Source organism: Parafrankia irregularis (assembly GCF_001536285.1).
In the GTDB taxonomy this organism is placed as follows: Bacteria; Actinomycetota; Actinomycetes; order Frankiales; family Frankiaceae; genus Parafrankia; species Parafrankia irregularis.
Genome location: NZ_FAOZ01000003.1, coordinates 115083 through 230425, shown reverse-complemented (window position 1 = coordinate 230425; position 115343 = coordinate 115083). Strand labels below are relative to the sequence as shown.

The 115343-nt window shown below is 71.6% G+C and carries 79 protein-coding genes (1 of these 79 only partly in view); 54 read left to right on the top strand and 25 right to left on the bottom strand.

Annotation, left to right across the window (positions count from 1 at the left end; all coding sequences use genetic code 11):
* The 13 genes from AWX74_RS05930 to AWX74_RS05870 form a co-directional block, all read left to right on the top strand.
* Positions 1 to 859, top strand: partial view of a cytochrome P450 gene (locus AWX74_RS05930; protein ID WP_397311293.1) — the 3' portion only. Its footprint begins 425 nt before the window's first position; only the last 859 of its 1284 coding nucleotides appear in the window; its start codon lies off the left edge, out of view; its stop codon occupies positions 857 to 859.
* A gap of 94 nt (positions 860 to 953) precedes the next feature.
* Positions 954 to 2555 carry an SMP-30/gluconolactonase/LRE family protein gene (locus AWX74_RS05925; protein WP_091272438.1) on the top strand — a complete coding sequence of 534 codons (1602 nt, stop codon included), beginning with the start codon at positions 954 to 956 and terminating at the stop codon, positions 2553 to 2555.
* 7 nt (positions 2556 to 2562) lie between these two features.
* The gene (locus AWX74_RS05920) at positions 2563 to 3414 is read left to right on the top strand and encodes an SDR family NAD(P)-dependent oxidoreductase (RefSeq protein ID WP_091272436.1); all 852 of its coding nucleotides are present in this window, start codon (positions 2563 to 2565) and stop codon (positions 3412 to 3414) included.
* A gap of 58 nt (positions 3415 to 3472) precedes the next feature.
* Positions 3473 to 4855, top strand: a complete 1383-nt coding sequence (locus tag AWX74_RS05915) for an aromatic ring-hydroxylating oxygenase subunit alpha (protein ID WP_091272434.1) — start codon at positions 3473 to 3475, stop codon at positions 4853 to 4855.
* 70 nt (positions 4856 to 4925) lie between these two features.
* The gene (locus AWX74_RS05910) at positions 4926 to 6752 is read left to right on the top strand and encodes a flavin-containing monooxygenase (RefSeq protein WP_091272432.1); all 1827 of its coding nucleotides are present in this window, start codon (positions 4926 to 4928) and stop codon (positions 6750 to 6752) included.
* Positions 6753 to 6792: 40 nt separating this feature from the next.
* Complete coding sequence (locus tag AWX74_RS05905) at positions 6793 to 7716, top strand: SDR family NAD(P)-dependent oxidoreductase (RefSeq protein WP_091272429.1); 924 nt, start codon at positions 6793 to 6795, stop codon at positions 7714 to 7716.
* Positions 7717 to 7794: 78 nt separating this feature from the next.
* The gene (locus AWX74_RS05900) at positions 7795 to 9501 is read left to right on the top strand and encodes a thiamine pyrophosphate-binding protein (protein ID WP_091272426.1); all 1707 of its coding nucleotides are present in this window, start codon (positions 7795 to 7797) and stop codon (positions 9499 to 9501) included.
* A 70-nt stretch (positions 9502 to 9571) separates the two neighbouring features.
* Positions 9572 to 10990, top strand: a complete 1419-nt coding sequence (locus AWX74_RS05895; protein WP_091272423.1) for an aldehyde dehydrogenase family protein — start codon at positions 9572 to 9574, stop codon at positions 10988 to 10990.
* Between the two features lie 258 nt (positions 10991 to 11248).
* Positions 11249 to 12232 (top strand): acrylyl-CoA reductase (NADPH), encoded by a 984-nt coding sequence (gene acuI, locus AWX74_RS05890; RefSeq protein WP_091272420.1) that lies wholly within the window; start codon positions 11249 to 11251, stop codon positions 12230 to 12232.
* A gap of 18 nt (positions 12233 to 12250) precedes the next feature.
* The gene (locus AWX74_RS05885) at positions 12251 to 13474 is read left to right on the top strand and encodes a MaoC family dehydratase (protein ID WP_091272417.1); all 1224 of its coding nucleotides are present in this window, start codon (positions 12251 to 12253) and stop codon (positions 13472 to 13474) included.
* 5 nt (positions 13475 to 13479) lie between these two features.
* Positions 13480 to 15237: a class I adenylate-forming enzyme family protein gene (locus AWX74_RS05880; protein WP_091272414.1), complete on the top strand. Its 1758-nt coding sequence runs from the start codon at positions 13480 to 13482 to the stop codon at positions 15235 to 15237.
* Between the two features lie 50 nt (positions 15238 to 15287).
* Positions 15288 to 16127 (top strand): TauD/TfdA dioxygenase family protein, encoded by an 840-nt coding sequence (locus tag AWX74_RS05875; RefSeq protein WP_091272411.1) that lies wholly within the window; start codon positions 15288 to 15290, stop codon positions 16125 to 16127.
* Complete coding sequence (locus AWX74_RS05870) at positions 16124 to 16882, top strand: SDR family NAD(P)-dependent oxidoreductase (protein WP_242666092.1); 759 nt, start codon at positions 16124 to 16126, stop codon at positions 16880 to 16882. The genes AWX74_RS05875 and AWX74_RS05870 overlap by 4 nt, the downstream gene beginning before the upstream one ends.
* 40 nt (positions 16883 to 16922) lie before the next feature.
* Here AWX74_RS05870 and AWX74_RS05865 read toward each other — a convergent pair whose 3' ends face one another.
* The 4 genes from AWX74_RS05865 to AWX74_RS05850 all read right to left on the bottom strand — a co-directional run bounded on the left by AWX74_RS05865 (position 16923) and on the right by AWX74_RS05850 (position 22701).
* Positions 16923 to 18467, bottom strand: coding sequence for an MFS transporter (locus AWX74_RS05865; RefSeq protein ID WP_091272409.1), 1545 nt, complete (start codon positions 18465 to 18467; stop codon positions 16923 to 16925).
* Between the two features lie 159 nt (positions 18468 to 18626).
* The gene (locus AWX74_RS05860) at positions 18627 to 20051 is read right to left on the bottom strand and encodes an acyl-CoA reductase (protein WP_091272407.1); all 1425 of its coding nucleotides are present in this window, start codon (positions 20049 to 20051) and stop codon (positions 18627 to 18629) included.
* The gene (locus AWX74_RS05855) at positions 20048 to 21397 is read right to left on the bottom strand and encodes an acyl-CoA synthetase family protein (RefSeq protein ID WP_091272404.1); all 1350 of its coding nucleotides are present in this window, start codon (positions 21395 to 21397) and stop codon (positions 20048 to 20050) included. The genes AWX74_RS05860 and AWX74_RS05855 overlap by 4 nt, the downstream gene beginning before the upstream one ends.
* Positions 21398 to 21492: 95 nt before the next feature.
* Positions 21493 to 22701: an HNH endonuclease signature motif containing protein gene (locus AWX74_RS05850; protein ID WP_242666091.1), complete on the bottom strand. Its 1209-nt coding sequence runs from the start codon at positions 22699 to 22701 to the stop codon at positions 21493 to 21495.
* Positions 22702 to 23851: 1150 nt separating this feature from the next.
* Between AWX74_RS05850 and AWX74_RS05840 the strand changes: the two genes are divergently transcribed.
* Positions 23852 to 24598 (top strand): SAM-dependent methyltransferase, encoded by a 747-nt coding sequence (locus AWX74_RS05840; protein WP_091272399.1) that lies wholly within the window; start codon positions 23852 to 23854, stop codon positions 24596 to 24598.
* Between the two features lie 193 nt (positions 24599 to 24791).
* On the opposite strand, the gene AWX74_RS05835 is transcribed toward AWX74_RS05840, so the two are convergent.
* From AWX74_RS05835 to AWX74_RS05825, 3 genes are read right to left on the bottom strand one after another with little or no spacing between them, the layout of a single operon-like run.
* On the bottom strand, positions 24792 to 25637 hold the full coding sequence (locus tag AWX74_RS05835; protein WP_207550259.1) for an SDR family NAD(P)-dependent oxidoreductase: 846 nt from the start codon (positions 25635 to 25637) through the stop codon (positions 24792 to 24794).
* On the bottom strand, positions 25634 to 26155 hold the full coding sequence (locus AWX74_RS05830) for a pyridoxamine 5'-phosphate oxidase family protein (protein WP_091272396.1): 522 nt from the start codon (positions 26153 to 26155) through the stop codon (positions 25634 to 25636). Before AWX74_RS05830 ends, AWX74_RS05835 begins: the two co-directional genes overlap by 4 nt.
* 49 nt (positions 26156 to 26204) lie before the next feature.
* Positions 26205 to 27764, bottom strand: coding sequence for a class I adenylate-forming enzyme family protein (locus AWX74_RS05825; RefSeq protein WP_091272393.1), 1560 nt, complete (start codon positions 27762 to 27764; stop codon positions 26205 to 26207).
* Positions 27765 to 28112: 348 nt separating this feature from the next.
* On the opposite strand from AWX74_RS05825, the gene AWX74_RS05820 reads away from it, so the two are divergent.
* Both AWX74_RS05820 and AWX74_RS05815 read left to right on the top strand, forming a co-directional pair.
* On the top strand, positions 28113 to 29456 hold the full coding sequence (locus tag AWX74_RS05820; protein ID WP_091272390.1) for a CaiB/BaiF CoA transferase family protein: 1344 nt from the start codon (positions 28113 to 28115) through the stop codon (positions 29454 to 29456).
* Between the two features lie 2 nt (positions 29457 to 29458).
* Positions 29459 to 31009, top strand: coding sequence for a class I adenylate-forming enzyme family protein (locus AWX74_RS05815; RefSeq protein WP_091272387.1), 1551 nt, complete (start codon positions 29459 to 29461; stop codon positions 31007 to 31009).
* A gap of 95 nt (positions 31010 to 31104) precedes the next feature.
* Here the strand turns inward: AWX74_RS05815 and AWX74_RS05810 are convergent, their stop codons facing one another.
* Positions 31105 to 31458, bottom strand: a complete 354-nt coding sequence (locus AWX74_RS05810) for a group I truncated hemoglobin (RefSeq protein WP_006538504.1) — start codon at positions 31456 to 31458, stop codon at positions 31105 to 31107.
* A gap of 381 nt (positions 31459 to 31839) precedes the next feature.
* On the opposite strand from AWX74_RS05810, the gene AWX74_RS05805 reads away from it, so the two are divergent.
* The 3 genes from AWX74_RS05805 (at position 31840) to AWX74_RS05795 (ending at position 37382) form a co-directional block, all read left to right on the top strand.
* Complete coding sequence (locus tag AWX74_RS05805; protein ID WP_091272384.1) at positions 31840 to 32781, top strand: SDR family NAD(P)-dependent oxidoreductase; 942 nt, start codon at positions 31840 to 31842, stop codon at positions 32779 to 32781.
* Positions 32782 to 33079: 298 nt separating this feature from the next.
* Positions 33080 to 35776: a GGDEF domain-containing protein gene (locus tag AWX74_RS05800; protein ID WP_193209662.1), complete on the top strand. Its 2697-nt coding sequence runs from the start codon at positions 33080 to 33082 to the stop codon at positions 35774 to 35776.
* Positions 35777 to 36005: 229 nt separating this feature from the next.
* The gene (locus tag AWX74_RS05795) at positions 36006 to 37382 is read left to right on the top strand and encodes an NADP-dependent succinic semialdehyde dehydrogenase (RefSeq protein ID WP_091272379.1); all 1377 of its coding nucleotides are present in this window, start codon (positions 36006 to 36008) and stop codon (positions 37380 to 37382) included.
* Positions 37383 to 37544: 162 nt separating this feature from the next.
* Here AWX74_RS05795 and AWX74_RS05790 read toward each other — a convergent pair whose 3' ends face one another.
* The 3 genes from AWX74_RS05790 to AWX74_RS05780 all read right to left on the bottom strand — a co-directional run bounded on the left by AWX74_RS05790 (position 37545) and on the right by AWX74_RS05780 (position 40394).
* On the bottom strand, positions 37545 to 39116 hold the full coding sequence (locus AWX74_RS05790; protein WP_091272376.1) for a toll/interleukin-1 receptor domain-containing protein: 1572 nt from the start codon (positions 39114 to 39116) through the stop codon (positions 37545 to 37547).
* 244 nt (positions 39117 to 39360) lie between these two features.
* A complete protein-coding gene (locus AWX74_RS05785; RefSeq protein WP_091272373.1) occupies positions 39361 to 39852 on the bottom strand; it encodes a VOC family protein in 492 nt (163 codons plus the stop codon).
* Between the two features lie 14 nt (positions 39853 to 39866).
* Complete coding sequence (locus AWX74_RS05780) at positions 39867 to 40394, bottom strand: nuclear transport factor 2 family protein (protein ID WP_165615481.1); 528 nt, start codon at positions 40392 to 40394, stop codon at positions 39867 to 39869.
* A gap of 270 nt (positions 40395 to 40664) precedes the next feature.
* Between AWX74_RS05780 and AWX74_RS39840 the strand changes: the two genes are divergently transcribed.
* The 10 genes from AWX74_RS39840 to AWX74_RS05735 all read left to right on the top strand — a co-directional run bounded on the left by AWX74_RS39840 (position 40665) and on the right by AWX74_RS05735 (position 51233).
* The gene (locus AWX74_RS39840; protein WP_165615480.1) at positions 40665 to 41774 is read left to right on the top strand and encodes a hypothetical protein; all 1110 of its coding nucleotides are present in this window, start codon (positions 40665 to 40667) and stop codon (positions 41772 to 41774) included.
* Positions 41771 to 42769, top strand: a complete 999-nt coding sequence (locus AWX74_RS39835; RefSeq protein WP_165615479.1) for an alpha/beta fold hydrolase — start codon at positions 41771 to 41773, stop codon at positions 42767 to 42769. Before AWX74_RS39840 ends, AWX74_RS39835 begins: the two co-directional genes overlap by 4 nt.
* On the top strand, positions 42766 to 44124 hold the full coding sequence (locus tag AWX74_RS05770) for an aromatic ring-hydroxylating oxygenase subunit alpha (RefSeq protein ID WP_114476364.1): 1359 nt from the start codon (positions 42766 to 42768) through the stop codon (positions 44122 to 44124). The genes AWX74_RS39835 and AWX74_RS05770 overlap by 4 nt, the downstream gene beginning before the upstream one ends.
* Positions 44121 to 45134: a VOC family protein gene (locus tag AWX74_RS05765; RefSeq protein ID WP_165615478.1), complete on the top strand. Its 1014-nt coding sequence runs from the start codon at positions 44121 to 44123 to the stop codon at positions 45132 to 45134. The genes AWX74_RS05770 and AWX74_RS05765 overlap by 4 nt, the downstream gene beginning before the upstream one ends.
* Before the next feature lie 56 nt (positions 45135 to 45190).
* Positions 45191 to 46366 carry a DMT family transporter gene (locus tag AWX74_RS05760; RefSeq protein WP_165615477.1) on the top strand — a complete coding sequence of 392 codons (1176 nt, stop codon included), beginning with the start codon at positions 45191 to 45193 and terminating at the stop codon, positions 46364 to 46366.
* Between the two features lie 2 nt (positions 46367 to 46368).
* Complete coding sequence (locus AWX74_RS05755; protein ID WP_091272360.1) at positions 46369 to 47571, top strand: aromatic ring-hydroxylating oxygenase subunit alpha; 1203 nt, start codon at positions 46369 to 46371, stop codon at positions 47569 to 47571.
* Positions 47572 to 47707: 136 nt separating this feature from the next.
* Positions 47708 to 48796: an ABC transporter substrate-binding protein gene (locus tag AWX74_RS05750; protein ID WP_131799409.1), complete on the top strand. Its 1089-nt coding sequence runs from the start codon at positions 47708 to 47710 to the stop codon at positions 48794 to 48796.
* Between the two features lie 172 nt (positions 48797 to 48968).
* A complete protein-coding gene (locus AWX74_RS05745; RefSeq protein ID WP_091272356.1) occupies positions 48969 to 50351 on the top strand; it encodes an MFS transporter in 1383 nt (460 codons plus the stop codon).
* Positions 50352 to 50391: 40 nt separating this feature from the next.
* Positions 50392 to 50835: a YidH family protein gene (locus AWX74_RS05740; protein ID WP_091272354.1), complete on the top strand. Its 444-nt coding sequence runs from the start codon at positions 50392 to 50394 to the stop codon at positions 50833 to 50835.
* Positions 50832 to 51233, top strand: coding sequence for a DUF202 domain-containing protein (locus tag AWX74_RS05735; protein ID WP_091272352.1), 402 nt, complete (start codon positions 50832 to 50834; stop codon positions 51231 to 51233). The genes AWX74_RS05740 and AWX74_RS05735 overlap by 4 nt, the downstream gene beginning before the upstream one ends.
* Before the next feature lie 190 nt (positions 51234 to 51423).
* Here the strand turns inward: AWX74_RS05735 and AWX74_RS05730 are convergent, their stop codons facing one another.
* Positions 51424 to 52107: an alpha-ketoglutarate-dependent dioxygenase AlkB gene (locus AWX74_RS05730; RefSeq protein WP_091272902.1), complete on the bottom strand. Its 684-nt coding sequence runs from the start codon at positions 52105 to 52107 to the stop codon at positions 51424 to 51426.
* 119 nt (positions 52108 to 52226) lie between these two features.
* Between AWX74_RS05730 and AWX74_RS05725 the strand changes: the two genes are divergently transcribed.
* Positions 52227 to 52664, top strand: a complete 438-nt coding sequence (locus AWX74_RS05725; RefSeq protein ID WP_091272350.1) for an NUDIX hydrolase — start codon at positions 52227 to 52229, stop codon at positions 52662 to 52664.
* A gap of 34 nt (positions 52665 to 52698) precedes the next feature.
* On the opposite strand, the gene AWX74_RS05720 is transcribed toward AWX74_RS05725, so the two are convergent.
* From AWX74_RS05720 to AWX74_RS05695, 6 genes are all read right to left on the bottom strand, one after another.
* Complete coding sequence (locus tag AWX74_RS05720) at positions 52699 to 53640, bottom strand: ABC transporter permease (protein WP_226930873.1); 942 nt, start codon at positions 53638 to 53640, stop codon at positions 52699 to 52701.
* A complete protein-coding gene (locus tag AWX74_RS05715) occupies positions 53637 to 54515 on the bottom strand; it encodes an ABC transporter ATP-binding protein (RefSeq protein WP_091272347.1) in 879 nt (292 codons plus the stop codon). Before AWX74_RS05715 ends, AWX74_RS05720 begins: the two co-directional genes overlap by 4 nt.
* The gene (locus AWX74_RS05710) at positions 54515 to 55579 is read right to left on the bottom strand and encodes an ABC transporter permease (RefSeq protein WP_131799408.1); all 1065 of its coding nucleotides are present in this window, start codon (positions 55577 to 55579) and stop codon (positions 54515 to 54517) included. The genes AWX74_RS05715 and AWX74_RS05710 overlap by 1 nt, the downstream gene beginning before the upstream one ends.
* A 125-nt stretch (positions 55580 to 55704) precedes the next feature.
* On the bottom strand, positions 55705 to 56112 hold the full coding sequence (locus AWX74_RS05705; RefSeq protein ID WP_091272343.1) for a cupin domain-containing protein: 408 nt from the start codon (positions 56110 to 56112) through the stop codon (positions 55705 to 55707).
* Positions 56105 to 56626 carry a RidA family protein gene (locus AWX74_RS05700; protein WP_091272341.1) on the bottom strand — a complete coding sequence of 174 codons (522 nt, stop codon included), beginning with the start codon at positions 56624 to 56626 and terminating at the stop codon, positions 56105 to 56107. Before AWX74_RS05700 ends, AWX74_RS05705 begins: the two co-directional genes overlap by 8 nt.
* Entirely contained in the window at positions 56626 to 57546 is a 921-nt protein-coding gene (locus tag AWX74_RS05695) for a fumarylacetoacetate hydrolase family protein (protein WP_114476363.1), read from the bottom strand. The genes AWX74_RS05700 and AWX74_RS05695 overlap by 1 nt, the downstream gene beginning before the upstream one ends.
* Positions 57547 to 57964: 418 nt before the next feature.
* Here AWX74_RS05695 and AWX74_RS05690 point away from each other — a divergent pair, with 418 nt between their 5' ends.
* Positions 57965 to 58717, top strand: coding sequence for a GntR family transcriptional regulator (locus AWX74_RS05690; protein WP_131799407.1), 753 nt, complete (start codon positions 57965 to 57967; stop codon positions 58715 to 58717).
* Between the two features lie 86 nt (positions 58718 to 58803).
* Here AWX74_RS05690 and AWX74_RS05685 read toward each other — a convergent pair whose 3' ends face one another.
* On the bottom strand, positions 58804 to 59913 hold the full coding sequence (locus AWX74_RS05685; RefSeq protein WP_397311294.1) for an intradiol ring-cleavage dioxygenase: 1110 nt from the start codon (positions 59911 to 59913) through the stop codon (positions 58804 to 58806).
* A 440-nt stretch (positions 59914 to 60353) separates the two neighbouring features.
* Here AWX74_RS05685 and AWX74_RS05680 point away from each other — a divergent pair, with 440 nt between their 5' ends.
* A complete protein-coding gene (locus AWX74_RS05680) occupies positions 60354 to 60941 on the top strand; it encodes a DUF4333 domain-containing protein (protein ID WP_091272333.1) in 588 nt (195 codons plus the stop codon).
* A 105-nt stretch (positions 60942 to 61046) separates the two neighbouring features.
* On the opposite strand, the gene AWX74_RS05675 is transcribed toward AWX74_RS05680, so the two are convergent.
* Positions 61047 to 62018 carry a phospholipid scramblase-related protein gene (locus tag AWX74_RS05675; protein WP_207550258.1) on the bottom strand — a complete coding sequence of 324 codons (972 nt, stop codon included), beginning with the start codon at positions 62016 to 62018 and terminating at the stop codon, positions 61047 to 61049.
* A 178-nt stretch (positions 62019 to 62196) separates the two neighbouring features.
* On the opposite strand from AWX74_RS05675, the gene AWX74_RS05670 reads away from it, so the two are divergent.
* The 17 genes from AWX74_RS05670 to AWX74_RS05590 all read left to right on the top strand — a co-directional run bounded on the left by AWX74_RS05670 (position 62197) and on the right by AWX74_RS05590 (position 101815).
* The gene (locus AWX74_RS05670; protein ID WP_091272329.1) at positions 62197 to 63075 is read left to right on the top strand and encodes a carbon-nitrogen family hydrolase; all 879 of its coding nucleotides are present in this window, start codon (positions 62197 to 62199) and stop codon (positions 63073 to 63075) included.
* Between the two features lie 828 nt (positions 63076 to 63903).
* On the top strand, positions 63904 to 65298 hold the full coding sequence (locus AWX74_RS05665; protein ID WP_091272326.1) for an ABC transporter substrate-binding protein: 1395 nt from the start codon (positions 63904 to 63906) through the stop codon (positions 65296 to 65298).
* 3 nt (positions 65299 to 65301) lie between these two features.
* Entirely contained in the window at positions 65302 to 67425 is a 2124-nt protein-coding gene (locus tag AWX74_RS05660) for a branched-chain amino acid ABC transporter permease (RefSeq protein WP_091272324.1), read from the top strand.
* Positions 67406 to 68119 carry an ABC transporter ATP-binding protein gene (locus tag AWX74_RS05655; RefSeq protein WP_091272322.1) on the top strand — a complete coding sequence of 238 codons (714 nt, stop codon included), beginning with the start codon at positions 67406 to 67408 and terminating at the stop codon, positions 68117 to 68119. Before AWX74_RS05660 ends, AWX74_RS05655 begins: the two co-directional genes overlap by 20 nt.
* Entirely contained in the window at positions 68116 to 68871 is a 756-nt protein-coding gene (locus tag AWX74_RS05650) for an ABC transporter ATP-binding protein (RefSeq protein ID WP_193209663.1), read from the top strand. Before AWX74_RS05655 ends, AWX74_RS05650 begins: the two co-directional genes overlap by 4 nt.
* Positions 68868 to 69338 carry a hypothetical protein gene (locus AWX74_RS05645; RefSeq protein WP_091272320.1) on the top strand — a complete coding sequence of 157 codons (471 nt, stop codon included), beginning with the start codon at positions 68868 to 68870 and terminating at the stop codon, positions 69336 to 69338. Before AWX74_RS05650 ends, AWX74_RS05645 begins: the two co-directional genes overlap by 4 nt.
* Before the next feature lie 385 nt (positions 69339 to 69723).
* On the top strand, positions 69724 to 70623 hold the full coding sequence (locus AWX74_RS05640; RefSeq protein ID WP_131799406.1) for a M48 family metalloprotease: 900 nt from the start codon (positions 69724 to 69726) through the stop codon (positions 70621 to 70623).
* A 465-nt stretch (positions 70624 to 71088) separates the two neighbouring features.
* Positions 71089 to 71325 (top strand): MbtH family protein, encoded by a 237-nt coding sequence (locus AWX74_RS05635; protein WP_091272316.1) that lies wholly within the window; start codon positions 71089 to 71091, stop codon positions 71323 to 71325.
* A 109-nt stretch (positions 71326 to 71434) separates the two neighbouring features.
* The gene (locus AWX74_RS05630; protein ID WP_242666090.1) at positions 71435 to 76609 is read left to right on the top strand and encodes a non-ribosomal peptide synthetase; all 5175 of its coding nucleotides are present in this window, start codon (positions 71435 to 71437) and stop codon (positions 76607 to 76609) included.
* A complete protein-coding gene (locus AWX74_RS05625; RefSeq protein WP_165615475.1) occupies positions 76606 to 89742 on the top strand; it encodes a non-ribosomal peptide synthetase in 13137 nt (4378 codons plus the stop codon). The genes AWX74_RS05630 and AWX74_RS05625 overlap by 4 nt, the downstream gene beginning before the upstream one ends.
* The gene (locus AWX74_RS05620) at positions 89739 to 93842 is read left to right on the top strand and encodes a non-ribosomal peptide synthetase (RefSeq protein WP_165615474.1); all 4104 of its coding nucleotides are present in this window, start codon (positions 89739 to 89741) and stop codon (positions 93840 to 93842) included. The genes AWX74_RS05625 and AWX74_RS05620 overlap by 4 nt, the downstream gene beginning before the upstream one ends.
* 56 nt (positions 93843 to 93898) lie before the next feature.
* A complete protein-coding gene (locus tag AWX74_RS05615) occupies positions 93899 to 94942 on the top strand; it encodes an ABC transporter substrate-binding protein (protein ID WP_165615473.1) in 1044 nt (347 codons plus the stop codon).
* A 17-nt stretch (positions 94943 to 94959) separates the two neighbouring features.
* Positions 94960 to 95943: a TauD/TfdA family dioxygenase gene (locus AWX74_RS05610; protein ID WP_091272893.1), complete on the top strand. Its 984-nt coding sequence runs from the start codon at positions 94960 to 94962 to the stop codon at positions 95941 to 95943.
* Positions 95940 to 97676, top strand: coding sequence for an ABC transporter ATP-binding protein (locus tag AWX74_RS05605; RefSeq protein WP_242666089.1), 1737 nt, complete (start codon positions 95940 to 95942; stop codon positions 97674 to 97676). The genes AWX74_RS05610 and AWX74_RS05605 overlap by 4 nt, the downstream gene beginning before the upstream one ends.
* Entirely contained in the window at positions 97673 to 99694 is a 2022-nt protein-coding gene (locus AWX74_RS05600) for an ABC transporter ATP-binding protein (protein WP_242666088.1), read from the top strand. Before AWX74_RS05605 ends, AWX74_RS05600 begins: the two co-directional genes overlap by 4 nt.
* A complete protein-coding gene (locus tag AWX74_RS05595) occupies positions 99684 to 100730 on the top strand; it encodes a FecCD family ABC transporter permease (RefSeq protein ID WP_091272886.1) in 1047 nt (348 codons plus the stop codon). Before AWX74_RS05600 ends, AWX74_RS05595 begins: the two co-directional genes overlap by 11 nt.
* Positions 100727 to 101815 carry a FecCD family ABC transporter permease gene (locus tag AWX74_RS05590; protein ID WP_242666087.1) on the top strand — a complete coding sequence of 363 codons (1089 nt, stop codon included), beginning with the start codon at positions 100727 to 100729 and terminating at the stop codon, positions 101813 to 101815. Before AWX74_RS05595 ends, AWX74_RS05590 begins: the two co-directional genes overlap by 4 nt.
* 21 nt (positions 101816 to 101836) lie before the next feature.
* On the opposite strand, the gene AWX74_RS05585 is transcribed toward AWX74_RS05590, so the two are convergent.
* Positions 101837 to 102235 (bottom strand): BlaI/MecI/CopY family transcriptional regulator, encoded by a 399-nt coding sequence (locus AWX74_RS05585; protein WP_207550257.1) that lies wholly within the window; start codon positions 102233 to 102235, stop codon positions 101837 to 101839.
* 361 nt (positions 102236 to 102596) lie between these two features.
* On the opposite strand from AWX74_RS05585, the gene AWX74_RS05580 reads away from it, so the two are divergent.
* Positions 102597 to 104621, top strand: a complete 2025-nt coding sequence (locus tag AWX74_RS05580; protein WP_091272305.1) for an anthranilate synthase family protein — start codon at positions 102597 to 102599, stop codon at positions 104619 to 104621.
* Positions 104622 to 104639: 18 nt separating this feature from the next.
* On the opposite strand, the gene AWX74_RS05575 is transcribed toward AWX74_RS05580, so the two are convergent.
* Positions 104640 to 106583, bottom strand: coding sequence for a hypothetical protein (locus tag AWX74_RS05575; protein ID WP_114476362.1), 1944 nt, complete (start codon positions 106581 to 106583; stop codon positions 104640 to 104642).
* Between the two features lie 229 nt (positions 106584 to 106812).
* Positions 106813 to 107667: an ABC transporter permease gene (locus AWX74_RS05570; RefSeq protein WP_091272299.1), complete on the bottom strand. Its 855-nt coding sequence runs from the start codon at positions 107665 to 107667 to the stop codon at positions 106813 to 106815.
* A 265-nt stretch (positions 107668 to 107932) separates the two neighbouring features.
* Here AWX74_RS05570 and AWX74_RS05565 point away from each other — a divergent pair, with 265 nt between their 5' ends.
* From AWX74_RS05565 to AWX74_RS05550, 4 genes are all read left to right on the top strand, one after another.
* A complete protein-coding gene (locus AWX74_RS05565) occupies positions 107933 to 109096 on the top strand; it encodes a substrate-binding domain-containing protein (RefSeq protein WP_091272297.1) in 1164 nt (387 codons plus the stop codon).
* Between the two features lie 145 nt (positions 109097 to 109241).
* Positions 109242 to 110066, top strand: a complete 825-nt coding sequence (locus tag AWX74_RS05560) for an SAM-dependent methyltransferase (protein ID WP_091272295.1) — start codon at positions 109242 to 109244, stop codon at positions 110064 to 110066.
* Between the two features lie 107 nt (positions 110067 to 110173).
* The gene (locus AWX74_RS05555) at positions 110174 to 110845 is read left to right on the top strand and encodes a TetR/AcrR family transcriptional regulator (RefSeq protein ID WP_091272292.1); all 672 of its coding nucleotides are present in this window, start codon (positions 110174 to 110176) and stop codon (positions 110843 to 110845) included.
* A 221-nt stretch (positions 110846 to 111066) separates the two neighbouring features.
* Complete coding sequence (locus AWX74_RS05550) at positions 111067 to 112425, top strand: LmeA family phospholipid-binding protein (protein ID WP_242666086.1); 1359 nt, start codon at positions 111067 to 111069, stop codon at positions 112423 to 112425.
* Positions 112426 to 112459: 34 nt separating this feature from the next.
* On the opposite strand, the gene AWX74_RS05545 is transcribed toward AWX74_RS05550, so the two are convergent.
* Both AWX74_RS05545 and AWX74_RS05540 read right to left on the bottom strand, forming a co-directional pair.
* Complete coding sequence (locus tag AWX74_RS05545; RefSeq protein WP_091272286.1) at positions 112460 to 113002, bottom strand: mycothiol transferase; 543 nt, start codon at positions 113000 to 113002, stop codon at positions 112460 to 112462.
* A 150-nt stretch (positions 113003 to 113152) separates the two neighbouring features.
* Entirely contained in the window at positions 113153 to 114787 is a 1635-nt protein-coding gene (locus AWX74_RS05540; protein ID WP_091272284.1) for a GMC oxidoreductase, read from the bottom strand.
* Positions 114788 to 115343: the final 556 nt, after the last annotated feature.

Sequence of the window (115343 nt, the reverse complement as noted above, 5' to 3'; positions counted from 1 at the left end):
CTACCTCCCGCCCGGTGAGGGCGAGTTCATCAGCGGGTTCGCCGGCCCGTTCGCGCTGCTGGTCATCGCGGACCTGCTCGGCGTTCCCGAGGAGGACCAGGAGGAGTTCATGGACCGGCTGCAGCGCCGGCCGCAGACCGGTGGCGTCGGCACCACCGGCGACGACCACCTGACGCACTCGCCGCTGCAGTTCCTCTATGACCGTTTCAGCACCTACATCGAGGACCGCCGCCGCGACCCGCGCGACGACGTCCTGACGGGGCTGGCGACCGCGACGTTCCCGGACGGCACGGTCCCCGAGGTGATCGACGTCGTGCGGGTCGCCGCCAACCTGTTCTCCGCCGGGCAGGAGACAACCGTCCGGCTGGTCAGCACCGCGCTCAAGGTGATGGCCGAGCGGCCCGAACTGCAGGCGCTGCTGCGCCGCGAGCGTGACCGCATCCCGAACTTCATCGAGGAGACGCTGCGGCTGGAGAGCCCGGTCAAGGGCGACTTCCGGCTGTCCCGCGTCCCGGTCACCGTCGGCGGCGTCGACCTCCCGGCGGGAACCACGGTCATGGTGGTCAACGGCGCCGCGAACCGCGATCCGCAGCGGTTCGCCGACCCCGACACCTTCGACGTGTCCCGGTCGAACGCCCGTCAGCACATCGCCTTCGGGCGTGGCATCCACTCCTGCCCCGGCGCTCCGCTGGCCCGGGCCGAGGCACGGGCCGGCATCGAGCGGCTGCTCGACCGCACCAGCGACATCAGGATCTCCGAGCGCGTGCACGGCCCGGCCGACGCGCGCAACTACCGCTACCTACCGACGTTCATCCTGCGCGGCCTGACCCATCTGCAGCTGGAGTTCACCCCGGCCTGACCCGCCGGAGACGCGACGAGACCAGCACGCGACGAGACCAGCAACCGAAGCAAGTGCTCACCCAGACAACGAGGTTTCCGGGAGTACGTCACCAATGTCGTTATCAGGCGCGCGCTACACCAGTTCCACGTCCATCAGCCTCGCCGACGGGTGGAGCTTCGAACGGCTCACTCCGCCGAGCCGTCTGTTCGGCGCCAACGGACTGCGCACCGGCCCCGACGGCCGGGTCTACGTGGCGCAGGTAACCGGTAGTCAGATCAGCGCCCTCGACGTCGAGACCGGCGCGCTGGAGACCATCAGTGCCAAGGGCGGCGACATCATCGCCCCGGACGACCTCGCCTTCGGCCCGGACGGCAACCTCTACGCCACCGAGGTCATGGACGGGCGGGTCAGCGTCCGTGGCGCCGATGGCCAGAGCCGGGTGCTGCGCGACGACCTGCCCAGCGCCAACGGCATCACGGTCCACCAGGGCCGGCTGTTCATCAACGAGTGCCGCATCGGCGGACGTCTCATGGAGCTCGACCTGGCCGGCGGCGCGCCCCGGATCCTGGCCGAGGACCTGGCGATGCCCAACGCGATGGAGGTCGGCCCGGACGGCCTCCTGTACTACCCGGTGATGGGCACCAACGACATCTGGCGGATCCACCCCGACGGTGGCGAGCCGGAGCGGGTCGCCGGCGACCTCGGCGTCCCCGACTCGGTCAAGTTCGACGCCGAGGGCTTCATCGTCTCCACCCAGGTCCACAGCGGCCAGGTGCTGCGGATCAACCCGCGCAACGGCGACCGCACCGTGCTGGCCCAGCTGGAGCCGGGCCTGGACAACTGCACCTTCGTCGGGGACCGGCTGTTCGTCTCGAGATTCACCGGTGAGATCACGGAGATCCTCGGCGGTGGCGAGACCCGCACGACGCTGCCCGGCGGGCTGACCTGGCCGCTGGACCTGACCGTCGACGCCGAGGGCAACCTCTACGTCGCCGACGGCACCTTCTTCTACCTGCTGCCCCGCGGCGGCGGGCTGCAGACGCTCGGCATGCTGTTCACGCCGAACTACCCGGGCTTCGCGCGCAGCGTCCAGGCGGTCGGCGGGGGCGAGTTCATCGTCGGCACCGCCAGCGGCACGGTGGTGCGCTGGCGCCCGGCCAGCCAGGAGTCGGAGATCCTCGCCGAGGGCCTCGACCAGGTCTACGGTGTCGCGGTCGCCGCGACCGGGGCCATCGCCACCGCCGACTTCGGCACCGGCGAGGTGCTGCTCGTCCGCTCCGGCGGCCAGAAGGAGGTCGCCGCCTCCGGCCTGTCCAAGCCGCTCGGCGTCGCCTTCGCCCCCGACGGCACGCTGCTCGTCTCGGAGTCGGGCGCCGGCCGGGTCGTCGCGATCAGCGGTTCCAAGGTCGAACCGGTGGTGGACAACCTGTCCGACCCGCAGGGCATCCTGGTGCGCGGCGGCCGGCTCTACATCGTCGACTCGGGCAGCAAGGAGCTCATCAGCACGGACCTCAGTGGCAACGACCGGCAGACCATCGCCGGCAACCTGCCGCTCGGCGCCCCGGCCGGTGTGATCCCCAAGCCGCTGCGCGGTATGCAGCCGTTCTCTGGCCCGCAGGGCCCGTTCGCGGGCATCGACGCCGGGCCCGACGGCACGCTGTACGTCTCCGCCGACGCCGAGGGCAGCGTGCTGGCCCTCACCCACGCGGGCTGACGGCGCCATGACGAACAAGGACTTCTTCGGCCTGGACGGCCGCGTCGTCATCGTCTCCGGCGCGGGCGGCGGCGGCATCGGCACCTCGGTGGCCCGGCTCATCGCCACCGCCGGGGCGACCGTCATCGCGGTCAGCCGCTCCCAGGACAACCTCGACACCCATGTCGCCCCGCTCGCGGACGAGGGGCTCGCGGTCATCCCCGTCGCCGCCGACGCCGCCACCGACGAGGGCATCGCCACCGCCCTCGCGGCGGCCGAGCAGGCCAGCGGTGACCTGTACGGTCTGGTCAACATCGCTGGCGGCGCGGGGCCCGCGACCTGGATGCCCGCGACCCGGGTGACCCGCGCGGACTGGCGGGAGCTGTTCGCCTGGAACCTGGAGACGATGTTCTTCATGAGCCAGGCGGTCGCCGCCCGGCTGCGCTCGGCGGGCCGCCCCGGCTCGATCGTGTCGCTCTCCTCGATCAGCGGGATGAACTCCGCGCCGCTGCACATCGCCTACGGCACCGCGAAGGCGGCGCTGGTCGCCGCGACCCGCACCCTGGCCGTGGAACTGGCCGGGGAGAACATCCGGGTCAACGCGATCGCCCCCGGCGTGACCGCGACCCCGGCCTCGGGCACCTACGTCGACGAGGATCCGGAGCGTGACCGCCGGGCCATCGCGATGGGCCGGCGCGGGCGGCCCGAGGAGCAGGCCTCGGCAATCCTGTTCCTGCTCTCCGAGCTTTCGAGCTACATCACCGGCCAGACGATTCTGGTGGACGGCGGCCTCAACCTGAAGTGGACCCATCTCGGGGCCGACAACACGTCCCTCTTCCTCAAGGACGAGAACTTCCGCGCCGCCATCACGCGCCCCTAGCCACAGCGCGTCCACGTTCTACCTCCCGACTATCTCCCACCCGGGTTGGAGAAATGTCATGACAGAGACTGTCGAAAACCACCAGGACACGGCGCCGCCGTCGGCCGAGAAGTTCTCGGAGCCGCTCACCATCGGCGTCGAGGCGTATCTCTCGCCCGAATACGCCCGGGCCGAGCGTGACAAGCTGTGGCGCAAGGTGTGGCAGCAGGCCGGCCGGGTCGAGGAGATCCCCAAGGTCGGCGACTTCCTCACCTACGAGATCCTCGACGACTCGATCATCATCGTGCGTACGGCGCCGGACCGGATCCGCGCCTACCACAACGTCTGCTCGCACCGAGGCCGGCCGCTGGTGGACGTCGCGCCGGGTGCCCACGACGCCCGCGGCCGCAAGCGGCAGTGGGTCTGCGGGTTCCACGGGTGGCGGTACAACCTGGATGGCGAGAACACGTTCATCGCCGAGCGCGACGACTGGAAGTGCGGCCTGACCGAGGCGAACACCCGGCTGCCCGAGGTGAAGGTCGACACCTGGGGCGGCTGGTTGTGGATTAACCTGGATCCCGAGGCCGGCCCGCTGCGGGAGTACCTGGAGCCCGCGGCCACCCTGCTCGACCCGTTCCAGCTGCAGAACATGCGGTTCCGGTGGCGCAGGTGGCTCGTCTTCGACTGCAACTGGAAGGTCGCCCTCGAGGCCTTCATGGAGACCTACCACGTGCCGTACACGCACCCGGAGTTCATGAGCTTCGGTGCCTTCCTCGGCTGGTCCCGGGCCCAGGGCATCCACAGCAACATCGGGTACGACGCGCCCAAGGACATGGACGAGAACCAGGCGAAGCTGCGGGTGGGCAGCGGTGCCGACGCGCGGCTGTCCACCGCCGAGCTGCAGAACTTCACCTGGGAGAACGCCAACACCAACACGACGAAGACCCTCGTCGACGTCGCGAACCGGCTGGCCGACGACCTGCCGGAGGGCACCCCGCCGGCCGAGGTGCTCCAGCACTGGCTGGCCACCGCCCGGGCCGAGGACGCCGCCCGCGGCGTGGTGTGGCCGACCGTCGAACCGGCTGCGGTGGGGGCCAGCGGGACGGCCTGGCAGATCTTCCCGAACTTCCAGATCGGCCACGCGCTGAACAACATGCTCTGCTACAGCGCCCGGCCCTACGGCTACGACCCGGACAAGTGCATCTTCGAGGCGGCCGTCTACGAGCTGTTCCCCGAGGGTGAGGAACCGGCGACCGAGTGGGAGTTCACCCCGCCGGACGACCCGGGCTGGCGCACCGTCCTTCCGCAGGACTTCTCCAACATGGCCGCGATCCAGCGGGGCATGAAGACCGCCGGTTTCACCGGGCCGAAGCCGAACCCGTACCGCGAGCGCACCGTGGTGAACCTGCACCACAACCTTGCCCGCTACATGGGCACCGGCGAACCGCGCCCGCTCACCTAGAACCTCGTCCAGAACCGCGCCTTCAAAGCCACCTCACCGCGTCACCGATATCACGAACCGAGGACCTCGCATGTCCCAGTGCGCTCCCACCGAGACGCCCGAGATCGACCAGGAAGCCCTGCGAACGAAATACCTTCACGAGCGGGACAGGCGGCTGCGGACCGATGGCCAGCACCAGTACCTGGTCGCCGAGGGCGGTTTAGAGGAGTTCCACACCGCAGACCCGTACATGCCGGTCGTGCCGCGGCTGCCGATCACCGAGGAGATCGAGGTCGCCGTCCTCGGCGGTGGCTTCGCCGGACTCATCGCCGCGGCCCGGATCAGGCAGGCCGGTGTCGAGGACGTCCGGATCATCGAGCACGCCGGCGACTTCGGCGGGGCCTGGTACTGGAACCGCTACCCGGGCATCCAGTGCGACACGGACAGCTACTGCTACCTGCCGCTGCTCGAAGAGACCGGCTACATGCCGAAGCAGAAGTACGCCTTCGGTGACGAGGCCTACGAGCACTGCCAGCGCATCGGAAAGCATTTCGGCCTCTACGACAAGGCCATCTTCCACACCCTGGTCCGTTCCCTGGAATGGGACTCGGAGATCCGGCGCTGGCGGATCGGCACCAACCGCGACGACGAGATCCTGGCGCGTTTCGTCGTCATGTGCCAGGGGCCGTTCAACAAGCCGAAGCTGCCGGGCATCCCCGGGCTGGAGACGTTCACCGGGCACACCATCCACACCGCCCGCTGGGACTACGAGTACTCCGGTGGCACCCTCAGCGGCGGGCTGGAAGGGCTCGCCGGCAAGAAGGTCGCGGTCGTCGGCACCGGCGCCAGCGGTGTGCAGGTCATCCCGCACATCGCGAAGGCGGCGGAGCACCTGTACGTCCTGCAGCGCACGGCGTCGTCCATCGACGAGCGTGGTGACGTGCCGACCGATCCGGAGTGGGCCGCGTCGCTGAAGCCCGGCTGGCAGGCCGAGCGCCAGCGCAACTTCCACACCGCCGCGTTCGAGGCCTTCGGGCCGGGCCAGCCGGACCTCGTCTGCGACGGCTGGACCGAGATCAGCCGCAACCTGGCCGCCCACCTGGACGCCACCAGCGGCTGGGCGGCGCTCGCCGATCCCGCGAAGTTCGTGGAGCTGCGGGAGACCGTCGACTACCAGGTCATGGAGCGCCTGCGCGCGCGTATCGACGAGATCGTCGAGGACCCGGCGACGGCCGAGATCCTCAAGCCGTACTACCGCTTCCTGTGCAAGCGGCCCTGCTTCAACGACCAGTACCTGCCGACGTTCAACCGCCCGAACGTCACCCTGATCGACGTCGCCGACACGAAGGGCGTCGAGCGGATCACGGAGAAGGGCTTCGTCGCGCACGGCGTCGAGTACGAGGTCGACCTCATCGTCTTCGCCAGCGGTTTCGAGATCACCACCGACCTCGACCGCCGGTTCGGCATCGCGCCGTACGCCGGCCGGGACGGCCTCTCGCTCTACGACAACTGGGGCGAGGGTTACCGCACGCTGCACGGCATCATGACCCACGGATTCCCGAACCAGTTCTTCACCGGGTTCGTCCAGGGCGGCGTCACCGCCAGCACGACGCAGATGTTCGTGCAGCAGGCCGACCACATCGCGTACGTCATCTCCACCGCGCTCGAGCGCGGCGCCACCTCGGTGGAGCCGACCCTCGAGGCGCAGGACGCCTGGGTCTCGACCATCCGGGCCGGCGCTATCGACAACAGCAACTTCGAGCGGGAATGCACGCCCGGTTACTACAACAGCGAGGGCGAGAAGAAGCGCCGCTCGCATCTGGGCGACCCCTACTGGCCCGGCTTCTACGTGCTGGAGGACCTGTTCAGGGCCTGGCGCGACACCGGTGAGCTCGAAGGCCTCGTCCTCGACAAGTGACCGGCCCAGCACTCGCCATGTGCGTCAGGAAGGAGCACTGATGTCGGAACTGCGCTTTGACGGTCGGGTCGCGGTGGTCACCGGCGCCGGCCGGGGTCTGGGCCGGGCCTATGCGCTGCTGCTCGGGTCCAGGGGTGCCAAGGTCGTCGTCAACGACCTGGGCGGAACCATGCGCGGCGACGGGGCCGACAACGGGCCCGCCGACGAGGTCGTCAAGGAGATCATCGCCGCCGGGGGTGAGGCGGTCGCCTCGCTGGACTCGGTCGCGACCGCCGAGGGCGGCCAGGCGATCATCCAGACGGCGCTCGAGAACTACGGCCGGATCGACATCCTGATCCACAACGCCGGCAACGTGCGCTACGCACCGCTGACGGAGATGACGTACGAGGACTTCGACGCGGTGCTCGACGTCCATCTGCGTGGTGCCTTCCACGTGGTCCGGGCCGCCTTCCCGGTGATGGCCGAGGCCGGCTACGGCCGCATCGTGCTGACCTCGTCCATCGGGGGGCTGTACGGCAACAAGGCGGTCGCCAACTACGGGACCGCCAAGGCCGGCATCATCGGGCTGACGAACGTCGCCGCGCTCGAGGGCGCCGAGCACGGCATCACCTGCAACGCCATCGTCCCCGGCGCGCTGACGCGGATGGCCGAGGGCATCGACACCTCGGCCTACCCGCCCATGGGACCGGAGCTCGTCGCGCCGGTGGTGGGGTGGCTCGCGCACGAGTCCTGCTCGATCACCGCCGAGCTGCTGGTGGCGATCGCGGGACGGATCGCCCGCGCGTTCGTCGCGGAGACCCCCGGCGTGTACCAGCCCTCCTGGACGATCGACCAGGTCGCCGAGCGGATCGAGGAGATCCGGGACAGCAGCGACCCCTGGGTTCTCCCGGTCGTCCCGTCCGCCCACGTCGACCACATCGTGCGGAGCTTCGCGATGGCGACCGCAACCGCACCGACGGACTGACTGCAAGACGGACTTACTGAAAGGGGGAAGGGGATCCCGGGCCGGTCGTCGACGACCGGCCCGGCCCCCTGACTACCAATGGGTGTGAAAGTCTACGAGCGCATTCTCGACCTTTTCGAGGCCGAGGGCATCAACACCATCTTCGGCATTCCCGACCCGAACTTCGTGCACATGTTCCACCTCGCCGAGGAGCGTGGCTGGAACGTGGTCGCGCCGCATCACGAGGAGTCCGCCGGTTTCATGGCGGAGGCGGTCTCGCGGATGACCGGCAAGGCCTCGGTGTGTATCGGGACCCTCGGCCCGGGTGTGGCGAACCTCGCCGGCGCGATGATGTGCGCCAAGGTCGAGAACTCGCCGGTCATCTTCCTCGGTGGGCAGCGGGCCCGGATCACCGAGCAGCGGGTCCGCCGTGGCCGCATCCAGTTCGTGAAGCAGGCCGAGCTGTTCGATCCGTCGGTGAAGTACAACGCCAGCATCGAGTACGCCGACCAGACCGACGAGGTGATCCGGGAGGGCCTGCGCAAGGCCCTGTCGGGCACTCCGGGCCCGGTCTACATCGAATACCCCTCCCACGTCATCCTGGAGGAGCTCGATGTTCCCGCGCCGCTGCCTCCATCGGCCTACCGCCTGGTCAACCAGACCGCCGGCCAGGACCGGATCGACGCCGCCGCCGCGGCCATCCGCGCCGCCAGCCAGCCGATCCTGCTGGTTGGCCACGGTGTGCACACGGCGCGGGCCGGAGAGTCGGTGAAGGCGCTGGCGGATCTGATGGCCGCCCCCGCCATCCAGACCTCCGGCGGCACCTCGTACATCAGGGGGCTGGAGGACCGCACCTTCCCCTACGGCTTCTCGCCGTCGGCGGTCGACGCGGTGGTGAAGTCCGACCTGGTGGTGGCGATCGGCACCGAGCTCGGCGAGCCAGTCCACTACGGGCGGGGCCGGCACTGGCTCGCGAACGAGGCGAACCGCACCTGGATCCTCATCGAGCAGGACCCCGAGGCCATCGGCGTCAACCGTCCGATCGACGTCCCACTGGTCGGTGACCTGCGCGCGATCGTCCCGCAGCTGGTCGAGGCGCTGAAGGAGACCCCGCGCACCGCCACGCCGGAACTCGCGGAGTGGATCAAGCAGGACGCCGACCGGCTCGCGGAGCTGGCCCAGACCGCGCCGTCGGGCCTGTCCCCGGTGCACCCGGCCCGCCTGATCGTCGAGGCGACCAAGGCGTTCCCGTCGGACGGCATCATGGTCCGTGACGGCGGCGCGACCACGATCTTCGGCTGGACCTACTCGCAGGCCAAGCCGAACGACGTGATGTGGAACCAGAACTTCGGCCACCTGGGCACCGGCCTGCCCTACGCCGTGGGCGCCGGCGTCGCGGCCGGCGGCGAGCGGCCGATGATGCTGATCACCGGCGACTCCTCCTTCCAGTTCCACATCGCCGAGCTGGAGACCGCCGCCCGGCTGAACCTGCCGCTGGTCTGCGTCGTCGCCGTCGACTACGCGTGGGGCCTGGAGGTCGGCGTCTACAAGCGGACCTTCGGCCAGGGCTCGCTGGAGACGGGCACCCACTGGAGCACGAACACCCGCCTGGACAAGGTCGCCGAGGGCTTCGGCTGCTACGGCGAGTACGTCGAGCGCGACGAGGACATCGCGCCCGCCATCAAGCGCGCGTACGCCAGCGGAAAGACGGCCGTCATCCACGTCGCCGTCGATCCGAAGGCGAACTCGGAGGAAATGCCGAGCTACGACGAGTTCCGCACCTGGTATGCGGAAGGCACCCAGTGACGAGCGTCACACATCATCCCTATGATGGCCGTTCGCATACTTCAGGCTCAGGAGAGGGGTTCGTCCAGTTATGCGTGAAGCACTGAAGTTCTACATCGGCGGGGAATGGGTTGACCCGGCCCAGTCCGGAACCTTCGACGTGGTGAATCCCGCCACCGAAGAGGTCGCCGGAAAGGTGGCCGCGGGTTCCGCCGCGGACGTCGACCGTGCCGTCGCCGCCGCGAAGGCCGCGTTCCCGGGCTGGTCGGCGACCACCCGCGAAGAGCGGATCGCCCTGCTGGAAAGCATTCTCGACATCTACCAGAAGCGCATCCCGGATCTCGCCGCGGCGCTGACGGAGGAGATCGGAGCACCGGCCGCGCTCGCCGGCGGCTTCCAGATGGGTCTCGGTGCTGGCCACCTCACCACCGCGATCGAGGCCCTGAAGACGTTCGAGTTCGAGGAGGTTCGCGGCGCCTCGCTGATCGCGCGGGAGCCGATCGGGGTCTGCGGCCTGATCACGCCGTGGAACTGGCCGGTGAACCAGATCCTGGTGAAGCTCATCCCGGCGCTGGCCACGGGTTGCACCACCGTGCTCAAGCCGTCGGAGAACTCGCCGTTCACCGCGCAGATCCTCGCCGAGATCCTCGACGCCGCGGGTGTTCCGGCCGGGGTGTTCAACCTCGTGCAGGGCGACGGCCTCGGCGTGGGAGTTCCGCTGTCGGTCCACCCGGACGTCGCCATGATCTCCTTCACCGGCTCCACCCGCGCCGGGATCGAGATCGCCCGCAACGCCGCCCCCACGGTCAAGCGGGTCACCCAGGAGCTCGGTGGCAAGGGCCCCAACATCGTCCTGGACGACGACGCCTTCGCCGAGAACGTCGGCAAGGGCGTGGCTGGTGTGATGCTCAACTCCGGCCAGACCTGCAGCGCGGCGACGCGGATGCTGGTGCCGGCGTCCCGGATGGACGAGGCCATCGAGGTCGCGCGCGCGGCCGCCGAGGCGACCACGGTCGGTGACCCCACCACCGACGTCGCCATCGGCCCGGTGGTCTCGGGCGCCCAGTTCGACAAGATCCAGGCGCTGATCCAGAAGGGCATCGACGAGGGCGCGACGCTCGTCGCCGGCGGCACCGGGCGCCCGGACGGCCTGGAGAAGGGCTTCTACGTCAGGCCCACCGTCTTCGCCAACGTCGACAACGACATGACCATCGCCCGCGAGGAGATCTTCGGGCCGGTGCTGACGATCCTCGGCTACACGGACGTCGACAACGCGGTCGAGATCGCCAACGACTCCGAGTACGGCCTCGGCGGCGCCGTCGCCGGGGCGGACCTCGACCAGGCCCGTGCCGTGGCCCGCAGGCTTCAGGTCGGCTGGGTCGTGATCAACGACGGATTCGACTTCGGTGCCCCCTTCGGCGGCGTGAAGAAGAGCGGGAACGGCCGTGAATGGGGCCCGCTCGCCTTCGACGAATACCTCGAGACCAAGGCAATCGTCGGCTATCAGTAGGCGCCCTGCCGCTCCTTTCGCTTCGTCTCTTGTGAGCGTGAGGGACGGGCAGGGCCGGACAACGCGCGCCGTGCCGTGGGAAGGCCTGCGGCACGGCGCCGATGGTGTGGTGCGGCACTGAAACGTGCCCCCGTCGCGGGGGTCACGCAAACGCTCAGCCTTTTCCGTCGTCGACACGAAACCGCGGCATCGCTGACCGTGGTCCGTGGGCGGTGCGACGGAGAAGGCTAACCTGTGAGAAAGGGCTTGGGTTCTCCGATGTTCTCTGCGATCCTCATCGAAAAAGGTGAGTCCGGTCAGTCCGTCAGCGTCACGAGTCTGGACGAGGCGGCGCTTCCGGAAGGTGACGTCACCGTAGAAGTCGAGTACTCGACGCTGAACTACAAGGACGGCCTGGCCATCACCGGCAAGCTGCCCGTGGTGCGGAAGTTCCCGATGGTGCCCGGCATCGACCTGGTCGGCGTCGTCACCGACAGCTCGCATCCGGCCTGGAAGCCCGGCGACCGGGTCGTGCACAACGGCTGGGGCGTCGGCGAGACGCACTGGGGCGGCCTCGCCCAGCGCGCCCGCCTCAAGGGCGACTGGCTGGTGCCGCTGCCGTCCGCGTTCACCCCCCGCCAGTCGATGGCGATCGGTACCGCCGGCTACACCGCGAGTCTCTGCGTGGACGCCCTGCTGAAGTTCGGCGTCCGTCCCGAGCAGGGCGAGGTGCTGGTGACCGGCGCGACCGGCGGCGTCGGCAGCGTCGCGGTGGCCCTGCTCACCAAGGCGGGGTTCAAGGTCGCGGCGGCGACGGGGAAGGCCTCGGAGGCCGACTACCTCGCCGAGCTCGGTGCGGTGACGGTGCTGGATCGCGCGGAGCTGTCCGAGAAGGGCAAGCCGATGCAGAAGGAGCGCTGGGCCGGCGTCGTCGACACCGTCGGCAGCCAGACCCTGGCCAACGCCACCGCGCAGACCCGTTACGGCGGTGCCATCGCCGCCTGCGGCAACGCCCAGGGCATGGATTTCCCCGCCTCGGTCGCCCCGTTCATCCTGCGCGGGGTTTCTCTGCTCGGGATCGACAGCGTGATGGCGCCGTCCACCCCGCGCCTGGCCGCCTGGTCGCGGCTCGCGGCGGACCTGGACCCGAAGGCACTGGAGCTGATCGCCGAGGAGATCGCGCTGGGCGACGTCATCGCCGCCGCCGGCCAACTGCTCGACGGCAAGGTCCGCGGCCGCATCGTCGTCGACGTCAACCGGTAGCAGGGGAGCACGCAGAGCATGAGTGAGGCATTGGAGAACCCCGAGGCCCTCGAACTGGACCTCACCGACGTCGAGCACCGGGTGGGCAAGCCCATCGGCGGCGGGCAGCTGTGGGAGCCGTGCCAGGCGAGCGACATCCGCCGCTGGGTGATGGCGATGGACTACCCCAACCCGTTGCACTGGGATGAGCAGTTCGCGAAGAAGACCAAGTTCGGTGGCATCATCGCGCCGCAGTCGATCGCTGTCGGGCTCGACTACGGCCACGGTGCGGCCCCGGCCTGCGTGGGCTACATTCCCGGCAGCCACCTGATCTTCGGCGGCGAGGAGTGGTGGTTCTACGGCACCCGGGTGCGGGTCGGCGACAAGCTCTACCAGAAGCGCCGGTTCCACGACTACAAGGTCGCCGAGACCAAGTTCGCCGGGCCGACGATGTTCTCCCGCGGCGACACCGTGCACCACAACCAGGTCGGTGACCTGGTCGCCCGCGAGCGCTCGACCGCCATCCGCTACCTCGCCGCCGAGGCGGAGAAGCGCGGCATGTACGAGAGCCAGCTCGGCGAGATCAAGCGCTGGACGCAGACCGAGCTCGCTGAGATCGACAAGCTGCGTCACTCCTGGCTGCTGTCGAACCGGGACGGTGTGTCCCCGGCGTTCGAGGAGGTGAAGGTCGGCGACGTGCTGCCGCGCCGTGTCATCGGCCCGCACAGCATCGCCAGCTTCACCACCGAGTACCGGGCGTTCCTGTTCAACATCTGGGGCACCTTCGGCTGGGTCGCGCCGCCCGGCATCGAGGACCCCTGGGTCTACCAGGACCCGGGCTGGACCGAGGGCTTCGGCTTCGACGAGGAAGGCGCCAAGATCGACCCGCGGCTGCGCGACGGCCTCTACGTCGGCCCGTCGCGCGGCCACATCGACGCCGACCGCGCCAGCGACGTCGGCATGGCCCGCGCCTACGGCTACGGCGCCACGATGGGCGCCTGGTGCACCGACTACCTCGCCTACTGGGCCGGCCACGAGGGCATGGTCCGCCACACCAGGGCGAGCTTCCGCGGGCCGGCGTTCGAAGGGGACGTCACCTACTTCGACGCCGAGGTCGTCGGCAAGGAGGAGGGGTCCGTCTGGGGCGTCCCGCTGGTCCAGGTGCGGCTGCGCCTGACCAACCAGGAGGGCGTCCTGCTCGTGGACTGCACCGCGGAGGTCGAGCTCCCGTACGCCGCCGAGCGCGAAATCACCGGGGACTGAGCCGAATGACCACGGTGAACGCGAACGACTCCACCTGGTTACCGTCCGTCGTTTCGGGTCCGCCGCTGGCCGAGGAGCCGGGCCTGGGGTCGCTGACCCTGCCCGGCTTCCTCCGGGAGGTCACCGCGACCTACGGTGACCGCGAGGCCCTGGTGTGGCGCACGGCCGACGGAGTCGAGCGCTGGACCTACACCCAGCTGTGGGACCGCGCGGTCGAGGTCGCCAGCGCTCTGCGCGCGGTCGGCGCCGGCAAGGACTCCCGGGTCGGCGTCCTCATGACGAACCGCCCGGAGTGGATCTCGGCGGTCTTCGGGGTCACCCTCGCCGGCGGGGTCGCCGTCGTGCTCAGCACCTTCTCGACGGCGGCCGAGCTCGAGCACCTGCTCCAGGTCTCCGGGACGTCGGTGCTGCTGTTCGAGCAGATGGTGGTGAAGAAGGACTTCGCGGCCGTGCTGACGGAGCTCGAGCCGGAGATCGGCAAGGCTCGCCCCGGCGAGCTCCAGTCCGCCCGCTTCCCGTTCCTGCGCCGCCTCGCCGTGATCGGCGGGCCCGGTGCAGCCGGCGGGACGGGTGCACCGGGTGCGGCGGGTGGCGCGGGTGGCGCGATCGAGTCCTGGGCGGACTTCCTGGCCCACGGGCGTGACGAGCCGCGGGAGCTGGTGGAGGCGACCGCGGCGTCGGTGGCACCCAGCGACCTGGCGGCGCTGTTCTTCTCCTCCGGCACCACCAGCAAGCCGAAGGGCATCCTGAACTCGCACCGGGGCATCGCCATCCAGCTGTGGCGGTTCCGGCGCATGTACCGGTTCGAGCCGTCGGACGACCTCCGCAGCTGGGCCGCCAACGGCTTCTTCTGGTCGGGTAATTTCGGAATGGTCCTGGGCTCCACCTTCTCCACCGGTGGGTCGGTCGTCCTGCAGGCGACGATGGTCCCCGAGGAGTCGCTGGAGCTCATGCAGGCGGAGCGGGTCAACTTCCCGTTCGCCTGGCCACACCAGTGGGCGCAGCTGGAGTCGGCGCCCAACTGGAAGGACGTCGACCTCAGCGCCATGCGGTTCGTCGACACCGCCACCGCGCTCGCCCGTCACCCCACCGTGTCGGCGAACTGGCACGAGCCGGGCCACGCCTACGGCAACACCGAGACCTTCACGCTCACCACCTGCTTCCCGGCGAACACCCCGCCCGAGACGCACCGGGGCAGCAGCGGCCCGGCCCTGCCCGGGGTGACCGTCAAGATCGTCGACCCGCTGACGGGCCAGGTGCTGCCGCGAGGCGAGCAGGGCGAGATCTGCGTCAAGGGCCCGACGCTCATGCTCGGCTACCTCGGCATCCCACTGGACGAGACCCTCGACGCCGAAGGCTACTTCCGGACCGGCGACGGCGGCTATCTCGACGATGACGGCCTGCTTTTCTGGAAGGGCCGGCTGAACGACATCATCAAGACCGGAGGTGCCAACGTCTCGCCCCGTGAGGTGGACGAGGCACTGAAATCCTGCCCCGGGGTGAAGGTCGGCCTCACCGTCGGCGTGCCGCACGAGACCCTCGGCGAGATGGTGGTCGCCTGCGTCGTTCTCCACGACGGCACGGACGTCGGCGCGGAGGAGATCCGCGGGTTCCTGCGGGAGCGGCTGGCGAGTTACAAGGTCCCGCGCCAGGTCCTTTTCTTCGACGAGGCCGACATCACCCTCACCGGCACCGCGAAGGTGAAGACCGCCGATCTGCGCAAGCTGGCCGCGGACCGCCTGGAAAGCGTGGGAGTGCTCTGAGGAACAGGATTTTTTGAGAAACGGAGTGCTCTGAGAAGGGAGCTTTGACGATGGCCACTCTGGTCACACAGAAGCTGGGGGAGTACGTCGGGGCGGAGGTACTCGACGCCGACGCGGACCGGCTCCTGCACGACGAGGACCTGCCCGGAGCCTGCCTGGACGCGCTGGAGGAGCACGGCGTCCTGCTCTTCCGCGAGCTGAACCTCGACTACGCCACTCAGGTCGCGTTCTGCCAGCGGCTCGGTGAGCTGCTGACCTTCCCGAAGACGCCGCCGTTGGACTTCCCGGAGATCATGGAGATCAACTGGGATCCGTCGAACCCGCGGTCGGACTACTTCCGCGGGAACACCGCCTGGCACCTCGACGGGGCGCTCGACCCGGGCAATCCGCCGAAGGCGTCGGTGATGAGCGGTGGTGTGGTCACCGACAGCGGCGGCGAGACGGAGTTCGCCAGCACCTACGCCGCCTACGACGCCCTTTCGGCGCAGGAGAAGGAGGAGTTCGGCAAGCTGCGGGTCATTCACACGCTGGAGGCGATCCTGCGGCCGGCCTACCCGAATCCGACTCCGGAACAGCGCGCGGACTGGGCGAAGCGCCCGGCGAAGGAGCACCCGCTGGTGTGGCGGCACGAGTCGGGGCGGCGTTCGCTGGTGTTCGGGTCGACGACGTCGCACATCGCCGGTATGGACGAGACCGAGGGCCGGGCGCTGCTCGACGAGCTGGAGCGGCGCGCCACCACCCCGGACCGGGTGCTGTCGCACACCTGGACCCAGGGCGACATGGTGATCTGGGACAACCGGGGCCTGGTGCACCGCGTTCGCCCGTTCGACCCGGACGTGCCCCGCCGGATGTACCGGACGACCCTCGCCGGCGACGAGCCGATCCAGTGAACGTGGACACGGCGCGCGCGCGCACGGCCATCGTCACGGGCGGCGCCTCGGGGATCGGGCTGGCGATCGCCCGCCGGCTCGCCCGGGAAGGGGCGAGCATCGCGATCTTCGATATCGACGGCGAGGCCGCCGCGGCCGCGGCGGCCTCGATCGAGGCCACCGGTGGCCGGGCCCGCGGCTACCCCGTCGACGTCACGGACCGGGCCGCGATCGACACCGGGGTCGAGCGGACCCGTGACGAGCTCGGCCGGCCGACGATCCTGGTGAACAACGCCGGCATGACACCGGCCAGCCCCTTCCTCGACCTCAGCTTCGAGACCTGGAGCCGGTCGATCTCCATCAACCTGGACAGCGTCTTCCACTGCTGCCAGGCGGTGCTTCCCGCCATGCTGGAGGAGGGCTGGGGACGCATCGTCAACATCTCCTCGTCCAGCGTCCACAGCGGCTCCCCGCGGCTGGGCGCCTACGTCTCGGCGAAGTCAGGGGTCGTGGGCCTCACGAAGGTCCTCGCGCTCGAGTTCGGCCCGCGGGGCATCACCGTCAACACGATCCCGCCGGGCTTCATCGACACCCCGATGCTGCGCGACGCGGAGAAGAACGGCGTGATGAACGTCGAGCAGCAGACCGCGAGGACCCCGGTCGGCCGGATCGGCCAGCCGGAGGACATCGCGGCGGCGTGCGCGTTCCTCGTTCGTGACGAGGCCGGTTACATCACCGGCCAGGTCTTCGGCGTGAACGGCGGTCGCAACACCTGACACCCCGGGCCTGCGCCCCGGCCCCGCCTCCCATCGCCAGCTAGGCGGTCACGGAGGTGGGGCTGGGGTCGTCGGTGGCCGTGGGCCGTGGGCCGGACCCAACGGACCCGCCGGACCCGGTGGATGCCGCAGGTCCTGATGGCCCCGCGGAACCAGCCCGGAACGAGCGCTGGCCGGCGCCCGTGGGGAGTGTGAGAGCGACCAGACCGGCGACAACGGCGATCAGGGCCCCCAGGGCCAGGCACACCCTGATCCCGGTCAGCGACGGTGCGGTGGCGGTGCCGAGGGGGACTTTCAGGTGGGCGAGGACGACCGCGACGACGGCACTCGCCGTCGACATCCCGATCGCGCGTGACAGGCTGTTCAGCGCGTTGGCGGACGCGCTTTGCGAGGGGGGCACAGCACCCATGATCAGCGCCGGCATGGCCGCGTAGGCGAACGAGACACCGCAGCTGTTCACCAGACTGAACACCGTCACTCCAACGGGGGAGCCGAGCAGCCCGAGCCCGCCGACATGTGCGGCGGCCATCACCCCCGTGCCGAGGAGCAGGGTCACCTTCGGTCCGCGCGCGGCGGTGAGCCGCGCGGTCAGCGGTGCGATGGCCATCATCGCCAGCCCTCCAGGCGCCATCCACAGACCCGCGGCCAGCATCGACTGTCCGAGGCCGTAGCCGGTCCCCCCGGGCAGCTGCAGCACCTGGGGCGCGACCAGGGTGATGATGTACATCGCGAAGCCGACGATCAGCGCGCACAGGTTGGTCAGCAGGACCGGCCGCTGGGCACTTGCCCGCAGATCGACCAGCGGCGCGGCGACCCGGGTCTCGAAGGCGCCCCACAGGAGGAGCACGACGACGGCCGTGCCGAGCAGGGACAGCGTCGTCACGCTGCCCCAGCCCCAGCTGCTGCCCTTGGTGATGGCCAACAGCATGGCGAGCAGCCCCGCGGTGAGGCCGAGCGCGCCGACGATGTCGAACCGCCCGACCGCCCGCACCGGCGACTCGGGAACCACGACCCGCACCAGTACGGCGAACACCGCCCCGGAGCCGGCGCACAGCCAGAACAGCACGTGCCAGTCGGCGGCCTGCGCGATCAGCGAGGAGATCGGCAGGCCGAGCGCGCCGCCGACCCCGAAGGACGAGCTCATGAGGGCGATCGCGCCCGGCAGCCGGGCTGGCGGCAGAACGTCACGCATGATGCTGATGCCGAGCGGGACCGCCGCCATCCCCACGCCCTGCAGCGCCCGCCCGGCGGTCACCGGTACCAGCGCGCTGGTGAGTGCGCAGAGCGAGGAGCCGACGACCATCACCCAGGTGCAGGCGATGAGCACCCGCCGCTTTCCGTGCAGGTCACCGAGCCGCCCCGCCACCGGCATGGCGACCGCCCCGGCCAGCAGCGTCGCGGTGATCGCCCAGGAGGCGTCCGCCGCTGACGAGGTGTGCAACAGCGCCGGCAGCGTCGGGATAAGCGGCACGATGACCGTGCCCATGATCGTGACGACGACGCCCGCGCCGGCGAGCGCCAGCACAATCGCCCGGACGGAGGTGTCGGAGACAGGCTGGACCGGGGCGGCCTGGCTGGAACCCACGAGGATCGCTCACCTTCAGGGCCGGCGCTGGTGGACCACCGACCAACTGGACCGCCGACCTTCGCGCAAGCAAGCCTAGAGGCAAACCGATATGTCAGGCATCCGGTTAGGCGCCCTCCCTGCTGTTATGTCTGCTGGTCGGTCCGGTTTCCTGCCTGCTCAGGCGTCCTCGTCCGACATCCAGTGCACGAAGCGCTGGAGGGGGAACATCGCGTCGTGCGGCCCGCCCTCCACGTGCTTGGCGGCGCCGCCGATGCGCACCACCCGCTGGGCTCCCGCGCTGGCGAGGCGGTCGCGCATCGCCCGTTTGAGCTCCGGCGGATACATGCCGATGGTCTGGGTCGCGACGTTCACGAACCGCACGGCCTGGTCGATCGAGTCCAGGTGCACGACGTTGACCGTCTTGTTGCTCGGGTGGAACTCCACCGGGTCGGAGGTCAGCACCACCAGGCCGCGGCCGTCGGGGCGCCCCCACACCTTGACCTCGTCGTCGAGCACCTGAAGCATCTGGATCTCGTCGCGCAGGTCGCCAGGCAGCGGATGCGCCGTCTCCGACGCGGTCTCACGGTCCACCCCGAGGCGCGACTGCAGTCGTGCGCAGAACGTCTCGATGCCGGAGCGCTCACCCGAGACGAAGATGAAGCGGCTGGCCAGGCAGGCCTCCTGGTTGAACACCGACACATCGACCGCGGCCGCCTCGGCGACCGCGTCGATCACGGCGTCGGAGGTGAAGGTCTCCGGCCCGAGGATCGAGATCGACGTCTTCGGGTCGAACGAGACCAGCTGCAGCCCCGGCCCCAGATACTTGATCACGTTGTTGATGGCGTCACCGCCGCCCCAGGCGACGATCCGGTCGAAGAACTGAGGCCGGTAGAGCGTCCGCTCGATCCGCTCGTCGCCGCCCCGCCAGTACACCGCGGACATCGACCGCACGACCGGGTGGTCGGGGTCGACCTCGGCCATCGTCCGCAGCATCGCGACGCAGGTGAACGGGTCGCTCGAGGGCATCTTGAAGACGTTGACCGCCTTGACGAGCGCGCCCTGCGCGATCGAGGAGATGCAGCCGGTCGGCGAGTTACCGGCCAGCATGTGGATCATCCGAGGTGGGAAGGCACGTAGCGCGCCGTGCTGGCCGTGGTGGTCGGTCCGCTCGACCCAGCCGTCGAGCGCCGCCGGGTCGGCGAAGTTGGTCTCGATGCTGGACCACAGCGCCCGCTTCGTCAGCCGCAGGCGTGCGGAGCGGAACAGGTTCTCGATCACCCGCCGCGGCAGCGGGTTGGTGGCGGCGATGAGATCCGCGGCCCGCTGCAGGTGGACGTTCTCCTCCAGCACCAGCCGCTCACCGCAGGTGACGAGGAAGTCGATGATCTCCTCGATCGGCACGTCGAGCAGTGGCGGAAGCTCCCGGCGCGGCGTGACCAACTCGTCAAGCACGATCTCGGGCGTTGCGAACTCGACGCCGAGGTCACGGGAGCGGTAGTTCACCGCGCCGCCGGGGACCACCCGGCCCCGCACGAAGTGATCGACCCGGATGACCTCGGTGGCCTTCGCAGCGGTTGCCGGGTCGGTTTCGGTGGTCGTCATGACAGCCCCCGGACGTAGGCGTCGACGGTGCCGGCGCAGCCGATCTTGTCGTCACCTTCGAGGTCGGCGTACCGCGTGATGTCGTCCCGCACGCTGGGGCTCGCGTTGCCGCAGGCACACGGGTCGAGGTCCAGCAAGATCCGGTCACCGGTCACCACGCCGCCCCACCGGCCGTCGAGCGACAGGTCGAAGAACGCCGCGCGGCCCTGCACCTCGCCCGATTCGTGCGGCAGCAGCGCGTCGCCATCGGAGTCCAGCACGAACGGCACGACCCACGGCGGCACGTGGTAGCGGCCACCGGCGGCGCAGCGCGGCATGCCCGAGTTCAGCTCCTGCATGCCGTACATCTGGAACCTGCGGCCGGCGGGGATGTTGAAGGTCTCGTAGACGTACTCCTGGTAGTCCGGTGGGAGCTTGGCCCGCTTGAGACCGCCGCCGACGTAGATGCAGTTGTCCGGGTTGAAGTCCGAGCCGCTGTAGCCCATCTCGCGCACCATTCCGGCGACGAGGTGCAGCGCGTTCCACATGCCGGCGAGGTAGAGCTTGTCCGCGCGGGAGGCGACGACGTGCTCGGCGGCCTTGACGTAGGCGGTCTGGAGCGTCTGCTCGCGCTCCCGCGAGGTGGCCTCGAAGTCGGCGATCTCGTCCGGTCGGGCGGTGCCGTCCGCGATCGCCTTGCGCAGGACGACCATCTTCGTCATCTGGCCGATCGTGATCGGTGGCATGGGCAGCGTGAACGGTTCGATGCGCGGGTCGCCGAACGCGGCCTGCTGGGCGTCGCGCGCGTTGAGGTTCTTGGCGACGGCGGCGGTGGGCGCGATGCCGATCATCCTGCGGTCACGCTCGGGTCGCACTCCGGACCCCCATGCGAAGACGCCGACCGTGTCCAGGCGGGACCAGGCCATGTCCTGGTCGGAGGCGATCATCATGGCGGACTTGCCGGTCGTCCCGCTCGAACATGAGATGTAGTGCCCCACCGCCTCGTAGCGGGCGATCCAGTCGTCCATGTCGACGACGTCCGAGGTGTCGATCGGGTTGAGCGGGTGTGCTGACACGGTGCCGAGCCACCTGCCCAGCCGGTCCCACCTCCGCTCGCTCAGGAAGCTCTCCGGGTAGCTCTTGTACGCGGTGTGCGGGAACAGCAGCCCCACCGCGTCCGCCCGGGAGCGGATCTCGCTGACCCCCGCTTCCTTCGCGCGGAACGCGAGTAACCGGATCCGCTCCCGGCGCTCCTGGAACAGCTCGTTCATCGCCTCGACCTGCGTCTCGCGAAGATCCGCGTACGGAATCGCGAAGCGCTCCTCCGACTGGACCAGTCCCGTCAGACGCTCGACTGCCGCACTCACCCTGGGCCCTCTCTCTTCCGGAACGTTTTTACTAGACTCGCTGGTCTAGTTTCGGGTGTCAAGGTCCAGGCGGTCACGCGGCCTGCGGAGGGCTGTCAGCCGGCCGGGAGGTGTTCCTCGCCCGTGATGTAGTCGTGCGGGTGGACGGTGAACCTGGTGCCGAGCGGGCTCGTCCAGGTGAACGTGCCAGGGCGCGGCTGGCGGACGATCCAGGGACGGTCGGGGTGATGGCGCAGGCGGTGGTGCTTGAGGCAGAGCGGCCCGAGGTTGACGACGATCGTTGGCCCGCCGGCGGCGTAGGGCGTGGTGTGGTCGGTGTCGGTGCGGGTGGCACGGCGGGTGCAGCCGGGGTGGACGCAGGTGCGGTTGCGGGCACGCACATGCCGGACCTGGGCGGGGCTGGGGTGGCGCCGGTCGGCGACCTCGATCAGCGCTCCCAGCGGGTCGACGAGCATGCGCCGCCAGGTGGAGGTCGGCCGCATCGCCAGGTCTCGGGCGATGTCCGCCGGGATGGGCCCGAAGCCCGGGATCTCACCGGGCTCCTCGCCCAGCCCGAGCAGGGCTGTGATCGGGACGATGACCTGGACGTCGCAGGGCAGCGGGCGCAGCGGTGTGCGGCCGGTGATGCGGTCGACGAGGGTGTCGGCGCGGATCTGGTCGCGGGTGCGCTGGTCGTCCGCATCGCGGGTGCGGATGATCTCATCGGCGATCTGGTTGAGCTGGTTGTCGCAGGCCGCGGCGTCCTCCGCGGGCAGTAGCGCGGACAGGGTGCTGGTGGCGTCGTCGCCGGGGTAGAGCCGGACGTGACGGCCCTTGCGGCGTTCCGCGGCACGCTCGGCGGCGCCGCCGGGGTCGACGTTGAGGACGGCGCGACGGCAGGCGGCACCGAACGCGCCCCGGTTGCGTCGCGGCCCGCCGGCCAGGACCTGCTCCTCGACCTGGCTGGTCTGCTCGTCGGTGAGAGGGCTGACAGCGGTCTCCAACGACCGCAGACGTTGCAGGTCGAGGACGCCGCCCTCCAGTGCCTGCATCGCTCGGGGGAGCCGCCGCACCGCGGAGAAGGCGAAACCCATCTGCCCGCCAGCGGTGGTGGCGGATACCCGCAGCACGCCGGCGAGCTCCTCCGGGGCGAACATGTCGAACGAGAACAGCGGGTCGGCCTCGGTCGACGGTCGTAGCCCGGCGAACTCGGCGAGCAGCCGCAGCATTCCGGCGTGGGCCGCGGCCAGCGCCGCGGCCCGGACACCGATCCGATACAGCAGATCGCGAACCTGGTCGTCGAAGGCTGCAGCCGCATCCCGCACCCGGGATGCGTCAGACGCTTCGACCGAACGTGTGGGTGCTGGCATGGAGTGCTCACCTCGCCCCGAACCGAACCCGCGTGTCCGACGAATCGCGAACACATGTTCGATTATCGATCGTCGAAGCCGGCTGGAACGGGCTCCGCACGGTGAGACCACAGGAAGTACCGCGGAGGACGCCGACAGTCGCCGCGCCGCCGACAGTCGCCGCCCCGCGGACAGCGACCCGACCGACCCGGCAGGGCTGGGGGTGTGCGTCGCACCGCAGGCGCTGGGCGGGAGCGTCTCGTCGAGTCCCTCGCCGCCGGGCGATGAGGAGGGCGTAAGGCGCGATGAGGAGGGCGCTGGCGGTGATGAGGCGGCGTCGGTCCCGGGCCGGCCTGCGTGGGGTTCAGGAATGCGGGCAGCCGCTCCGTGAAGGGGCCGCCGCGGCGAGGCCGTGTCTTCCAGGTGTGCGTTGGAACCAGTCTCCGGCCTGCCGGTTGGGCAGCGCCGAGAGCGTCGACGTCCACCGCGGGTGATAGCGTTGCGGCGCGGCGACGAAGAATGCGCGTGCGGAGATCGAAGGAGGTGGGTTGATGACCGTCGTGGAGACCACCGCTCTGTGCGGTGCTCGGGTCATCCTCACTTCCCGGGCCTCGTCCTGACGTTCGCCTGCCTTTCTCCCTGGTGGGAGTAGCGCCGGCACGCGCGGCGTCCGGCGGGACCCCCTTTCAAGGGTCTCCACCTTGCTTCTCCAAGCCACTTCGCACCGACCTGCCGTTCTCTTTTCTCCTGCGTCTGTCCTGATTCGGGCCGGCTATGGCCGGGACGCGGAACCTGAGCGTTACTCCACCCGGGCCCGGGCTGGCGGACTTGTCCTGGGCTGCGTGATGCGGCCAGGGCGTGGGCGGTACAAGGCCGGCATCGGTATCGGCATCGGCATCGAGGCCGGGCCCGTGCGCGTGGCGGTTGCCCCTCCCGCGGTGACCGGTGACCGGCTGATGCCTCGTACCGGTGACCGGGTGGCCGTCCGGCGGGTCCCCGCGACCGCCGCCACCACCGTTGTCGCCGGACCTGGCGACGGACATCTCCTGCACGGACCGCGTCGCGTGTCCGCGACGGTCATCAGCCGCTTCTCACACCCCAAGGCATGACGGAAAGGAATTCGGTCATGGACCTTCCCCGTATTTTCACCATCCGCGAGAGCAGCCACCGGATCCACAATCCGCTGACCGCGGCCAAGCTCGCAGCCCTGGGCGAATCGCTCCACCTCGCCCCCGGGACACGGGCGCTCGACCTGGCCAGTGGTTCGGGCGAGATGCTGTGCACCTGGGCACGTGACCACGGGATCACGGGTACCGGAGTGGACATCAGCACGGTCTTCACCGAGCAGGCCCGGGCCCGCGCCGCCGAGCTCGGTGTCGCCGACCGGGTCGAGTTCGTCCACGGTGACGCCTGCGGCCATGTCGCGGACGAGCCGGTCGATCTGGCCGCCTGTGTCGGCGCCACGTGGATCGGGAACGGAGTCGCCGGGACGGCCGAGCTGCTCAGCCGTAGCCTCCGCCCCGGAGGTCTGACGCTGATCGGAGAGCCGTACTGGCGGCGGACCCCTCCCGACGAGGAGACCGCCAGGGCCTGCCACGTCACCGCCATCGCGGACCTCGTGCCCATGCCGGAGCTGATCGAGCATTTCCGGGAACTCGGGTACGACCTTGTGGAGATGATGGTGGCCGATCAGGACAGCTGGGATCGGTATGCCGCGGCCCAGTGGCTCAACCTGCGCCGCTGGCTCGACCGGAACCCGGGCGACGAACTGGCCCCCGAGGTACGGGAGGAACTCACCTACGAGCCGGCCCGCTACGCGCGCTGCACGCGTGAGTACCTCGGCTGGGCGGTCTTCGCCCTCATGAAGCGCTGAAACAACCATTCCGTGCGGGGCCGGACGCCACATCATCCGGCCCCGCAGCGTCGGCAACGTTGCGTTCGTGCAGTTTGCGTTCGTGCAGTTTGACCGCCTCTTCGGTTGCTCGTTCGAACCACCCCCACGCCGAGGGCCTCGACGCGGTGGCCCAGCTTTTACCCAGCGTGTCTGGGTGGTCGGGGAGCGGCGGTCAGCGGGCGGTCCAGCCGCCGTCCACGGTGATGGTCTGGCCGGTGACGTAGCTGCCGGCGTCGCCGGCGAGCCACAGGACGGCGCCGACGATGTCCTCGGCGGTTCCCTCCTTCGGCAGCGGGGTGTTGCGGCGCAGGTACTCGATCGACTTCTCGCTGGAGTAGAGCGGGCCGGTGATCTCGCTGCGGAAGAAGCCGGGGGCGACCGTGTTCACCCGGATCGAGTGCCGCGCCCACTGCACCGCGAGCTCGGACGTCAGCCCGGACAGACCGGCCTTGCTGGCCGCGTAGGACGCCTGCGGGATGCCGGGGATGCCGACCTTCCCACTGATCGACGAGATGTTGATGATGGTGCCGCGGCCGGCGGCGATCATGTGCGGGAAGACGTCCTGGGCGAGCAGGAACGGGGCGAGCAGGTTGAGGTCGATCGTGCGGCGGGACGCCTCGACCGGCTCGGACTCGGCCCGCTCGTAGGTGAACATGCTGCCGGCGCCGTTGACGAGGATCTCCGGTGCTCCGAGGCCCTCGACGACTGCCGGCACGACGGTGCGGACGGCGGAGAGGTCGGAGAGGTCGCAGGCGACCGGCAGGCCGTCGATCTCCTTCGCGAGCTCGGTCAGCTTGTCGAGCCGCCGGGCGACGACCGCGACCCGGGCACCGAACGCGGCCAGCGCCCGCGCGACGGCGACACCGAGACCGGAGGAGGCGCCGGTCACGATGGCGACCCGGCCGTCGAGGCCGAACATCCGGGCCGTCGCACCCGTGACCGCGGCATCCGCGGCATCCGTGGCAGCCGCGGCAGGACCCTCGTGCGCGGCGTTCGCGGTCTCGGAGGCCGGCGTCATGAGGACGTCCCTTCGTTGACGGTGTCTGCCAGGTCGATGGTGCTGGTGGGCTGGGTGTCGGGGCCAGCGGGCGGGGCCAGCCGGATCCGGGAGTTGTCCCAGCGCAACAGTCGTCCCTGCGGGTCCAGGCGCAGCACGACCCGGTCGGCGTAGGCGGCGCGGGCCGCGGTGGGTAACCGCTCGGGCGGCACCCGGTAGGCGGCGTACTTGCTGTCGAGCATGCCGCGGACCCGGGTGCGTGTCTCTTCGTCGTCCACCACCCGGATCCGTCCACTGAGATGGACGGCACGCAGGTCGACCCAGGCCCGGCCGGACTCGACCAGGAACGCCGCCCGCGGCTCCCGGCGGATCCGGGCCAGCTTGGCCGCCCGCGGCGGCGTCGAAAGGTACACGGCGCGGTCCACGACGACGAACCACATCGGCAGCGAGACCGGTGCGCCGTCGGAGCGCAGCGTGGTCAGGATCCCGGTGTGCGCTCCGGCCACGAACTCCCAGGCGTCGTCCTGGCTCACCAGCATCGGGTCGCCCAGCGGCAGGCCCCGTGCCTCGTTGAGATCATCTGCGCGGTCATCGGCCGGTGTCGACGAGGTCGGTGAGGCCGGTGCGCTGGACCTTGCCCATGGCGTTGACCGGCAGCGCGTCGACCTGCGTCCAGAACTCGGGCACCTTGTACGGCGAGAGCTCGCGGCGGCACAGCTCGGCGAGTGCGTCCATGTCGAGGGTGGGTCCGGCACTTTCGACGACCGCGGCGACCCGCTGGCCGAGACGGTCGTCGGGGACGGGGCACACCGCGACCCGGGCGACGTCCGGGTGGGTGGCGATGACCCGCTCGATCTCCAGCGGGTAGATGTTCGCCCCGCCGCGGATGATGACCAGCTTCTTGCGGTCCAGCACGGACAGCCAGCCGTCCGCGTCGACCGTCCCGACGTCACCGGTCGCGACCGGGCCAGGCTCCGGTGGGCGGATCCGGCCGGACTCCCAGTAGCCGAGCAGCGGCCGCCACACGCCGGCCCACGGCCCTGACGTCGCGCCGGCGAGCCTCAGCTCCCCGAGCTCGCCGGGTGGCAGCCGGTTGCCGTCGTCGTCGTAGGCGGCGACGTCGTAGCTCGGCAGCACCCGTCCGCTGGTGCCCGGACGCCACTCGCCGTCGGCCGGGTCGATCGACACGACCGTCGGCGCCTCGGTCAGCCCGTAGGTGACCCGGGGGACCAGCCCGTACGTCTCGGCGAACGCGCTGCGCAGCGAGTCGGGGGTGTCGCTGCCGCCGCTCCACACCTCGCGCAGGGAGCTCAGGTCGGCGTCCGGCCGGGCGGCGAGGTCGTAGAGCTGGGCCGGTGCGCCGTTCCAGACGGTGACGCGGCGGCTGGAGATCCATTCGATGACGCCGGCGACGTCGCGGCGGTTCATGATGACCGCGCAGCCGCCGGCCTGGGCGGTGAGCAGAGTCGACAGCACCATGAGGTTGAGGATCGTCAGTGGAAAGCTGTCGCCCTTGCGCAGTTCGGGGCCCCAGCCGCGGGTGGCGACGAGGACGGCGCCGGGCAGCAGCAGGTTGCGCTGGCTGTGCACGACGGCCTTGGGACGTCCCGACGTCCCGCTGGTGAAGGCGATGCCGGCGGGGGCGTCGATGTCGAGGCCGAGACCGGGTGGCGGGGCCGTCTCGTCGGTGGCCTCGGCCAGCAGCGCGTGCCACCGGTCGAGGCCCACGAGGTCGCTGCCGCCGCCCCGGCGACTGTCGTCGCCGTCGCCGTCGGCACGATCATCGGACGGCGTCAGCAGGCACCGTGGGCCGGCGAGGACGACCTTCGGGTCGCAGATGTCGCGCAGGTCCCGCTGTTCGGCGACGGTGAGGGCCTCGCCGATGCCGGCCCAGACGGCGCCGATCCGCTGGGCGCCGTGGAACGCCGCGACGATGTCGAGGTCGTTGGGCAGACAGGCCGCGACCCGGTCTCCAGGACGCACACCGAGAGACCACAGCGCGCCGGCCGCGCGGCGGGCCTGGTCGTCGAGCTCGGCGTAGGTCCAGGAACCGGAGACCGCCTCGACCGCGACGGCGTCTGAGCGGTTCGCGAGGGCGTCGTCGAGGACGCGGGCGATCGGGCGGGGCTCGCCACCAGTGGTGCTCACGAACTCTTGATAGCACTATCCTTGCAAGGATTCATCCTCTAGTCTCGACGGGCGCCGTCTTCGGGAAACAAGTGCCCCGAGTGCGGCGGACGCTGGGATCATGGCCGTGACCGACCGCCGCGACCACCCACCGTGACTGCCCGCCGTGACCACCCGTTGTGACGATCCGCCGCGCGTCCCGCCAGGCAACGGTGCAGCGTGCCGCCCAGGCCGTCGCACGCCCCGGGTCGCCCGTTCGGGCCGGCCGTTGGGCGTGCCGTGCGGGGTGGGTGGGGTGGCTGGGGCAGATGGATGGCGCGGCGGAACGATGATGGCGCGGGCCGCAGGAACGATAGGGGTGGTCGATACGTGAAGGCTCGTAGCTGCTCGGAGGGCACCGACGGTGGGCCCCGGCATTCAGGGCCGTTGGCCGGGATCCGCGTCATCGATCTCACCGCCATGGTGATGGGTCCGTACTGCACGCAGATCATGGCCGACATGGGTGCGGACGTCATCAAGATCGAGCCGCCGGCGGGTGACAACACCCGGTTCATCTCCGTCGGCCCGGAACCCGGCATGGCCGGCGTCTTCGTCAACGTGAACCGCGGCAAGCGCAGCGTCGTGCTGGACCTGCGCAGCCCCGAAGGCGGTGACGCGCTGCGCGAGCTCGTCCGCGGCGCGGATGTCTTCATCCACTCGATGCGGGCGAAGGCGGTCACGAAACTCGGCTTCGGCTACGAGAGCGTCGCCGCGATCAATCCGTCGATCGTGTACACCAACTGCTACGGTTACGGCCGCCGCGGGCCGGACGCGAACCTGACCGCCTATGACGACACGATCCAGGCGGAGTGCGGAATTCCCTTCGCGCAGGAGCAGCTGACCGGGGAGGCCAGCTATGTCGGCACCATCATGGCCGACAAGGTGGCCGGGCTGACCGCGCTGTGGGCCACGATGATGGCGCTGTTCCACCGCGCCCGCACCGGCGAGGGGCAGGAGGTCGAGGTCGCGATGTTCGAGACGATGGCCTCGTTCATGCTCGTCGAGCACGCGAACGGTGCCATGTTCAGCCCTGCGCTCGGCCCGGCGGTGTACCCGAGGGCGGTGGCACCGAACCGCCGGCCGCACCGGACCAGCGACGGCTACATCTCCGTACTGGTCTACAACGACAAGCAGTGGGCCGCCTTCGTCAACGCGGTGAAACCGCCCTGGGCCGGCGAGCATCTGGCCACGCTGGAACAGCGGGCCCGCCAGATCGACAACGTCTACGCGCTGCTGGGTGAGACCTTCCGCGAGCACACCACCCAGTACTGGCTCGACCTGCTGCGGTCACTGGACGTCCCGGCCGCGCCGGTGCGCTCCCTCGACGAGCTTTTCGACAATCCGCACCTGGACGCGGTCGGATTCTTCGAGACGGTCGACGGCGATCTCGGCCCGGTGCGCTTTCCCGGCTCGCCGGCCTGGTTCTCCCGGACTCCGGGCCGGGTCGCGGGCCCGGCGCCGCGCCTGGGCGCCCACACCCGCGAAATCCTCGACGACCTCGAACTGGGCACCGCCCCGGCCACCGCTCCCGGCACCGCTTCACCGCATGCCGCCGCACCGCATGCCGCCGCACCGAACGTCGATCTGCCCGCTCAGCCAGCTCAGTCCACTCAGCCAGCTCAGTCCGCTCAGCCAGCTCAGCCCACCCAGTCCGCTCAGTCTGACGGAGGTTGACCATGGTCAATGTCGCGAGCCTGTTGACGACGTCGGCCCAGCGGTTTCCGGACCGGTGCGCGATGCGCTACGCCGACGGCCGGACGTCCTATCGGCAGCTGCGCGACGCCGCGGCGCTGTTCGGCTCCGCGCTGCTGCGGCGCGGTCTGGTCCCGGGTGACCGGGTGGCACTGTTCATGCCCAACTGCCAGCAGTACCTGGTGGCGCTGTTCGGCGCCTGGTATGCCGGGCTGGTCGCGGTGCCGATGAACGCCAAGCTGGCCGGGCCGGAGGTCGCCGTGATCCTCGGTGACAGCGGCGCCCGGGCGCTGGTGCACTCCACCTCCGCGGCGCGGCTGGTCGCAGGGCTGGATCTGACCGGTGTGCACACCGTCGCGGTGGATCCGGCAGCACCAGTGGACCCGGCCGCGCCAGTGGATCCGACCGGTGGGGAGAAGGACGCCTTCGCCCAGCTCCTCGCCGAGGGAACCGCGGACCTCGAGCCCGCCGAGGTCGACGCGGACGACCTGGCCTGGCTCTTCTACACCTCGGGGACGACCGGCCGGCCCAAGGGCGCCCAGCTCAGCCACCGCAACCTGCTCACCATGACGTGGACCCTGCTCGCCGACGTGTGCGCCTACACCCAGGACGACGTCGTGCTGCACGTGGCCCCGCTCTCCCACGGCAGCGGCCTGTACGCGCTGGGCTCGATCGCCCGCGGTGCCGACAACATCATCCATGCCGGTGGCGGCTTCGATCCGTCCGAGGTGCTCGACCTGGTCGCTCGCGAGCGCGTCTCGGTGCTCGCGTTCCTCGTACCGACGATGATCGTCCGCATGCTCGGCGTCGCGCCGACGGACGCCAGCTCGCTGCGCTGCGCCGTCTACGGCGGCGCACCGATCCACGTCGAGCACTCGCGGGCGATGATCGACCGGTTCGGCCCGGTGTTCGTCCAGATCTACGGGCAGGGCGAGTCACCGATGACGGTGACCTACCTGAACCATGCGACGTCGCCGGGGACGCCGCTCGACTCGGCGGGTGTGGCCCATCCCGGGATCGAGGTCCGCATCCTCGACGGTGAGGACCGGCCGGTGCCCGCCGGTGCCGAGGGCGAGGTCTGCGTGCGCGGCGACGTCGTGATGCGGGGCTACTGGAACAACCCGGACGCGACGGAGCGCGCGCTGCGGGGCGGCTGGCTGCACACCGGGGACATCGGCCGCTTCGACGAGCACGGCAACCTCTTCCTGCTGGACCGCAGCAGCGACGTCATCATCTCCGGTGGCGCGAACATCTACCCACGGGAGGTCGAGGAGGCGCTCGTCCAGCATCCGGGCGTGGCCGAGGTCGTGGTCTTCGGGGTGCCGGACGAGACGTGGGGCGAGAACGTCGTGGCCGCGGTGGTGCCCGTGACCACCCCGCCCCCGCCGGAAAGCGAACTCATCACCTACAGCACGACCCACATCGCCGGCTTCAAGAAGCCCAAGAAGATCATCTATCTGGAGGCGCTGCCCAAGAGCGCCTACGGCAAGGTCCTGCGCCGCGAGGCGCGCAAACTCGTGCTGAGCGAGCCCTGATCCCCTGCCGGCCGGGGCGGCCGGGCCGGCGGTGGGCCGGATGCCGGCCGCCCCGGGTCCTGCTCCGGCTGGGTGTGGCCGGGTCCGTGGGCGGATCAGGCGCTGACGATCTCCTTGCGCAGCGGGGCGAGCGCCGCGCCGATCTTGCCGGTGGTCTCGGCCGGGACGCCCAGCCCGGTCAGCGCCGCGACCAGGTGGTCGACCACCGCGTCGAAGTGCGCGTCGCTGATCTTGAGCGGGGTGTGGACGGCGGGAATGGCCCGGCCCTTGTACACCTCCGGGCCGCCGATCGCGGCGGCGATGAACGCACGCTGGTGGGCCTTGAGGCTGGGAATGTCACGGCCGGCGAAGTAGGGCGAGAGAACGGGGTCTGCCGTCACGCGAACGTAGAACTGGTCGACTGCGGCCTCGACAGCCGTCGCGCCACCGATCGCGTCGTAGATGCTCACCAGAGACTCGCTTTCGCAGAATTGACCCGGCCGCGGGCGCTGGCGCTGTTTCTGGTTGTGGCCACGCCAGCCGGCAAGGTCGAGCAGGTGTGTGTCCCGACGGTTTCACTGAACCGCGCGAACAATGTCCCGAGAAAGGGTCCAATGTCGGCGTCGGGGAGACGGACGACGGGGCCGGTCGGGCCTTCCGACTTCCTCTTCTCCTCGGTGCGCTGGCAGCCCGGCGTGAGAGCGCGAACTGTGGCGCCTTGCTCCCCAGCAGACCAGTCTGGGTGGACGGAACCGGTGTGGCCGGTGTGGCCGCGGGGACGGGTGCGACCGCAGGGACCGGTGTGGCCGGGCGCCAGGAGACAGGCGTCCAGGAGACAGGAGTGTGGCGGGATGGCTGTGACGGAACGGATCACGACTCCGTTCACCGCGGAATCGACGGCAGCGCAGGTGCTGGCAGGTGTCGATCTCGGTGGCCGCAGGTCTGTGGTGACCGGCGCGTCGTCCGGGCTCGGCATCGAGACGGCCCGTGCGCTCGCGAGTGCGGGCAGCGAGGTCACCCTGGCGGTGCGCGATCTCGGGGCGGGCCGGCGTGCCGCGGACGACATCGCCGCCAGCACAGGCAACAAGGCGGTGCACGTTGCCGCACTGGACCTTGCTGATCTTGGTTCCGTCGCCGCCTTCGCCGCGGCCTGGGCGGGTCCGTTGCACATCCTGGTCAACAACGCCGGGATCATGGCGACCCCGCGGATGAACACCCCGCAGGGCTGGGAGCTGCAGTTCGCCACCAACCATGTCGGCCACTTCGCGCTCGCCGGCGGCCTGCGCCCCGCGCTCGCGGCGGCCGGGGGAGCGCGGGTGGCGGTGGTCAGCTCGGCGGCGCACCTGCGGGCGGCGGTGGACTTCGACGACCTCCACTTCGAACGCCGCCCCTACCACCCGTGGGTGGCGTACGGCCAGTCGAAGACGGCGAACGTGCTGTTCGCGGTGGAGGCGACCCGGCGCTGGGCCGAGGACGGGATCGCCGTGAACGCGCTGATGCCCGGCGCGATCTCGACCAACCTGCAACGCCATGTCGACACCGCCGAGATGGAGCGGCTGCGTGCCCGCAGCGGGGCGCCGGAGCAGCAGTGGAAGTCCGTGGAGCAGGGCGCTGCGACGTCGGTGCTGGTGGCGGCCTCGCCACTGCTCGACGGTGTCGGCGGCCGTTACTTCGAGGACTGCAACGAGGCGCTCGCGCACACCCCGGGCAGCCCGGGGGGAGTCGCCGCCTACGCGCTGGACCCGGCGGCGGCGGAGCAGCTCTGGGACATCACCGCCCGCATGCTGGCGTAACAAACGCCAGCCAGCTGACGATCTGGACACCCTACGTAGCTATCCGGTTATTCCGAGTCGGGCTCGGGCAGATGGAGAGCGGTTGCTGTCCGGCCGCCGATCGGGGGCGTACGGGCTGGTGAAGGCGGTGAGCATGCAGAACGACGCGGCAACGCCAGTGAGTGCGGCAACGCCGGCGGCGGAGCCGACACCAGCATCCGGGGCGGCACCGGCATCCGAGCCAACGTCAGCATCCGAGCCAACGTCAGCATCCGAGCCGACGCCAGAGGCTGAGCCCTGCGCGGCCGCGGTCTTCGTGGTGCTGCTGACCATCGCCGCGACGACCGCCGCGTTGGTGCTCCCCGCCCGGCCCGCGCTCATCACCGTGCGTGCGGTAATGCTGGGCTCGCTGGTGCTGGGGTCCGTCACATGCCTGGTGACCGGTCTGCGTGCCCACGGTACGGAACGGGCCTGGAGATTACTGCTGGCAGCAATGCTGCTGGGCGTCGGAGCCGGGATGACACAGATCTTCGCCGGCATCCTGGCGGGGGAGCCCCCCGTGCCACGGGCCACCAGTGCGTGGCTGGTCTACCTGTTCCCGCAGTTGCTCGGCCTGGCTGGTGTCCTGCTGTATCCGACGTACTCGTTCGCACCCGGCTCGTTCACGTCCAGGTGGAACACGGTGGCGAGATCCCGGCTGGTGCGATGGTTCCTGATCGCCGTGCTCGACGGCCTGATCGTGACCGGAGCCGTCGCGCTGCTCGCCTGGATCGCCGTGCTGGAGAAGGCCACGCAGGCCCGTCCACCCACCGAGGGCCCGCTGTTCTCGGCGGTCCTCGCCGCTGCCAGCCTGATCGTGTCCGTGGTGGTGATCCTGACCGCCGCGTTCCGGCGGGGGCGTGCCGAGCTCGCGCTGGCCCTGCTGGTGGCCGGTCTGCTCATGGTGACGACGAGCGTCACGTGGTACGCGTCATCGGTCGTCCGTGGTCTGGCGGACGTCCCGCGACTGGTTGACCTGTTCCTGGTAGCCGCACCTCTCCTGATCGGGCTGGCAGTGTTGATGCCGGAGGGCCCGCCCGCCGAGACCCGCTCGGGCGCCAGGCTCGGCGCCGGCACCGGCGGTGAGAGGCCCGCGGGCGACATGCGGGACACGCGGTACGCCACGCCTGGCCTGCTGGTGCCACGGCGCCGGGCCTGGCACGTCCTGCTGCCCTATCTGCCGCTGGCGGCGGCCGGGCTCGTCACCCTGCGGGAGCTCTCCGAGCAGAACCTCCGTCACCAGGAGGAGATCTGGGTCCTGGTCGGGCTCGTGCTGATCGCGGTACTGCGGCAGATGGCCACGCTGACCGAGAACGTGCGCCTGCTGGGCCAGGTCGAGCAGAAGCAGCGGGAGCTTCATCACCAGGCCTACCACGACCCGCTCACCGGCCTGGCGAACCGATCACTGTTCATCGAACGGCTCGACGAGGCACTGGCCCGCCGCGGCGGGAACGGGGACTGCGGCGCCGGGAACCTCGCCGTGCTGTTCTGCGATCTCGACGATTTCAAGCACGTGAACGACGCGTTCGGGCATGCCGCCGGCGATGATCTGCTGCGGGTGGCCGCACGCCGGCTGTCCGGATGCGTGCGGCCCTCCGACACCGTCGGCCGGCTCGGCGGGGACGAGTTCGCGATCCTGCTGTGCCCGACACCCCCAGCTCGGGATGGCGGTGTGCGGCCCGACGACCCGGAGGCGGTCGGGCGACGCCTGACCGAGGCACTGCGCGCGCCGATCCGCCTCGGCGGCGCCACCTACAGCATCGCCGCCAGCATCGGACTGGTCGTGGTCGAGCCCGACAGCGGGCCGGTCGACGCCGAGATCCTGCTACACCGGGCCGACCTGGCGATGTACGCGGCGAAGGCGCAGGGCAGCGGGCGACTGACCTCGTACAGCTCGGATCTTGCCGCGCCCCGGGCTGGTCTGGACCTGCGGGACGCACTCGTGTCCGGCGGACGAAGCTCGTCCGGGGGGCAGCTCGCCGTCGCCAGACGCCCCATCGTCGACCTGGTGACGTCCGGCACCGTCGCCCACGAGGCCGCGCTCACCTGGCAACCGGAGCAACCGGGGCACATGAGGGCCGGCCATCCGCTTCCCGTGGACAGCGCCCTCGGCACCGTTCCCGACCTGGACAGACTCCTGCTCCGGGGCACGCGCGACGGTCACGCCGCCGCCGAACGGCTCCCGGTCCATGTCACGGTCTCCTCCGCACGCGCCGCCCAGGCGAGTCTGGTGAACGACGTCCGTGCCGCGCTGACGGCGGCGGACCTGCCCCCGGACCGCCTCGTCCTGCGGGTCCGGTCGACCCGCCCCGCGGTCGATCCTCATCCCGTGACGGAGGTGCTCACCCGCCTGCACAAGACCGGCGTGCGGATCGGCATCGCCGATGTGGGTGCGCCGGACACCACCATGGACACCGCCCTCGACGTCCTCGAACGGGTTCCCGTCGCGGTGGTGACCATCCACCCGGACCTGGTCCAGGCCTGGATCGGCGCGCCACGGGGCCGCGGCCGCAACCGCCAACTCGAACAACGACGCGACGGTCCACACGATCACGATCACGGGCCTGGGTCCGGGCGGGTGCGCGAAGGCGCCGGAAGGGCGATCGTCGACGGCGCGCTCTCGGCACTGCTCGATCTCGGCATCGACCTCATCGCCGAGCAGCGGGTGGACGACCCGGCGGTGGCCGGCCTCCTGCATGCCCGCGGCTGCCATCTGGCGGTCGGCAGCGCTGTCACCCGGGCCATTCCACCGGCTCCACCGGCTCCACCGGCTCCACCGGCGGACCAGGAGCGGGACGGCGCCCCGGCACGCAGCCCGCCGGACGCAGGCCTAGGCGCGCCGCTGCGGCCGGCGAGATTCACCAGCCCGGCGGCAGCTGGGACGCACCCACCGAATGGGCATTCCGACCTGCTCTCCGGACACTCGCGGGGTACTCCTTGGGACCAGCCCACCGGGGCCCGGAAACCATACCGGTAATCGTCGTCTCTGCTAGTGTTCGACACGTGGCAGGGCTTTGGGAGAACCAGGCCACGCATCGGCTTTCGCGGCGACGTTTCAGCGGGCGGCCCCGGGTGTCTTGAACACACAATGCGTGAAAGTGTCATCGGCATCTAAAAGCGCTGGCGGCACGTGCGGTGCACATCACCGGTGGTGGTGACCCGCGGACCCACAAGCAGAGCAGAAGCACAGAAACAGAAGGAGTGACATGGCGATTCGGTCGGTCAATCCGGCGACCGGTGCGGTGGTGCGCGCATTCGAGCCGCTCGACGCTGCCCAGATCGAGGAGCGTCTGTCCCGTGCCAGCGCCACCTTCGCCACCTACCGCCGGACGACGTTCGCGCAGCGGGCCGAGTGGCTGCGCCGCGCCGCCGACCTGCTCGACGCCGAGCTGCACGACATCGCCGTCACGATGACCACCGAGATGGGCAAGACCCTGCGCTCCGCCGAGGCCGAGGCGGCGAAGTGCGCGAAGGGGATGCGCTTCTACGCCGAGCACGCCGAGGGCTTCCTCGCCGACGAGCCGCTGAGCGACCCCGGCGTCGTCGGCGCGAAGCGGGCGTTCGGTCGTTACCAGCCGCTTGGCGTCGTCCTGGCGGTCATGCCGTGGAACTTCCCGCTCTGGCAGGTCGTCCGCTTCGCCGCGCCCGCGCTGATGGCCGGCAACGTCGGCCTGCTCAAGCACGCGTCGAACGTCCCGCAGTGCGCGCTCTACCTGGAGGACCTGTTCCTGCGGGCCGGCTTCCCCGCCGGTGCGTTCCAGACCCTGCTGATCGGCGCCGGTCAGGTCGAAGGCGTGCTGCGCGACCCGCGGGTCGCCGCCGCCACCGTCACCGGCAGTGAGCCCGCCGGTCAGTCCGTCGCGTCGATCTGCGGGCACGAGATCAAGAAGACGGTCCTGGAGCTCGGCGGCAGCGACGCCTTCGTCGTCATGCCGTCAGCGGACGTCGAACGCGCCGCGTCCGTCGCCGTCACCGCACGCTGCCAGAACAACGGCCAGTCCTGCATCGCGGCGAAGCGCTTCATCGTCCACGAGGACGTCTACGACCAGTTCGCGCAACTGTTCGTCGACGGGATGCGGGCGCTGAAGGTCGGCGACCCGATGGACCCCGGCACCGACGTCGGGCCGCTCGCCACCGAAGGCGGCCGCCAGGACATCGAGGAGCTTCTCGCCGACGCGGTGAAGCACGGCGCCAGCGTGCTGTGCGGGGGGACGGCCCCGGCCGGGCCGGGCTGGTTCTTCCCGCCGACCGTCGTCGGCGACATCACCCCGGACATGCGCCTGCACCTCGAGGAGGCGTTCGGGCCGCTGGCGACCATCTACCGGGTGCCAGACCTCGACACCGCCGTCGAGATCGCCAACGCCACGACCTTCGGCCTCGGCTCCAACGCCTGGACGACCGACCCGGCGGAGCAGGAGCGGTTCATCACCGACCTCGACGCCGGCGCCGTCTTCATCAACGGCATGGTCACCTCCCACCCCGAACTGCCCTTCGGTGGCGTGCGCCGCTCCGGCTACGGCCGGGAGCTCAGCGCCGTCGGCATCCGCGAGTTCTGCAACCTCAAGACCGTCTGGGCCGCCTGAGCTGGGTGGCACCTGACTCGGCTGTCGCTGCTCCAGACAGCCGCCGGATTGTCTGCGCCGCGGGGAGCGAACGGCTTCCGTTCGCGCCCCGCGGCGCGTCAGAGGCTCCGTGTGTGCCGAAGCCGACTCGGCAGGCGACATTGCGCCCGCCATCGCGGCTTGTCAGCCGATCGACCACAGTCGGGCTGTGCGGTCGGCGGAAACCGTGGCGAGCATCGCTCCGTCTGAGCTGAAGGTGGTACCCCAGGAAACGGGATCCTCGTGGCCTCTGAGGACCATCCGTTCACTGCCGCTGGCGACATCCCACAGGCGCACGGTCGTGTCCTTGGAGGTGGTGGCGAGCAGCGTTCCGTCCGGGGAGAATCTTCCGTTCCAGACGGTGTCGTCGTGGCCCGTGAGAACAGCCCGTTCGCTGCCGGTGGCGACGTCCCACAGCCTCGCGGTCTTGTCCCTGGACGCGGTGGCGAACACCGTGCCGTCCGGTGAGAAGGACCCCCAGGGCACCGGGTCGCTGTGGCGATCGAGAACGGCGTGCGTTCGGCCGGTGGCGACATCCCAGAGCCGAGCCGTCTTGTCCTTGGACGTGGTGGCGAATAGACCGCCGTCCGGGGAGAACTCTCCTGCCCAGACAGGGTCGGTATGGCCGGTGAGAACGGCCCGCTGGCGACCGGTGGCGGCTTCCCATAAACGCGCGGTCGTGTCCTTGGACGTAGTGGCGAGCAATGTACCGTCTGGCGAGAATGTTCCCCAGTACACAGTATTCTTGTGTCCGGCAAGAATGGCCTGTTGCCGGCCGGTGGCCGCGTCCCACAGCCGCGCGGTGCCGTCGGCGGAGGTGCTGGCGATCCGCGTTCCGTCCGGGGAGAACATCACCGACCAGGCCGGCCCCAGGTGGCCGGTGAGAACGACCACCTGGCGGCCGGTGGTGATCTCCCACAGCCGAATGGTTCGGTCCCATGAGGCGGTGGCGAAATGCTCGCCGTTCGGGGAGATGGCGACTGACCACACGGGCTCCGTGTGGCCTTTCAGGACGGCTCGCTGCTGACCACTGGCGACGTCCCAGAGCCGAATGGTCCGGTCTCTGGAAATGGTGACCAGAACAGAGTCGTCCCGGGAGAACGCCGCGCTGTTCAGCTCATGGGTGTGCCCTCGCAGGGTCGCCAGCGGCGTGCCGAACGGATGGCGGGGTGCAGCGCCGGCCGTTTCTCTCAAGGGGGTGGTCCCTGCTTCCGGCGGGGCCTGGCGGGGCAGCTCCGGAAAGCTGGGTGGTGTGCTGGGTTTGGCCCGGCCGGCCAGGCTGTGACCAACCTGGGCGAGCAGGTGGGCCCTGGCTGCTTCGGCGTCCATGCCGAACAGGTCGAACCCGACGACGCCACGCAGCAGGCCTGGCCGGTCGCAGTCCTCGAATCGGATCGGCAACAGACTGCGGGCGAACCCGTCGGGGTCGGCGGCGAGTGCGCTCTGCCACTCGGCTCCGCCGTAGACCGAGACCAGATAGGCCTTGGAAAGCACGACGATTATTCTCCGGGCTCGAGTGACTCCATGCTGGATCCCGGAAATCCAGTTCGACCCGGGGACGAAGTCCCAGGCCTGTATCAGCACCCGGTAGCCGGCCTCTTCGAGGTGCCAGGCAACCCACTCGGCCGCCTGCTGATCGGCGGCCGTGTAGGAGACGAAGAAATCGTACTCCGGTATCCCGTTCTCCGGGCTGCTGCCACCCGAGTTCCGGACCATCTCACCAAACCTTGTGAACGTTCGAGCTGTCCATGGTCGACGTAGGTTACCGGCATGCCCGGATGCCCGTGCAGGCGGTCACGCCAGCGGCCCGAAACGGGCGAGACGTTCTGGGAGTTCTGTGTCACCTGCGCTCGATGTCGATGTGGACTTCGACATCGACTTTCCTTCTCGGGTGTCTGGTGCAGGCGTGTGTGGCCGGGCCAATCCGAGGGCGACCCGGCCAGGAACCGCCAACATGCGCTTACCGCGTATCGCGGGTGGCGGGTCTCGACACGAGTTCGATGAAGGTTCCCCAGGGGAGTAGGGCGTAGATCCATGCCCGGCCGGCGAGCGGGTGGTTCGCGCCCAGAATCTGGGGTTCGCCGAGCACTCTGACACCGGGTTCGGCCGCGAAGGCCGCGGCGGTGGCCGCGACGTCCTCGACCTCGAACGCCAGGTGGTGACCGCCCGGGTCGCAGACGCGGGGCACCGCGCCCGTCAGGTCGGGCGCGCGCCATTCGAACAGTTCGAGGTCGGTGCCGGCCACCCGCAGCACCTCCACCCGGTAGCCGGCGTCGGGATGGGTGCCCAGCTGGCGGGGCAGGAGGGTGCGCGCCTCCACCGCCGCGTCGAGGTCGGCGGGGTAGGTGCGCCGGTAGAGGGGCCGGGCCCCGAGCAGGCGGATGAACAGGGAGCTCGCCGCGTCGAGGTCGGGCACCGTGATCCCGACGTGGTCGACCCGAGCGGTCGCCATGGTCGCCACGGTCGTCAACTCGGCAGGGTCAGTGGGCCGGCCGCCCAGCTGGTCTCGTAGGTGGAGCGGAAGTCCAGCCACAGGCGCAGGTGGGTCATCTTCCACACGCCGCCGCGCCGCTCGAAGTCGTTCTCGTACCGGCCGCCCTGCCAGAAGGCGACGTCCGGGCCGAAGGTGGCGGGCTCGAGGATCTTCCAGCGGCCGACCGCGTGGTCGCCGTCGACGGTGATCGACTCGTTCGTCAGGTAGTGCACGGTGAAGCTCAGGCGTTTCGGGCTGGCTTCGAACATCGCCGCGATGGCCTCGTGGCCGACCCAGCGGCCCTCGGCGAGCGGGCCGACACCTTCCCAGATGCCGTCGGGCCACCAGAGGTCGGCGAGGTCGCGGCCACGCTTGTCGTCGCACCACTGCATGTAGTCGGCCTTGACCTTGCGGATCGCGTCCTGGGATTCCAGCCGGTCGAGCCGGGTCAGTGCGTCGGCGAGCGTCGCCGCGAGGTCGCCGGCGCCGGCGCCGGCCGGGCCTTCCGTCACCTGTGTCATGTGCGTCAGCCTCTCGATGGTCGGGGGAGCAGCTTCGGGTAACCCGGAGCCCGGGCAGTGGTGGTCGTGGCAGTGGCGGTCGCGGCGGGTGCGGCAGCCCCGGCAGGGCGCCAGCCGCGGCGGTGCGGCCGGTGATCGGCTGGCGGCGGGCGCGGGCGATCCGGCTAGCCGGATCGGGCAATTCACGTATGATATATCAAACAGCATTTGCTGGACTCGGCTCCGTCGTGCCAGGCCCTCAGGCCCCACTCCCGTCACCGGAGGTCGCCCATGTCGCTATCCGCACCCACTCCCGTGCCCGTACGCACCACGTTCGCCGACGTGCTCGATCCGATCTCGGGGGAGCGTCGATCGGTCAGCCTCGGCGGTGGGCGTGCGCTGGATCCCCAGGCGCCGGCCGGCCCGAACGACCGGGTGGTGGACGGTTCCGGCTTCTGGCTGCTGCCCGCCGTGTACGACGCCGACGCCCACCTGCCGCTGCTGGAGGTGGGGCTGCGCGAGGTGGACGTCTACGTCGCCCGGCACGGCGGCGTCTCGCACCAGAACGTCGCGCTGCAGTGGCAGGCACTGCGCCACCTGGACCTGCCCGGCATCGTCGCCGAGCTCCGGCAGACGGTGCTGCCGGCGATCACGCCGCTGCTGTCGGTCAACATCGACGACACCGACGACTTCGCGGCCTGGTTCGACAAGCATCTGCCCGAGGTGCGCGACCTGCTCCCGCCGGTGTGCAAGCTCTACACCGCCGACCCGCACTTCGAGCGCCACCTGGACCTCGTCTGGTCGGCGGGCTTGCGAGCCGTCGTCTACTGCTACACCGAGCCGGACTTCGACTGGCTGGTCGCCCACGCCGAGGGGCCGCTGCACGTGCGGCACGCGACGTCCGCGGGGTTCGTCGACCGGGTCCTCGCCAACGCCGGCGCGACCGTGCAGACGAGCCCGCACCTGCTCCACCCGCTGGCACCGGGGCGCCGCGAGGACCTCGTCGTGCTGCCGACCCCGCCCGACGACGCCGAGCGCACCGCGCTGGCGGATGTCTTCCTCGACCGGGTGACGATGCTGGCGACCGACCACAACGCGCTGCCCGTCTCCGGCCCGACCGGCCCGGGCCTGCAGGCCCAGCAGCATCTGCTGCCGCTGCTGCTCTCGCTGTGCGACGTCTACGGCTGGACGCCCGCGCAGCTGTGGCCGAAGGTCACCACCGCCCCGACGGAGGTGTTCGGCACCCGCCATCCGCAGGGCTGGGTGGTGGTCGACCCCGCCCACCGGGAGCAGGTGGCGCCGTGGCCGATGCAGGCCGCGGACCGGGCGGCCTTCGTGGGGCTGACCCTGCCCGGCCGGGTCCTCGCGATCGGCTCCGGCGACCACGCGGAACTGGTTTGACCGACACGCCCGAGACCTCACCCGCCCTGGATGACGCGTTCGGGCTGCTCACGGTCGCGATGACCGCCGGCGCGAAGATCACCCGGCCGGTGCTGGGGGGAGTCCGCACGCGGCTGATCGAGGTCGGGGACCCGGGGCTGCCGATCGTTGTCCTCCTGCACGGCACCGGCGGGCATCTGGAGGCGTTCGCGCACGTGCTCGCCCCGTTCGCGCGCTGGTTCCACTGCGTGGCCTACGACCTGCCCGGCCATGGCTGGTCGGGGCCACCGGCGGCGGCCGACGGTGGCTACGAGGTCCCCGCCTATGTGGACCACCTCGACGCGGTTCTCGACCATGTCGACCAGCTCCGACGGGCCGCCAGCCGTGGCCGTGGCCGTGGCCCGGGTGACGCCCGGGGCCGGGTCGCGCTGGTGGGGGTTTCCCTCGGCGGCTGGATCGCCGCCCGCCACGCCGCCGCCCGCCCCGGGCGGGTCGACGCGCTGGTGCTGGTCGCTCCCGGCGGTGTCCGGGCTGATCCGGCGGTGATGGGCGCGCTGCGTTCGCTGTCGTCCGCCGCGGTCGAGCGGCCCGGCGAGGCGGCGGTGCGGGACCGGCTGGAATGGCTCGTCGCGGATCCGTCCACGGTGACGGACGCGCTGGTCGCGACCCGGCTGCGGCTCTACCGGCAGCCCGGCGCCGCCGAGCGGATGGCGGGGCTGCTGTGCCTGCAGGACCCCGATGTGCGCCGGCGAAACATGATCAGCGATGTCGAGGCCGCGTCGATCGGTGCCGCCACGCTCGTGCTGTGGGGGACGGAGGACCCGACCGGGCCCGCCGAAACCGGTGCCGCGTTCGCCCGCCGGATTCCCGGCGCCCGGTTCGAGGCGCTCACCGACCTGGGCCACTGGCCGCAGTTCGAGGATCCGACCCGTTTCACCGAGGTCAGCGTTCCGTTCCTGCGAACGGCGCTCGCCCCGTCGAGCCCCACCGACAACGGAAAGGTGACTGGTACGTGACCGCTACTTCGGACCCGGCCGCGGGAATCGCACCCACGGGGCGGTCAACCGGGCGGGCAACCGGGCGTCCCGGAGCGCGTCCCGCGGCGCCGGACGATCTGCGTCCGCTGGTCGCCGGGCTGGTCGGCGAGCTCGCGGCGTCCGCCGGGCCGGTCGAGACGGCGATCACCCCGCCGCCGGCCTGCTACACCTCGCCGCTGTTCTTCGAGGCCGAGCGGGACGCCGTGTTCGGCCGCTCGTGGCTGTACCTGTGCCACGTCAGCGAGCTACCGGCGGCCGGTGACCACCTCGCTGTCACGGTGGCCGGTGAGCCACTGGTCGTCACCCGCGGTGAGGACGATGCGATCCGGGTGCTCTCCGCACTGTGCCGGCATCGCTCGTATCCGCTGGTCGTCGAGGACGGCAACTCCCGGCAGCTGCGCTGCCCGTACCACTACTGGGCCTATGGCCTGGACGGCTGCCTGGTGGCGGCGCCCACGATGGAGCCGGGGCACCCCCTCGCCGAGCTGCGGCGCACCGCGAACCTGCCGTCGTTCCCGGTGGAGATCTTCCACGGCTTCGTCTTCACCCACCTGGGAGGCCTGGGCAGCCCGGATGGTCCGGGCAGCCCCGGCAGCGAGCCGCCGCCGCTGGCGCCGACGCTCGCCGCACTCGACGCGGAGCTGGCCGGCTACCGCACCGAGGATCTCGTGGTCGGGCATCGGCTGACGCTGCCGGACCTGCCCTGGAACTGGAAGAACATGCTGGAGAACGCGCTGGAGGCCTACCACACGAGCTTCCTGCACGCCGGCTACCACGACGCGGCCCCGGCCCGCCTCGTGCGGTTCCTCGGCTTCGACCCGGCCACCGACGGCGCGATCCTGCGGCACGCCGGCCTCGTCCGGCCGGACGGCGGTTTTCTCACCGACGACGGCACGGCGGCCTTCCCGATCCTGCCGTACCTGCGGGACGAGCAGCGCGGACGCATTCTCTACACCGCTGTTCCGCCCCTCATGTTCGCCTCGCTCAAGCCCGACAGTGCCATGATCATGCGAATTCTGCCGGACGCGGTGGACCGGATGACGCTGACCGTGACCTGGCTCTTTCCGCCGGCCACGGTGGCCGCCCCGACGTTCGCCGCGGCGATGGCCCGCCAGCTCGCCTTCTTCGACATCGTCAACGGCCAGGACATGGCCGCCAACGAGCGGATGTACCGGGGCCTGCGGGCCCGCGGCGCCGTTCGTGGCCCGTACTCGCCCCAGGAGGCCACGTTGCCGCAGTTCAACGCATGGCTGCTGCGGCAGATGACGTCCTGGCTCGCCGACGGGCAACAGAATCCCGCCGATGGTCACCAGGGCATGGACGGTGCGGCGTGACCGGGACGGCGTTCACCGGGACGAGCCTCGTGGACGGGGCGCTACCGCCGCGGCGACTCGCCCACGTCAACCTGTTCGTCGCCGATCTCGCCGCGTCACTGGACTTCTACACCCGGATCTGCGGCCTGGAGCTCGTCTTCTCCGAACCGGGCATCGGCGCCTGCTTTCTCAGCAACGGACACAGCCACCACGACCTCGCCCTCATGCAGGTCTCGGAGGAGGCCCGGGTCGGGCGGGACGGGCACGTCCAGGTCTCCCGGGGCCGGGGCCGCGCCCCCGGGCTGAACCACCTGGGCTGGGAGATGGCGAGTGAGGCCGACCTCGTCGCGACGATCGGCGCGTTGGGGACGGCGGGGGTGCGGCTGCACCGCACCGTCGACCACCAGATCTCGCGCAGCGCCTACCTGTTCGATCCGGACGGGAGCTACCACGAGCTGTACGCGGACGCCGCCACGGACTGGCGCGAGATCTACCGGGCGAACGAGAACCAGCTGATCACCGGAGGCTGGGATCCGCATGCGGCCGCCGCGGACCCGATCCCGCGCTGGGAGGCCGCGCCGGTGACCGCGCGAGTGGACTCCGCCGCGCTGCATCCGGTCCGCACAGCCTGGGCGGCGCTGCGGGTCACCGACGTCGGCCGCGCCGAGCGTTTCTTCCGCGCTGTCCTGGGCCTGCGGCCGCTCACCGGGAGCGCCGTGGCGCTGCCGGGGTCGGGGTCGGGGGCGCTGCCGGGGCAGGTGGTGCTCGGCGGGTCGGCCGGTCGGCCCGATCTGACGCTGCGCCCGGCCGGCGGTCTCCCGCCGGGCCTCGACGCATTCGTGCTGAGCGTCGACAGCGTGGACGAACTCAGCCGCGGCCGGCGCAGACTGGCCGCGAGCGGCACGCCCTTCCAGGAAGGCACGGGCGACACGCCTACGCGCACCCTGGAACTGCACGACCCGGATGGCAACCGGGTCGTGTTCGCCGTGGTGGAACAGAAGGAACACTTCCTGGAACAGTCCGTTACCTGACCGCAATCCGGCCTGTGCGCACTTCATATATGTTCCAACGTGTGTGGGGTGCGAAGGTGCAAAGGGGAGGGAAGGCGGCGACGCGTTCCCTCCGTGCAGCGCCACCACCGCTCATCCTGCTCGTCTCGGCGGGCTTCTTCGCGTCGTCCATCCTGCCCGCCCAGTGGGCGGTCCGGGATCTGCGTCCCGCCGCGGCGGTGGCGGTCAGATTCGTCGTCGCGACCGCCCTGGTCGGGCTGGCGCTGGCAGTCGCGGCCTGGCGGCGCACAGCCGCGATGGGGGCCGCGGCCGGCGCGGAGATGCTCGGCGGTGCCAGTGGTGCCAGTGGTGCCAGTGGTGCCAGCGCCGGTGCCGCCGCTGGTCCCGTCACCAGCGGCGGGCAGAAGGTGCTCACCCGCCTGCTGGTGACGGGATCGGTGCTGGCGGGCGGCGTCAACACGGTGGGATTCGTCCTGCAGAACTCGGCGCTCGACCGCGCCGAGGCCGGCACCGTCGCGTTTCTGTCGAGCATGTCCGTCGTGGTCGTCCCGGTGCTGTTGGCGCTCGTGTCGCGGCACTGGCCGGCCGGGCGTCGGATCGCCGGTGTGGCGCTCGCCGTCGCCGGCAGCTTCGTGCTCACCGGCGCGGAGCTGGACCTGGGCGCCGGTGAGGCCCTGGCGCTGCTGTCGGCCGTGGGTGGAAGCCTGCATGTGATGGCGACCAGCCATTTCGCGCCACTGCTGCGCGGGCCGTGGTTCAACCTCGGCCAGCTCGGCGTCGTCGCGTTGCTGGCCTCGCTTACCACCGCCGTCGTCGGTGTCGGCGCGGTGACCTGGCCGGCGCTGCTCGCCGCGGGCTACACCGGCGTCGCGCAGGCCGTGGGGCTGTCCCTGCAGGTCATGGCCCAGCGTCGGCTGGACGGCGGCCAGGCCGTCATGATCCTCACGACGATCCCCGTGATGACCACGGTGGCCGCCTGGCTGGTGGTCGGTGACCCGCTCACCGCCGCCGTGGTGGGTGGCGGCGTGCTCATCGTCGCCGGGGTGGCGGTCTCCGAATGCGGGGCACCGCTGTGGCCGCCGGGCCGAATCGCGTCCTCCTTCCCCAACAGTTTCCCAGCTCGTTTTTCCGCCCGTTCTCCGTCCCGTCACCCCTGCCCGCCGAATCCCGTATTTCCGCTCAGTCAGCCAACCAGCGGACCAGCGGCGCCCGCCGCCCTCGATGCTCCGGTGGCTCTGGCAGGTGAGGAGTAGCCGTGAACGTCGTGACGCCACAGGTCAGCGAGATCCTGTCCGAGATCCGGGCCTCCACCGGTGATTTCCGCACCGCACGGACCATGCCGCCGGAGGTCTACACCTCGGAGGAGTTCTTCCGCTTCGAATGGGAGTCGGTCTTCGCCCGGGAATGGCTCTGCCTGGGGCATGTCAGCCAGATTCCCGAGATCGGTGACTACTTCGCCATCAACGTCGGCCCGGAGCCGCTCATCGTGACCCGCGCCGAGGACGGCGAGGTGCGGGTGCTGTCGGCGATCTGCCAGCACCGGGGCTATCCGATCATCGAGGCCGGCGAGACCGGAAACGCGAAGCGGCTGCGGTGCCCCTACCATTTCTGGTCCTATGAGCTCGACGGTAGGCTCGCGACGGCACCGGAGATGACCCGGACCTGCCCGCTCGCCGAGCTGAAGGACGAGACCGCGCTGCCGGCGCTGAAGGTGGAGCTGTTCGGCGGCTTCATCTTCGCCACCATGAATCCCGAGCAGCCACCGCTCGGGCCGACCCTGGACAAGCTCGCCCCCGAAATGGAGGCGTTCGACACGGTCAACCTCAGGGCGGTGAAGACCGTCGACTACCCCAACCAGCCGTGGAACTGGAAGGGAATGCACGAGAACGCGCTGGAGCCGTACCACACCCTGTTCGTCCACGCGGGATATCACGACGTCGCACCCGCGCAGAACGCCACGTTCATGGAGTGGGACGACAACGACGGCCAGGTGATGCACCCGACCGCCTTCCGGAAGATGGACGCGGCGTTCACGCCGAGCGGCCAGCCGATACTTCCGATCATCGCCGGCCTGGACGAGACCCGCCGCAGCCGGGTCATGTTCGCGTCCATTCCGCCGGTGGTCTTCTTCGCCTTCAGCCCGGACCAGGTCTTCGTCTTCCTGGTGCTCCCGGAGTCGGCCGAGTCGATGACGCTGCGCGTCACCTGGCTGTTCCCGGAGAGCTCCATCAAGGAACCGACGTTCGAATGGGCGCTGGACGTCCAGAACACCATCAACGGTGTCATCAACGAGCAGGATTTCGTCACCAACCGCCGGATGCAGCTCGGGCAGCGCTCCCGGTACGCCAAGCGTGGCCGCTACAGCCATCTGGAGTCGACGCTGCCGCAGTTCAACAGCTGGCTGGTGAAGCGCTACGAGGCCTACCTGGAACAGGCCGGCGAGCGCAGCGCGGTGTAGTCAGCCCCGCTTCTGGCAGGCCCGCCCCCGTTTTCAGCGCTGCGATGGGGGACGTCCGCCTACAGGCAATGCATCATATATTGTCCCGACTGGATGGGTTGTTCGGTGAGGGCGCCCATCTGCGAAACGGAGTGTCGTGAAGTCTTCCCGTTACCTGGGCGTGGCGCTGGCCGGCGCGCTGGCCTTCAGCGCGGCGAGCGCCTGTTCCTCGGATGACGACAGCAGCGAGGGCGCCAGCTCGTCCGGCGCCAAGCTCACCGACGTCAAGATGGTCCTGAGCTGGCTGCCCGGCGCCGACAACGTCGGATTCCTCGCCGCCAAGGAGCTCGGCTACTACTCCGACCTCGGCCTCAACGTCGACATCCAGGCCGGTGGCCCGGACGTGAACGCCGAGCAACTCGTCGGATCCGGCGCGGCCCAGTTCTCCGCGGACGCGTTCACCAACGTGCTGACCGCCAACGACGCCGGCACCAAGCTGGTCTCGCTCGCCCAGCTCACCGAGCACTCGGCGATCCGCCTGGTCTCCCGGAAGGAGGACAACATCACCTCCCCGGACGACTGGAAGGGCAAGAAGATCGGCATCTTCTCCAGCGTCAACTCGTTCTACGCCTCGCTCGCCAAGCACGGGCTGAACCAGGACACCGACGTGAACCTCGTCGAGCAGGGCGCGGACATGTCCGCGTTCCTCTCCGGTGAGCTCGACATGGCCTCGGGCTACTCGTACAACGAGGTCGGCCAGGTCATCGCCGGCGGTGTGCCCGCCTCCGACCTCAACGTGTACTCCTACGAGGACGACGACACCGCGACCCTGGAGATGCAGATCTTCGCCGACTCCGCCTACACGGCGAAGAACCCGGACACCGCGGCCGCCTTCGTCGCCGCCTCGCTGAAGGGCTGGGCATACTGCCGCGACAACGCGGACGAATGCGCCAAGCTCCCCGGAAAATACGGCTCGGTCACCCCGGTCGACTTCATGACCTGGAGTGTCAACGAGTACAACAAGGTGCTCTGGCCGGCCGCCGCCTCCCAGGGCGAGATGGGCGTCATGAACGCCGACAGGTTCGAGGCGACCGCGAAGATCCTGCTCGACAACGACGTCATCAGGACCGCCCCGGAGGTGAGCTCGCTCATCAGGTCCGACGTCTACGACGACGCCGTCGACCTGCTGGGTCCGGACGTCGACCTGAAGGGCTCCTCCTACACCCCGCTCGACGTCGAGCCCTGATCTCCTCTCGGCCCCGGGCAGCGGTGTTCCGTCCCTGACCGGCGATCCGAAGGTCCGTGTCACGGCTCGCCGGCCGTGACACGGACCTTCGGAACCGCCACGGCCACGGCCGCGTCCGCCACCCGGCCCGACTCGGACTCCATCCCCCTCCGACTCCATCCCCCGGGAAGTCATGGCCAACGGTTGGCCGGGCAGGCTCGCCCGCACGTTCTCCGCGGACCTGCGTCCGCTGCGCCAGTCCGTCGCGTTCCGCCGATTCTGGCTCGCGGAGGGCATCGGCCTCACCGGCACCCAGGTCGTCCTCACGACCGCCCTGCTGGAGATCTACGCCGACACGGACTCCGCGTTCGCCGTCGGACTGACCGGCGCGGCGACGTTCGTTCCGCTGCTGGTCTTCGGCATCGTCGGCGGCGCCGTGGCCGACGCGTTCGACCGCCGGGTCGTCGTCCTGTTCACCTCCGCGGGGATGGCGCTTACCCCGGCCCTGCTCACATTGCAGGCCGTCCTGGACGCACCCGTCGGTGTCCTGTTCGCGCTGATGGGTCTGCAGGCGGCGCTGTCGGCGATCGACGCGCCGGCCCGTCAGACGTTCGCGGCCCGGCTGCTGCCCCCCGACCAGCTGCCGGCCGTCGGCGCACTCGAAGGCGTGACCACGACCGTGGCGATGACCGGCGGGCCACTGCTCGCCGGCGTCCTCGTCGCCGGCGCGGGCTATGGGACGTCCTACGCGGTGGTCGTCGTCTCCTATGCCGCGATCTTCGCCGCGACCTGGCTGCTGCCCCCGATGCGGCCGGAAGGCGGTGGCACCCACGCGGGGCTGCGCAGCGTCGTCGACGGGCTGCGCTTCCTGCGGGGACGTCCCGTGCTCGCGATGACCTTCCTGGTCGACATCAACGCCATGCTGTTCGGAATGCCCCGGGTGCTGTTCGCGGTGCTCGCCGTCGAACAGTTCCACGCCGGCCCGCGGACCACCGGCCTGCTCTACGCGGCGATGGCCGTCGGCGGCACGATCGTCGCGGTGACCGGCGGCTGGCTGTCCCGGGTGAGCCGTCAGGGCCTGGTGGTGGCCGTGTCCATCGCCGTCTGGGGCGCGGCCATCGCCCTGTCAGGCCTGGTCGGGACGCTGCCGCTGGCTTTGCTGCTGCTCGCGGTCGCGGGTGGCGCCGACACGGTCTCCGCCGTGTTGCGCACGACAATCCTGCGGGTCGCCGCCCCGGACGCCGTCCGTGGCCGGATGGCGGGCCTGTTCATGGTGACGGTCACCGCCGGGCCCAGCCTCGGTGACCTGGAGTCCGGCCTGGTCGCCGGGTTCACCTCGGCCCAGTTCAGCGTCGTCGCCGGTGGCGTGGCCTGCCTGGTCGGCCTCGCCGTGCTGCTCGCGGCGATGCCGTCCTTCCTGCGGTACCGCGGCACCGAGCCCGCCGAGCCCGCCGAACCCGCCGAACCCGCCGAGGACGCTGAGGACGCCGACTCCTTCGGGTTGTCGGTCGGCATGTCGGCGCACATCCCCGGGGAGGTGGCCACCGGCGCGGGACCGGCCCGGACGGGTGGGTGACCGGCCGGGCCGCTCACCTTGCGGACAGTACGGTGGGCCGGTGGGCAGCGACGACGACGATGCGGACGCCCGCCGCCCGGGAAACCGCTGGGTGTCGGCCGTGCGCGCCTGGTGGCGCCGCCCGGCGGACATCGGCCAGGTCGGGCAGGATCCGGACGTGCGTTTCAGCCTCGCGAACGAACGTACGTTCCTAGCCTGGCTGCGGACCTCGCTCGCCCTGCTCGCGGGCGGTGTGGCCGTGGTGCAGGTCGTGCCCGACTTCAGCTTCTCCGGCGCCCGGCACATACTGGGCGTGCCGCTCATCCTGCTCAGCATCGCCGTCGCCGCGACCAGCTACCGCCGGTGGGCGCTCGTCGAGAAGGCGATGCGCGAACGGAGATCGCTGCCCGTGTCGGGGCTGCCGCGTGTGCTCGCGGCCGGCGTGGCGGCGCTGAGCCTGGTCGCGCTGATCTTCGTGCTGGTGGCCGGCAAAGGCCCTCAGTGAGCACCGGCTCAGGCGATGCGGGGCCGAGGGGCGATTCCAGCCGCGGCTGCGCGGAACCGGAACGTGGGGACGTCCCGACAGCGCCGGATCTGCTCGCGGGGGAGACCCAGCCGGAACGGACCTACCTTGCCTGGCGTCGGACCGGGTTGGCCTTCCTCGGACTGGCCGCGCTGCTCATGCACAACCCCGAGGACTACGGCGGCGGCCCACTGGGCTGGGCCGCCGCGGCGGCGGCGACCGCCGGCGGCGTGACGGCGTGGTTGACCGCCTCACGGCGCTACCACCAGGGCATGGTCGACCCCACGGGCCGCTGGGTGCACCCGGGACGGGCTCTTCCGCTTCTGACCCTGGCCGCGGTGGTGTGCGGGCTGCTGGCCCTCGCCCTCGTCGCCAGCTGAGCCGGTGCGCCTGGCAAGCGCGCTCTACGGTGGCGAGGAGCGTGCACCCTGCCGGCAAGGCTCCAGCATGCTGGCGCATATCGGCCCGCTGTGTGGTGGTGCGCGATCCCCGGCGGGTGGAATGTCCGTTCTACCGGCGGCGGCGAGCGCCTTCGGCGAGGGCACCTGGACCAGCGGTGCCCCCTCACTGTCAGCGCACATTGCGGGGACGGAACTGGGCGCTCAGCCGGGGGCCGATGGGGCGGGTGGTCTTCGGCACGGCGTGATCCCAGGTGCGCTGGCAGCTGCCGCCCATGACGAGCAGATCGCCGTGGCCGAGCGTGAGCCGGATCGTCGCGCTCGTCGCCGCGCCCGTAGCTGTGTTCGTGGCCGCAGGCCCACCGGGGCGCGGCCGTAGCAACAGGGCGCGGGGAGCGCCGAGAACGAGGATCGCCACCATCGTGTCGTGGCTGGAACCACGGCCGATCCGGTCGCCGTGCCAGGCGACGCTGTCGCGACCATCCCGGTAAAAAGCCAGGCCGAGTGTCGCGAACGGCTCACCCAGCTCCGGGGCGTAGTGCATGTCGAGCGCACGCCTGGCAGCGACGAGTGCCGGGTCGGGCAGAGGCTGACCCTCCTCGTAGAAGGACAGCAGCCGGGGGATGTCGACCGTCCGGTCGTACATCGGGCGGCGTTCGGCGCGCCAGGGAACCCGGGCGCACAGGCGCTCGAACAGTGAGTCGGCACCGGTGACCCAGCGGCGGCGCAGGTCGACCCACGCGCCGGCGGCCAGCTCGTGGCGGCGCAGGCCCTCGCGCAGTGGCTCCACGACGGCATCGGCCTGCCCGTCGGGCAGCACGTCGAGCAGCGACGCCTGGAACGGAGCTGCCCTCACTCTCCCGACGATACCAAACACATGTTCGATCGCGGTCCCGGTGGACGGCGCGGAATGCTCCCGAGCGCGCACATGAAAGTATCCGCGGGGGCCGGGACCGGCCGGACGAAGGAGCGATGATGGGCAACGAGCCGGAACCGGACGAACCTCTGGTGCGCGCCGCCGGGGGAGTGGTGTGGCGCGCCGTGCCCGGCGGGGTGGAGATCGTGGTCGTCCACCGGCCGCGGCACGAGGACTGGTCGCTGCCGAAGGGGAAGCTGGACGATGGGGAGACCTGGCTCGCGGCCGCCGTCCGCGAGGTCGCGGAGGAGACCGGTCTCGATGTGGAGGTCGGTGAGTCCCTCGGCGACGTGACGTACGAGGTCGAGCGGCACGGCATCAGGAGTCCCAAGATCGTGCGCTACTGGGCGCTGCGGGCGACCGGCGGCACGTTCGTCCCCAACGAGGAGGTGGACGAGCTGCGCTGGCTGTCGCTCGAGGCGGCGGCCGGGCTGCTCAGCTACGGCCTGGACCGCGAGGTGGTGGACCGGTTCCGCAGCCGACAGGCCGCCGGCTGACCGCTCGCCGGCCCGAGCTGCCCGGCGCGGTTGGTCAGCCGCGGCGGGCCCGGGACGGATGCCAGCGCAGCAGCAGCCGGTCGGCGAGCGCGACCAGGGCGAACAGCGCGACGGCGAAGAGGAAGGCGGTCATCGCCGCGCCCCACAGGTCGGCGACCTTGGACTGCACCGCTGCCGTCTTGATGTAGGTGCCGAGCGTGTTGCGCTCGCCGCCGAAGTACTCGCCGATGATGGCGACGGAGAACGCGCTGGGCAGCGCGACCCGGACGCCGCTGATGAAGTAGGGCAGCGCGGAGGGCAGGAACAGCGAGAGCACCGACCGCCAGCGCGGCATCGCGCACGCGCGGAACATCTCCGCGAGCCCGGCGTCGGTCGCCTTCAGCCCGGTCAGCGTGTACGTGAGCATGATCGGTGTGGTGCCCACGGCGACGACGAACACCCGCGACGCCGGCTGCAGTCCGAAGAAGACGTTCGACAGTGGGATCACGGCCACGACCGGCAGGGCGAGCAGGGCCGCGCTGTAGGCCCGCGCCAGCTCGGAGAGCAGCTTCGACCGGAAGGTCGCCACCGCGACGGCGACGCCGACGGCAACGCCGAAGGCCAGCCCCTGCACGGCCTCGCGCAGCGTGCGGAAGCCGTATTCGAGGTAGACGTCCGGCTTCTCGGCGAACGCGTCCCAGATCGCGGACGGCTTGGCCAGCACGAACGGCCTGACGTCGAACGCCTCGATCGCGAGCTCCCACAGCACGAGCAGCACCGCGATCACAGCCGCCGGAACCGCGACGGTGACCGCCGCGCTCAGGATCCGCCGGCCCGCGGACCGCCCGCGACCGGTGCGAGCCGGGAGCGGTGCCTCGCCCGTTCCGCCGACCGTGCCGTCGATGCCGGTCTGCGGGGTGCCGGTCTGCGGGGTGCCGGTCTGCGGGGTGCCGGTCTGCGCGGTGCCGGTGGGGTGGGTGCTGGTCGTGGTGCTCAAAGGTCACGCCCCATCACGTCGAACAGTGCGTCGCGGACCTCGGTGACGGCCTCGAAGAACTCCGGTATCCGGGAGGTCTCGGCGGTGCGCTCGTCGGGCAGCGTGATGTCGATCGTGCGGTCGATCCGTCCCGGGCGGCGGCCCATCACCACGACCTGGGTGGAGAGCAGGACGGCCTCGGGGATGCTGTGGGTGACGAACACGATCGTCTTCGCGGTGCGCCGCCACAGTCCGTGCAGGTCGAGGTTGAGCCGGTCACGGGTGATCTCGTCGAGGGCGCCGAACGGCTCGTCCATCAGCACGATCGGTGGCTCGGTGACGAGCGAGCGGGCGATCGCGACGCGCTGCGCCATGCCGCCGGAGAGCTCGGCCGGGTACTGGTTCACCGCCGCCGCCAGGCCGACGCGGTCGAGCTCGGCCAGTGCCCGCTCACGGCGCTCGGCCCGCCCGACCTTCATCGCCTCGAGTGGCAGCTCGACGTTGCGCCGCACCGACCGCCAGGCGCACAGGTTCGCGGCCTGGAACACGAAGCCGATCTCGTGGGCCTGCCGGGCCTGCGAGACCGGATGTCCGCCGGTGCGGACCTCGCCGCGGCTGGGCCGGGCGAGGTCGCCCATCATCCGCAGCATCGTCGACTTCCCGCAGCCGGATGCACCGATCACCGAGACGAACGAGCCGGCCGGGATCCGGAACGAGACGTCCCGCAGCACGGGTGCCGACGGATCGCCGAACCACTTCCAGATTCCGCGCAGCTCGATGGCGCCGCGCTCGTCACCGGCTGTGCCCGTGAGGGCGCCGGATGTGGGCGCGGGTGTGGCAGGGACGGCGGGTGCCGGTGCGGGTGCGGCCGGTGCGGCGGTGGTTGTCCTCGGCATCAGTGGTCTCCGGTCGGCAGGCTGGATGTCCGCAGGGCGAGTTTCGCCAGGCGGGTGAAGATCGCCTGGGCGAGGTAGACCGTGACGAGCCCGCCGACCGCGGTGGTGATCGCGGCGCACCACAGAGCGGCGGGCTCGAAGTTGTAGAACTGCGCCGAGGAGAGCACCAGTACGGCCATCCCCTCGGTGGACCCGGCGGGCAGCTCGGCGACGACGGCGCCGACCACCGCGAGCGCGGCGGCAGTGTGCACGGCGGCGTTGGCCTGGGTGAGCGCGCTGGGCAGCTCCAGGCTGCGGAAGACCTGCCAGCGGCCGGCACCGAAGCTGGCGAAGACCCGGCGGGCCTCCGCGGGGATGTCCTCGATGCCGCGCGCGACGCTCACTGCGATCGGGAAGAACGAGCACAGCGCGGCGAGCACCGCCTTCGACACCCAGGAATGCCCGAGCCAGATGATCAGAGCGGGCGCGATCGCGACCACGGGCAGGGTCTGCGTCAGGACGAGCAGCGGGCGGATGCTGCGCCCGAACGTCGCGTACCTGGCGGTCAGGATGCCGAGCGCGCCGCCGGCGACGATGCCGATCGCCAGCCCGACGAACGCCTCCTGGATGGTCGTGCCGAGGTTGGTGAGCAGCAGCCGCAGCTCGCCCTCGCCGGTGCTGCCCTCCGAGGCGAAGTAGCTCAGGACCTGCCAGGTGTGGGGGAGCCGGGCGTCCTCGGTGCTGGTGAGAGCCTTGAGCAGCTCCCACAGGGCGGCGAGGACGATGATCGGAGCGACGGCGAGTATTGTCCGGTAGCCCACCGTGATGAGCGTTGCCCGGAGGTGGCCGCGAGGTCCCGCCGTGGCGGCCAGAGCGCCTGTACCGGCCACAGCGCCCGTACCGGCCTCGGTGTACGGGCTGCCGGTGGGCGGCGGGCCTGCGGTGGGCGGCGGGCTTTTGGTGGCTGACGGCCCGGTGGGCGGCGGGCCTGTGGGCGGCGGGGTTCCCGTGGGTGGGGGAACCGGCGCGGAGGGGGATGCCCCCCGCGCCGTGGAGCTCGCGGTGACTGCGGGCGTCCGCGACACGAGACCTCCTTCACGATGTTTCATATATGATCCGGGTGCAGAGTTTCCGGATCGTTGCCTGTTCGTGAAGAAAGTCCGATCTGCTGGACGGGTCGTGATGCGGTGACAGGACGCCCGCACGACGGCTACTCGAGGTTCACCACCCGCGGCTGGTCGGCGTTGCGCACCACCACGCACAGGCACGGACCCGTTCCGCGGTTCTCCTCGCGATGACGCAGACCACCCGGAATCGCGGTGATCTCGCCGGCCCGCGCGGTGAACTCGTCCGTCCCGCCGTCCCCGCGCTCGACCAGGAAGGTCATCTCGCCGCGGACCAGGTAGACGATGGTGGTCTGGCCGTCGTGATGGTGCAGCGTCGAGGCATGGCCGGCGGGCAGCTCACTGATCCCCAGCCACATGCCGCCCTCCGACAGGGCGCTGCCCCTGGCGAGGCCCCCGGAGCCGCCGGCCGCGGCGGCGGAGTTGTCGGCCTCGAGGCCTCCTGAGACCACCCGGCAGCCGCTGGGAAACTCGGTGACGACCGGCTCAGGCATCGGTGCTCGCCTGGGCCGGGGCGCCTGGCCCGGTCGTGGCCGGCCCGGGGGAGTCCGGAGCGACGGCGAGTGCCTCGATCTCGATGAGGAACTCGGGCCGAACCAGGCGGGACACCACGAGCAGGGTGTTCCCCGGGAAGACCCCGTCGGGGAACCAGTCCGCGAAGACGGTCTCGCGCACCCGGTAGAAGTCGTCGATCAGGTCGGCACTCACCAGATAGGTCGTCATCTTGAGCAGGTCCGTCGGGGCCGCGCCGGCGCTGGCCAGCACGGACCGCAGGTTGCCCAGGACGGTGCGCATCTGGGTGTCGAAGTCGCCCACGCCGACCGAGACGCCGTCCGGGGTGACGCTGAGCTGCCCGCTCACGCAGACGAGCTGGTGGTCCCGGGGTGCGCGCACGGCGTGGCTGTACAGCCCGAGCGAGGGCAGCCCGACGGTGACGGCGTCCACGGGGCGATGGGCCGGCACCGCGACGGGCGGAGTCTGCTCGGCGGTGGCGCTGTCGACGCTCATCACACGCTGACCTTTCGTGCGGTGGGGGCGGAGGAGGCGGTGGGAGCGGAGGTGAGGGAGATGGCGGCGCCGGTGGTCACGGGGGTGCGCGCCCCGGCCCGGACGACGTTGCGCAGGAGACCGACCCCGGTGACCTCGGTCTCGACGATGTCGCCGTCGGCGAGGAACTCCGGGGGCGTGCGGGTGAAGCCGACGCCGGCGGGTGTGCCCGTGCTGATGACGTCCCCGGGCAGCAGCGCGGTCGTCGCGGAGATCACCGAGATCTGGGTGGCGACATCGAAGATCATGTCGGCGGTGACCGCGCGCTGCTTGGCGACGCCGTTCACCCGCAGCTCGACGACGGTGTCCGCGGGGAGGGCGCCGTCGGCGAACTCGTCGGCGGTGACCAGCCAGGGCCCGACCGGGGTGGCCGCGTCGACGTTCTTGCCCAGGTGCCACTGCTGGTGACGGCGCTGGATGTCACGCGCGGTGATGTCGTTGACGACCGTGTAGGCGAAGACGTGCTCGAGTGCGCGCGCCACCGGGATGTCCCGGCCGCCGGTGCCGATCACGACACCGAGCTCGCCCTCCCAGTCGAACTCCGGCGACACCGCCGGGTCGAGCGGAAGCTCGTCGTACGGGCCGCACAGTGCCGAGACCGTCTTGAAGAAGATGATCGGATGCGGCGGCACCGTGGCGGAGAACGCCTCGGCGGACTCCTGCTGGTGGGCTGTGTAGTTGATGCCGGTGCAGAACACCCCGCGGCAGTGTCCCGAGACGGGCGCGAGCAGGGTGGTGTGGGCCGGGTCGAGCCGGCGTCCGGTCGCGGTCGGCGCCGCTCCGGCGATGAGCTCGGTGAGCGTCTCGGCGATCTCGACGAGTCCGTCGCCCTCGACGAGCGCCCAGCGTTCCGGTTCCGCGCCGATCCTGGCGAGCCTCACAGACGGACCTCCTGGCGAAGACGGTGGGGGAAGGCGATGGCAGAAGCGGTGGTGCGCGATGGGCTCGAACGGCGTCAACGGCGATGTCGCGCACGATGTACCCGATGGCGATGCATCATATAATATGTGCTGGTCGGATCGATCCACGGCTTCGTCCGAACGACTTCGCCGCCTCGACTCGCGGTGCTGGCGCCCGGGCCCGCCGGGCACTAGACGGGGTGGCCGGCGGCGCGGCGCCCGGTGAGCCCGGCATGGCGGCGGGTCAGTGGATGGGTGGTTGTGGGTAGCCGTTCTGCTGCGCAGGCGGATCGCTCACAACCTGACCCGTAACCTGACCGACACCGCCGGACGGCTTGTTGGTGCATGAAATCTGATATGAAATGGCATCCGTCCGCTTGCACGGGAGAGGGGGCGTCGCGTGGCGGCCTTGGACGGTATGGCGGCAGTGGGCGACCTCGGGGTCGGGACTGCTCGGACCACGCACCGGGACGTCATCGACCGGCTGCGGCGTGCGATCCTCATCGGCGTGCTGCCGGCCGGCACCCGGCTCGTCCAGGCGGACCTGGCGAGGCGGCTGCGGGTCAGCGTGACGCCGGTGCGGGAGGCGCTGCGGGACCTTGTCGGGGAGGGGCTCGTCGACTTCGACCCCTACCGGGGCGCCACCGTGCATTCACCGACGCTCGCCGAGCTCGAGGAGATCTACGAGATCCGCACCCGCCTGACCCCGCCGGCGGTGCAGGGCTCGGTCGACCGCGCCACGAACAGCGATCTCGCCGAGGCCGAGGCGCTGGGTGCCGCGATGGAGGCCACCAGCGACCCGGCCGAATGGGTGGACCTCAACCGCAGGTTCCACGCGGTGCTGATCGCGCCGTGCCGGCGCGCCCACCTGCTGGAGATCCTGACCCGGATGTCCGATCTGTCGACGCTCTACGTCGGCGTCTCGCTCGGGGGCGACAGCGGGCGGCGGGAACGTGGGGACCACGACCACCACGAACTGGTGAGCGCCTACCGGGCGCGTGATGTGGGCCGAGCGGTGACCGTCTCGCTCAAGCATGTGGCCGACACGCTGGATGACGCGCGCGCCGCGCTGCTGCGCGGGCCCGCGCCCGCGCCCGCGGGTGGCGAGCTGGACGGCGACGCCGGCGACCGGTCGTCAGGCCCCGATCTCTGACCAGCCGCCCGACGTCCCCGACCAGCCGCCCGACGTCCGACCTGCCGGTTGGGGCGATCCGGCGGACCGCCCCGGGCCCCGCGGCCTCAGGCGCTCGGGGCCTGCCCGCCGGGCGCTCCCGACGGCGGCTGTCCGCCGGGTGCTCCGTAGCCCGCCTGCCCTCCCGGCGCTCCCGAGGGGGGCTGTCCGCCAGGTGCGCCGCCACCGTTGCCGGATGCCCCGCCCGGCGCGCCGTAGCCACCCGGCTGGCCGCCTCCCGCTCCGCCTTCTGCGCTGCCTTCGGAGCCGCCTGCCGCGGCGGCCTGGCCTCCGCCGCCCGCGGCAGTCGTCGTGTCGACGCCGGCGGTGAGCGAGACCTGGTAGCCCGCGGTGGCGCTGCCCGTCACGGTTCCGAGCTGGCGTGCGGCGGAGTCGTCACCGAAGACGTTGTCGTTGTCGAGGGTGACCTGGGCCAGGTTGGTCACCGACTGCTCGTACCCGGTCTCGGTGTAGGCCGCGTCGCAGATCTCCTTCGGCAGCGCGACCTGTGAGGTGGCGATCGCCTTGGTGGAGTCCGTGATGGAGGACTGGTCGGGATACACCTCGAAGTGGATGTGCGGCCAGCGCCCGGAATAGCAGGCCGGGAAGATGCTCGTGAAGCGGACCACGCCGCTCTCGTCTGCCACCTGGACGCCGCGCAGATAGTTCTCGCCGGTGATTCCCTCGCTGTACAGCGAATACTTTCCGTCGCGGTCGCAGTGCCATACGTACACCGCCGCTCCGGCGAACGGCGCGGCACTGTTGGCGAGGTCCGTGATCGTCAGCTCCAGTGTCATCGGGATTCCCTCGGCGGTCCCGCTGGCGTCACCGAAACTGCTTCTGATGTCACTGCGGATGATGCCGTCCTGCTCCAGGACGTCGGGCCCGTTGGACCCGTCACCTGGATAGGGGCCGGCGGTCTCCTCAGGGATCTCCGCGCTGTTGGAACTCGCCGCGGTGGCGCCGCCGGTGCCGGACGAGTCGGTCGAGTCGGTCGATCCTCCGCAGGCGGCGAGTCCCGCTGAAGCGGCCCCCACACCCAGGAAGGTCAGCATCCGGCGCCGGTTCACCAGGATGCCGAGGCCGGCGGCGGTGTCCTGGTCGACAGCGTCCGCGGCGGGGCGCTGCGCCAGCCCCGGGAGTATCGGCCTTCTGGCGGGGTCGCGCTCCTGCATCATTGCTCCACTTCGCATGTCGTCCGTCGGGTCGGGTCGGTCGTTCGTGTCCCGTTACCGGTGTCTGCCACTTCGAAGGGTGCCGGGCGCACCCGAGGCCGCGCTGTGCGCAGGCTGTGCGGTCGCTGTGAGCCTCGCTGGACGCGTGGCGGGCGGCCGGAATGCCCGCGCGCCCTGTCCATCCGGCAGCCGACAGCGAGGATGTCGGCTGCCGGTTTCCTTTTGCCGTTGTCGCAGTAGTGACATTGTTTTACCGGCTGAACCCCTCTTATCTCCTGCTACCTTGACGACGGGGCGCCGCGTGGGGGTCGCGGTCAAAATTCCGCCCCGTTGGCAGCGAATTCTTCGACGGTTCGGTCCGGCGCATTCTGCGTGGGTGCCGGACCGGCGTATGCCGAAATCCATCCCGGTGGGAGTTTCGGCTGACTGGGAAGGGGACTGGAATGACTGGGAACATCCGGACCACTCGGCGTGGGGCGCGGTTCGCGGTGGTCGGTGGCGGCCTGCTGGCCGCACTGCTGCTGGTGGGCTGTGAGGGCTCGGTCTCCCTGGGCGGGCGCGAGGTGGCCTCGGGGGACGTCGAGCAGGAGATCGTCGCGAAGTTCGGTGCGCTGTTCCCGGGCCAGAATCCCGCTGTCGACTGCCCCGACTCGCTGCGGGCCGAGGTGGGCACGACGATGCAGTGCCAGCTGACAGATCCAGGGGATGGCACGACCTACCCGGTGAACGTCACCGTCAACACCGTCGACGGGGCGGACACGAAGTTCGGGCTCGACCTGGTCGGTCTGACGGCCGTCAGCGAGGAGGAGGTCGAACAGCAGATCATGACGAACTTCGGCAGCCAGTTCGACCGCACCGACCTCGCTGTCGACTGCCCGAGTGCGTTGCGGGCAAAGGCGGGAGCGACCCTGCAGTGCACGCTCACCGATCCGGCCGACTCCACCAGCTACCCGGTGAACGTCACGGTCGACGGTGTTGACGGTGACAGCACCAGCTTCAGTTTCGAGCTCGGCGACGCGAAGACCGCCTGAGGGCGGCCGGAGGTTCGGTGCGCCGTGGTGGCGCGCCGAACCTCCGCGGGCGGCGAGGGCATCCGGAACAGGTCGGGATGAACCTGCTCCGCGGGGTGAACCTGCTTAGTTGAAGCCTCGGGAATCCTGCTTGAGCGCGGTGTCGATGGTCAGCGCGGAGGCGACGACCAGACTGAGCATCGGCTGGGGCAGTGGGCGGTGCAGCTGGACGACGTAGTTGTCCGCCGAGGTGAACAGGGTGCGCGCCAGGCCTTCCCAGGTCTTGGTCACCCGGGCGACCTCGGTGTCGGTCTGGTCGACGATGGAGAAGTTCCACGCCCGCCAGTTCTCGGCCTTGATCATGCCGACGCTCACGCCGTCGGCCTCCAGGCTGAACCGGATCTTGCCGAAGACGTTCTGCTGGGCGATGCGGCCGATCTCGCGGCCGTCCGGCAGCTCCACGATGACCTTTGACTTGAGCAGCTTCCTCGGCCGGGTGAGCACCAGCTGCGGAACCCCGGCGGTGTCGCGCACCTCCAGCCGGTGCGTGAAGTACTGGTCGATCGACCCGACGAGCCGCACGGCCTTCTTCAGCGCGCTCTGGCCGACCTCCACGACCGAGCCGATCTGGGTTCCCTGCTGGTTGAAGACGGCGTACTCGTTGGTCAGCTCGATGAGCTTCGTCTTCTGGTTGACGACAAGGACGGGCTCGCTGAACAACGTGCCGCCGCCCTGCGCGGGCACGTGCACACCGGCACGCTCATGGACCTGCCGCTGGATCCGTTCCGGTGTGGCGCTGGTCTGGACGGGCGGAGGCTGGTAGCCCTGCGGCCCGCCCCAGCCACCCGGCGGCTGCTGCGCCGCAACCTGCTGGGCCGGCGGCTGCCCGTACGGCTGCTGCCCATACTGCTGCTGGTGCTGCTGCTGGACCGGCGTCTGGCCCGCCGGTGCGGTCCCCGGCCCGAGCGGTGCCGGTGCGGTGGCCTGCTGGTGCGGCGGCGACGCGGGCTGCGTGTGGCTGGTCCACGCGTTGCCGTCCCACCAGCGGGTGCCGGGTTCCCCTGATGGATCGTCGTACCAGCCGGGTGGTGTTGACATAGGCCCCACTTTGCCATCTCCGGCGTTTCCACCGGAACCGGCGATGCTGTCCGACTGATGACCGCCGGACTCGCCGGGCCGGTCCGGGGCGCGGCGGTGCCCGGCGCCGGCGCGCTGTCGGTCGGCTGGGCCATCAACATAGGGTGTCGGCCGCGGAACGTGAGCGAACGGAGCCGATGTGGTCAGCACGGATCAGGCGAGCCCGCCGCCCCTGCGGGCCGTGCTCCTGCAGGTCGCCTCGCCGGACGGGGAGAGCACACCAGCCAGGACGGAACGAGTGCTGGCCGCGTTGGAGGCCCTCGATCCGGACGAGACGGATCTGGTCGTGCTGCCCGAGCTGTGGGCGACCGGGTACTTCCACTTCGACCGCTACGAGGCGGATGCCCAGGCGCTGGCCGGTCCCGCAGTCTCGGCGTTGCGTGCGACGGCCGCGCGGCGCGGCTTCCATCTCGTCGCCGGCAGCCTGGTCGAACGCGGCGAGAGCGGAGCGCTGCACAACACCACCGCGGTGATCGGGCCGGACGGCGGCCTCCGTGGCCGGTACCGGAAGATCCACCTGTTCGGATACCAGTCGGCGGAGGCGCGACTGCTCACCGCCGGCGACGAGGTCTTGGTGGCGGGCACGCCGTGGGGCGGCCTGGGTGTCGCCACCTGCTACGACCTTCGGTTCCCGGAGCTGTTCCGGCTGCTCGTCGACGGCGGCGCCGAACTGGTCGTGGTCGTGTCGGCCTGGCCGATGGCCCGCCTGGAGCACTGGGAGCTGCTGTTGCGGGCCAGAGCCGTCGAGAACCAGGTCTTCGTGGTCGCCTGCAACGCGGCCGGCAGCCATTCCGGTGTTGAGCTGGCCGGCACGAGCCTTGTCGTCGATCCGTGGGGTGTGGTCCTCGCCCGTGGTGACACCGCGGCGGGGATGCTGCGGGCGGAGCTCGACCCGGCACGGCTCGCGGCGGTCCGTGCCGAGTTCCCCGTCCTCACTCATCGTCGGCTTGCGGCCGTGCCCACGGGACCCGCGACCACGCCCGCGGGCCAGCTGGCCGTGCCGATAGTGGAAACGTAGTTCTCGTACGCGAGAGCATTGATTCGGGTGGCCAGTGTGAACTTCATCACCACTGGTTGGTGTCGCGGTCGGCCGGATGAGTTGCGCCGACTTCGCCTTGGGTAGCCGTTGACGCCGCCGGCCTCGAGTGCATCTGTCGCGGAAGACGTCCGGTAGATCGGTGCCGAGGGTGGCCGTCGGCGCAGCCCCGCGGAAGATTCTCCCGGAGCTCGCGCCGTCCGTGGTGGGGTGCGGACTCGCAGGTAGGTGGCTGGAATCCCAGCGGTGGCAGTCAAGATTGCCGCATTGTCGCCGACTCCCGGCGGATCGGCCGCCGACGTGGGTGATCTATGCCGCATCGGCGGGGCGTGGCTTGCCGAACGGCTAGCCCTCGGGTTGGTCGTGGCGGCCGGTGTGCGGGTGTGGTGGTGTCGGCACCTGCCGGCCGACCGGCAGGTGACTCTCCGGCCTTCTGTGCCCACATAGGGTGCCTCTCTCCTGGGTGCTGGCCTGTCGGCACTACACGATTGGGGTTTGATTCTCGTGATGGGAGCCGATAGTTTCCTCACACCGAGAAGATCCCTTCCGGAAACCGCGAGCGATGCTCACGCCATGATCGAACCGCGTGGGCTGTCGTCGGACCTGCCCTGACCGACGACGCGAGAGGGCGCGCTCGTGTGTCCCCGGTGCTGCTCGGCGGCTCCACCATGCCCAGCTCGACCGGACCCGACCGGACCCGACCGGACCGACCGTCACCGCCCGCGACGCCGCGCCCTGACGCGGCCTGGCCTGGGCTGGCGCGGTGCGGCGGTCTGCGGCCGTATCGGGATAGCAAGGAGGAGGAACTCCGTGAAACCGCGTAGAACTGTCGCGGCCATCGCCGCCGTTGCGGCGGTGTCCGTGTTCGCTGCCGGGTGCGGCCGGAGCGGGGGCGGCGAGTTAGGCGCCGAGGACGCGCCGGCCACCGAGGCCGCCTCCGCCGCGGCGGGCGACTTCGGCTCCCTGAAGGACGTCTGTGGGTCGGGCGATGCGAAGACCGCGTCCGCTCAGGGCGTCACCGCGAGCGAGATCAACGTCGGTGTCTTCAGTGATGTCGGTTTCACCAAGAACTCGGAGTTCGACGACGCCGCGAAGGTCTTCACCTCGTGGTGCAACGACGCGGGTGGCATCAACGGTCGCAAGATCGTCTACAACCTGCGCGACACGAAGATGCTCGAGGTCCGCCAGCGGATGATCGAGGCCTGTCGCGACGACTTCGCCATTGTGGGCGGTGGCGCCGCACTCGACTCCGGCGGTGTGGAGGAGCGGCTGAAGTGCCTGCTCCCGGACATCCCGGCGCAGACCAGCATGGTCGACAACATCGGTTCGGACCTGCAGATCGACGCGATCGGTGCCGGCCACTCGTACGCCCGCTACGTGGGCTATTACAAGTGGCTGATCACGGAGGCCCACCCGGACTCGGCGGGCGCGATCGGCTTCATCTCCGGTGACTCGCCGGTCACCAAGACCATCGGGGCCCAGAACGTCGAGGGGATGAAGGCGGTGGGCGGCACGGTCGTCTACGACGACCTGTACCCGGCCGTCGGCGTCTCCGACTGGACTCCCTACGCCCAGGCGATCAAGAGCAAGGGCGTCAAGGGCCTGGTCTTCCTGGGTGACTTCCGCAGCCTGGCGAAGCTGGAGCAGGTGCTGAAGTCGATCGACTACAAGCTCGACTGGATCGACGCGAACAGCAACGCCTACGGCTCGTCGTTCCAGGAGCTCGGCGGCGACGCGGTCGCCTTCCAGAACAACTACGCCGACCTCAGTGGCGTGGCGCCGCTGGAGGCGAAGGACGACATCCCCGCCCTCGAGCAGGTCGAGGAGCTGTACAAGAAGTACGCGCCGAAGGCCGACATCACCTTCCCGGCATTGCGCGCGTTCTCCTCGTGGCTGCTTTTCGCGAAGTCGGCCCAGGAGTGCGGTGACGACCTCACCCGCAAATGCCTCTACGACACCGCCCGCGAGCAGACCGACTGGACGGCCGGCGGCCTGCAGGCCGATGTGGACATCTCCGAGACGGATGCCCCGATCAAGTGCTTCGACGTCGTGCAGCTGAAGGCGGACGGCTGGGAGATCGCCGACTTCAAGCCCGACACCGATGACCTCTACCGGTGCGACGCACCGGAGATCAAGTTCACCGGCGACTACGGGAAACCGCTCACTCTGGCCAGCGTCGGCAAGAGCCTGAGCGACTTCCAGTAAATTATGGAACAGTTCCTCACCTTCGGGATTGTGGGCCTGAGCACCGCCGCGATCTATGCCGTCATCGGCAGCGGTCTGGTGCTCACCTACACCACCACCGGCGTGTTCAACTTCGCGCACGGTGCGGCCGGCATGATGGCGGCGTTCGCGTACTGGCAGCTCACCGAGGGCTGGGGGCTGCCGGTACCGCTCGCGCTGATCCTTGTCCTGGCGGTGCTCGCGCCCGGCTTCGGCCTGCTGGTCGAACGCCTGGTGCTGCGCCCGGTGCAGGGCCTGGGCGACGCCGAACGGCTGGTGATGACCGTCGCGATGCTCAGCGGTCTGATCGCCGTCTCACGGTGGGTCTGGGACCCGAACGAAGCCCGGTCGCTGCCGAAGTTCTTCGAGAACGCGGACTCGATCGACCTCGGCCCCGCCACGATCACCTGGCATCAGGCGATCACCATGATCGTGGCGGTGGTGGTGGCCGTCGGCCTGCGGGTCCTGCTCTACGGGACCCGCGTCGGTGCCGAGATGCGGGCGAGTGTCGACGACCGGGCCCTGGTCGGGCTCACCGGGGCGAACCCGGTGCGTGCGAACAAGGTCGCCTGGATCCTCGGCACGCAGCTGGCGGCCATCGGCGGCATCCTCATCGCCCCGGCGGTCACCCTGGACGCCGCCCAGCTGTCGCTGCTGATCGTCAGCGCCTACACGGCGGCGATCTTCGGCCGGCTGCGCAGCCTGCCGCTGACCTTCGTGGGCGCGATCGTGGTCGGCTGCCTGGAGAGCTACCTGACCGGCTACCTGCCACAGAACCAGTACCTGCCCGGTCTGCGGCTGGCGGCGCCCGCACTGCTGTTGTTCCTGGCGCTGCTGGTGTTCCCGCACCGGCGCCTGCGGGGCCGGGACACCAAGGCACGCCCGGTGCCGGTGCCGTCGGTCCGTGGGACGCTGCTGTTCGCCGGTGCGATCGTGGTGTTCGGCCTCGTGCTCGCCTCGCTGCTCGGCGAGGGTGAGCTGATCAGCTATGGGCAGATCTTCTCCTTCGGTGTGATCGCGCTGTCCTACATCCCGCTCGCGGGCTATGCGGGCCAGATCTCGCTGTGCCAGCTCAGCGTGGCCGGTGTCGGCGCGGCGGTCTGGGCACATGCGGGCGGGCACGGGGAGCTGTGGGCGCTCGCGCTGGCCGTGGTGGTCTCCGGGGTGGTCGGTGCGTTGATCGCGCTGCCCGCGCTGCGGCTGTCCGGCGTGTACCTGGCGCTCGGCACGACCGCGTTCGCGTTCATCCTCGACCGGTGGATCTTCACCCTGCCCTCGTTCGAGATCGGAGGCCTGAAGATCTCGCTGTTCGACGGCGGGGCGGTCGACGTCGCCGGGCCGTCGCTGTTCGGCTGGCACCTCGACGACGGCTCCGAGCTGATGGTGTTCGCCGCCGTCTGGCTGGCACTGGCGTCGATCGCGGTGATGGCGCTGCGGCGCGGTCGCTTCGGACGTCAGCTGATCGCCCTGCGCGACTCCGAGGCGGCGTACGCCACCCTCGGCGGCAACCTGCTGCTGGCCAAGATGGCGGTCTTCGCGCTCTCCGCGGGCATCGCCGGTCTGGGCGGTGCGCTGTACGGCATGCAGCAGCGTTCGGTCAGCGGCGACCAGTTCAGTTTCGTCGCGGGCCTCCCGCTGTACCTGGTGGCGGTCGTCGGTGGTCTCACCGTGGTCGGCAACGGCCTGTTCACCGGTCTGGCGCTGGGCGGCTCCTTCCCGGTGATCGCCGCCGCGGGGACCTTCGCGCAGAACCTCACCTCGCTCATGCCGGCCCTTGCCGGTCTCGGGCTCTCCAAGAACCCGGACGGGGCGGTCGCCGAGGTGCGCAGTGGTTACGAGGCGGTGGGCCGCAACAAGCCCGTTCTGGGGGTGCTCGGCATCGCGCTGGCGGCGCTGTGGGTGCTCCAGCTCCAGGACGTGCTGGACGGCTGGACGACCTTTTGGCTGGCGCTGCTCGCGCTGGTCGCCGCCCAGGTCATCGCGCAGGCCCTGGAAGGTCGGCAGGCCAGATCCACCGCATCGGACGTCCCCGTCGAATGGTGGGGCGTGCGCCGCGGGTGGCGCCGGGAGGACGAGGAGGTGCTGGCCCGTGGCATTGCTGGAGGTTAGGGATGTGACGGTCGCCTTCGGCGGGGTGCGTGCGCTCAGCGACGTCGCCATCTCCGTCGAGGGGGGCCGCATCACGGGCCTGATCGGCCCGAACGGGGCAGGGAAGAGCACGCTGTTCGACGTGATCTCCGGCCTGCGCCGGCCGTCGTCCGGGCAGGTGTTCATCGACGGTCACGAGGTCACCCGGCTGGGCCCCACCCGGCGTAGCCGGCACGGGCTGGCCCGCACGTTCCAGCGGCTGGAGCTGTTCGGTCGCCTCAGCGTGCGGGACAACCTGCTGGTCGCCGCCGAGCTCGGCGCGCACCGGCGCCAGGCCGCGGCGCTGGTCGACGAGATCCTCGACCGGGTCGGCCTGACCCGGCTCGCGGACACCTCGGCCGACACCCTGTCGACCGGCGTCGCCCGCCTCGTCGAGGTCGCCCGGGCGCTCGCCGCCCGGCCGAAGCTGCTGCTGCTCGACGAGCCCGCCGCCGGCCAGGACCCCGAGGAGACCGAGCGTTTCGCCGAACTGCTGCGCTCGCTCGCCGCGGAGGGGACCACCGTGCTGATCGTCGAGCACGACATGGACCTGGTCATGAGCGTCTGCGACGACCTGCACGTGCTCGACCTGGGCAGGGTCATCGCCTCCGGACGTCCCGACGAGATCCGGCGCAACGAGCTCGTGCTCGCGGCCTACCTGGGGGACGCGGCATGACCGGCATGACCAGTGTGAGCGGGGCGGGTGGGATGACGGCGCCGCAGCCACCCCCGCTGCTCGAGCTGCGTGACGTCCGCGCCGCCTACGGCAGGATCACCGTGCTGCACGGGGTGAACCTGAGCGTGTCGGCCGGGCAGGTGGTCGCGCTGCTCGGCCCGAACGGTGCCGGCAAGACGACGTCGCTGAACGTCGCTTCTGGAACCCATCCGGCGCTGTCCGGCCAGCTGATGCTCGGCGGGCGGGACCTGACCGGGGCCAACCCGCGTGATCTGGCGCGGGCCGGCGTGTGCCTGATCCCGGAGGGCAGGGGTGTCTTCCCCAACCTGTCCGTCCGCGACAATCTGCTGATGATGACCTTCACCGGTCACTCCCGCGACGAGATCGAGACCATCGCGTTCGAACGGTTCCCGATCCTCGCGCAGCGGGCCAACCAGCCCGCCGGCAGCATGTCGGGCGGCGAGCAGCAGATGCTGGCGCTGGCCCGAGGCCTGGCCACCGACCCCGCCGTGCTGCTGCTCGACGAGCTGTCGATGGGGCTCGCCCCACTGGTCGTGGCCCGCCTCTACGAGCAGGTCGCCGAAATCGCCAGCCACGGCGTCGGCGTCCTGGTCGTGGAGCAGTTCGCCGCCGCGGTGCTTGGCATCGCCGACCACGCGGCGGTGCTGGTGCGGGGCCGCGTTCAACGGGAGGGCGCCCCCGACGAGCTGCGCGCCGAACTATCCGCCCTCTATCTGGGGAGTTCCACATGACGACTGACTCGCGCGCGGACCGCTTCGTCCGCGAGCTCGGGGAGTTGAAGATCCCCGACCCGGCGGCTGGCCGGCCACAGCTGTGGGTGCGCCTGGGCGTGGTGTTGATGGTGGCGGGCGGGGCACTGGCCGTCACCTCCTACGCGATGTCACACGGCACCCGCGACCCGCTGGTCCAGCGGGACGCGATCACTCTGGGACTGGGGGGCGTCACCGCGGCTGTCGCCGGCGCCGCTCTGTTTCTGCGGTACTCGCTGACCGGCTTCCTGCGGTTCTGGATGGCGCGGCAGTCCTTCGACCTGGCCGTGCTCGGTGACCGGATCATCGATCCCGCCGCTGCCACGCCGGCGGTGGCACCCGCCGCCGCGCCGCAGGCCCCGGCTCCCGCGGCCCCGGCAGCGGCGGCCCCGGCTCCTGTGGCCGCCGCTGGGGACAAGGCAGCTGCGAAGGAGACCGTCGCATCCTGACGGCTGTCCGTCCGGAGAGCTGACCGTTCTGAGAGCTCGCCGCCCTGACGGCTGTCCGTCCTGACAGCCGCGTGCGGACGGTCCGCCACCGTGCAGGGAGTACGCACCAGGCCCAGGCTCCGGGCATCACCGACCACCCGTCGGGGATGCCCGGAGCCCTTTTTTGTGCGCCGTGGTCGGCCGGGCTGCAGGCAAATGCTGGGATCCTCCGCAGCCGCCGTGAATAGACGGGGTATGGTCCAACCGGTAGCCGGGCAAGGCAGTTGTGTCGATTTCCCGGGTACGCCGTCAGTCAGTACACGCGTCGCAGGGGTCCAGGCGTCCCAGAGCCCGAGGAGTCCGGGTGTTTGACCATTTCGCCTTTTCCGTGGTTATCGCACCTCTGTTGGTCCTCGTTGGAACCTGGGTGATCGCCGAGCGGATGAGGCCGGAGCCGGCTGCCCGGGCGTTCGCCTGGTCCGCCCTGGTCGTGTCGTTCGCGAGCGCGGTCAACCTCCTCGCCTTCACGCTGAAGGCCCTCGCGGAGCTGCACTGGGTCGCGGGCGTCGGAAGCTGGTCGGCCGCGATCGTGCGGGCGGACACGGCCCACGTTCCCTGGGTGACCGGCCTCGCGGCGGTGTGGACGGCGGTGGGGCTCGCCGCCGTGGTCGTGGGCCGCAGCCGCTACCAGAGCTCGTTGCGCGCGGCCTGGGCGGCCGTCGACGGCCTGCCCGGCGATGGCGAGGTCACGATCATCGCCGACGACCGGGTGGAGGCCTTCGCGGTGCCGGCCCGGCCTGGGCGTACCGGGCGGGTCGTCGTCACGTCGGGCATGCGGCGCGCCGTCGACGACCGGCAGCTGCACGCCGTGGTGGCCCACGAGCGGGCCCACCTGGCCGGCGGCCACCACCGGCTGACCTGGATGGTGCGTCTCGCGGCGCTGGGCCAGCCGCTGCTGTGGCCGATGGTCGCGAAGGTCGAGTACCTGGTCGAGCGGGCAGCGGACGAGGCGGCCGCCCGCGACGTGGGCGATCGTGACGACGTCGCGAGGGCGCTGGGCAGGGCCGCGGTCGCGGTCCTGGACGCCGAGGAGGACCGCGCCGGGCAACGGCGGCGCCACCAGGGCCTGCTGGCGATGGGTTACCCGCCCAGCGTGGTGCCGCGCCGGATGGCCGCCCTCGCGGCACCCGCTGCCCACCGGCGATGGCTGCTCGCCCTGCCGCTCGGCATCGCGGCCGGCACCGTCGTGTGGACCTTCGAGTGTGCCTACGATCTGCACGAGCTGCTCGTCCACGCCGGAATGTAGCTCCCGGCCGCACGATTCACCGCTGCCGCACGATCAACGCTGCCGCCGGCCCCGAGGCCGGCGGCCCTTTTTGTGCGTACGCCGGACGGCCGTGTGAGTCAGGTCGGCACGGTCGGTAGCTTGACAAACCGAGCGATCGACTACAAGCTTGTAGGAGCTTAGTTAAGGCTTACCTAATCGGAACGGCTGCCGGCGACGGGAGGTGCCCAGCGCGACCTTCCCAGGCCTGCGCCGGGCCGTGTGGGCCCAGGTGGACCCACCGTCGGTGACCTGGCCCGATCGCGTGACGGATCGTCGGTAACCCCGGCGGCCGGACATCACCGGGTGGCGACCCTCGCTCTTTGTCTGTCGTGCCTGTTCTCCACTCGTGTGTTTTGTTTGCCATTCCTTCCTCGGTGTGCGCCGAAGAGGTCTCTTCTTCCTGCCCGAATTCAGTTGTCTCATGAGTGCGGAGGTCTTTCTGGCATGACCGGCAGCCCTTTCGACGACGAGAACGGCCAGTTCCTCGCCCTGCTCAACGACGAGGGACAGTTCTCGCTCTGGCCGTTGTTCGCGCAGGTCCCGGCGGGCTGGCGGGCCGTGCACGGGCCGGAGTCGAGGCAGGCCTGCCTCGACTACATCGAGGCGCAGTGGACGGACATGCGCCCCGCCAGCCTCATCGAGCGGACACCGCGCGACCGCAACGGCGGGGCCCCGGGCTGACACCGCCAGGGCCGGCACCGTCCTTCTCGACAAGATGCCGCCCCACCTCGATCGGAAAGATCATCAGGCGGCCTGGTGGCCCGTCTCGCAGGGCAAGGAGCGCCTCCGCGTGAGCACCGACGACAGCAGCACCGTTGACCCGGCCCGGATCGGCGATGTCAGCCAGATCCGTGGCGGCGGCCAGGCCAGCCAGAGCGGCCAGGCCAGCCAGAGCGGCCAGGCCAGCGAGGCCAGCCAGGGCGGCCAGCGCCGTCAGGTCGGCCAGGCCGGTCCCGGTGGCGGAGCCACGGACTCGGCCGCGGCGCGCCGTCGTGCACTGGCCCGGCGCAGGCTCGCCGCGCAGGGCCTGGCCGGCGGCGGCCTTTCCGGCGGCGGTGCCGAGAACGGCGGTGCCGGCGGCGGTGTTGCCAGCAGCGGCCTCGCGGGCGGTGGCAGCGCCCCGGCGGCCCGACCGCTGTCGGCCGGCCAGCGCCGGATGTGGTCGCTGCAGAACCTGGATCCGACCACCACCGGCTACAACGTGCGGATCGCCCTCGACCTCACCGGACCGGTGCGCGCGGAGGCGATCGCCACCGCGGCGTCGGCCGTCGTCGCCCGCCACGACATCCTGCGCACCACCTACCGGATGGGTGACGACGGCGCCGTGCGCCAGGTCGTCCACCCGCAGCTGGCACCACGGGTCGAGCAGATCGACCTCACCGGACTTCCGGCCGGTGAACGCGCCACCCGCGCCGGCGAGCTGTGCACGGCACTCGCGGCGACCCCGTTCGACCTGGCGGCTGACTCACCGCTGCGGATCGGCCTTTACCGCACCGGTGCCGACGCCCTCACGATGATCGTCGTCGCCCACCACATCGCCTGGGACGACAGCACCACGACGATCTTCTTCGGCGAGCTGGTCGCCTTCCTGCAGGACCCGGCCGCCGTGCTGCCGCCGCCACCGCAGTACGCCGACCTCGCGCTGGCGCCAGCGCCGCCGCCGCGGGCGGGCCTGGAGTTCTGGCGCGAAACGCTCACCCCGGCGCCGGAGCGGCTCATCCTGCCGGAGCTCACCGGCACCGACCGGGCCGCCGGCGGCACCGACCAGACGTTCACGCTGGGCGCCGGGATGGCCGCCCGGGTCCGGGACAGCGCACGTGAGTCCGGGGCGACGTCCTTCATGGTGCTGCTCGCCGCGGTCGCGGTGCTGCTGCGCCGCTACGGCGGGGCGCGGGATCTGGTGATCGGCGTGCCCGTGGTCAACCGGGATCTTCCCGGAGGTGACCAGGCGATCGGCTACCTGGGCAACACCGTTCCGTTGCGGATGCGTGTCGAGGGCACCGAGACGTTCGCCGAGCTGATCGCGCAGGCCCGGCAGGTCTGCCTCGCCTCCTACGCCCACCAGGACGTCGACCTCGACGACATCGGCCGCGCGGCGGACCCCGAGCGGACCCGCGGCGACGCCGCCCTGTTCAACGTCGTGCTCTCGCTGCGGGCCTCGGTGCTGGACCCGTTCCGCGCCGTCGGCCTGAGGGCGTACCGGCGCCCGGTGCCCGGCGACGACGCCCGCTTCGACCTGACCCTGGCGGTGGAGACCGACAGCGACGCGATGTCCGTCGAGGCGAACCATCCGCGGACCGACGCCGCGCGCGAGCTCGTCGCCCGGATGCTGGGCCACCTCGACCGGATCCTGGACCTGGCACTGACCTGGCCGGACCGGGCACTGCACACCGTGGATCTGCTCAGCGACGAGGAACGCCACCAGCTCCTCGTCGCCTGGAACAACACCGCGACCACCGAGCCGACCGCTCCCTCCAACACCCCGACCACCGCTCCCGCCGACACCCCCGGCACCGCCGGCCACGCCGCTGCCGGCGAGGTCGTGCTGCTGCCGGCGCGCGTCGCGGCCCAGGCGGCGGCGACACCGGACGCCCCGGCCGTGCTCGCGGATGGTGACCGGCTCAGCTACCGCGAGCTCGACCGCCGCGCGAACCAGCTGGCCAGACTGCTGGCCGGGCACGGTGCCGGACCCGAGTCGACGGTCGCCCTCGGCCTGACGCGGTCCACCGAGATGGTGATCGCCCTGCTCGCGGTCGCCAGAGCCGGCGCCTGTTACGTTCCGGTCGACCCGGGCTACCCCGCCGACCGGGTGAGCCGGATGCTCACCGACTCCCGCCCGGTGCTGCTGATCACCAGGTCCGCGGACGTCGGCACCCTCCCCGAGGTTCCCGGGCTCACGGCACTGCTCCTCGACAGCGAGGACACCCGAAGCCGGCTTGCCGGGCTGCCCGACCACGACGTCACCGACGCCGACCGGACGGCCCCGCTGCTGCCGGACCACCCCGCGTACGTGATCTACACCTCCGGGTCGACCGGCGTCCCCAAGGGGGTCGTCGTCGCGCACCGCGCGCTGGCGAACCACCTGGACTGGGCCGTGCGGTGCTTCCCCGGGCTGGCCGGGCACACGCTCATGCACTCGTCGATCTCGTTCGACTTCTCCGTGACCCCGCTGCTGGCGACGCTGGCCTGCGGCGGCGCGGTCGAGCTGTGCGAGGACTCACCGGACGCCATCGCCCGCGCCCAGGGCGCCGCCACCTTCCTGAAGATCACACCGAGCCATCTCCCGTTGCTGCCCGAGGTCCGGTTCGCCACCGAGGGCCCGCGCACCCTGGTGATCGCCGGCGAGGAGCTGAGGGGCGAGGCGCTCGGGCAGTGGGCCCGGCCGGCGGACGAGCAGTTCGCCGTCATCAACGAGTACGGCCCGACCGAGACGACCGTCGGGGCCCTGCTGCACCCCGTCACGGACGAGCTGGCGGGTGCCGTGCCGGTCGGCGTACCGGTGGACAACACTGTCGGCCACCTGCTGGACGAAGGGCTACGGCTGGTGCCGGTCGGCGTGGCCGGCGAGCTCTACCTCGGCGGGAGCCAGCTCGCCCGCGGCTACCTCAACCGACCGGGGCTGAGCGCCACCCGCTTCGTCGCCGACCCGTACGGCCCGCCCGGCGCACGGCTCTACCGCACCGGCGACCTCATGCGGCGACTCCCCACGGGCGCGCTGCAGTTCCTCGGCCGGGTGGACGAGCAGGTCAAGATCCGCGGCTACCGGGTCGAGCTCGGTGAGATCGAGTCGGTGCTGCTCGGCCACCCCGGGGTCGCCCAGGCCACCGTCGCGGCGCGCACTGACGGGCCGGGCGGCCGTTACCTGGCCGGGTACCTGGTGCTGGCGGACGGCGCGGAGCCCGACCCGGCCGGCCTGCGGGCACACGCCGCGGCGGTGCTGCCCGACCACATGGTGCCCGCGACACTGACGTTCCTGCCCGCCCTCCCGCTCTCGCCGTCAGGCAAGGTCGACCGGCGCGCGCTGCCAGCGCCCCGCTTCGGCGCCGGCGCCGGCGCCGGCGCGGGCGCGGGCGCGGGCGCGGCGGACCCAGCGGACCCGGCGGGAGTGGCTGGCCCGGTGCCGGACCGGGAACCCGCCAACGCCGCGGAGGAGACCCTGGCCGGGCTGTTCGCCGAGATCGTCGGCGTGCCGTCGGCGCGGCTCGACGAGTCGTTCTTCGAGCTCGGCGGGGACAGCATCCTGGCGATCCGGCTGGTCAGCCGGGCCCGTGCGGCCGGTCTGCGGTTCACCCCCCGGGACGTCTTCGCGCACCGCACCGTCGAAGCCCTGGCCGCCGCGGCCACCGCCGTGCCGGACGGCGCAGGGTCAGGCGGTACAGGGGCAGGCAGTGCAGGCCCGGGCGGCGCGGGGGCGGGCGGCGTGGGGGTGGGCAGTGCCGCCGTCGCTGCGGGGGACACCGCAGGGACCGGCCCGGTCGCTCTGACACCGATCATGCGGTCGTTCGCCGACCGCGGCCCGCTCGGCGACGCCCACCGGATGTCCGTCGTCGTCGATCTCCCGCAGCCACCGCCGGACGGCGTACTGGAGCAGGCGCTGCAGGCTCTTCTGGACCGGCACGACATGCTGCGGGCACAGCTGGACCGATCCGGCGACCCCGTCGAGCTGACGGTCCGCCCGGTCGGATCGGTGCGGGCGGCGGAGGTGCTGCGCCGGGTCACCGTCGACCCGGCCGCGGGCGATTGGGCGGCTGCTGACCGGACGGTCGCTGACCGGACAGCCGCCGAGCTGGCCGAGGCCGCGTCCCGGCTCGCGCCGGCGCAGGGGCGCGTCCTGCAGGCGGTGCTGCTCGACGCGGGCCCGACCGCCGCGGCGAAGCTGCTGCTCGTCGCCCACCACCTGGTGGTGGACGGGGTGTCCTGGCGGATCATCGTCGCCGACCTCGCCACCGCCGCGCAGGCCGCGGCGATGGGCGCGTCCACCGGCCTTCCGCCGGTGGCGACCTCCTTCCGGACCTGGGCCGCCGGGCTGACGAGGGCGGCCGCCGCCCGTGCCGACGAGGCGGCGCGGTGGCACGAGGTGCTCGCGGGCCCGGATGCCCTGCTGGGCCGGCGTCACGCGGACCCGGCCCTCGACACCTGGTCGACCGTCCGGACGATCACCGTCCACGTCGACCCCGACGTCGCCGGGCCGGTACTGACCTCGGTGCCGGCGGCGTTCTTCGCGGGCGTCGACGATGTGCTGCTCGCCGCGCTGGCGCTGGCGCTGGCCTCCTGGACGGCCGGCCGTGGCGACGCGGCCGGCCGCGCGGCGGGGCGCAGCGCGCTGGTGCTGCTCGAAGGCCACGGGCGCCAGGAGGAGGCCGTGGCGGGCAGCGACCTGTCCCGCACCGTCGGCTGGTTCACCAGCCAGCATCCGGTGCGCCTGGACACCACCGGCATCGACCTGGCCGACGCGCTGGCCGCGGGTCCGTCCGCCGGGGCGGTCCTGCGGCGGGTGAAGGAGCACCTGCGGTCCCTGCCGGACCACGGCATCGGCTACGGCCTGCTCCGTCACCTGCACCCGGGCACCGAGCCGGGCCTCGCCGCCCGTCCCGTCCCACAGGTCGGGTTCAACTACCTCGGGCGCTTCGAAGCGCCGAGTGCGCAGGGGTGGCGCGTCGAGGCCGCCGGTCTCGACGCTGCCTACGGGGCGGACATGCCCCTGCCCGCCGGCCTGGTCGTCAACGCGGTCGCGGAGCAGACCGCCGCGGGCCCCCGGCTGAGGGCGCACTGGATGTATGCGGAGGGCATCTTCGACGCCACCGGCGTCACGGACCTCGCCCACCGGTGGCGTGACGCGCTGGGGGCGATCGCCCGGCACGCGACCGGCGCGGGCGCCGGCGGGCGCACACCTTCCGATCTTTCCCTGGTCTCGCTGAACCAGGACCAGCTCGACGCCCTTGAGGCGATGTGGAGGACGACGTGAGCACTGGTAACTCCGCGATCGAGGACATCCTGCCGCTGTCCCCGTTGCAGAAGGGCCTGGTGTTTCACTCGCTGCTCACCGACGACGGCACACGTGCGGAGGGCCGCGAGGCCGCCGCCCAGGCGGACGGCGGTGCCGGGTGCCGGGTCGACGATGGTGCCCAGGGCGGTGTCGACGTCTATGTCGCCCAGCTTGTCGTCGACCTGGAGGGCCCGCTGGACGCGGCCCGACTGCGCCGCGCCGCGAACGCGCTGCTCGCCCGGCACTCGGCGCTGCGCAGCGGCTTCGTGCTGGAGGTCGGCCAGCCGGTCCAGATCGTGCTGCGGTCGGCGGAGATCCCCTGGTCCCAGGTCGACATCACCCGCGGTGAACAGCAGGCCGCCGAGCTCCTCGCGGCCGACCGCCGGCGGCGGTTCGACCTGCGCCGGCCCCCGCTGCTGCGGGCGATGCTGCTGACCTTCGGCCCCGAGCGGCACCGGTTCGTCCTCACCAACCACCACGTCGTGATGGACGGCTGGTCGACGCCCCTGCTCATGCGCGACCTGTTCGCGTTGTACGCCGCCGACGGTTCGGCACCGGCGCTGCCCACCGCCCGGCCCTACCGCGACCACCTGGCCTGGCTCGCCGAGCAGGACGCCGCGGCGGCGCTCGACGCCTGGCGGGCAGCGCTCGACGGGGTCACCGAGCCGACCCACCTGGTGCCCGCCGCCGCCGGCGAGCCGGCCGTGCTGCCCGAGGAGATCGTCGAGCTGCTGCCGACCGACCTGGCCGCGGCGCTCGCCCGGACCGCCCGCACCCTCGGGGTCACTCTCAACACGCTGTTCCAGCTGGCCTGGGGGATGCTGGCGGGGCGGTCGACCGGCCGGGACGACGTCGTCTTCGGCGCCACCGTGTCCGGACGGCCGCCGGAGCTCGCCGGTGTCGAGTCCATGGTCGGGCTGTTCATCAACACGCTGCCGGTACGGGTGCGCCTGCGGCCCGCCGAGACGGTCGCGCAGCTCGCCACCCGGATCCAGCTCGAGCAGGCCGATCTGCTCGACCACCAGCACAGCGGGCTGGCCCAGATCCAGCAGGCCCTCGGCTTCGGCACCGGTGAGATCTTCGACAGCCTGCTGGTGTTCGAGTCCTTCCCGTTCGACGGCACGGCGATCGACGATGCGCTGAGCGCCGGCGGTCTGCGGGCGACGCGGGTCCAGCGCCCGATCTCCACCCACTATCCGCTGACGCTGATGGTGATGCCGACCGCCGGCGGCCTGGAGATCACCCTGAAGTACCTCCCGCGTGGGCTCGGTGGGGGAGAGCACGAGGCCCGGCAGCTGCTCGCCCGCCTGACAAGGGTGCTCACCGCGATCGTCGCCGCGCCCGACGCCGCGGTGGCGACCGTCGACGCGCTGTCGGCGGACGAGCTCACCGGTGCGGCGCGCCGCGCCCTCGAAGCCGGCCCGCTTGACGTCGCCGACACCACGATCGCGGACCTGTTCGAGGCGGCGGTTGACCGCGACCCGGGCGCGGTGGCCGTCGAAAGCGGCGCACGGAGTGTCACCTACGGCGAGCTCGACGAGCGTGCGAACGCGCTGGCGCAGCGGCTCGTCGCGCTTGGCGCGGGGCCGGAGAAGCTGGTCGCGCTGCTGCTGCCCCGCGGGGTCGACCTGGTCATCGGTGCGCTCGCCGCGCTCAAGACGGGCGCCGGGTATCTGCCGATCGATCCCGCCTACCCCACCGAGCGGATCGCCTTCACCCTGCGCGACGCCCAGCCGGTGGCCGTTCTCACCGAAGCCGGCCACGTGCTGCCCGGCCACGTGCTGCCCGGTCAGGAGCCGCGGCGCCTCGCGCCCGACGACGCGACGTCCACGGTGCGGCCCGTGCGGCCGGGCGGGCCAGGGCGGTCCGAGCAGGTCGCGTACGTCATCTACACATCGGGATCCACCGGCGTACCCAAGGGCGTCGTCGTCCCGAACCGGTCGGTCGTCGCGCTGTTCACCGCGGCGCGGGAGCTGTTCGACGTCGGCCCGGACGACGTGTGGACGCTGTTCCACTCGTTCGCGTTCGACTTCTCGGTCTGGGAGACCTGGGGGCCGCTGCTGTCCGGCGGCCGGCTCGTCGTCGTCCCGCACGACGTCGCGCGGTCCCCCGCCGACTTCCGGGAGCTGCTCGTCCGGCACCAGGTGACCGTGCTCAGCCAGACGCCGTCCGCCTTCTACCAGCTTGCCGCCGCCGACGCCGAACACCTGGCGGGAACCGCGCCCGGCGCGGACGGCGCATACGCAGCGGGCGGCGCACCTACGGCGGACGGTGCGAAGGCGCCGACGCCGGGGCTGGCGCTGCGGACCGTGGTGTTCGGCGGGGAGGCCCTCGACCCGGCACGGCTCGCCGGGTGGCACGCCCGCCATCCGCGGGGCCCGCGCCTGGTGAACATGTACGGGATCACCGAGACCACGGTGCACGTCACCTACCGCGAGCTGACGGCGGCGGCGTTCGGCTCGTCGTCCAGTGTTATCGGGGGCGGGCTGGCGGGCTTCACCGTGCACCTGCTCGACGGCGCGCTGCGCCCGGTGCCCGTCGGCACCGCCGGTGAGCTCTACCTCGGTGGCCCGCAGGTCAGCCGTGGCTACCTGGGACGGGCGGCACTCACCTCGACCCGCTTCGTGGCCGATCCGTTCGGTCCCACCGGGCAGCGCCTCTACCGCAGCGGTGACCTCGCCCGGTGGAGCGCCGGCGGCGAGCTGGAATACCTGGGGCGCTCCGACGACCAGGTGAAGATCCGTGGCTTCCGGATCGAGCTGGCCGAGATCGAGTCCGCCCTGGCGGGCGCGCCGGGCGTCGCCGCCGCCGCGGTCACCGTGCGGACCGACCGCCCCGGCGGCGCCTACCTCGCCGGATACGTGGTCGGTGCCGGTGTGGGTGGCGGCGCTGTCGGTGGCGGTGTCGGTGGGGTCGACGTCGCGCTGATCCGGAAGTACCTGGCCGGACGGCTGCCCGAGCACATGGTCCCGGCGGTGCTGGTCGCGATGGACGCGCTGCCGCTGACCGCCAACGGGAAGCTGGACCGCCGCGGACTGCCCGCGCCGGACCTCACCGCGGCCCAACCGGCCGGGCGGCTCGCCGCCGAGGGCACCGAACGCGTACTCGCCGGCCTGTTCGCACAGGTCCTCGGCCGGGACGTGGTCGGAGCAGACGACTCGTTCTTCGAGCTCGGCGGGGACAGCATCATGTCCATCCAGCTCGTCGCGCGGGCCCGTGCCGCCGGGCTGGCGATCAGCCCACGGCAGGTCTTCGAGCTGCGCAGCGTCGCCGAGCTCGCCGCCGCGGCGGACGCCGCCGCCATGGCTGTGGCTGATCCCGCCGGGGTGGGTGCGGCTGGCGTGGCCACGACCGGATCCGGCACGGCGGCTGCCGCCGACCCGGCGCTCGAGGCCGTGTCGAGTGGGGCCGGCGAGCTGCCCCTCACTCCGATCATGCGGGCGTTCCTCGCCCGCGGTGGTCCCTTCGAACGGTTCTCCCAGGCGGTGCTGGTGGCGACGCCGGCCGGAGCGGACCACCCGCGCATCCGCCGGGCCGTGCAGATGCTGCTCGACCGGCACGACATGCTGCGGGCCACCCTGACCACGACCGGCGGGCCGGCCGGCGCGACCACGGTCGGGTCCGCGGCCGAGGCCCCGGCGCAGCCCGTTCATCGGCTCTCGATGCGTCCGGTCGGGTCCGTCGACGCCGAGCAGGTGCTGCACCGGGTGGACCTGCCGGCCGCGGGCGCGGCGGACCTGCTCCGCCGCGAGCACGCCGCCGCCGTCGCCAGGCTGGACCGCAGCGCCGGTGTGCTTGTGCAGGCGACCTGGTTCGACGCCGGCGCCGCGCGTCCCGGTGCGGTGCTGCTGACCTGTCATCACCTCGCCACCGACGGCTACTCCTGCCGGATACTCGCCGAGGACCTCGCCACCGCCCTCGGGCTTCCCACGGTCGCCGCCACCGCGGACGCGGAACCTGGCACGGACCTGCCGGACCTGCCGGGCCCGCCTGCGGTGGGGACGGCGTTCGGGGAATGGGCGGTACGGCTGGACCGGCTCGCCGCGGCGCGGACCTCCGAACTGCCGTTGTGGCGAGCGGTTCTCGCCGATCCGGAGCCGGCGCTCGGCGCGCGGCGGCTCGACCACCGCAGGGACACCCGGGCGACCGTGCGGACCGTCTCGCTGAGCGTCCCGGCGGAGGTCGCCGGTCCGGTGCTCGGCACGGTACCGGGCGCGTTCCACGCCAGCACCGTTGATGTCCTGCTCGCCACGCTCGGCGTCGCGGTCGCCCGGTGGCGGGCCGCGCGTGGCGTGCCCGCGGCGGCGACCGTGGTCACGATCGAGGCGCATGGACGCGAGGAGCAGGTCCTGCCCGGGGCGGACATCTCCCGCACGGTCGGCTGGTTCACCACCCAGTACCCGATGCGGCTCGACACCTCCGGACTCGACCTCACGGCGGCGCCGGCCGGTGGGACGGCGGCCGGCGGGGTGGCGGCCGCCGCCATGGTCAAGCGGGTCAAGGAACACCTGCGCGCGATTCCGGACAACGGGATCGGTTACGGCCTGCTCCGTTTCGCCGGCGCGGACGCCGAGCTGGCCCGTCATCCCGAACCGCAGATCCTGTTCAACTACGTCGGGCGCGTCGACGGGGGCCTCGTGGGCCCGGTGGGACCGGCCGCATCAGTCGATCCGGTGGAACAGCTCGGATTCGCCGGGATCTCCTTCGGGGGCGTGGCACCCGCGGCCGACCCCGAGCTCCCCGCGGCGGCGGCGCTCGTGACGAACGTCGCGGCGAGCGACGGGGCGGACGGTCCCGAACTCGCGCTGCGCCTGCAGTTCCCGGCCGGGCTGTTCACCGACGACGAGGTGACGGCACTCGCCGAGCGATGGATCGAGACCCTCGCCGCGCTGGCCGAGGAGGTCGACAGCCGGGGCGCGGGTGGGCGGACCCCGTCCGACCTGCCCCTGGTACGCGCGACGCAGGCCGACGTCGAGCGCTGGGAGGCCCGCTATCCCGCGCTCGCCGAGGTGCTGGGACTGTCGCCGCTGCAGGAGGGCCTGCTCTTCCACGCGCGTTTTGACGCCGGCGCGGTCGACTTCTACTCCGTGCAGCTCGTCGTTGACCTGCGCGGGCCGCTCGACCTGGCCCGGCTGCGCGCGGCGGCGCGCGAGCTGCTCGCGTTGCACCCCGTGCTGCGCACCGCCTTCCCCGACGAGGGGGACGACCCGGTGCAGGTCGTTCTCGGTGAGGTCGAGCTGCGGCTCACCGTGCTCGACCTCACCGCCCCCGACCCAGCTGGCCCCGACCCTGCTGGCTCGGACCCGGCCAGCCGGCTGGAGGAGTTCCTCGCGCACGACCGGACGGCCGGATTCGACCTGGCCGAGCCGCCGCTGCTGCGGCTCACCCTCGTCCGGCTCGGCGCGCACGAGCACCGGCTGGTGGTCACCAACCATCATCTGGTCCTGGACGGATGGTCCACCCCGCTCGTCGTGCGTGACCTCTTCCAGATCTACGAGTCCGCCGGCTCGGGTTCCGGCTCGGGCTCGGGCGCCGGCCTCGGGACCGGGACCGGGCTCGCCCGCCCGCGCCCCTACCGGGACTTCCTCGCCTGGCTGCACCGGCGCGACCGTGAGGCCTCGCGCGCCGCGTGGGCGCAGGTGCTGGCCGGGGTCGACGAGCCGACCCTGCTCGCCGGCCCGGACCTGCGCGACCCCACCGTGTTCCCCGCCGAGGTGATCGACGTCATCCCGGCGGAGCTCGCCGCACGCCTTCGCGACGCCGCCCGGGCCTGCGGGGTCACGCTCAACACGCTGCTCAGCGCCGCCTGGGGCCTGGTGCTCGGCCGGATGTCCGGCCGCGACGACGTCGTGTTCGGCGTGACCGTCTCCGGCCGCCCGCCGGAGATCCTCGGCGTCGAGTCGATGGTGGGACTGTTCATCAACACCGTTCCGACCCGGGTGCACTGGTCGCCCGCGGACACCGTGCGCGCGCTGCTCGAACGCCTCCAGCAGGCGCAGACGACAGTCCTCGAGCACCAGTACCTGGGCCTCAACGAGGTTCAGCAGGTCACCGGGGTGCCGGCCGGGCGGCTGTTCGACACCCTCATGGTCTTCGAGACCTTCCCGCTCCAGACCGCGGACCTGCTCGACGCCGGGCGCAGCGGCGGGCTGACCGCCGAGGTCGGCTGGTCACGCGGCTACACGCACTACCCCCTCACCCTGATGCTGATGCCGGACGCGGACGTCATCCGCATCAAGCTCGAATACCGCACCGACGTGTTCACCGCCGATGCGGTGCGCGCGACGATGCGCCGCATCCTGGACACGCTGACCTTCTTCGCGGGCCACCTCGACGCACGGCTCGCGGCGGTGGATGTCCTCACCGCCGCCGAACGTCAGCTTCTGCTGGACGAATGGAGCGGCAGGGCCGCGGCGCGGCCTGAGCTGGGACCACGCCCGGCTTCCGGTGAGCATTCCCTGCTCGTGCCGAAGGCTGCCAACGATTCGCCTACCACTGGCTTCCCGTCGGTTCTCGATGTGTGGGATGCCGTGGTGGCCGGGGGTTCTGCCGAGGTGGCGGTGGTGTGTGGGGGTAGGTCGTTGTCGTTTGGTGTGGTGGATGGTTTGGCGGGTCGGTTGGCGGGTGTGTTGCGGGTTCTTGGTGTGGGGGCTGAGTCGCGGGTGGGGGTGGTTCTTCCGCGGGGTGTGGATGTGGTGGTGGTGATGGTGGCGGTGTGGAAGGCGGGGGGTGTGTTCGTGCCGGTGGATGGGGGTGCTCCGGCGGGTCGGGTGGGTGCGGTGCTGGGTGAGGCCGGGGTTTCGGTGGTGGTGTCGGTGTCGGAGCTTTCGGGGTGTCTGGAGGGGTTTTCGGGTCCGGTTGTCCTGATGGATGAGCCGGCTTCCTGGCCGGCTGATGATTCTGGTGTGGGTGCTGTTCCGAGGGTTTCTGTGGGTGGGGATGCGGCGGCGTATGTGGTGTTCACGTCGGGGTCGTCGGGTCGGCCGAAGGGTGTGGTGGGGACGCATGCGGGGTTGGTGAATCTGGTGTTGGCGCATCGGGGGGCGGTGGTGGAGCGGGCGGTGGCTGCGGTGGGGGGTAGGCGGTTGCGGGTGTTGAATGTTCTGTCGTTTGCGTTTGATGGTTCGTTGGATCCGTTGGTGTGGATGTTGTCGGGGCATGCGATGCATGTTCTGCCGGATGCGCTGATGGGGGATTCGGCGGGGATCGTTCGGCTGGTCCGGGGAGAGCGGGTTGATTTTGTGGATGTGCCGCCTTCTTTGTTGGAGTTGCTGGTGGGGGATGGGCTTCTTTCGGGGGGTTGGGTGCCGTCGGTGGTGGCGACGGGTGCGGAGGCGGTGGGTTCGCGGTTGTGGGAGCAGCTTGGTGCTGCGGTGGGGGTGTGGGGGCTGAATTTCTATGGTCCGACGGAGTGCACGGTGGATGCGACGTGGACGGAGATCGAGGCGGGTGTGGCGCCGCATATCGGCCGGCCGGTGGCGGGGGACAACGTCTACGTGCTCGACCGAGCGCTGCGCCCCGTCCCGGTAGGGGTCGTGGGTGAACTCTATGTCGGTGGTGCGGGCGTCGCCCGGGGATATGTCGGGCGGTCGGGGGAGACGTCGTCGCGGTTTGTCGCCGATCCGTTTGGTTCGGGTGGGCGGTTGTATCGCACGGGTGATGTGGTGCGGTGGCGGTCGGATGGCAGTCTGGAGTATCTGGGTCGTGCCGATGATCAGGTGAAGATTCGTGGTTATCGGGTGGAGCCCGGTGAGGTTGAGGCGGTGCTGGGTGGGCTGCCCGGGGTGAGCCAGGCCGTGGTGGTGGCGAGGACCGATGGTGGGATCACCCGGCTGGTCGGTTATGTGGCCGGGCTGCCGGGCTGGGATCTGGATCCGGTCGCCCTGCGGGCGGCGGTGGCGGAGCGGTTGCCGGAGTATCTGGTGCCGTCGATGGTGCTGGTGTTGGAGGAGTTTCCGTCGACGCCGAACGGGAAGCTGGACCGCCGGGCCCTGCCCGCACCCACCTTCGCCGGCGGTGCGGCCGGCGGCGGGCGCATCCCGCGCACGGCGGCCGAGCGCCTGGTCGCCGGTCTGTTCGGTGAGCTGCTCGGTGTCGACGAGGTGGGGCTGGACGACTCGTTCTTCGCCCTCGGCGGGCACTCTCTGCTCGCCGCCCGGCTCATTTCCCGTCTCCGCTCGGCGGCCGGCGCCGAGATACCGGTCCGGACGGTGTTCGACAGCCCGACCGTCGCCGGTCTCGCCGCGGCCCTGGACGCCGGCCGGCCCTCGGCTGGCCGGCCACCTCTGCTGCGCCGTGCCCGGCCCGCCCAGCTCGCCGGGGACGGGGAGCCCGAGCGCCTGCCGCTGTCGGCGGCGCAGCAGCGGCTGTGGTTCCTGGACCGGCTCGAAGGACCGTCCGCCACCTACACGATCCCGTTCGTCGCCCGGCTGCGCGGAGGGCTCGACATCGAGGCCCTCACCGCCGCGATCGACGACGTCGTGTCCAGGCACGAGACCCTGCGCACAGTCTTCCCCGACGAGGCAGGCACGCCCTACCAGCGGATCCTGGCCGACACCCGGGCCGCGGTGACCGTTGTCGACGCGGCGCCCGGGACGCTGGCCGGGCTGGTGGCCGAGGCTGTCGGCAGGCCGTTCCATCTGGAGACCGAGCCCCCGCTGCGGCTGCACCTGTTCCGCCTCACACCGGACCATCATGTGCTCGCCCTGGTGCTGCACCACATCGCCGGCGACGAATGGTCCACCGACCCGCTGCTGCGCGACCTGGGCACCGCCTACGCGGCCCGGGCGGCGGGCGACACCCCGCAGTGGGCGCCGCTGCCCGTCCAGTACGCCGACTACACGCTGTGGCAGCGTGACCTGCTCGGCGACGCCGCCGACCCTGACAGCATCCTCGCCGGGCAGCTGGCCTACTGGACGGACACCCTCGCCGACCTGCCCGACGAGATCGGGCTGCCGGTCGACCGCCCGCGCCGCGCGCAGGAGACGTCCCACCGTGGCGGCGTGACGCGGTTCGGGGTACCCGCGCGGGTCGTGGCGGACCTGCGGGCGCTGGGCCGGGACACCGGTGCCACCGAGTTCATGACCGCGACCACCGCGGTGGCCGTGCTGCTGCACAAGCTCGGCGCGGGCCGGGACATCCCGCTGGGCGCGCTGTCCGCCGGCCGGTCCGACGAGGCGCTGCAGGACCTGGTCGGCTTCTTCGTCAACACCGTCGTGCTGCGGGCCCGGCTCGACGGCGACCCGACCCTGCGTGACCTGCTGCTCGGCGTGCGGGAGACGGCACTGGGGGCGTACGCGCACGCCGACGCGCCCTTCGACCGGGTCGTGGACGCGGTCAACCCAGCGAGGGCCGCCGGGCGGCATCCGCTGTTTCAGGTCATGGTCGACTTCCGGGTCGCCGGCGGCGCGGCCACCGGGCTGCCCGGGCTCGACGTCACGCCGCTGACCGACGGCGGCCCCGGCGGCGACCACGCGGGCGACCAGACCGCCGGCGCCAAGTTCGACCTGGCGTTCTCCTTCACCCCGACGCCCGACGGCGGCTACGACGCAGCGGTCGAGTACGACGCGGACCTGTTCGACGCCGCCACCGTCGAGCGGCTGGCCGAACGCCTGACGCGGATCCTGCGCACGCTCGCCGCCGCACCGGGGACGACGCTGTCGGGCCTCGACATCCTCGACGGCGCCGAGCGTCACCGGCTGCTCGTCGAGTGGAACGACACCGCCGCGCCGCTGTGCGACGACACGGTGCCCGGCCTGTTCGCGGCGCAGGCCGCGTGCACCCCGGACGCACCGGCGGTCATCGACGGTACCCACCGGCTCACCTACGCGCAGCTCGACCGGCGCGTCGACGCCGTCGCCGCCGCGCTGACGGCCCGCGGGATCGGCACCGAGGACATCGTCGGCGTCCACCTCGACAGGTCCGCCGACCTCGTCGCGGCGCTGCTCGCCATCGGGCGGATCGGCGCGGCGTTCGTCCCGCTGGAACCCGCGTGGCCCACCCGGCGGATCGCCGACATCCACCGCAGTGCCCGGCTGCGCGCCGTTGTCAGCGCCACCGGAACCGGGCTGCCCGACGCCGACGAACTGGACGTCCCCGTCCTGCTCGTCGGCGACCTGCCGCCGGCGCCGGCACCGGTGCCAGTCGCGCCGCTGGACCCGGACGGACTCGCCTACGTCATCTACACCTCGGGCTCCACCGGCACCCCGAAGGGGGCGATGATCTGCCATCGGGCCATCGCCGCCCGGCTGCTGTGGCAACGCGAGCTGCTCGGCTTCGGCCCCGGTGACGCGGCGCTGTTCAAGGCACCGCTCGGCTTCGACATCTCCGTCAACGAGGTCCTCCTGCCGCTGGTCACGGGCGCCACGGTGGTGATCGCCCGACCCGGCGGCGAGCGGGACGTCGACTACCTGCTCGACACGATCGTCCGGCACCGGGTGACGTTCACCTACCTGGTCGCCTCCATGCTCGACATGCTGCTGGCCCTGCCCGGCATCGACGCCGCCGCCGGCACCCTGCGCCATGTGTGGTGTGGCGGCGAGGCCCTCACCCCCGAGCTGTTCGCGCGGTTCCGGGCCCGCCTCGACGCGGTCATGTACCACGGGTACGGCCCGGCCGAGGCGACGATCGGCGTCAGCCACGACATCTACCGCGGCGCCGCCGCCCGTGACGCGCTGAGTATCGGCCGGCCCAACCCCAACACCCGCCTGTACGTCCTCGACGAGGCGCTCAGCCCGGTGCCGGTCGGGGTCGCCGGTGAGCTGTACGCCGGCGGCCTGCCACTCGGCCGCGGGTACGTCGGCGATCCCCGCCAGACCGCGGCACGCTTCGTGGCCGACCCCTGGACGCCCGGTGCCCGCCTCTACCGCACCGGCGACCTCGCCCGCTGGGCCCCCGACGGCACTCTGGAGTTCATCGGGCGCGCGGACCACCAGGTGAAGATCCGCGGGATGCGGGTCGAGCCGCAGGAGATCGAGGCGGTGCTCGGGGAGCACGAGGACGTCCGCCAGGCCGTGGTCGTCACCCACCGCACCGCCGGCGGAGCCACCCTGCTGGTCGGCTACGTCACCGGCCACACCGGCCACACCGGCGATGCCGATCGCACCGGCGCCGGACACGGGCAGCCGGCGGACGGTGACGCGCTGCGCGCCTGGCTGGGCGGCCTGCTGCCCGACCACATGGTGCCCACGGTCATCCAGTGGCTGGACGCCATCCCGCTGACACCCGCCGGCAAGGTCGACCGGCGCGCGCTGCCGGCGCCGGACCTGCGCGGCACCGGCCGGGCGGCCGGCTCGGCGACGGAGGAACTGCTCGCCGGGCTGATCGCGGGACTGCTCGGAGTGGCGCAGGTGGGTCCCGACGACTCGTTCTTCGCCCTCGGCGGGGACAGTATCGTCTCCATCCAGCTGGTCGCCCGGGCTCGGGCGGCCCGGCTGCGGATCACCCCGGCGGACGTCTTCACCCATCGCACCGTCGCCGAGCTGGCGGCGGCCGCCGACGCGCGGGCCGCCCAGGCCGCCCAGGCCGCGCGGGGCGACGGTGAGCCGGCCGCCCGTCAGCACGCCGCCGTCGGCGCCGTGCCGCTCACCCCGATCATGCGTGAGATCCTCGACCGGGACGGTGGCCCGCGGCTGCGGTTCGCCCAGGCCGCGGTGCTCACAGTGCCGGCCGGCCTCGACCTCGCCGCGCTGCGCGCCGCGGTCGACGGGCTGTGCCGTGAGCACGCCATGCTGCGTGCCGTCACCGGCCGGGACGCCGACGGTGGCTGGACTCTGACCGTCCCGCCGGTGGACGCGGCCGCGTCGGGCGCTCCCTTGGTACGTCGGGTCGACGCTGTCGCTGCCGCCGACGCTGCCGCCGAGGCCGCGCCGGCGACCGGAGCCTGGAGCCTGCCCGCGGCGGCAGCGCTGGTCCGCGCCGAGACCGACGCGGCGGCGGACCGGCTCGACCCGGCCGCCGGCCGGATGATCCAGGCGGTGTGGTTCGACGCCGGGACCGCGCCGGGACGGCTCTCGATCGTCATCCACCACCTGGCCGTCGACGGCGTCTCCTGGCGGATCCTCATCCCGGATCTGGCCGCCGCCTACCAGGCCGTGGCCGCCGGCCGGGAACCGGACCTCGGCCCGCCCGCCACCTCGTTCCGGCACTGGGCGCTCGGCCTGACCGAGGCGGCCCGCCAGCCCGTGCGGCTCGCCGAGCTGCCGCTGTGGCGGGAGATGGGCGCCGGCGACGAACCGCCGCTGGGAACGCGGCCCCTGGACCCGGCCCGCGACCTGGCCGCGACGGTGCGCACCGCGCGGTGCGAGCTGGACGTGCCGCTCACCCGGTCGCTGCTGACCGACGTCCCGGAGGCCTTCTTCGCCCGGGTCGACGACGTCCTGCTTGCCGGGCTGGGGCTGGCTGTCGGTGCCTGGAACCGGGAACGCGGCCGGGTCGCGGCCGACATCCGGGTGCTGCTGGAGGGCCATGGGCGGGAGGAGCCGGTGGTGCCCGGCGTCGACCTGTCGCGCACCGTCGGCTGGTTCACCACGCGGTACCCGGTGAAACTGGCCGTCGGCGGCGTCGACCTGGACGACGCGCTGGCCGGCGGTCCGGCGGCGGGCGACCTGGTCAAGGCGGCGAAGGAACGCCTGCGCGCGATCGCGGACCACGGCCTGGGCCACGGGCTGCTGCGCGTCCTCAACCCGCGGACCGCGCCGCAGCTGGCGCGGGCCCCCGAGCCGCAGATCGTCTTCAACTACCTTGGCCGCTACGGCGGCGCCGCGGCCGACGGCACCGAGGCCGGCGGCCCGTGGACGCAGTCGGCCGAGTTCGCCGACCTGGCCGGAGTCGAGGACCCCTCGGCTGCCGCGGCGGCCCCGCTGGAGATCACCGCGCTCACCGAGGACACCGCGGACGGCCCGGTGCTGCGGGCGACGTTCGCCGCACCCGGCGGGCTGTTCACCGCGGCCGAGCTCGACGCTCTCGCCGCCGCCTGGCAGGACGCCCTCACCGCGCTCGCCACCCATGTCGCGGGCGGGGCCGGCGGTGGCCACACCCCGTCGGACATGGCCCTGGTGGCGCTGGACCAGAGCACGCTCGACGCCTTCGAGGAGAGGTGGCGCACCCCGTGAGCCGTTCGAACATCGAGGAGATCCTCCCCCTCGCGCCGCTGCAGGAAGGCCTCTTCTTCCACGCGCTGGCCGAGACGGACGCGGCCTACACGGTGCAGACCATCCTCGACCTGGCCGGGGATCTCGATGAACCCCGCCTGCACGCCGCCGCACAGGCGCTGGTCGAGCGGCACGCCAACCTGCGGACGGCCTTCATCACCGCTCCCACCGGAGCGGTGCAGGTGGTGCTGCGCACGGTCACCGTCCCCTGGTCCACCGCCGACGTGACCAGCGCACCGACAGCCGCGTCCGCGGCGGAGACCGCGGCGGGCGGTTCCGCGCAAGCGCGGGCGCAGCTGCTGGTGGACGCCGAACGGGACCGCCCGTTCGTGATGGACGCACCGCCGCTGATCCGTTTCCTGCTGATCCGGACCGGGCCGCACCGCCACCGGCTGGTCATCACCTCGCACCACATCCTCCTGGACGGATGGTCGGGCCCCCTGCTCCTGCGGGACCTGTTCGACCTCTACGCCGGGACGCCCAGCGCACCACCCCGGCCCTACCGGGAGTACCTGGCCTGGCTGGCCGGCAGGGACAAGGACGACTCCCTCGCGGTCTGGCGCGAGGCCCTCGACGGCCTGACCGAGCCGACCCTGCTCACCGCCACCGCCACCGCCACCGATGGTGCGGACGCCCCGGCACCGTCGGCCGCCGCCGCTCCGCCCGCCCGCCTGGCGGTACCGCTCGACCCGGGCACCCGCCGGCGGCTCGTCGAGCTGAGCCGAGATCACGGTGTCACCCTGAGCACGGTCCTGCATGCGGCCTGGGCGATCACCCTGAGCCGCTCCGTCGGCCGGCAGGATGTCGTCTTCGGCGCCACCGTCTCGGGCCGCCCGCCGGAGATCGCCGGCGTCGAGTCGATGGTGGGGCTGTTCATCAACACCGTCCCGATCCGGGTCGCGCTGCGGCCGGGGGAGACGGTGAGCGGCCTGCTGGCCCGCCTGCACCGGGCGCAGACGGCGACCCTCGACCACCAATACCTGTCCCTCGCCGAGGTCCAGGCGGTCTCCGGGCTCGGAGCGTTGTTCGACACCCTCCTGGTCGTCGAGTCGTATCCCGTCGACGAGGCCGAGATCGGCCGGGTGCGGGCGGCGATCGGCCTCGACGTGGCCGCGGTCCGCACCGAGGACGCCACCCATTACCCACTCACCCTCGTCGCCGAGACCGCCGACGGCCCGGTCCTCGAGCTGGAACACCGCCCTGAGCTGCTGCCGTCGCGGAAGGCTGACGAGGTGGCGACCACACTCGCCGCCGTCCTCGCCGCCATGACCGTGGCCCCGGAGCACACCCCGATCGCCCGCCTGGCCGTGCCCGCACCGCCGGGTTTCCCGGCCGAGGGCGCAATCATCGAAAACGGGCCACGAAATATCCGAAACACCTCGGTGAATGCCCCGGTAAATCTTCTTGATGTGTGGGAAAGGGTGGTTGCGGGGGGTTCTGGCGAGACGGCGGTGGTGTGTGGGGAGACGTCGTTGTCGTTTGGTGTGCTGGATGGTTTGGCGGGTCGGTTGGCGGGGGTGTTGCGGGTTCTTGGTGTGGGTGTGGAGTCGCGGGTGGGGGTGGTTCTTCCGCGGGGTGTGGATGTGGTGGTGGTGATGGTGGCGGTGTGGAAGGCGGGGGGTGTGTTCGTGCCGGTGGATGGGGGTGCTCCGGCGGGCCGGGTGGGTGCGGTGCTGGCCGAGGCCGGGGTTTCGGTGGTGGTGTCGCTGTCGGGGCTCGGGGAGCGCTTGTCTGCTTTCTCGGGTCCGGTGGTGTTGATGGATGAGCCGGGTTCGTGGCCGGTGGTCGGTTCCGAGTCTGGCCCCGGTTCTCGGGTGGGCGGGGATGCGGCGGCGTATGTGGTGTTCACGTCGGGGTCGTCGGGTCGGCCGAAGGGTGTGGTGGGGACGCATGCGGGTCTGGTGAATCTGGTGTTGGCGCATCGGGCGGCGGTGGTGGAGCCGGCCGCGCGTGCGGTGGGGGGCCGGCGTCTGCGGGTGTTGAATGTGTTGTCGTTTGCGTTCGATGGTTCGTTGGATCCGTTGGTGTGGATGTTGTCGGGTCATGCGATGCATGTTCTGCCGGATGGGTTGATGGGGGATTCGGCGGGGATTGTGCGGCTGGTTCGGGGGGAGCGGGTTGATTTTGTGGATGTGCCGCCTTCCTTGTTGGAGTTGCTGGTGGGGGATGGTCTTCTTTCGGGTGGCTGGGTGCCGTCGGTGGTGGCGACGGGTGCGGAGGCGGTGGGTTCGCGGTTGTGGGAGCAGCTTGGTGCTGCGGTGGGGGTGTGGGGGCTGAATTTCTATGGTCCGACGGAGTGCACGGTGGATGCGACGTGGACGGGGATCGATGCGGGTGTGGCGCCGCATATCGGCCGGCCGGTGGCGGGTGATCGTGTGTATGTGTTGGACGGGTCTTTGTTGCCGGTGCCGGTGGGTGTTCCCGGTGAGCTTTATGTGGGTGGTGCGGGGGTGGCGCGGGGGTATGTGGGCCGGTCGGGCGAGACGTCGTCGCGTTTCGTCGCGGATCCGTTTGGTTCGGGTGGGCGGCTTTATCGCACGGGTGATGTGGTGCGGTGGCGGTCGGATGGGGCGTTGGAGTATCTGGGTCGTGCCGATGACCAGGTGAAGATCCGCGGGTATCGGGTGGAGCCCGGTGAGGTCGAGGCTGCGCTCGGTGCTCTGGCCGGGGTGAGTCAGGCGGTTGTCGTTGCCCGGACCGATGCTGGGATCACCAGGCTGGTCGGCTATGTGACCGGGCAGCCGGGCTGGGACCTGGAACCGGACTCCCTGCGGGCGTCCGTCGCGGAGCGCCTTCCGGAGTATCTGGTGCCGTCGGTGGTGCTGGTGCTGGAGGAGTTCCCGTCGACGCCGAACGGGAAGCTGGACCGCCGGGCCCTGCCCGCACCCACCTTCGCGTCGGACGTCTCCCGCCCGCCGTCGACCGTCACCGAGAAGGCGCTGTGTGCGCTTTTCGCCGAGCTGCTGGGCCTGCCCGCGGTCGGTGCGGACGACTCGTTCTTCGCGCTCGGCGGGCATTCACTGCTCGCCGCACGCCTCGCCGTGCGGATCCGCCGTGAGTTCAAGGTCGACGTGGCGCTGAGTGTCGTCCTGCGGGAACCGACCCCGGCCGCGCTCGCCGCGTGGCTGGACGGGGCCGCCGGCACCGGGGCCGCCCCCGGGGCGGGCGCCGTCCGGTCGGCACCCGACGCGCTCGACCTGCTGCTTCCGCTGCAGCGTGCCCGCCGCCAGCCGGCCGCGGCCCCGGCGGTGCCGCTGTTCTGCGTGCATCCCGGGCTCGGGCTGAGCTGGGCGTACACCGGGCTGTTGGGGCATGTCGGTGCCGAGCGCACCGTCTACGGGCTGCAGGCGACCGGGTTCGACGGCCGTGGGCGGCCGACGGTCGGCGAGATCGCCGCGCGCTACGCCGACGCCGTCGTCGCGGCGGAGCCGGCCGGGCCGATCCACCTGCTGGGCTGGTCGCTCGGTGCGGTGCTGGCCCACGCCCTCGCCGGTGAGCTGGAGCGGCGCGGCCGGGAGGTGCCGCTGATCGTGATGCTGGACGGCTACCCGCAGGCCGCCGACAGCCAGGCCGGGCCTGCCGCCGATCCGACCGAAAGCGCCGCCGATCCGACCGCCGGCGAGCTGGCCGGTGACGGTGACGGTGTCGCGCTGGCGCGCTTCCTGCACACCCTGCTGCAACGGGCCGGGTACCCCGTCGACGGGCTCGACCCGGACGGCGTCACTCCGGCCGCCGCGCACGCCGTCGCCGCGCGGACCGACGGGCCGCTGCGCGGTGTCGACCCAGAGCGCCTGGCCGCGCTCGCGCGCAGCCTGCTGGCGGTGGCGAACGTCGATCTGAGCGCCGTGCCGGGGCGGTACCGCGGCCGGGTGGAGTTCATCCGCGCCCGGCCGGAGCCCACCGAACCCGGCGAACCCGAGGCTGATCCCGATGCCTGGGCGCCGTATGTCGCCGGCGGGCTGCGCGTCCATCCCGTGGACGTCGTCCACGAGGAGCTCATGTCTCCGACGGCGCTCGCCGTCGTCGGCCCGCTCGTCGCGGCCGCGCTGCGGCCGTGGTGACCCCCACAAAACCCCGCCACATGGCGGTATACATCTCAGAAGGGCGCATCCCTCCCATGAAGAACTCGATCGACCGCCTCCCCGGCGGCCCGCTCTCGCGCAGGTCGTTCCTGCTGTCCCTGTCGGCCGGCGCGGTGGCGGTCGGGCTGGCCGGCTGCGGTGACGACGGCGATCCCGTGACCGGCGGCTCGGCCGGCGCGGACGCGGGCTTCCCGCTGACGATCAAGGGCGCCGAGGGGGACACCGTCCTGCCGGCCCGCCCGGAGCGGATCGTCACCGTCGGGTTCATGCGTGATATCGACGAGGCGGTGTCCCTCGGTGTCGTGCCGGTCGCGGTCACCCCGGCGACGAACTTCGACTCCGGGCTGCCGCCCTGGGTCGAGGCGAAGCTCGGCAGCGCGAAGGCGCCGGAGCAGCTCAGCTACGAGGACAACCTGCCCTTTGAGCGCATCGCGGCGCTGACCCCGGACCTGATCCTCGCGACCGACAGCTACAGCCTCGCCGACGACTTCGCGAACCTGGCGGCGATCGCGCCGACGCTGTCCTACGAGACGGACGTCGCCGAGGACACCTGGCAGACCCGGGTGACCCGCATCGGCCGGGCGCTCGGGAAGACGGATGTCGCCAGCAGGCTGGTGACGGAGGTCGAGGCAGGCATCGCCACGGCGAAGGAGAAGAACAGCGCGGCGCTGGCCGGGAAGACCTTCAGCTTCAGCCTGCTCAACGGCGAGGGCCAGCTGGCCACGATCATCCTGCCGACCGACGCCTCGGCCCAGTTCCTGTCGAGTCTCGGCCTGACCCTGTCGTCGAAGGTCAAGGACCTGGAACAGGCCGGGCCCGCGGGCCGGGCGGTCGTGTCCCAGGAGCGCACCGACCTGCTCGACGCCGACATCGTGCTGTTCTCGTTCCGTGACTCCGACGAGCGCACCCAGGTCGAGTCGGACCGGCTGTTCCAGGCCCTGCCGGCGGTGAAGCGCGGTGCCTACGTGCCGCTGGAGGTCGAGACCGCGCTGTCCATGGCGTTCCCCTCCACGCTGAGCATCCCCTACGCCCTGGAGCAGATCGTGCCGAAGCTGGTCGCGGCGGCGGGCAAGGCCTGACCGCCTTGGCCGACCGCATGACATCCACCCAGCCGCCGGCATCCACCGGGCCGCTGCTGGTCGTCGAGGGCGCCGGGCCCGTCGTGGACGTGCTGCACCACGACCGGGCCCGGCTGCGTGCGCGGCTCGCCGCGAGCGGAGCCATCCTGCTGCGCGGCTTCGACGTCGGCGGCGCGGAAGGCCTGGAAGGGGCCGTCCGCGCGCTCGCCGGTGAGCCGATCGCCTACACCGAGCAGTCCTCGCCGCGTAGCGTGATCAAGGGCAACGTCTACACCTCAACGAACTACCCTCCCACCGCGGAGATCCCGCTGCACAACGAGATGTCCTACCAGGCGGTCTGGCCGCTGACCCTGTTCTTCCACTGCGTGCGCCCGCCCCTGACCCAGGGCGCCACCCCGCTGGCGCACGTCGGTGCGGTGCACGAGCTGATCGATCCGGACGTCCGCGCCGAGTTCGTCCGCCGCGGGTGGATGGCGGTCCGCACCTACGGCGAGGACGTGGGCCTGCGGTGGCGGACCGCCTTCGGCACGGACAGCCGCCAGGAGGTCGAACGGCAGTGCGCCCGCGGTGGCCTGACCCCCACCTGGATCGGCGCGGACGGCCTGCGCACCACGGCTGTGCGCCGCGCCGTGCACCGCCATCCCGTCACCGGGCTGCCGCTGTGGTTCAACCATGTGGTGATCTTCCACGAGAGCAGCCTGCCGGCGGACGTCCGCGAGGTGCTCCTCGACGCCTACGGGCCTGACGGGCTGCCGAACAACTCCCGCTACGGGGACGGCGGCGTCATCCCCGACGAGGTCGTCGAGCATCTGCGGGCGTGCTACCGCGCGGTGTCCGTCCGCTTCGACTACCAGGAGGACGACCTGCTCGTCGTCGACAACATGGCCGTCGCGCACGGCCGTGAGCCCTACACCGGTCCGCGCCGCATAGCCGTCGCGATGGCCGAGCCGTCGGTGCCGCCCGAGCCCGCGGAGCCGTCGGACCCGGGCGCGGCCCGGTGAGCACGGGTACGAGGACGCTGCGCCGGTCAATTCGGGCGCACGGTGGGCGAATCCTGGCCGCCGCGGCGCTGTTCGTCGGCTACCAGACCGGCGAGGCGCTCGTACCCGTGCTCATCGGTGTGATCATCGACCGGGCGACCGCCGCCGGGGACGCACGGAGCCTGCTGTTCTGGCTCGGTGTGCTCCTGGCGGATTTCGCCTTCCTCTCCCTGTGCTGGCGGTCCGGGATGCGGGTCGCGCTGTTCGCGGGCGTGCGGGCCGACCGGGCGTTCCGGCTCGCCGTCACGGGGCGGCTCCTCGACGAGCGGGGCACGGCAGGCGCCGCCGACCTGCCGGCAGGGGCGCTGGTGAGCATCGCCACGGCGGACGTCCGGCGGATGACGATGGTGAACTTCCTGCTCCCGCACGGCGTCGCCGCGATGGTGGGCGCGGTCGTCGCCGGTGTCGCGCTGGTGATCGTTTCTGTGCCGCTCGGGCTGCTCGTGCTGGTGGGCACACCCGTCCTGCTGGCGGCGGCGCGCTGGCTGGCGGTGCCGCTGGAACGGCGGGCCGAACAGCAGCAGGACCGTGCCGCGCACGCGGCGGGCGTCGCGGTCGACCTGATCCGGGGCATCCGCGTGCTCAAGGGGCTCGGGGTGGAGGTGGCGGGCCGTGCCCGGTACCGGGACGTCAGCCGCGCGTCGCTGGCCGCGACCCTGCCCACCACCCGGGCCGAGGCGGGGCACACCAGCGCGCTGACCGCCCTGACCGGGCTGTTCCTCGCGCTCGTCGCGCTGGTCGGCGGCCGGCTCGCCGCCAAAGGCGAGATCACCGTCGGTGAGCTCGTGTCCGCGGTCGGCCTCGCCCAGTTCCTGCTGACCCCGCTGACAACCTTCGGGGAGATCATCGCAGCGCTGGCGGCCGGACGGGCATCGGCGGCCCGCGTCGGCGCAGTGCTCGACGACGAAGGCCGCGTGCCCGCCGCGTCGGCCCGCACCCCGGCGGGCGACAGCGACGACAACAGCGACGACAGCGGGGACGGCGGCGGCCACCTCGGCACACCGGCCCGTGAGAAGATCGTCCTGTCGGGGGTGCGCGGGCCCGGGCTCGACGGTGTCGATCTCACCGTCGCGGCGGGCGGGCTGGTCTGCGTCGTCACCACCGACCCGGCCGCCGCCACCACGCTGGTGCGCTGCCTGGCCGGGGAGGCCGAGCCTGAGGCGGGCCATATCCTGCTCGACGGGACGCCACTGGGCACGCTCGCGCCGGCGGCGGTTCGCCGGGCGATGCTCGTGCCGCCGCATGACGGCAGCCTGTTCGAGGGCAGCCTGCGGGAGAACATCGCCGCCGGCCGGCCCGGCGACGTCACCCGCGCGGCCCGCGCCGCCCGCGCCGACCAGGTGGCGGCGGCACTGCCCGGTGGCCTCGACGGAGCGGTCGCCGAGCGGGGGAGATCCCTGTCCGGCGGGCAGCGCCAGCGGGTCGCGCTTGCCCGGGCGCTGCACGCCGACCCACCGGTGCTCGTGCTGCACGAGCCGACGACGGCCGTGGACACGGTCACGGAGATGGAGATCGCCGCCGGGCTGCGGGAGCTGCGGGCCGGGCGCACGACGCTGATCGTCACCACCAGCCCGGCCCTGCTCACCGCGGCCGACCAGGTCGTCCTGGTCGAGAACGGCCGCGTCACCGCCACCGGTGCCCACGACGCCCTGGCACGTTCCAGCGCCGGCTACCGAGAGGCGGTGCTGGCGTGAGCGCGCCCGTGGACGACGCCGCGGTGCCGGTGCCGGTGCCCGGGTCCGTGCCGGGGCCCGTGGCGGTGCCGGATGGCGGGTCGGTGGCGGCGGGCATGACCGGCGTGGCAGGGGAGCAGGCGCCGGCGGAGCTGCTGCCGGTGGCGGATGCCCGGGCCACCCGCACGGCGGTGCGGGCGCTGCTGGGTGCCCACCGGCGCCGGGCGGTGCTCGCGGCGGTCTGCCTGATCGCCGCGGCCGGCTGCGGTCTGCTCACCGCGCCGCTGCTCGGCCGGGTCGTCGACCGGGCCGCCGCCGGGGACTCCGCCGGCGTCGACGGGCCGGTGCTGGCGCTGGTCGTCGCGGCCGTGGCACAGGGACTGCTCGCCTTCTGCGGGCTCACGGCGGTGGCCCGACTGGGCGAGCAGGTGCTGGCGACGATCCGGGAGGCGTTCGTCGACCGGGCCCTCGACCTGCCGCTGGAACGTGTCGAGCGCGGCGGCTCGGGCGACCTGTCCTCCCGGATCACCGAGGACATCGCGATGATCAGCGAGGCTGTCCGGGGCCCGGTGCCGGAGTTCGCGCAGTCGGCGCTGACCCTCGCGCTGACCCTGGTCGGCCTCACCGCCCTCGACTGGCGTTTCGCCGCTGCGGCGCTGGTCTGCGTGCCGATCCAGGCCGCCACCGCACGCTGGTACCTGCGGCGCTCCGGCCCGGTGTACGGGGAGCGCCGCCGCGCGTCCGGGGGTGAGCAGCAGCAGCTGCTGGAGACGGTCGGCGGGATGCGCACCGTGCGGGCGTTCGGGATCGCCGACGACCATCTCGCCCGGGTCGCGCGCCGGGTCGACCGCACCGTCGCGGCGGTGGTCACGGTCACCCGCCTGCAGACCCGCTTCTTCGGCCGGCTCAACATCGCCGAGGCGGCCGGCCTGTCCGCCGTGCTGGTGACGGGGTACCTGCTCGTCGACGCCGGCGAGGTGACCATCGGCGCGGCGAGCGCCGCGGCACTGTACTTCGCCGCCGTCTTCGGCCCGGTCAACTCGGTGCTGTTCCTCCTGGACACCCTCCAGTCCGCCACCGCGAGCCTCGCCCGGCTCGTCGGCGTGATCGAACTTCCACCGCCACCGCGGCCGGTGGCGGTGGCCGCCCCGGCCGACGGGGCGGTCATGGTGCGCGAGCTGAGGTTCTCCTACCGCCCAGGGCAGGAGGTGCTGCGCGGGGTGAGCTTCGACATCCCCGCGGGCGGCTCCGTCGCGCTGGTCGGCACCAGCGGGGGCGGCAAGACGACGCTCGCCAAGCTGGTCGCGGGCGTGCACACGCCGACCGGCGGGGTGGTCCGGCTCGGCGGTGTGCCGGTGGCGGAGCTGGACCCGGCGCAGCGCCGGGCCGCGATCGCGCTGGTCACCCAGGAGGTCCACGTGTTCGCCGGCACCCTCGCGGACGACCTGCTCCTGGCCGCTCCCCGGGCCAGCACCGGTCAGCTGTGGGCAGCGCTGGACACCGCCGGCATCGCCGACTGGGTCCGCGGCCTGCCGGACGGACTCGACACGGTCGTCGGCGACGGCGCGCTTGAGCTGGACCCGGCCCGGTCCCAGCACCTGGCGCTGGCCCGGCTGGCACTGGTGGATCCCGCGGTGGCCATCCTCGACGAGGCGACGGCGGAGGCGGGCAGCAGCGGCGCGCGCCTGTTGGACGCCGCGGCGCGCCGGGTGCTGCGCGGCCGGACCTCGATCGTCGTCGCGCACCGCCTCAGCCAGGCGGCGGCGGCCGACCTGATCCTCGTCGTCGACGACGGCCAGGTCGTCGAACGCGGGACGCACGACGAGCTGGTCGCCACCGCCGGCCGGTACGCGCGGCTGTGGCGAACGTGGTCGGCCACCCGGATCGGCGGCGGGCCCACCGCGGTGGACGTCGGGGGCGCGGCCGCCGCGGCGGAGAGCGGCGACGGTCCCACCGCGGCGGAGGGCGGCGGGGCCGACGGGCAGGTTGGGGCCGAGGCCGGCACGCCGGCGGAGCGGAGTGGAGCAGATGGCAGTTGAGGCGGTGGCTGCCGGGACAGCCGGGACAGCCGGGACGGCCCGGGTCCGCCCGGATGTGCGTGGCCTCGGGCTGGTCGTGGCCGTGCTGGCGTTGGGTGGGGCGGTCGTGCTCAGCCTCACCGTCGGGGCCCGGCACATCGACCTGGGCACCGTCTGGAGCGCGCTGGGCCACGACGACGGCAGCGAGGACGCCTACATCGTGCGGGAGCTGCGGCTGCCCCGCACGATCCTCGGTGTCGGCGTCGGGATGGCGCTGGGGCTCGCCGGCGCGCTCATGCAGGCGCTGACCCGCAACCCGCTGGCCGACCCGGGCCTGCTCGGCGTGGACATGGGCGCCGCGATGGCCGTGGTCGTCGCGATCGCCCTGCTGGGGATCACCTCGCCCACCGGGTACGTCTGGTTCGCCCTCGGTGGCGCGGCGGCGACGTCCACGCTGGTCTACCTGCTGGGCTCACTGGGCCGGGTGACCTCGCCGGACCGGATGGTGCTGGCCGGCGCGGCGGTCAGCGCCGCGCTGAGCGCCTTCGTCGGGTCGATCCTGATCATCGACGGGCAGACGTTCGACCGCTGGCGCTTCTGGGTGGTCGGGTCGCTCGCCGGCCGCGGGCTGGACCTGGTGTGGCAGCTCGGGCCGTTCATCCTGGTGGGGGTGGTGCTCGCGGTCGGGCTGGGCCGAGGTCTGAACGCGCTCGCGCTGGGCGAGGACGCCGGCCGGGCGCTCGGGGTCCGGGCCGGCAGCGTCCGCCTGCGGGGCGCGCTCGCGGTGACGCTGCTGTGCGGCGGCGCGACGGCGATCGCCGGGCCGATCGGCTTCGTCGGGCTCGCCGTGCCGCACATGGCCCGGTTGATCACCGGGCCGGACAACCGGTGGGTGATGCCCTACTCCGCCGTCCTCGCCCCGCTGCTCGTGCTGCTCGCCGATGTGACCGGCCGGGTGCTGGTCGCTCCGGGCGAGCTCGAGGTAGGGATCGTCACGGCGTTCCTCGGCGCCCCGGTGTTCGTCTTCCTGTGCCGCCGCCGGATGGTGGCCCTGTGACCGGGCCGGTGGCGGCGCCGGCCGTCCACCCGGCCGGGTCACAGGTCCCGGGGCGGGTGCTGCGGATCCTGGACGGGCGGGTCTCGGCCCGGGTGCGCCCACGGACGGTGGTCGTCGGGGCCGTGCTGACCGCCCTGTTGCTCCTGGTGTCCCTGTGTCTGCTGCTGACCGGCGACTACCCGGCGTCACCCGCCCAGGTCGTCCGCACGGTGTTCGGTGACGGCCCACGAGGGCTGGAGACCGTCGTGCACCGATTCCGGATGCCCCGGCTGCTGGTCGCGATCGGAGTGGGCGCGGCCCTCGCGGTGTCCGGCGGGATCTTCCAGAGCCTGGCCCGCAACCCGCTGGGCAGCCCCGACGTCATCGGGTTCACCACCTGCTCGGCGACCGGTGCGCTTCTGGTCATCCTGGTCTTCCCGGACAGCCCGGTCGGCGTCCCGGCCGGGGCCCTGCTCGGCGGGCTGGTCGCGGCGCTGGTGGTGTACGCGCTCGCCTACCGTCGCGGCGTGCAGGGAAACCGGCTGATCCTGGTCGGCCTCGGGGTGTCGGCAGTCGCGGAGTCCGCCAACTCGTTCCTGCTCAGCCGGGCCGCGCTCGAGGACGCCCAGGACGCCCAGCGCTGGCTGGTGGGCAGCGTGAACGGCCGCGGCTGGGACTACGTCGGGCCGCTGTGGGCCGCGCTCGCCGTCCTGCTTCCGATCGCGCTGCTGCTCTCCCGGCAGCTCGCCGTCATGGAGCTGGGCGACGACCTGGCGCTCTCGCTGGGCATCGGGGTCGAGCGGGTGCGGCTCTGCCTGGTCGTGTGCGGGGTGGCGCTGACAGCCGTCGCCACCGCCGCGGCCGGCCCGATCGCCTTCGTCGCGCTGGCCGCGCCACAGATCACCCGCCGGCTGGTGGGCACCGGGGCGCCGGTGTTCCTGCCGGCCGCCCTCATGGGCGCGCTCATCGTGACGAGTGCCGACCTCGCCGGGCAGCGGCTGCTCCACCCGATCCAGATGCCGGTCGGGCTCAGCACCGGCGCGATCGGCGGGGTCTACCTGATCTGGCTGCTCAGCCGCGAGCTGCGGTTGGGCGGCCGGGCCTAACCGGACCTGGTTCGACGCCCGTCAGTCGCCCTCGTCGGGTGCCTGACGGGCGTCGAGCTCGCGAAGCATCTCCCGCACGAGCTGGCCGTCCCGACGGGAGAGCGAACCGAGGAACCGGGCCAGCACGATCTCCCGGCCCGGTGCCTCGTCCAGCACCTGGTGGAGCCGCCGGACGGTCATGCCGGCCTCGTCGGTGACGGGGCTGTAGGCGTGCGCACGGCCCACCCGCTGCCGATCCAGCAGGCCCTTGTCGTACAGCCGGGTGAGGATGGTGAGCACTGTCGTGTAGGCGAGATCACCGCCGAGCAGGTTCTGCACCTCACGTGGTGTCAGCGGCCGGGCGGCCGAGCGGAGGGTCTCCATGACGGTGCGCTCCAGGTCGCCCGGGGGGCGCCGGTCGCCGGCCATCATCATGGTCATCACCTCCGCGGGTCGCGCCGATCATCGTAGTTTTCCACGTCCACACGGTTGCGGCCGGGCAAAGAAGCTGTCGGCCGGCGGTGCCGTCGGCCGCGGTCAGGCCTGGGCCGACCCGGCCCGTGGAGGAGCCCGGCAGCGCCGTCGGGTGGCGCCGGGCGGGTGTCCGCCGCGGCGCCGTCGCGGTCGCCTATAGTAGGCGCGTGCGCTCGATGACGAACCTGTGGTGGCCCGCCCCGGTGGCGGCCCACCTTCTTCGCGCGTAGCTCCCTTCACGCGGCCGCCGCTCCGGCGGCCGCCGTCGTCTCCTCATCGCGGGCGGGCTGCCCGGTCGCGGCGGCCCCCGGCCACCGAGGACACGACGATGCCCCTGCTCCACGATCTGCTCGCGGCACTCGCCGCCGGCCGCGATCCCGGCCCGTTCGCGTTGATCCGCCGCGAAGGCGCCGACCACCTGGACGTGCTCACCGGAACGGTCGAGACCGTCACCCACATCGCCGACATCGACCTGCCACCGGCCCCGGCCGGGCCGCAGGTACTGGCCCTCGTCCCCTACCGGCAGCTCGCCGAACGGGGCTTCACCTGCGTCGACGACGGCACCCCGCTGGAATGCCTGCGCATCGGCGGCTCCGAACAGGTCGCCCTGCCAGCCGCCCTGCATGCCCTGAGCGGCCTGCCCGAGCGGGACGTCGTCTGCGCGGGCGGCGGATTCGACATCGACGACGACGAGTACGCGCGCACGGTCGCGGCGGTGCTGCGCGACGAGATCGGGCAGGGCGAGGGCTCCAACTTCGTCATCCACCGCACCTACACCGCCTCCATCGCCGGCCCGCCGCTGGCCGCGGCGCTCGCGGTGCTGCACCGGCTGCTCGTCGGCGAACGGGGCACCTACTGGACGTTCGTCGTCCACACCGGAACCCGGGTGCTGGTCGGGGCCACCCCCGAACGCCACGTCAGCGTGTCGGACGGACTCGTCATGATGAACCCGATCTCCGGAACCCACCGGCTGCCCGCCACCGGCCCCGACCGGGACGCGCTGCTGAGCTTCCTGGCCGACCGCAAGGAGATCGACGAGCTGCACATGGTCCTCGACGAGGAGCTGAAGATGATGGCCCGGGTCGCCGAGGCCGGCGGTCAGGTGCTGGGGCCGTATCTGAAGGAGATGGCGAACCTCGTCCACACCGAGTACCTGCTGGTCGGCCGGGGCCACCTCGACGTGCGCGACGTCCTGCGGGAGACGATGTTCGCGCCGACGGTCACCGGCAGTCCGCTGGAGAACGCGGCCCGGGTGATCGCCCGGCACGAGCGGCGTGGCCGCAGGTACTACGCGGGTGTGCTGGCCCTGTTCGGCCGGGACGACGCCGGCTGCCAGACCCTCGACGCGCCGATCCTGATCCGCACCGCGGAGATCTCACCCACCGGTGAACTGCGGGTGCCGGTCGGCGCCACCCTGGTCCGTCACTCCACTCCCGCCGGCGAGACCGCGGAGACGCACACCAAGGCAGCCGGGATACTCGCGGCCCTCGGCGTACGTCCCCAGCCCCAGCCACGGCGCTCGGGGCTGCCCGGTTCCGCGGTGCCGCCGTCGCCGGCAGTGTTGTCGCCCGCGGCACCGTCGTTCGAGGCGCCGTCGTTCGAGGCGCCGTCGCTCGCGGACGATCCGCTGATCGTGACCGCGCTCGCGGCCCGCACCGAGCGGCTGGCCCGCTTCTGGCTGCGTGACCGTGGCACCGGCGCGCGCACCCGGTCCGCGCTCGACGGCCGATCGGCGCTGATCGCCGACGGCGAGGACGCGTTCAGCGGCATGCTCGCGCACCAGCTGCGCGGCCTCGGCCTGGCGGTGACGGTGCGCGGCTGGGACGAGGTCGGGGACACCAAGGGCTTCGACCTGCTGGTCGCGGGCCCCGGCCCCGGTGACCCGACCGTGCGCGACGACCGGCGCATGACGACGCTGCGTTCGCTCGTCACCGCGGCGCTGGACCGCCGCCAGCCACTGCTCGCCGTCTGCCTGGGACACCAGATCCTCGCCGACCTGCTCGGGCTGCGCCTGCGCCGGTGGGAGCAGACCTGCCAGGGGCTGACCCGGGAGATCGACGTCTTCGGGCAGCGGCGCCGGGTCGGCTTCTACTCGACGTTCACCGCCGTCGCCGCGCACAGCCAGCTCGCCACCCCGTACGGCACCGTCGAACTCGACCGGGACACCGACGAACATCCCGACGGGCCCGGCGCCGCGGTCCACGCGCTGCGCGGGCCGGGATTCGCCGGCCTGCAGTTCCATCCCGAGTCGGTGCTCAGCGAGGACGGCTTCGATCTGCTGCGCGAAGTCCTGGGCGAGCTGCTGCCGGCGACAGCGGCTCACGCGACGGCCCCCGCACCGGCATTGCCCTGACAGTAAGGACGGCGGAGGTCACTCGGAACGCGCTCTGTTGGTCTGGCCCGCCCCGGTACCCGCCGCGTTCCGTGCCTGGACTGTGAAGTCCTGGCACGATGCGCAGGTGTCCGTACCGCCGGTGTAGCCGACGACGTCCAATACGAGTCCGGTCGTGGTGTAGGTCTCCGGCGGGTACTCACCCGGGTTGCCGAAGTTCGTGATGGTGACGACGTACTCAAGGGGCCCACCGCCGTCGTCGAGTGGCGGCTGCCAGGTGATTCTCCGCTTCGGATCGTCGGTCCCCAGGCCGACCCCGACCACGTCGAGATTTCGCACCGGTCCGGGTGGGACGCAGCCCAGCGCCTGCGCCGGTGTCGAGGAGGTGGATGTACCACCCGGCCCGGTGGCGGTCGCCGTCGCGGAGACGGTCTGGCAGCCGGTCGTCGGCACGGAAAGGCTCCCTGAGCCCTGCAGCGTCTCGTTCGTACCCAGGCTCGTGCTCACGGTGAACGTGGTGGCAGGCCCGCCGGCACCCGCGGCCACCGTGAAGATGACGGCTCCGGACGCGGAGCCCGCGGTGATGGACGGCTGGCCAGGCACGGCCGCCGGCGTTGTCGTGGGCGGCAACGTGGCGATCACCGACGGCACCGTAGCCGTGTCCGGTGGCCGAGGCGGGGCCGCGGTCGTCGGCGGCTGGCCTGTACCGGGTACCGGATTGGGGGCGGCACCGGGCTGGGTGCGTGCGGGCACGGTCGGCCTGGCGGCGCGGCTCGGGCGGACGGTCGGCGGGATCTGCTGTCCGGGCGCGGACGGCACAACGACCGGCGGCGGGGCGCTCGTGCTGGCGTTCGCCACCGGCACCGCCAGGTCCGGGGCGTACTTGTCGACGTCACGGCGGCGGCCGTCCGGGTCGACCGCGACAGCGCTCGTCCCGTCGGTGTTGTTCGCCCACACGGTGCCGTTGCGGACGAACAACGTCACCATGCCCGCGTCGCCGGCGAGCTGGATCGGAGCTTCGAATCGTCCCGCTGACCGGTCGTAGACGAGAACGCGGCCGGTGCCGTTGTCCGGCACGTACAACCGGCCGGCCTCGATGACCGGGGCGCCGAGGTCCGGCGACGGTCGCTGCCCGGCCAGCTGTACCTGCTGCGTCGATCCGTCGCCGTCGTGCGCGTCCAGGTCGACGAGCAGCACGGTGCCGGTGCCCTCCACCAGGACCGGGACGACACGTCCCTCGATCGTCGGGGCCACCAGCAGACGGCGGTTGCCGCCCGCAGGTGCCGGGAGGCTGACCGCCGGGTGGGCGCCGGTGGCAGTGACCGGCACCAGCGCGGGTGAGGTCGCGTCGATGACCACAGGCTGCCCGCCGGCGATGGTCAGGCCCAACGTGGAACGTGGCGCGGCGACCGGCACCGTGGCCAGCCGCCGGCCATCCCTGATCGCAACGGCCTCGCCGCGTTCGGCGACCACCACCCAGAGCACACCGTCCGCGTCGATGCCGGCCCCGGTGACGCGCGCTCCGACGGAGATCTGCTCGCCGATGATGTCGAGGGTTCGTGGGTCGATCCGGGTCACCAGGCCACTGTCGGTCTCGATCACGAAGGCGAGCTCGTCCCGGGCCACCACCCGCACCGCACCGGTGGAGCCGTCGGCCCCCGCCGGCCCGAATTGCCGGGAGGCGAGGTCCATCGTCGCCGGGTCGATACGGCTGACGACTCCGGTCCGCAGATCGGTGACCAGGACCGACACGCCGTCCTGCGCCAGCTCGACGGGATGCCCGCGGGCTGCCGCAAGCTCGACGTTGAAGTCAGGGGCGCCGGAGGGGCCGTTCACGTGGGTGACCCAGCCTTTTGCCGCGCTCCACAGCCAGGCGCCGCTGTCGGTGACACGGACGACTGCCGCGCCGGGGCTGGTACCCAGCACACCGAGGAGGGTCAGCGCGGCGAGCGCGGCGGCAAGCGTGACCGTACCGGCGCGCACAGTGCTTCCCCGCCGCACAGTCTTTCCCCGCCACACAGTGTTGCCTCGCCGCACAGTGTTCCCCCGCAGACCCCGCACCGCAGACCCCCCGCGCTGGCCGGGCGCCGCTTCCGTCCACGTGTCCAGCGCCGCTCCGCATCAGGCTAGCCACATCACGCCCACACCGGATGATCTCTCGCCGCCTCCGGCAAGGCCGTCGTATCGCGTTGCTGACAGCCGGAGGCCTGGGTCAGCGCGCGGACTCGTGCCAGGAGCCGACGGCGAGGCGGGCGGCCAGGCCGAAGATCCAGAAAACCACCAGGCCGAGGAACGCGGCGGCGATGATCGCGGCGAACAGCCGGCCCGAGGAGAGGTCGCGGGTGTAGTTGTCGATGAGCGCGCCGATGCCGACGTCGCCCCGGCGGAAGAAGAAGTCCCCGACGATCGCGCCGATCACGGCCAGGCCGGCCGAGATGCGCAGGCCCGCGAAGATCGCGGGCAGCGCGCTGGGCAGCTCCAGATGGATCAGCCGGCGCCATCGGCCGACGCGGCGCAGGGTGAACAGGTCGTGGTGGCCGGCGTCGACGGACTGGATGCCCAGCAGCGTGTTCGTGATCATCGGGAACATGGCGATGACGACGCAGACGACCGTGCGCGACCAGAAGCCGTAGCCGAGCCAGAATCCGATCAGGGGGACGATCGCCAGCACGGGGATCGTCTGCAGCAGGATCGCCCAGGGGTAGAACGAGTTCTCGATCCAGCGTGCCTGGGCCATCAGGATCGCCGCGCCGACACCGATCGCCGCGGCGATCGCGAGGCCGGCGAGGGCGACCTGGGCGGTGCCGCCCAGCGCGGTGAGGATCTCGCCCGCGGCCCGGCGGTCGAGAAAACCCTCCGCGACGATCTCGTGGGGCGGCGGGAGCAGGAAGCGGCGCCGCGGGGTCAGAAAGCAGTAGGAGACGACGTACCAGATGGCCAGCACCACGCCGAGGACGGCGAGCGGAGGCAGGACCGTCCGCGCGGTTCTCGCCGCGAGCCCGAGCAGGCGTGGCGAACCGGTCGGGGGCGTGGCCGCGGGCGGTAGGGGGAGGTGGCCGTCTGGCACGCCGGAACCCTATCTCGGCGCTCGGTCGGTATCAGCCATTTCGGTCCGCTTCGGATGGTTGCGGTGAGTCTCCGTCGGCTTCGGTACGCGATGTGATGGAGACACCTGGTTGCTGGAGGTCTGGTGGGGCGTGGGAGGCTGGCGCGGAAGTGGAGGTCACGGAATACGGACGGGGCGCTCACACTGGCGGTTCGCCGGTCCCCGGGCCGGGCCTGACCGTGCCTCCCTTCTGCCCGTCCTTCCTGAACCGAGGAGAGCAGAGCACGTGACGAGACTTCGTTCGGTGGCGGCCTGGGTCTGCTCCGTGGGCCTGGCCGTGGGCCTGGCCGCGTGTGGGGACTCCGCGTCCGAGACCGAACCGTCCGCATCCGCCGGTGCCGGGACCGCCGCGTCGGCGAGCTACAACACGCCGCTGAAGGGGATCTGCCCCGACACCGTGGTCGTCCAGACCAGCTGGTGGCCGGAGGTCGACTACGGGGCGACCTACCAGCTGCTCGGGGCCAACCCGAAGATCGACGAGGGCAGGTTCCGGGTGTCCGGGCCGCTCGGCGCGACCGGGGTCAACCTCGAGATCCGTTCCGGTGGGCCGGCGGTGTCCTTCGACTCGACCTCCGCGCTGTTCGAGAAGGACGACGACATCCTGCTGGGCTACCTCGACCTGGACGAGGTGATCCGCAACTCCGCCGAGCACCCGTCCGTCGGGGTGCTGGCGCCGTACGCCAAGACGCCGCTGATGTTCTTCTGGGGCGACCAGTCGTCGGACTTCCGCACGCTCGCCGACATCGGCAGGTCCGGCCGGACGGTGCTGGTCGGTGACGAGGCGTACCTCAACGCGCTCGTCGGGGAAGGGCTGTTCCAGCGCTCCCAGATCGACAACTCCTACGACGGTGACCTGCGGCGGTTCGTCGCCGAGGACGGCAAGCTCGTCCAGGTCGGCTTCGTCACCGACGAGCCGTACCGGCTGGAGCACGACGTCGCCGAGTGGGCGAAGCCGGTGAAATATCTGATGGTCGGCGACGAGTATCCCGCCTACGCCAACGTGCTGGGCATCCGCAAGGACAAACTGGCGGGGAACCGGGAGTGCCTGTCCAGGCTCGTGCCCCTGTTCCAGCGGGCGATGGTCGACTACCTGGCCGACCCGAAGCCGGCGAACGACCTGATGATCGAGGTCACGTCCCGGCTGGACACCGCCGGGTACGAGCTGTCCAGCGGTCTGCTCTCGGACGGCAACACCAAACAGCGTGAGCTCGGGCTCGTCAGGAACGGCGCGGACGGCGTGTACGGCACCTTCGACACCGCGCGGGTCCAGCAGCTGATCACGAGGCTGACCCCCGGCCTCACCGAGGCCGGGACCCCGCCGGCGGCCGGGCTGAAGCCGGCCGACGTCGTCACCGACGAGTTCATCGACACCGGCATCTCGCTCAACTAGCCGGCACGCCACAGCCGGCTCACGTAACCCAGGCCGGCTCACGTAACCAGGCCGGCATGGAGCCGGAAGCCACCACGGTCCGGGCCGGGCGGTGCCGTCAGGAACCGCCCGGCCCGGCCTGGTTCGGAACGGGAGCCCACACCGCATGACCGACTATCCGCCCCCGACCTTCGACACCAGCCGCCCGCATTCGGCCCGGGTGTGGAACTACTACCTGGGAGGCAAGGACAACTTTCCCGTCGACCGGGAGCACGGCGATCGGACCATCGCCGTCTTCCCCCAGATCCTGGACGTGGCGCGGGCGTCCCGGGCGTTTCTGGCCCGCGCCATCACCTACCTCGCGGCCGAGCAGGGGGTGCGGCAGTTCCTGGACGTCGGCACCGGACTGCCGGTCGAGAACAACACGCACCAGGTCGCGCAGCGGATAGCGCCGCAATCGCGGGTCGTCTACGTCGACAACGATCCCATGGTGCTCATTCACGCCCGGGCGCTGTTGGCCGGGACGCCCGAGGGCGTCACCACCTACCTGGAGTCCGATGCACGCGACCCCGCGCGCATCCTCGCGTTCGCCCGCCAGACGCTGGACTTCTCCCAGCCGGTCGGTCTGATGCTCATGTCGATCATGGGCCTGATCGCGGACCTCGACGAGGCCTACTCCATCGTGCGCCACCTGCTCGGGGAGCTGCCGTCGGGAAGCTTCCTCGTGCTGGAGGACGGCTCCGACGACCGGACCTCGGACCCGGCACCGGTACCGGCGACGAACAAAGACCTCAGTATGGCCGACCTCAACGAGGTCACCACGGTCGGGAACGGATATCACTACCGGACCGTCGATCAGATCACCCGTTTCTTCGACGGGCTTGAGCTCATCGCGCCGGGAATCGTCTCGCCGCCATACTGGCGTAACAACCCGGAGCCGGACGGGCCGTTTGCGCCACTGGAATCCTGCGGTGTCGGCAGGAAGCCCTGAAGGTATCGCGGTGGCCTGTCCAGGAGTGGTGTCACCTGGGCAGGCCGCGCTGTCATCAGCTGTTGGGTCGCTTGACCCGGAGCGCCGGCTGATGCTTTCATCCGCCCATGCCGGTGGTCACCACTTCTAGCAAGAAGCAGATCGTTCTCTCCGCCGAGCGGCTGTTCGCACTTCACGGTATTGACGGGATCTCCCTGCGGCAGATCGGCGCCGCGGCGGGCAACGGAAACAACTCCGCCGTGCAGTACCACTTCGGCTCCAAGGACCGGCTGATTCGAGCGATCTTCGAATACCGGCTGCCCCGGCTGCACGAGCGCCGGGCGGATCTCGTCGCAACCCGGGCGTCACACGACCTCCGTTCCCTGCTGGAATGCCAGGTCCGCACCCTCATGGAGCACAGCGAGGAGGTGGACAGCTACTACCTGACTTTCGTCGCAATGCTGAAGCAGTACGGCCGGCGTGACGTCTTCGACTGCATGTCATCGTCGATGCGGGCATCGACACGGGCTTTTCAGGAACAGGTGGGAGCCCACCTGCCGTTCCTTTCCGAGCACATGCGCGCGCACCGGATCTCACAGGCGATGGCGCTCATCATCGACGCGACCGCCGAGCGGCAGCGCGCGCGGGCGAGCGACCGGCCGCTGCTTCCCTTCGAAGTGCATGTGATGGACCTGCTCGACGGCGTCGCCGGCTTTGTGACCGCACCGGTCTCCGCGCAGACCGTCGAAGCACTGCGGCGCACCAGCCCGGCCGGGCTGTCCTGGCCAGCCCTGCTCTGACGCGCCTGGTCCGGGACACGCCGGTGGCAGGGGAGGTCCGCCGGCCCGGTCCCGCGAAGGAGTCGGGATGCTGTCAACTCGTGCGGTGTCGAGATGGCTGGATCGTGCCGGCAGCGCAGTAGGCTCAATGCCCAGAGCAACGCGGGCGGCGACCAGGTCTCGGGGACTGGAACAGGACGGGAGACGTTCCGGTGGATCACGGCGGTGACGGGGAACGGCCCGTGGATCCGTCGAGCCCGGCGCCGGCGCCGCCATCCACCGACACCGACCATCCGACGATGCGTCTTCCGCGTCGCGCCCAGCCGCAGGCTCCGCTGACACCAGCCGATGCAGGGAACGCCGATGCCGGGCACAGCGATGCCGGGCACAGCGATGCCGGGTACCACGGCCGCGAGGCGCATTCCGCTCAACCGGCGTACCAGGTGGATCCGGCGGAGCTCGGGGTGCCGACGGTGGGGGAGATTCCACCGACCCGCCAGGCATCAGCCACGCCGACCTGGCGGTTGGACGAGTCCGCGGATGTCAGCGGGCCCGGGCCCAGGCCCGGGTATGGCGGGTGGCAGCGCCCGGAGGAAAGCGTCTGGTCACGGCCGCCCGACGAGGGGGCACCCCATCCCGGCGGATGGGATCCGGCCGCGGTCGCGCAGGCACCGTACCCGGGTGGTGAGAGCCCTCCCGCCGGCTGGGGAGCACCGTCAGCCGACTGGGGAGCACCTCCCGCGGAGGCCGGCGGGCCGCCTGCGGGTGCCGGGATGCCTCCGGACGGTCCGCAGGCCGTCGGTGTCCAGGGGGCGCCGGCGCCGAGGCGTCGCCGCCGTGGGGTGCGCGCCGTGGTGGCGCTGCTGGTGGTGCTGGTCCTGCTCATCGCGGGTGACCGCGCCGCGGTCGCGGTGGCCGAGGGCCAGATGGCGAAGCAGATCAAGGTCGCGGTGCTCGAGGGCCTGGACTGTGGCGTGCCGGCGCCCACGGTGCGTGATGTCACCATCGGCGGCTTCCCGTTCCTCACCCAGATCCTGTCCGGCACGTTCAAGGACATCGGCGTGACCATCGAGGGGATCCCCACGCCGGGGCCGCGGATCTCCTGGGTGCAGGCCAGGCTCAACGGCATCCACGTGCCGCTCGGGGACATGATCTCGGGGAACGTCGGCGAGGTACCCGTCGATGACATCCGGGCGACGGTGCGGCTGGACTACGCCGACCTGAACACCTACCTGGCCGGGCTGCCCGGTGAGATCCAGGTCAACCCGGTCGACGGCGGTCGGCGGATCGAGATCTCCGGGCGTGTCGACATCCCGCTGCTCGGGGCCCAGGAGGTCGGTGGGGTGACGACCTTCGAGGTCCGCAACAACGTCCTGACGCTGGTACCCAGCGAGGTCGCGCTGCGCGGTGCCATCAACCTCTCCATCCCGATTCCGGGTGGCTCGCTGTTGCCGGCGCTGCCGATCCCGGTGGGCCAGCTGCCGCTCGACCTGAACATCGTCGAGGCCTCCAGCGGCCCGGACGGGCTGTCCCTGACCGCGCGGGCCTACGACGTCGTGATGCCCGCGGCGGAGAAGCCCGAGCCCCGCCAGTGCCCGTAGGCGGTACCTCGCACAGTTGACGGTCCGGCGGTGATCAGCCCGGGTGGACGAGCCCGCGGACGAATGCCGCCTGACCGGCATGCTGCAGATCGTCCGACACGACGCTGACCAGGCGCACCGCGAGGGTGACCGGCGGATCCCAGGAGGTGTCGACGACCCTGTCGAGGTCCGTGTCGGCGAGCCCCGCCAGAAAACGCACGGTCTGGTCGTGGACGGCGTCGTGGTAGCCGACGAGCAGGGCGGGATCGGTGACGCGGACGGTGTCGACGTCGGCGGAGCTGTGCCCGTACCCGATCGACCGGTATCGGTTCGCCGGGCCGGCCGTCGCCGGGAGCCCGAACCGCTGCTCCCAGCCGCCGGAGAACCACACCTGGTCAGACCTGGCGACGTCCGCGATGTGGTCGTCCTGGACCCGGCTCAGGTGCCAGACGAGCCAGCTGATGGAGTTCGCGCGGCCACCCGGGCGGTCGTTCAGCTCGTCCGCGCTCAGCCCGTCGACGGCCTCGTGCACGACCTCGCGGATCCGCCCGAACGCGTCGGTGAGCAGCCCGGCGCCGGCACCGGAAACCTTCGTCATGGTCACCTCCTGGTCGCGACGACTCCCAGCACCATGCCCGCTGCCCGGCCGCGCCACCATCCCGCGTCCGTCGACAGGTAGCCGGGGGTGATGGCGCGGCCGGGGGTCACCTGCGCGGGGAAGGGGCCGAACGCAGGTGAGCAGGAGGCGTCAGAAGACGCGACCCACGTCCTGAAGGATGATCTTGGACATGCTGTGTTCGGCGAGGGCGGCGATGGTCATCGACGGGTTGCAGGCACCGGTCGAGCCCGGGATGCGTGCGCCGTCCAGCACGTAGAGCCCGCGCTGGCCGAGGACCCGGCCGGCCAGGTCGACCGCGGAGCCCATCGGGACGCCGCCCAGGGCATGCCAGGTCGACGGTGCCTGGGCGTTGGTGTCCAACATGAACCCGCCGCCGACCTGGGCGATCTGCTGCATCTTCGCGGCGATCAGCTGCTGTAGGGCGGCGTCGCTGCTGGCCGGCCATGTCAGCACGGCGTCGTCCTTGGCCGCGTCGTAGGCCCAGGTGCCCGCGGGATTGTCGACGATACCCAGGCCGACGACGGTCAGCACCTTGTTGCCGCCTGTGGGCGCCGGTGAGCCGGCGTGGAGGACCGTGTAGGGGATCGTGGCCTGTGTGTCACGGCCGCCGACGCAGGCCGGTCCGCCCTGGATCGTCCCCGCGTCGCCGTTCATGCCGATCCAGGCGAAGATGCGGTCGCCGTTGTTGCCCCACTGGGTACCGATCGAGTCGGGAAGGTTGGGAATCAGGCCCTTGGCCTTCGACTTGACCAGCAGGCGAGTCGTGCCCGCGGAGCCGGCATTGAGGAAGACCGCGTCGGCGATGATGGTCTTGCGCTCCTGGAGGACGCCGCCGGTGTCGATGCGGTCGACGGAGAGCACCCAGTGCTTGTCGGAGTCCAGGGCGATGTCGCGTACGACGTGCAGGGTCGACACCCGGACCCGCCCGGTGGCCTCGGCCGCCGCGAGATAGGTGACGTCGAGGGAGTGCTTGCCACCGTTGTTGACGCCGAAGGCGATGTCGCTGGTGGTGTAGGTCGGCGCGTACCTGCCGTCCAGCTCACCGCGTACGAAGTTCCAGTCCACGGGCAGCGGAACCGCCACGGGATCCAACCCGGCCTGCGGAACGATGGAGCGGAACAGGCGGGAGGACTTGTAGGGGTCCGTGTTCATGATGTCGTCTGGAATGGTCGATATTCCGAGCATGCGGGCGACCAGGGGATAGGCCCAGAAGTTGAGTTCGTCATAGAGGCCCGCCGCCGCCGGCATGGACCTGGCGAAGTTCTGCCTGGTCGGCTGCAGCGTCATTCCGTGGTACATCAGGGAACCGCCACCGTAGGCTGCTCCGCAGTTGACCGTCATTCCGTTGCCGGCGATGCTTTCGATGACACCGACGTAAGGATCCCAGGTCTTCACGACGCCACCGATCGTGGCGTGGTCGGTCAGCCACGACGACCGGTTGTCGATGTTCGAGAAGCGGCAGAAGGTCGTCGCGTTCGGGCCGGTTGGCCACCGGATCCCGCGCTCGAGTACCAGGGTCGACACTCCGACCTGGGCCAGGCGCAGGGCGGTGACGCCTCCACCGAAGCCGCTACCGACCACCACGGCCCGCTCCCGCTGGACCGTGGTGGGCACAGCCGCCGTCGTGGCCGCGGCCCGTGCCGGGGACGCGCCTAGGCCGTTGACCCCGGCAGCGACGGCGGCGCCGACCGCGGCCGTGCCGAATAACCTCCGGCGGCTGAGCCGAGGGGCGGCGAGCGGGGTTTCGACGGTCTGCTCAGTCATGGAGGTCTCCAGGATCGCGCGTGTTCGGCGCCCCGGTGGGCGCCATGCGGGAAAGGGATTGGACGCCGCAGGGATCTGCCGCAACTGAATTCCTGACGCCGGGCCGTCGCACTGGCTGGAGACAGGAATGATCTGCCGGGGAAACGGCGGGTGTAAAGCAGTCCGGATGGTTGTCCGGAGAACATGCTGGACGTGTCGACGGTGCCGCTGCTGCGGCGGCCAGGTGCCTTTGGCGGCTTCCTCGGTTCGCGTGCGGGACCAAGCTTCGTGGCGTGTCGAAGACTTGTCAACAGCTACAGATGTTTTCGGACGGTTTGTGCGCCAGGTTAAGGTGGCGTGTTATGCACCTGGTGAATTTTTGCGGCTGCTAAATTTTGATATCCACCGTCGAAAGAATTCTCGGGTGGGCGGAGGCGAGGTCGGCGATGCGGCATCTGTTCGAGCGGGTGGCGCTGAATGGATGAAAGTAATGGGCCGTCAGCCGTCAGCCGTCAGCCGTCAGCCGTTACGGGCGTTGCCGGGGGAGCCGGTCGCCGGCCCGTGGCCAGCGGCGACA

Bases quoted from the DNA above. Each gene is read 5' to 3' on its own strand.
- AWX74_RS05925 (WP_091272438.1), top strand. From the start codon at position 954: ATGTCGTTATCAGGCGCGCGCTACACCAGTTCCACGTCCATCAGCCTC.
- AWX74_RS05920 (WP_091272436.1), top strand. From the start codon at position 2,563: ATGACGAACAAGGACTTCTTCGGCCTGGACGGCCGCGTCGTCATCGTC.
- AWX74_RS05915 (WP_091272434.1), top strand. From the start codon at position 3,473: ATGACAGAGACTGTCGAAAACCACCAGGACACGGCGCCGCCGTCGGCC.
- AWX74_RS05910 (WP_091272432.1), top strand. From the start codon at position 4,926: ATGTCCCAGTGCGCTCCCACCGAGACGCCCGAGATCGACCAGGAAGCC.
- AWX74_RS05905 (WP_091272429.1), top strand. From the start codon at position 6,793: ATGTCGGAACTGCGCTTTGACGGTCGGGTCGCGGTGGTCACCGGCGCC.
- AWX74_RS05900 (WP_091272426.1), top strand. From the start codon at position 7,795: ATGGGTGTGAAAGTCTACGAGCGCATTCTCGACCTTTTCGAGGCCGAG.
- AWX74_RS05895 (WP_091272423.1), top strand. From the start codon at position 9,572: ATGCGTGAAGCACTGAAGTTCTACATCGGCGGGGAATGGGTTGACCCG.
- acuI (WP_091272420.1), top strand. From the start codon at position 11,249: ATGTTCTCTGCGATCCTCATCGAAAAAGGTGAGTCCGGTCAGTCCGTC.
- AWX74_RS05885 (WP_091272417.1), top strand. From the start codon at position 12,251: ATGAGTGAGGCATTGGAGAACCCCGAGGCCCTCGAACTGGACCTCACC.
- AWX74_RS05880 (WP_091272414.1), top strand. From the start codon at position 13,480: ATGACCACGGTGAACGCGAACGACTCCACCTGGTTACCGTCCGTCGTT.
- AWX74_RS05875 (WP_091272411.1), top strand. From the start codon at position 15,288: ATGGCCACTCTGGTCACACAGAAGCTGGGGGAGTACGTCGGGGCGGAG.
- AWX74_RS05860 (WP_091272407.1), bottom strand. From the start codon at position 20,051: ATGACGACCACCGAAACCGACCCGGCAACCGCTGCGAAGGCCACCGAG.
- AWX74_RS05840 (WP_091272399.1), top strand. From the start codon at position 23,852: ATGGACCTTCCCCGTATTTTCACCATCCGCGAGAGCAGCCACCGGATC.
- AWX74_RS05835 (WP_207550259.1), bottom strand. From the start codon at position 25,637: ATGACGCCGGCCTCCGAGACCGCGAACGCCGCGCACGAGGGTCCTGCC.
- AWX74_RS05830 (WP_091272396.1), bottom strand. From the start codon at position 26,155: ATGCTGGTGAGCCAGGACGACGCCTGGGAGTTCGTGGCCGGAGCGCAC.
- AWX74_RS05815 (WP_091272387.1), top strand. From the start codon at position 29,459: ATGGTCAATGTCGCGAGCCTGTTGACGACGTCGGCCCAGCGGTTTCCG.
- AWX74_RS05805 (WP_091272384.1), top strand. From the start codon at position 31,840: ATGGCTGTGACGGAACGGATCACGACTCCGTTCACCGCGGAATCGACG.
- AWX74_RS05795 (WP_091272379.1), top strand. From the start codon at position 36,006: ATGGCGATTCGGTCGGTCAATCCGGCGACCGGTGCGGTGGTGCGCGCA.
- AWX74_RS05790 (WP_091272376.1), bottom strand. From the start codon at position 39,116: ATGGTCCGGAACTCGGGTGGCAGCAGCCCGGAGAACGGGATACCGGAG.
- AWX74_RS05785 (WP_091272373.1), bottom strand. From the start codon at position 39,852: ATGGCGACCGCTCGGGTCGACCACGTCGGGATCACGGTGCCCGACCTC.
- AWX74_RS05780 (WP_165615481.1), bottom strand. From the start codon at position 40,394: ATGACACAGGTGACGGAAGGCCCGGCCGGCGCCGGCGCCGGCGACCTC.
- AWX74_RS39840 (WP_165615480.1), top strand. From the start codon at position 40,665: ATGTCGCTATCCGCACCCACTCCCGTGCCCGTACGCACCACGTTCGCC.
- AWX74_RS05745 (WP_091272356.1), top strand. From the start codon at position 48,969: ATGGCCAACGGTTGGCCGGGCAGGCTCGCCCGCACGTTCTCCGCGGAC.
- AWX74_RS05725 (WP_091272350.1), top strand. From the start codon at position 52,227: ATGGGCAACGAGCCGGAACCGGACGAACCTCTGGTGCGCGCCGCCGGG.
- AWX74_RS05715 (WP_091272347.1), bottom strand. From the start codon at position 54,515: ATGCCGAGGACAACCACCGCCGCACCGGCCGCACCCGCACCGGCACCC.
- AWX74_RS05705 (WP_091272343.1), bottom strand. From the start codon at position 56,112: ATGCCTGAGCCGGTCGTCACCGAGTTTCCCAGCGGCTGCCGGGTGGTC.
- AWX74_RS05700 (WP_091272341.1), bottom strand. From the start codon at position 56,626: ATGAGCGTCGACAGCGCCACCGCCGAGCAGACTCCGCCCGTCGCGGTG.
- AWX74_RS05685 (WP_397311294.1), bottom strand. From the start codon at position 59,913: ATGATGCAGGAGCGCGACCCCGCCAGAAGGCCGATACTCCCGGGGCTG.
- AWX74_RS05680 (WP_091272333.1), top strand. From the start codon at position 60,354: ATGACTGGGAACATCCGGACCACTCGGCGTGGGGCGCGGTTCGCGGTG.
- AWX74_RS05675 (WP_207550258.1), bottom strand. From the start codon at position 62,018: ATGTCAACACCACCCGGCTGGTACGACGATCCATCAGGGGAACCCGGC.
- AWX74_RS05660 (WP_091272324.1), top strand. From the start codon at position 65,302: ATGGAACAGTTCCTCACCTTCGGGATTGTGGGCCTGAGCACCGCCGCG.
- AWX74_RS05650 (WP_193209663.1), top strand. From the start codon at position 68,116: ATGACCGGCATGACCAGTGTGAGCGGGGCGGGTGGGATGACGGCGCCG.
- AWX74_RS05645 (WP_091272320.1), top strand. From the start codon at position 68,868: ATGACGACTGACTCGCGCGCGGACCGCTTCGTCCGCGAGCTCGGGGAG.
- AWX74_RS05635 (WP_091272316.1), top strand. From the start codon at position 71,089: ATGACCGGCAGCCCTTTCGACGACGAGAACGGCCAGTTCCTCGCCCTG.
- AWX74_RS05615 (WP_165615473.1), top strand. From the start codon at position 93,899: ATGAAGAACTCGATCGACCGCCTCCCCGGCGGCCCGCTCTCGCGCAGG.
- AWX74_RS05610 (WP_091272893.1), top strand. From the start codon at position 94,960: ATGACATCCACCCAGCCGCCGGCATCCACCGGGCCGCTGCTGGTCGTC.
- AWX74_RS05595 (WP_091272886.1), top strand. From the start codon at position 99,684: ATGGCAGTTGAGGCGGTGGCTGCCGGGACAGCCGGGACAGCCGGGACG.
- AWX74_RS05585 (WP_207550257.1), bottom strand. From the start codon at position 102,235: ATGACCATGATGATGGCCGGCGACCGGCGCCCCCCGGGCGACCTGGAG.
- AWX74_RS05580 (WP_091272305.1), top strand. From the start codon at position 102,597: ATGCCCCTGCTCCACGATCTGCTCGCGGCACTCGCCGCCGGCCGCGAT.
- AWX74_RS05560 (WP_091272295.1), top strand. From the start codon at position 109,242: ATGACCGACTATCCGCCCCCGACCTTCGACACCAGCCGCCCGCATTCG.
- AWX74_RS05555 (WP_091272292.1), top strand. From the start codon at position 110,174: ATGCCGGTGGTCACCACTTCTAGCAAGAAGCAGATCGTTCTCTCCGCC.
- AWX74_RS05545 (WP_091272286.1), bottom strand. From the start codon at position 113,002: ATGACGAAGGTTTCCGGTGCCGGCGCCGGGCTGCTCACCGACGCGTTC.
- AWX74_RS05540 (WP_091272284.1), bottom strand. From the start codon at position 114,787: ATGACTGAGCAGACCGTCGAAACCCCGCTCGCCGCCCCTCGGCTCAGC.